Here is a 112966-nt window from a genome sequence, read left to right as displayed (position 1 = left end):
GTGGAGATCATCAGGCCCAGGATGATCTGGCGCGGGTGGGTTCCCACCCGGCGCAGGGTCAGCAGCGCGATCCTGCGGTGGAGGTTCCACTTTTGCATGGCAATCGCGATCAGGAAGCCGCCAAGGAACAGGAAGACGATCGGGTTGGCGTAAGGAGCGGTGGTCTCGGCAATGGTCCGTTCCGTCAACACGGGCATCAACGCGATGGGCAGCAGCGACGTGACGGACAACGGCACAGCCTCAGTCATCCACCAGACCGCCATGAGGGTGCCGACGCCGGCTACCACGCGGGCGTCGTTGGACAGTCCGGAGCCGCTGAGGAGGAAGTAGACGATGACGCCGAGGGCCACTCCGAGGCCGCGGACCAGCCATGTACGGCTTGCCCGTCGGGGAGGCCGGCCTTCGCCGGGCTCCTCGTCAAACTCACCTTGCTCGGGAATTACCCTCCTGGACGGTTCGCTCATTTTCCGGCCTCCGCACGCCATTGTGTGAGTGAGTGCCAACAAAGTAGCAGCCGGTCAACGGGCCCACAACCCCCTGCGTTGACTCATCAAAGATGCCCGCGTGGCGTTATTCGAAGAATCATTTGAGAATGCCCGCGTAACGGCGCCGTCCGCCAGGTGGCGCCGCCACGGTCCAGCGACAGCGCCTGGTCAGGCGTTCTGCTTAATGAGGTCTTCGGCTTCCTTGAACCATGCGTCGGCGGCGCCGTCGACAGTCAGCTTGCCAAAGTTCAAGTCGGAGGCAACACGCTTGAAGGACGCCTCGAGCGTGCCGAAACCGACGATCGGCGGCTCGGGTGCGTCCTTGAGGTACTGCTCGATGGACTTCTCGTAATCCACCACGAGCTTGTCCGTACCTTCGAAGGTGGTCCCGTCCCGCTGGGTCTTCGACGCCGGGACACCGCGGGAGGTCTTGAAGATCTGGCCCACCTCGGGGTCGTTGACCATGAAGTCGATGAACCGGCCGGCAGCGTCTTTGTACTTGGTCTTGGCGCTGGCAACCATCAGCATGGAGGGCTTCAGGAACAGGCCCAGGTTGTCCGGATCGTCCGACGGCGGCGGCACCAGCTTGAGCTCCTTCGCCCCGGTGTCCGAGAGGTAGCCGGCCATGAAGTTGTCCCAGGTAAATTCCGTAGCTGCAGAGTTCGAGCTGAAGGGTGATTTCGGTGCCAACTGGGTGACGCGCTCTTCGGAAATCATGGCCGGGGTGCCGCGCAGGGCAGCGGTCGTATTCCACCACTTCTTCAGGTCATCCCTGGTGAAGCCGAGCTTGCCGTCCTCGGTGAAGGCCTCGATATTGTTCTGCCGCAGCCAGATGTTGAACATCCACCAGACGGACGTGTAGTCGCCGCCGCCGTAAATAGCGCCGTTGCTCTTGGCGCCCACCTCCGTCATGAAGTCGTTGAACTCCTTGTACGTCCATGTGCCGGTGGGCTCTGCGATGCCCAGGGACGCCAGCTTGGCGGGGTCGTAGTAGACAGCGAACGCGTTGGTGCTGGTGGGGATGCCGTAGGTCTTGCCCTTGATCTGCCCGGAGGGCAGGAGGGACTTCTCGAACGCGTCCGTGTTGATGTTCACGGTGCCCAGGTCCAGGAGTTGGTTGCGCTGGCCGTAATCGCGCAGGTAGGACAGGTCCCACTGCATCACGTCGGGCAGCCCGCCGCCGGCAGCCTCGGTGGCGCGCTTCTGCCAGTAGCCGGCAAAGTCGGTGAAGTTGCCGTTGACCTTGATGTCCGGGTTCTTCTCCTCGAACAGCGCGATCGCCTTGCGGGTACGCTCGGCCCGGTCATCGTTGCCCCACCACGTGTAGTTGATGGTGACCGGGCTCTCCGCGGAGCCCGTCTCTCCGGCACTGGTGCCGGTGCCTGTTCCACATGCTGCTAAAGCTGCGGCAGATGCGGTGCCGACGGCCACGGTGGTGAGGAAATGCCTTCTGTTGATCATGGGAGCCTCCTTGCTCAGTGTGTTGCCTGATGGTCCGGACATTCCTCTGTGAGGTGACCTGGATTACACGTTGTGAAACGTATCAGTCCAATACGGAAAAATCCAGAAACATTTCCGTTGACAGGAAAATGACGGCAACATAGGCTTGCTTCGCGAGCACATCCCCCATCTCAGGAGAACCGTGAGCTTTCCCTCCCGCCGGGTCACCCTGGCCGACGTCGCCAATGCCTCCGGGGTATCAATTGGCACGGTCTCCAAGGCACTCAACAATCGGGGCCAGCTCCGGGAAGATACCCGGGACAGGGTCCTGGCTGCAGCACACAAGCTTGGCTTCGAAACCCTGCCTGCCGAAACCAGCAGCGGCGAGGTGATCACCATAGGCCTGGTCACCTCGGATGACATCGGGCGCTTCAGCATTCCGGTGATGTACGGCCTCGAGGATTCATTCGGCCCTGACCAGGCGTCGGTGCTCATCAGCAACTCCCGGGGTGACCTGGTCCGCGAGCGCCACTGCGTTGAAACGCTCGCCTCGCGGAATGTCGACGGAATCGTCGTCATGACCAACCACACCGGCCCCCGCGCCCCACTACCCAAGACATCAGTGCCGATCGTCTATGTCATGGGACAGTCTTCAGACCCCGAAGACATGTCAGTGGTGGTGGACCAGGTCCAGGGCATGCTCCTGGCCCTGGAACATGCAGCCAACCTGGGGCACCAGAACATCGCCTACGTGGCGGGCCCCCGCCAGGACTACTCTGCCCGGATCCGCGCCCAGGCCGTCCAGGAACACGCCCCGACCTTCGGGCTCACCCTCGTGGGCGAACGAGCACTCTACGGAAACTGGTCCGAGGCGTGGGGCCGGCAGGCTGCCCAGATGCTCCGCCAGCGGGTGGAACCCGTGGACATGGTGCTCTGCGGCAGCGACGAAATCGCCCGCGGCGTAGCTGATGGTCTGCGCGAGGCAAACATCGTTGTACCCCATGACGTCTCAATCATCGGCTTTGACAACTGGGCAGCGGCAGCCCTGAACAGCCGCCCCGCCCTGACCACCATCGACATGAACCTCGAAGAACTGGGCCGCGCGGCAGGAGCACGCGTCCTCGAAGCCATCACCGGAAATTCCAGGCCCGGGATAGATGCGCTGCCCTGCCAGCTGATCGTGCGCGATTCCACCTAGCCCCTTCCATTCACCCCTACAGAACACGAGGGAACAATGATGTACCCACCACCCTCCCTTCAGCGCGCCCAAAAACGCCGCGCGGATGGCATCAGCGGCCCCAGCCGGCGTTCCGTCCTTACCCTGGGAGCCGCAGCCGCGGCCCTTGGCCTGACGGGATGTTCCGCCGTGCTGCCGGAAGCCAGCGTCACCGCCGCCGGCTTCGGGAAGAACCCATCAGGCACCATCCGGTTCTGGTGCCGAAGCACGGCGTTCAAACCGGCGCAGCTCATTGTGGACAAATACCACCAGGCCCAGCAGGCGGTGCGGATCCAGCTCACCGTGCTGCCGGAGGGGCAGATGACAACGAAGCTCGCCACCTCCATCCGGAGCGGCGCCGTTCCGGACGTTGTGGCCCCCGATTCCGTCACAAGTCCGGTTTTCACCATCCGGGAAGCATTCACGGACCTCACCTCCCTGGTGACGGGACTCCCCTACGCCGCCCACCTCAACAAGCCGCTCCTGGACGTTGCCTCCTACGAGGGAAAGATCTACGGGCTACCGGCACTTTCCAACGTCTCACAGCTGTTCTGGAACAAAGAGCTCTACGCGAAGGCCGGACTGGACCCTGAGAAAGGACCCGGAAACTTCGCAGAGTACCTGGAGCACGCCACGGCCCTGCAGGGGATCGACGGCGTCTCCGGAGTGACCTTCACCGGCAACTCCGCCGGCATCCTGGGCTATGTCATCCAGCCGCACTTCTGGGCAGACCACAGCCCTTTCTACGACGGGCCACTGGGCCGGCAACAAGCAGCAGTGCTGGGCAATGATCCGCTCCGCCGGACCCTGGAACTTTACCGGGAATTCCACAGGAAGGGTCTCTCGCAACCAGGGGCAGCAGCAGACTCCGGAGCTGCCTGGGGCCAGGACTTCCTCGCCGGAACCGTGGGACTGTTTCCGGGTTCCTACGACCTGGTGGTGGGCAGCGCCAAGCCGGAGTTCCTGGACAAGCTCGGCGTGAGTGCGTTTCCAGGGCCGGACGGAAACTTTTCCCAGTTTTCCGGTGGTGCGGTGCTGTCCATCCCTCGGGGTGCCCCCAACCCTGGGGCGGCGTGGGACTTCATCCGCTTTGTGGGTGAACTTGAACAGCAGTCGGAACTGGCGGCGCTGGGCTGGTACCCGGTCCGCAGCGACATCCTGCAGACGGATTTCAGCGAGAAATTCCCGCTGATGGTCCCGGGCATGGAACGGATGAACGACGGGTTCGCCGCTCCCACAACGCTCTACACACAACTCACCAACACCGTACAGTCACCGTGGCTTGCGATGTTCCGCGAAGCAGTTTTCGGCCAGGAGGCGATGGAGGACATCCTCCAACGCGGGCATCAGGAAACCGCCCGAGTTTTGAAGGTGAACCAGGCATGACCACAGCAACCCCCTCCCTCAGCCGGGACAAGCGCACACGCGCCCCAAGGCCTGCCTCGCGCCGCGATTCCTATACCGGAATGCTCATGCTCGCGCCGGCCATGCTCCTCGTCGCCGCCTTTGTCATCTTTCCGCTGCTGTTCGCAGTGGTCATCTCACTCACCAACTGGCCGCTCGTCGGCGACGTTGAGTTCACCGGCGTCGAAAACTACCTCACTGCCTTCACCGACACCACCTTCTGGGGATCCATTCTCTACACGCTCCTTTTTGCGGTGGTCTCCACCGTGCTGGGGGTGGTGGTCGGCTACCTCCTGGCCGTGCTGGTTCGTTCGAACCGGCGGGGTGCCGGGCTCATCCGCACCGCCGTTTTCCTTCCGTACGTCATCGGCATCACCTCATTCAGCTTCGTTGCCCTGCTGGAGTTCCGGCCGGACAGCGGCGTCCTGGACCAGATCCTGCTGGCGCTCGGCATCACTTCTGCGCCTACTCCCTGGCTTCTGGACGCAACCAGCGCCACGGTCCTCATAGTCCTGCTGGGTGCCTACGTGGGGTCCGGTTTCGCCATGATCATCCTCATGTCCGGCATGCAGGGCATCCCGGACGAACTGTACGAATCGGCGCAGATCGACGGCGCCGGACGGTGGCAGCAGGAATTCCAGGTGACGGTCCCGCTGGTCAAGCGCTACCTGGGGCTCCTGACGGTCATGGGATTCATCGGGGCCATCCTGGCCTTCACCCAGTTCTTCATCATCACCGGCGGCGGCCCGGGAACCGGCACCCTGACCGTGATGCTCTACGTCTACAACAAAGCCTTCGGCGACCTGCAGGTGGGTTACGCAACCGCCCTGTCCTTCGTGGTGGTCATCATCGCGGCGATCCTCACGCTCATCCAGTTCCGCGTCATGCGCGAGGACTGACCCACCCACTTCTTTGGCCCAGCCCCGAACAGGAGATGCCATGACAACGTCCGTCGAAGCGCCGCCGCAGGTGACGCAGCACAAGCCCCGCCCCACCACACCTCCAACTGCCTCCCGGGCACGGACAGCTGCCCGGTTGAGGACCGCCATCTATGCTGTCATCGGCACCGCAGTGTCCATAGCCTTTGTTGTCCCGGTGGCGTGGTCCTTCCTCCGGTCCCTTCAGCCAGGATCCCAGATCGCGGCCCCTTCATCGGAACAGTCATTCGACAACCTGACCTTCGAAAACTACACGGGGCTCATTGCCAACATCGGGGCAGGGTCCTACATCTGGAACAGCCTGGCCATTGCCCTGGGCGCCGCCGTGTTCAGCGTCATCATCACCACCCTGGCCGCCTACGCCCTGGTGAACTTCCCGTTCAAGGGGTCCAACATTGCCTTCGCGCTCATCCTGCTGACCATGATGGTCCCGTTCCAGGCCATCCTGACGCCGCTCTTCCTGGAGATGAACGCCCTCGGCCTCACGGACTCACTTGCCGGCATCATCGTCTTCCACATCACCTTCAACCTGCCCTTTGGTGTCTTCCTGATGCGGAACTCCTTCGCCCAGATCCCCAGGGAAGTGGTGGAAGCAGCACGGATTGATGGTGCCGGTCCACTGAGGATCCTGCTTTCGGTGCTGAGGCCCATGATCGTTCCGGGCGCCGTCACGGTGTTCCTTTTCGCCTTCCTCGGCGGATGGGGGGACTTCCTCGGCGCGTTGACCTTCCTCACCAAACAGGAACTGTTCACTCTTCCCGTCGCCGTCCAGAACCTCGCCTCCGGCGCGTTCGGCGTGGTGAACCACGGCTATGTCATCGCGGGGGCCGTCCTGCTCATGCTTCCCTGCATCATCCTGTACGCGGCAGTCCAGCGGTACTACGTGCGCGGCCTCGTAGCCGGCGCCGTCAAGGGCTGAGCGCACACGTCCTCCTGTGCCGCCGAAGCAACCCAAGAAAGCAACCATGCACCTCACCAGTCCCCCGGCAATCACGCAACTGCCGCCGTCGTCCTTTCCCCTGGACCGGATCCGGCTGCTGCCCGGCCAATTCAAGACAGCGCAGGACGTTGACGTCCGCTACGTCCTCGAGCTCGACGCCGACCGTCTCTGCGCACCGTACCTGCAGGAAGCGGGACTCGAGGCGGCAGCGGAACCCTACGGCGGGTGGGAATCCGACGGCATGGGCGGGCACATCGGCGGGCATTACCTGTCTGCCTGTGCGCGGCTGTTTGCCGCCACAGGTGACGTCCGGCTGCTCGAACGGGTGCACTACGTTGTGGGAATCCTGGACCAGTGCCAGGCGGCGGCCGGAACCGGATACGTGGGCGGCGTTCCCGGCGGACGCCGGCTTGGCGAAGAACTGGCTGGAGGGGTGATCGACGCTGATCTCTTCACGCTGAACGGCCGCTGGGTCCCGCTCTACAACCTGCACAAGACCTTTGCCGGCCTTCTGGACGCCTACACCTATGCGGGCTCCAAAAACGCCTTCGCCGTACTCCTGCGCCTCGCAGACTGGTGGTGTGCCGTCTCACGCCGCATTGACGACGACTTCTTCGAGGAGGTACTCAGCACGGAGTTCGGCGGCATGAACGACACCTGGACATCCCTTGCCCGGCTGACCGGACGGAAAGACCACCTCCGCGAGGCCCGCCGTTTCTCGCACCGCGCACTCCTTGATCCGCTGGCTGCGGGCGACGACCGGCTGGATGGACTTCACGCCAACACACAGATACCCAAAGTTGTGGGTTACGAACGGTTTGCCCAGGCTACCGGGGACGCGCACTACTTCAAGGCATCCGATCACTTCTGGGACGTTGTCACCCGGCAGCGGACCGTGTCGATCGGCGGCAACAGCGTCCGCGAACATTTCCATCCGTCACGGGACTTCACGCCCATGGTCCTGGACGTCCAGGGGCCGGAAACCTGCAACACGTACAACATGCTGAAGCTCGCCAAGCTGCGCTTCGAACGAACCGGCGATCCGGCCGCGGTGGAGTTCTACGAGCGCGCCACCTTCAACCACATCCTCTCCTCCCAGCACCCCGAGCGGGGCGGCTTCGTGTACTTCACTCCGATGAGGCCGTCCCACTACCGCGTGTACTCCACAGTCCACGAATCAATGTGGTGCTGCGTGGGCTCCGGAATGGAGAACCATGCCAGCTACGGAGAACTCATCTACAGCCACAGCGGCGACAGCCTCTCCGTCAACCTCTACATTGCATCCACATTGGACTGGTCCGAACGCGGGATACACGTTCAACTGGACACGGATTTCCCGCACTCGGACGTCGCCACGCTGACCGTCACCGCGGACACCCCCGCAGAGTTCACCCTGCGGCTTCGGCGCCCCGCGTGGGCAACGGACATGGAAGTCCGCCTGCCGCAGAGCGGCGCGGGCGTCTCACAACAGGCTGGAACCGCCGACGACGGCCACCCCGTCCTCATCCAGCGCGTCTGGGAGGGCACCACCACAGTTTCCATCCGGCTCCGCGCCGAAGTCCGGGCCGAAACCCTTCCGGACGGCTCGCCGTGGGTGTCCTTCCTGTACGGACCTGTGGTCCTCGCCGCCAGGGAAGGGAACGCAGGCCTGGAAAGCTTCGAAGCACCCGACGAACGGATGGGCCATGTTGCCGGCGGCCGCCAGGTAGCGCTGGCACATACCCCGGTGGCCTCCGCGCAAGAGCCGGCAGACGCCGTCGTTATGGTCAGCCGCGAAGCGCTTTCCGCGGAACTCGCCGCCACCCAGGGTGGTTCTCCCGTCCGGGTCCGGCTCGAACCGTTCGCGGGGATCCACGACGAGCGCTATACGGTTTACTGGCCAACCGGCCCCGCGCCCGCCGTGCGGGCTGCCGAACTCGCCGCCATGGACGCAGACGCAGCGGACATGGAAGCCGTCGTCGACGCCGTCACGGCAGGCGAGCAGCAGCCCGAAGCTGACCATTCCTTCGCCGGCGAAGGCACAAAGGCCGGTGGACAAGACGGACTGCACTGGCGGACCGCAACGGGCTGGTTCTCCTACATCCTCAAGGACCCCGGTACCGACGCAGTGTGCCTCAGGGTCAAGATCCGGCGGAATCCGGGACGCCGCCAGCGGCTCACCCTGAACGGCGCACCGCTGGCGAAGGTACTGCACACCGATGTCGACCACGGACACGAAGTAACTGAGTACGCCATCCCGGCGGAAGCAAGGATCAAGGACCCGCACTCCCTCGTGTTCTCGGTGCACGCGGAGCCTGGCTACACCACCGAGGACTTGCTGTCGGTGGAACTGCGGCAAGGACCTCGGCGTGACTGACGGAGCTTAAGGGCTTGGCACCTGCCTGCCGGAGTGGATGGCTTCCCTGTAGGCATCGATTTTCCGTTCCAGGGCACTGAGGTGCCGGTGCACGCCGGCTAGACGTTCAAGAACGGCTGCGTGGTGCTGTTCAAGCAGCGTCAGCCGGTCTTCGGTGGATGCCCCGGCCTGGTATGCGGCGGCGTAGTCGCGCATCTGTTGAATATTCATGCCGGTACCGCGAAGCATGAGCACGCCCGCGAGCCAGCTCATGGTGGAAGGATCGTACCGGCGCCATCCGCTCGGGCCTCTCTCCGGCGCGGGGGCGATCCCTTCCTTCTCGTAATAGCGAATGGTGTCAACGGTGATGCCGAGGGCATCTGCAGCCTCACTGATCGTGAGGCCAGCATCGGGTCCGGCCGGTGTCAGGGAAGGCATGCTTCCAAGTTTCGCATTTGACATGGTGTGCACACCAGCATCGACGCTGGACGCATCCGGATGTTCCGGAGCTTGTGTTTGGAGGACAGCATATGAAACAGGTTGCACTGGGCGCGCAGGGCCTGACCAGCTCAGTCATGGGACTTGGATGTATGGGCATGAGCGCCTTCTACGGCGGCGCCAGCAGGGACGAATCGATCAAGACCATCCGCCGCGCGCTGGACCTCGGAGTGACCATGTTCGACACTGCAGAGGCGTACGGCCCCTTCGTCAATGAGCAACTGCTGGGGAAAGCGCTTGGCGGAGACCGCGATCGCGTGGGCATCGCCACGAAGTTCGCCATTGAGTTCGACGACGACGGGACGCCTCATGGGCCGAACGGTTCCCCTGAGTACGCACGCAGGGCACTCGACCGGTCCCTTCGCCATTTGGGAACCGACCATATCGATCTCTGGTATCTGCACCGCGTCGACCCGGCAACACCCATCGAAGAAACGATCGGAGCGATGGGGCAGGCGGTAGAGTCCGGAAAGGTCCGTTACATCGGCGTATCTGAAACTTCCGCCGAAACCCTGAGAAAGGCCCACGCGACGTTCCCGATCACTGCGATCCAGTCGGAATACAGCCTGTTCGAGCGGGACGCGGAGCACAACGGCGTCCTTGATACCGCACGTGAACTCGGCATCGGGTTTGTTCCCTTCTCACCGCTGGGCCGGGGCTTCCTCGGCGGGACAATCACCAGGAAGGACGACCTGCCGGAAGGCGATGCCCGCAGGAACTTGCCCCGATTCTCGGACTCAGCCATCGAGGCCAACCTCCGGATCGTCGATGTGCTGCGGACGCTCGCCGGGCGCAAGGGCATCACACCGGCGCAGCTCGCGCTTGCCTGGGTGATCCACAATGGCACCACCCCCATCCCAGGGACCACCAAGATCCATCGGGTGGAAGAGAACGCGGCCGCATCGGAGGTCGAGCTCACACCGGAGGACCTCGCCGAAATCGACGAAGCGTCACCCCACGGAGCAGCAACCGGAACCCGGAATACGGAAGCGGCCATGGCCCGGGACCGCGGCTAAACGCCGTGTGAAAAGCGAGGTGCTAACCAGCCCGGGTATCAAACTGCCGCCGGTACTCCGTGGGCGTCGTCGAAAAGGCGGCCGCGAAGTTCTGCCGGAGGGTGACGGCGTTGCCGAAGCCGCAGTCGGCTGCGACCTGTTCGATGGACAGGTCCGTGGTTTCGAGCAGCCGCCGGGCTGCGTCAAGGCGGCGGGCCCGGATCCAGGCGGCGGGCGTCGTTCCTGTTGCTGCCCGGAAGGAACGGACGAAAGTCCGCCGGCTCAGGTGCGCCTGCGCCGCCAGCAGGTCAATGGTCAGGGGTTCACCCAGGCGGCCCAGGGCCCATTCCAGCAGGCGCGAGATCGGATCGTCGGTGGAGCGGGAAGGAACAGGGCGCTCGATGTACTGCGCCTGCCCGCCCTCCCGGTGCGGTGCGATGACCAGGCTGCGTGCCACGTGGTTTGCCGCCTCCGCCCCGAGCCGGGCGCGCACCAGGTGCAGGCACGCGTCCAGCGCGGAGGCGGTTCCGGCCGAGGTCAGCACGTCGCCGTGGTCGATGTACAGCACCGACTGGTCAAGGGCGATATCAGGGTGCCGTCCGGCAAGGGAATCGAACGCCTGCCAGTGCGTGACGGCCCGACGCCCCGCGAGCAAGCCGGCGTCGGCCACGGGGATTGCCCCAAGGCACAAGCCCAAGATCGGCACCCCACGCCCGTGTGCGTCTTGGAGCACCCGCCGCAGCGAATCGCTGGGGAGGCGCCCGTCGTCGAACCATGAAGGCACCACCACCACGTCCGCTGCCTCCGCAGCCTCCGGGCCTTCCACCTTGCCCAGCCGGTAGCCCTCAGCAGTTGTGACCTCGCCTTCCTGGTCAGAGAAAAGAACCGTCTTCCACTCCGCAAGGCCCTGGCGGGCAACCTCGTCAAAAACCATCTGTGGAACGGCGAGGTGGAACATCGTTGCCCCATCGAACCCATAGACCGCGATCTTCATCCTGCCCCTCCCAACAGCTTGGCCCGAATCCATCGTATATATGCCTTCGTGCCACTGTTAGCCTGCGCCCGCGACGGGAAGACTGGAAAAGCTGCCAGCAGGCAGCCGAGAGAAACACCAGGGAGAACAAGATTATGAGCACCCCCCGCCGCGCCCTCATCCTCATTGACGTGCAGCAGCAGTACTTCAGCGGACCCCTCGAGATCCAGTACCCGCCGCATCAGGAGTCCTTGCCCACGATTGCCAGGGCAATTGACGCCGCCACTGCCGCAGGCATTCCGGTTGCCGTGATCCAGCACTCCGCGGGCGTTGGTGCACCCGTGTTTGCCCCGGGCACACCCGGGTTCGAGCTGCACCCCGAGGTTGAGGGCCGTAAAACCGGCGACTGGAAGCAGCTGGTCAAACAGTACGGTTCCGTCTATGCCGGCACGGATCTCGCCGAATGGCTGCGGAAGCACGACGTCGACACGGTCACCTTGGCCGGCTACATGACCAACAACTGCGTGCTCGCCTCCGCCGTGGAGGCAGAGTTCCTTGGCTTCACCACCGAAGTCCTCTCAGACGCCACCGGCGCCATCAACCTCGCCAACCACGCAGGCTCCGCCGACGCGAAGACCGTGCACACCACGCTGCTCGCGCTACTGAACTCGAACTGGGCAGCAGTAGCGGATACTGACACCTGGACCAGTGCCCTGGCTGCGAATCAGGCCCTTCCAGGGAGTGATCTCGGAAGCTCCGCAGTTGCCGGTTTGGAGCTGGTCCCGCAGGCGTAACCAGCCGTCCCGGGCCTCCCCAGCGTTCTCGGCGGTGGGAAGCCCGGGAACACCAGCAGCACTCCTGCGGTTGCACCCACGGGGACCAAGCCCCAACGACATTCAAGGACTCTGTTTATGAAGTGGATTCTTCTCGCCGGCGCGATCCTGAGTGAGGTGACAGCGTCCCTCTCCCTGAAAGCGGCCCTTGATAATCCTGCCTTCTTCATCGTGGTGGTCCTCGGCTACTCCGCGTCCTTCGCTTTCCTCGCCGGAGTCCTCCGTAAAGGCCTCGGCCTTGGCGTCGCCTACGGCATCTGGGCCGCGCTGGGAGTGACCCTCACCGTGCTGCTGGCTGCCCTTCTCTTTGGTGAAGCGCTGACGCCCGTGATGATGGTCGGCGTCGCCATGGTGATCGGCGGCGTGCTGTGTGTTGAACTCGGGTCACACAAGGAACCGGCAGAAGAACCCGCAAAAGAAATGGTCCGCTCATGATGTGGCTGTTGCTGACGGCTGCAATCTTCACCGAGGTGACCGCCACCCTTTTGCTGCGGGTCGCGTCCACCGGTAAGCGGCGCTGGTACGTTCCTGTCGCCGTCGGATACTTCCTGGCCTTCACCCTCCTGACGCTGACCCTCGAACAGGGCATGAACCTCGGAGTCGCCTACGGCATCTGGGCCGCGGCCGGCGTCGCACTGACCGCCCTGGCCAGCCGTGTCTTCTTCAAGGAGACAATCACCCCCGTCATGATGCTGGGACTCGGCCTCATCATCGGCGGGGTCCTGCTGATCGAGCTGGGCGCGGCGCACTAGCCAGAAAACCGGTCCCACGTGTCCGGGCCGTACGGCCGGTCCTGGCCATGGACTCAATTCCCGCGCCGGAAGTTTGCAAGACTTGCTGGGTGATTACTGAACACGCCCTGCTGCCTGTTGTCCCCGGCCGGGAAGAGGCATTCGAGACAGCGTTCGCCCAAGCCCAGCCCATCATTGCCTCCATGCCAGGGTTCCTCTCCTTGTCCCTCTCGCGGTCCGTCGAGTCCCCCGGCACGTACCTGCTGCTCGTGGAGTGGGACACGCTGGAGGACCACACCGTTGGCTTCCGGGGATCCCCTGAGTACCAGCAGTGGCGCGCCCTCCTGCACCGGTTCTATGAGCCGTTTCCCGTCGTCGAGCACTACAACCTGGTCAGTTCGGTCCCTCAGCAGGGCCACCCACCCGCCATGTGACTGCCCCCTCCCCCAGTCCAGCCGACTGTGTTCAAATGGGAAGGTTGAACCGGCCGCCCGAGTCCGCTCCACGGCCTCGGCCAGATGGAAGGAAGCACATGACCGATCGTCCGGAACACCCTCCGATACCCACTCCCGGAAGCGCCCAAGGCCTGGACAGCAAGGTCGAGAGCGGATGCCCGGTGGACCATGGCAGCGTGACCTCGCACGGCAGCGAGAGTGAAAACCCGGCCATCGACTCACCCCAGCCCAAGGGGCACCGGCCCCGCACCGTCGCAGACTGGTGGCCCAACCAGCTGGACCTCTCCGTGCTTCACGCCAACCACCCCAAGGGCAACCCCCTCGGCCCGGGCTTCAGCTACCGCGAGGAGTTCCAGAAGCTCGACGTCGAGGCACTGAAGCAGGACATCACCGAGGTCCTCACCACCTCCCAGGACTGGTGGCCCGCTGACTTCGGCCACTACGGCGGCCTGATGATCCGCTTGAGCTGGCACGCCGCCGGCACATACCGCGTCCACGATGGCCGCGGCGGCGCCGGGGACGGCAGCCAGCGGTTTGCGCCCCTCAACAGCTGGCCGGACAACGCCAACCTGGACAAGGCCCGGCGGCTGCTGTGGCCGGTCAAGCAGAAGTACGGCCAGAAGCTCTCCTGGGCCGACCTGCTGGTCCTCGCCGGCAACGTCGCCCTGGAGTCCATGGGCTTCAAGACCTTCGGTTTCGCCTTCGGCCGCGAGGACGTGTGGGAGCCCGAGGAGATCTTCTGGGGTCCGGAGGACACCTGGCTGGGCGACGAGCGCTACATCGGCGAAGGCCAGATGTCGGAGGAAGTCGGCTCCACGGAAATGGGCCTGATCTACGTCAACCCCGAGGGGCCCATGGGCAACCCGGATCCCAAGCTCGCGGCAGCGTTTATCCGCGAGACGTTCAAGCGGATGGCCATGAACGACGAAGAGACGTTCGCGCTGATTGCTGGCGGCCACACGTTCGGCAAGACCCACGGCGCAGGCGACGCCGATGCGCACGTAGGTCCAGAGCCCGAAGGCGCCGACCTTGAGGCCCAGGGCCTGGGCTGGCTCAGCACGTACGGCAGCGGCAAGGGTGGCGACACGATCACCTCGGGCCTGGAAGTTACCTGGACCGACAAGCCCACCCAGTGGAGCAACCGCTTCCTGGAGATCCTGTTCGAGTACGAGTGGGAGCTGGTCAAGAGCCCCGCCGGCGCCCATCAGTGGGTTGCCAAGGACGCCCCGGAGATCATCCCGGATGCGCACGACCCCAACAAAAAGCACCGGCCCACCATGCTGACCACCGACCTGTCGCTTCGCTTCGATCCTGTCTATGAGGAAATTGGGCAGCGCTTCCTGAAGAACCCGGACGAGTTCCAGCTCGCCTTCGCCAAGGCCTGGTACAAGCTGCTGCACCGCGACATGGGCCCCGTCGGCCCGCACATGCTGGGGCCGTGGGTTCCGGAAGCCCAGCTCTGGCAGGACCCCGTTCCCGCCGTCGACCATGAACTGATCGGCGAGCAGGACATCGCATCCCTGAAGGCCCGGCTCCTGGACTCGGGACTGTCCGTCTCCCAGCTGGCCACCACGGCATGGGCCGCCGCCTCCACCTTCCGCAAGACCGACCGGCGCGGCGGCGCCAACGGTGCCCGGATCCGGCTGGAGCCCCAGCGCGGCTGGGAGGTCAACGAACCTGAGCAGCTTGCGACGGCGTTGCAGGCCATTGAGCGCGTGCAGCAGGAGTTCAACTCGTCCGAGGCGGGAGGCAGGAAGGTCTCGCTGGCGGACCTGATCGTCCTCGGTGGCTGCGCCGCGGTGGAGAAGGCAGCGGGCGACGCCGGCTTCCCCGTCACCGTGCCGTTCCGTCCGGGACGCACCGATGCCGCCCAGGACCAGACCGACGTCGAGCAGTTCCAGTACCTGAAGCCGCGGGCTGACGGGTTCCGCAACTACGTGCGCCCCGGCGAGAAGCTCCAGCCGGAAACCCTCCTGCTGGACAAGGCGTACCTGCTGGACCTGTCCGCACCGGAGATGACGGCGCTCGTTGGCGGCATGCGTGCGCTCGGCACCAACATCGGCGGCTCCAAGCATGGAGTCCTCACGGACCGGCCGCAGGTCCTGACGAACGACTTCTTCGTCAACCTGCTCTCCCCCGGCACCAAGTGGAAGGCCTCGGAGAATGAGGAGAACGTCTATGAGATCACTGACGTCGCCACCGGTGAACTGAAGTGGACCGCCACCCCGGTGGACCTGGTATTCGGCTCCAACTCCCAGCTCCGGGCGATGTCCGAGGTGTACGCGAGCGACGACGCCGGGGAGAAGTTCGTCAACGACTTCGTGGCGGCCTGGGTGAAGGTCATGGAGCTGGACCGCTTCGACCTGAGGTGATCCTGCTCCTTTGACCACTGCGTCCGGGCCGGCTGCGTTTGCGGCCGGCCCGGACGTTTGCCACCGGTTAGCAGCAACTCAGGGAATCAGGTTCTCCGCCCGGTAGCGGTCGAAAAGCGTGGTAAAGGCATCCAGCGTCCGCCGGTATCCGGTGAACCCGGCGTCCCGGCTCTTCCCCATGTCAGTGACTACCTCAATGCCGCGCCCCAGGTCGCCGTCCGTGTGCCACCAGGACGCCAGGCGGTTCAGGTCCGGCTCGCTGAGTTTATGGCGCGCGGCGATGTCCCGCCACTGGTCCTCCCGGCCCGCCATCGACTGCTCCAAGGGGCGGGGTGATCCCTCGTATCCCTCCCACTCCACGCCGAAGTAGGCGGCAAGCTTCGGCCACATCCAGCGCCAGCGGAACACATCGCCGTTGACGATGTTGAAGGCCTCGTTCGCGGCCGCCGGCGTGGTGGATGCCCACAACATGTGCTCGGCGAGCAGGCCCGCATCCGTCATGTCCGTCAGGCCGTTCCACTGTGCTTCGGAACCCGGGAAGACAAACGGCTCACCGCTCTCCCGGCACAGGGTGGCCTGGGCGGCGAGCGTCAGGCCCATGTTCATGGCGTTGCCGACGGCGTGCCCGATCACCGTGTGTGCGCGGTGCACGGACCACGTGAAGCCCTGCTCCCCCGCAGCCGCCCAGAGCTCGTCCTCCTGGGCGTAGTAGAAGTTCGGGACCGGCAGGCGCGGCTCCTCCTCATGGAAAGGAGTGTCCGGCATTTCCCCCGCCGCGTACGCCTCGAAGGGACCGAGGTAGTGCTTGAGGCCGGTCATGAGTGCGACGTGGGCTAAATCCTTGCCGCGAAGTGCCGCCAGCAGGTCCCGCACCATGCCGGCGTTGACGGAGATGTTCTCCTCTTCGGTGTCCTGCCGCGACCATGCTGTGAAGAAGACATGGGAGGGGTTCTCCGGACCGAGCGCAGCGGCCAGCGACGCAGCCGAGGTCAGGTCCGCGGAGAGCCACCGAACTCCGGGACGCTCAGTACCGGGCTTCCGGGAGAGGGCGAGCACGCTCCACCCCTGGCGTGACAAGGTATCGACCAGGGCAGACCCCGCTATGCCGGTCGCTCCCACAACAAGAGCAGTCTTTTCGGTCCCTGCGGTTGTTCCTGCGCCAATAGTCATGGAGCTCCTTCTGGTATGTGCTGCTGAATTACGCGTGCGCGCAATGGCCTCTAGCTGCAAGCCGCTGGCACGGGGAGATATTCCTCGACCCCGCGTCACACCACTCCTAAACTCAAGGAGCTGGGACTGCTGCGCCGGGCAACCCTTGACCCGGGGGCTGCGCGCTTGTGGCCCGTCCCACAACTGCGGCTTCTCCCCCGGGGGCGTCATGCGAACGGCACTCAGGTCCATCCTCAGCGCGCTGGCCGCGACGGCGCTGGCACTTTGTGCGTGCCGCTATTCCGAGCCCAATCCCCACCGGTTCGACCGACGAAAGCGAGTAAATCCCGATCGAGGAAGCAGCCAAAGAGCTCGGTTCCCGAAGGACCCAATGACAAGTTTCGGGAACATAATTGGAAGTGGGCTGGGCGACACATTCTCGGAGAGGAGTGGTCATGATCCGGGCCCTAATGTGCAGGCTCAATGTCGGGCACCACTGGCTGGTGGAAAGGACGCCCGACGGGGGCTTCCGTCGGCGTTGCACTAAGTGTGGGAAGTACGGGCGCCGCGGCCAGAGATGGTCGGGGCACCTGGAGGCTGGAGACCGGCCACGAAATCCGATGGGGCCGGTTCCCTGATGAACAAGCACGCTGCGGTGCTGGCCGTGGCTCTTGTGCTTTCGAGCTGCTCGTCTAGCACCCCCGACGAAGCAGCAACCACCCCGGCTGAAAACCTCGCCGCGACGCTGGAAGCTTTTGCGGCCGACGCGTCCGCGCATGGAGCGCCTGCTGTGGTCTTCCATGTTCGGAACGGAGACCAAGAAGAGCTAATGGCCACCGGGGTGAGAGACCTGAAGTCCAACAGCATGGCGATCCCCACGGACAAAACGTGGATCATCGGGACGGGTACACCCATGGTCGCCGTGTCCGTGATGAAGCTGGTGGAGGCCGGCGCCGTGCACCTTGACGATCCCGTCTCCGCTCATCTGCCCGAGTTCACAGCAATCTTCCCGGCGTGGGACCGGGTCACGGTGCGGGACCTGCTGGGCAGTACCTCCGGCCTCCCTGACTACTTTCCACCCCTGATTGAATCCGCGAGCCTGGACGAGCTCCAAACGCGCGTATTGACCTTCGAGGAACGGCTCAGGATTGCAGCGGGGGTGGACCTTCCGCCAGGGCCCGTGTCCTACTTTGCGTGGTCTGCAACGGACTGGGAAGTGCTGGGCTGGCTGCTGGAAAGCAAACACCACCGCGGACTCGACGAGATTCTCGCCGAGGATGTGTTCGAGCCGGCAGGAATGGGCAGCACGCACGTGGCGGCCAGAGGGCAGCCGCCCGAGCCCATGCTCCATGGGTACGTGCTGGAGGACGGGGACAGTCGCGACTTCACGCGTATTGACGCGATCGCCGGATCAGCCGATTCAGGGGTCATTTCAACGGTTGAAGACCTCAGCAGGTTCGTGGCGGCGCTCACCACGGGCCGATTCATTCGCGAGGAAACGTGGAAGAGCATGATCGAGGCCGAGCCATCTCCTTTAGGAGGCATCCGTCTGAGCGACGACATCTGCCCGGGCACACGACACGTCTTCGTCTCCGGGGGCGGCGGCCCGTACAGTGTCCAATCTGTTTCCTCCTTAGAAGGGCACCAGCAGGTGACGGTGGCTACGGTGCTTCCGCCCCGGGAACTGAACGTCACAGATGCGCCTCCGCTCGTCCCCGAGATGGAGGACGCTATCCAACAGACAGCCAGGAGCATGTGCTAGCTGGAACACCTCAGAGCTGCCGGGGTATGGACGTGCGGACGGCCGGCCTCATCCTCCTGCCGTCGGCCCTATCCAGGCGCTGTAGTTGCCTCCTGTTCCTTCGCCGCGCTGATCGTCATCCTTGCCACATCGGCGGCAGCGTTTATACACACCGCCGTCTTCGGCATGTTCGAGATGCCAGTCGTGTCGAATGTTCAGCTTGCACAGCAGGGCCTGGAGCATGGCAGCCTCCGATTCTAATCGCAGGGCTCTGTACTCTAACTATGGCCTTCACACCGTTGTTCGGGAACTGGCAGTTTGTCAGGCTAGGACATGCCGCAGCCCAACGGGCTCCTCATTGGGTGACACCTACCGGCAATCTGGGCGGCTGGATCGATGACGTTGTCGGTGATGGTTTCGAGTTGGATTATTTAGACACGGGACTCCACCGATAGCCTGCTGTGATGGTCCCGGACGAGCAGGAACTTGCAGGCGGAAACGCGTCCGGCAGGGTTGTGCGCGTCGGCAACACCGTAAGGAAACCCTGGCTGGAACACTCAGCAGCCGTGCAGGACTATCTCGCCGTGCTTCGCTCGTCCGGGGTGGATGTTCCCCAACCTCTGGGAAAGGACGACGACGGCCGGAGCGTTGAGGAGTTCGTGGCAGGCGTCCTCGCGCTGGAGGAGCTGCCGCTCACCCAGGACGATCTTCTGCGGGTTGGCCGCATGATCCGCCGGATCCACGACGCAAGCGAAGCTGTGGTGATCCCTAATCCAGGAGCGTGGAACATGCTGCTGCCCGCCGAGAACCCGGACCTGATGTGCCACAACGACCTCGCTCCCTGGAACCTCGTCAGGGGCGACCGGTGGGTTTTCATCGACTGGGACGGCGCCGGCCCCAGCACGCGGCTGTGGGATTTGGCCTACGCCGCCCAGTCGTTCGGCATGCTGTTCGAAGGACAGCCCGTGAAGGACGCGGCAGCGAGACTGTCCGCCCTTGTTGACGGGTACCAGGCTGATGAATCGCTCCGCAGCGCGTTGCCGGCCGCTATGGCGCAGCGAACTGCGGCAATGTTCAAACTTCTGGAGTCCTCACACGAGACCGGGTTCCAGCCGTGGGCGGACATGTTCGTCAACGGCCACGGGGAGCACTGGCGTGGCGCGGCCCAATATGTCCGGCAGCATCAATCGGCGTGGGAGCAGGCCCTCGCCCGGCCGTGACCGGCGGAGCGTCCAGGGGCAGCGTTGGAGGAGAACCGCCGCTAGCCTTGGGGAGTGGAAATTCGAGCTGTCCTCTTCGACCTGGACAACACCCTGTTCGACCATGCAGCTTCTGCCCGGGCAGGCCTGGCTGCTTTCCTTCAACACCTCGGAACGACGTCCACGGACGATCTGGCACGTGCGTGGTTCCAGCTGGAGGGAACCACCTACGACCGCTTTCTTGCCCGCGAACTTTCCTTCCACGAACAGCGCCGGGAACGGCTCCGACAGTTTCTCCCGCTCACCGGGCTCGCCGTACCCACAACGGACAGGCTGCTGGACGGACTCTTCGACGTCTACCTTCAGAGTTACCAGGATGCGTGGGCCGCGTTCCCGGACGCGGGGCCCGCCCTGCAAAGCCTTCACGACGGCGGCATTCGGGTCGGCGTCATAACCAACGGGAACCACCGCCAGCAGGCACTCAAAGTCAGCGAGATAGGCCTCGGCCCGGTGATAGGCCGTATCTTCAGCTCGGAGTCCATGGGCCATGCCAAACCCTCTCCCGAGGCATTCATGCAACCCTGCGAAATCCTCGGAATCTCCCCGGCCCAAGCCCTCTACGTCGGTGACAACTTCCGCGTTGACGTCGAAGGGGCCAGGAACGCGGGGCTGCATGCGATCCTGCTCAACCGGGACGCTGGCGGACCGGAAGGCACGATCCAAAGCCTCTCAGAACTTATCCCGCTTCTTGGCGCAGGAACAGGTGCGGCGAATGATTCAAGTACGCTCGTGTGATGGCCCGCCTTATCGCTCCGGACGTTAGTTACCACTCCTCCTGGCTGGAAGGGGCGGCGGATTTCAACGGCACCCGTCGGGACGGCGCCGGCGCCGAGGACTGGCCCCTGGAAGATTTGAGAGACCCCCAGACGTTCAGCCGCTTTGTTGACTGGCTCCTCAAGGACGCACTGCCGGAGACCCCGCGGAAACCGGAGCACGTGCCCTGCACCTACCTGTGGATGGTGGAAGATGACACCTTCCTTGGGTCTTTGGCCATCAGGCATGAACTGACCGAGTTCCTCCTCAACGAGGGTGGCCACATCGGCTACAGCGTCAGGCCCTCCGCCCGGCGCCGCGGCCACGCCGCCAAAGCCCTGGCTGACGCCCTGCCCATTGCCAGGGAACTGGGAATCCGCAGGGTGCTCCTGACCTGCGATGAGGACAACTTTGGCTCCCGGGCGACCATCGAAAGGAACGGCGGCGTCTACGAGGACAGCCGCAACGGCAAGCGCCGCTACTGGATCCACACGGTGTAATCCGACCGCCGACAGGCCTGTCGGCAGATGCCGCACGTCGCCTCGATGCTCCAGCCGCTGGACTGCGCTAACCCGCGGGCAAGGGGCTGGCCCGGATGATGATGTTGGTCCCCCACAGATCCTCGGTAAAGCAGGTAATCAGGATTAGCCTGCCCGGGACCCTGTCCCAGATCGCACTGTCCCTCAGGGTGTCCTTGTACTCCGTGGTGATTTCATCGACGGTGAAGACCAGCGGCCCTTGCGCGGTAGATATGGTCAACCGATCGCCAGGCTGCGCACGTGAACTGATCTCATTGAAGGGGGAAGGACGCCCCTCCCAGCTGTGCCCGACGATGTACGTGGTGTTGGTGGAACCTTGACCAGGTGTGCCGTACGGGGTCAGCCAGTAAGCGTCCGGAGTAGGGGGAGGAATAAGGGAGCCAAGGCTCGCTTCCTGCTCCGTAGGAGAGAGCGGCAGGACGGCTTGGTCCATCCCCACCGCGGGATAAGCGATGTGCACAGGCTGTGAGGCGGCAGCTTCCTGAACTGATTCATGTTCCGGCACGGGGGACGGCGGTTTTGCGGCGACCGGCGGGGGCGTCGACGAACTGGCCGCCGCCGGCCGCGGAGGAATTGCTGGACCGGGAGTGTGCGGTCCAGCCGACAGAGACGATTGCGGCAGGGCCTCTGGACTCGGGCTCTGCGCGGACCCTCCGCCCAGGAGAGCCGCCGCTAAACCTGCCGCTCCGAGGAGGGAAAGGGCGGCTCCCCGCCGCAAGCCCTTGGTCCTAACTGCTCCGACGCTTTCCGAGCACCAGCCTGGCTGTAAAGACGATGGCCGCGGTCACGGCAAGGCCTGCCATGAGTATTCCGAGGGCCGCCGGACCTCCCACTGGGAGGCTCGCGGCCGTATCGATGTTCGTCCCTTGGTTCCTGCCCCCTCCACCAGTCCCGGCCAGCGGCACTGCCGTTGCAGGAGCAGCAGATTCACTGCCGTTGGAACCCGGCGCTTCGGTAACGGTGCCAGGCGCTGTTGTGGCCGTCGCCGTCGGGCTCCCGGTGGTTGTTGCAGTTGGCGTCGCTGTGGCGGACCCCGATGCGGTTTCCGTAGCAGTTGGTGTGCTGGTCGCAGTCGCCGACGCCGTGGCTGATGCTGTCTGCGTCGGGGAGGCGGTCTCCGTGGGCGTTGCAGTCGGGGTGCCCGAAATGGGCGGCGTGGTTGCTGCTGGCGTGCAGGCCGGGCTGGTGATCACGTTAGTGTCCAGGGAGACCTGACCATTACGGGCGAGCACCCTGCCCTCCACAACGGCGTTGGTCTCCGCCGTTATTGAGGTGAGGGCAAGAATGGAACCTTTGAAACTCGACGCGGTACCCAGAGTGGCTGAACTGCCAACCTGCCAGAACACATTGCAGGCCTGGGCGCCGTTGGTGAGGATGATGCTGCTGGCCGAAGCGGTGATCAGGGTCGACGCCACCTGGAACACGAATACGGAGTTGGGGTTGCCTTGCCCGTCCAGGGTGAGCTGTCCGCTGAGGGCCAGCGAACTAGTGGACCTGTAAACACCCTCCGTCAGAGTCATGCCAACAAGGTCTCCTGCAACGCTGGTGGTCAACGGCTGTCCTGCTGCGGCGTTGTAGGCAGTGGTCAGGTCCGACTGCGCCTGCAGCGCAACCGCATCTGCCGCGTGCGTGGCCCCTGCCGTAATGCCCGGCGGAAAGCCTGTGATCGCAGTCCCGGGGTTAACGCCCAGGTCCCCCTGAAGAGTAGAGGGGCCGGTGTTGGTCACGGCCGAGCCGGCGAGTACGGAGTAGGAGGTGGCAGTGCCCAAACCCACCGAAGTGGCAGCGAAGGCGGGTGACTGCTGCCAAACCAAGGCAACCCCCAAGATAACGGCTCCGGCTGCGACCGCTGCCATTGCTGTTTGCCGGCGTCAGGATACCCCCGAGGTTCGTCGTTGAGACCCACGTTGTTGCGCAGAGCAGTGTTGCATGGCAGTTCCTTCCCCCAGCGGGCAAACGCCCCAAAGCACTGCCTGACAAATTGTGAGGGAGCGATACCTGCGGACTCTACGCTTCAATCGGTGGTACGCCTACGGTCTCCGCAAACTCCGAGAGGATCCCGGCGGGGAACTGGGAACCACCGGCGCGGCCTCAAGTACCTGTCGTGGCTGGTCAGAGCAGTCTCAAGCGCCATTCATAGGGTCGTTTAGGGCGCGCTTCCAAACCGAAAGAATTATTCAAGTCTCTGGATAAGTCGCGGTTCCAGAGCATGTGCGACGGCGGTTCCGTCCCTACCCCGCCGGCCGCAGCGACGTGATCATCCGCTTGATGTCCGCATACTCCGGCGTCCCCGCATACAGCTTGGCCTTCTCCAGGTACGGCAGCGACGGGTCGCCCGGTGTCAGGTTCAGTTCAGGGTTGTAGAACGCGCCGAACGTGGCGGCGTTGGGCGGCCAGTTGAAGAAGTGGAACATGTAACAGGCCGAGTCACCTTCGGGAAGGGGCGCAGTGGTGATGCCGTAGGCCGCTGCCGGGGTGTCCGGCGGGCCGGCAGCGGCGTCGTTGCCGCGGGTCTCGAACGTGTACCGCGGCACGGTGCCGTACTGGGCCAGCTGCGGCATCTCCTCGGACTCCAGGACCGAGTACGGGTACTTCTCCGTGCATGTGGACCCGGTGGCCATGTTCGTGCGCAGCGTCGCCAGCAGCCGCCCGTCCTCGCTGGTCACCTCAGCGAACGCCCCGCCGCCCTCGGCCAGCTCCCCCGCCGGGTCCGTGACGCTCCAGGTGGAGGGCAGGTCGAACGCCAGGTCGCCGGCCGCCGTCGTGTACGTGGTCCAAGAGGCCGGCGCCGGGGCGCTTGTTGTCTCAGACGGCGGCGGTGACGCCGGGGCTGTTTCCGTAGTTGTTGCCGTCGCCGTCGCCGTCACAGGGGAGGTAACGCTCGACGGCGACGACTGCGGTGAGCCGGCCTGCCCACCACAGGCAGTGAACGAAAGTAAAAGCAGTACTGCCACGCCGGGCCGCCGTGACCGCCGCATGTCCGCCTCCCTGGAAGCCGTTGTGATCCTCCCATTGTGCAGCTGCGGCGGCTCGCGGGATCCATTAGTCAACCGATTGGAGCCGAACTGTTGCAGCGCGTAACGAAACCAAGCCCGGCCGGGCCGGCCGCCCGCCGTCGTTCATCTACATCCCCTTCAACGCACCTTGCGGTGCGGGCTGTTTGGGTGAGCGGATGGCAACCAGCGTGAACACGAAGGCGACCGTGGCCGTGACCACCAGCAGCATCAGCCCAATGAAGTAGCTGTTGTCCTCGGCGTTGTAGGTGGCGCCCATGACCAGCGGCGGGAAGTAGCCGCCCATCCCGCCGGCCGCGCTGACAATGCCGCTGATGCTGCCCACCTTCCCCTGCGGTGAGAGCCTCCCAACCCACGCGAACACGCCGCCGGTGCCCAGGCCAAGTGCGGCGGCCATGGCCACGAAGGTAAGTCCGGCCGGTATTTCGCCGTCGGGCCGCAGGTTCACCACAAACGCCAGCACCGCGATGCCCGCCAGGGACGAGAGCACCACCGGCTTGGACCCGATCCGGTCCGCCAGCACTCCCCCGATGGGCCGGAACAGCACCGCCGCCAAGGCAAACCCGGCGGTCCGGGTGCCGGCAGCGGTCGGATCGAACTGGTAGATGTCCCGGAGGTACGTGGGCAGGTAGGTGGCGAAGGAGACGAACCCGCCGAAGACGATCGCGTAGAGGAAACACAGCTTCCAGGTGACGGCGAGCCCGGCCGCGTCCTTGAGCTTGGGGATCACCGGCGCGGTGTTCCGGTGCCAGTCCGGCGACTCCTTCAGGTTGAACCAGATCACGGCCCCCATCACCACCAGCAGCCCGGCAATCAGCAGGTGCGTGGGCAGGTACCCGATCCAGGTCACCAGCCGCGGGGTCAGGAAGGCCGCCAGCGCGGTCCCGCCCATCCCGGCACCGAACACGCCGGTGGCGAAACCTCGCCGCGACGGCTCGTACCAGGCGGAAACGAAGGGAATTCCGACGGCGAACACGGTGCCTGCGATCCCCAGCAGCAGGCCGGCGCCCAGCACCACCGCATAGGAACCGAGCGTGCCGCCGAGCGCCACCAGCAGGACGGGAGGCACGCTGCCCAGCAGGACAAACGTGAACATCACCCGCCCGCCGAACCGGTCCGTCATGGCGCCCACCACGATCCGGCCCAGCGATCCGACGAAAATCGGCATGGCCACAAGGACCGCGGTGGCGGTGGAGTCCAGCCCCATCTCCTGCGTGTACCGGGCGCCCAGTGGCGCCACGATGTTCCACGCCCAGAAGGCCATGACGGACGCGCTGGTGGCGAGCGCCAGGTTCAGGCCCTTGCCGGGATGGGACGTCTCCGCGGACGGCACGGGATTCGCGGGGCGTGCGGCTTCAGTCATGGTGTGCTCCCCTCACCGGTTCCGGGTGTCCCGGTCCTCGGTCCCGACGGCGGACCAGCCGCGTTTGCCGGCGGGGGCGTTGGGGTTCTGCGCGGCATTGCCGCGGGACCTGCTCCCGGCCCTCCCTGCGGGCCGTGTACCCGCGCGCCCGCCTGTCCTGCCGCCGTCGCGGTCCCGCGAGCGGTACACGATGTACGGGCGGAACAGGTAGTGGAACGGCGCGGTGAAGGCGTGGACCAGCCGGGTGAAGGGCCAGATGATGAACAGCGCCATCCCCACCAGCGTGTGCAGGTGGAAGGAGAACGGCGCGGCAGCCATGGCAGCAATGTCCGGCTGGAAGATGAACAGGGACCGGAACCACGGCGCTACGGTTTCGCGGTAGTTGTGCCCGTGTTCGCCCTCGAACACGCTGGCCAGGGTGGTCCACAAACCGAACACGATGGCGGCCGTCAGCACCACGTACATGGCCTTGTCATTCTTGGTGGTGGCCATGAACACCGGCCCGGTGGTGCGGCGCCGGTAGATCAGCAGGATGATCCCGCCCAGCGTACCGATGCCGGCGATACCGCCCACGAACAGGGCGTTGAAGTGGTAGAAGTCCTGGCTCATCCCCACCGCTTCCGTCCAGGACATCGGGATCACCAGCCCAAAGAAGTGCCCGGCAACCACGGCGAGCAGGCCGAAGTGGAACAGCGGCGAGGCAATCCGCAGCAGCCTGGACTCGTAGAGCTGGGAGGACCTGGTGGTCCACCCGAACTGGTCGTACCTGTAGCGCCAGACCAGTCCGCCCACCAGGACCACCACCATCACGTAGGGCAGGACGCCCCACAGCACAATGTCCAGGGCGGTGAGTTCGACGGCGGCACCGGGCTGTGTTTCCAAGGGCAGCGTTTCAAGGGTCACCATGGTCAGGCCCCCTTCACGGGCAGCAGGCGCGGATCGTAGGGGTCAAGGCCAACCGCCTCAGTGGGCGGCCCGTAGCCTGCCATCCGCATCACGGCCTGTTCATCCGCCGGCGACTTTCCGGGCAGTGTGGCGCAGATGGCCTCCAGGATCCGGGCGTGCGGAAGCTTGTCCCGGAGCAGCCCGAACTTCAGCATCTCCAGGCTTGGCCGGTACCGGATCAGCAGCTCCCGCCCTGCGGCGAAATCCACCAGCGCGGTGTACTCGAGCACCATGGGCAGGTAGTCCGGAAGCTCCCCCTGGGTGTCCACCAGGATGTCGCTTTGCCGGTAGGCCTTCTTGAAGCTGCCCAGCACTTCGCCGCGGCGCCGGGTGTCACCGTCCGTCCAGTAGCTCAGATGCAGGGCGTGGCGCCGGCTGAGGTCGAACTCCCGCACGTAGTGAGCCTGGGCCTCCATCAGCGGCGTGGCTTCCAGCGCGTCCAGCACCTCCCCGAAGGGTTCGACGGCGCCCGCGAACTCCGCGAGCGCGGCGCGCATTAGCGGCATCTTGCCCAGGAGGTCCTGGTCCGGGTAGGACAGGCACCACGCGGCGGCCATGTACACCACCTGGTCCCGGCGGCTCACGGCTGGTCCTCCGCCGCGGCCAGGGTTCCCGGTTCGGGCCCCTTGTCCGGGAAGAGCCCCGGCGGCGCCCCGCGCCCGTCCCAGTTCAGCAGGTTCACCCTGCCCTTCAGGTTCGTTCCCGTTGATACCTCATCGCTGGTCTGCCGGTCGCGCAGGGCGTTGAAGGTGTCCACGGCAACCGGCACCGGCCTGCCGCTCGCCTCACCGAAAGGCGAGGAATCCTGCATGCCCGGGCCGCCGTCGAAATCCAGCGAACACCCCATCTCCTCCAGGTCATGCGCCTGCTCCACGTGCGCCTTGGGAATGACGTACCGCTCGTCGTACTTGGCGATGGCCATCAGCCGGTACATCTCGTACATGGTCTGCCCGTCCATGCCCACGGCCTCGGCGATGGACTCGTCCGGATCGTTGCCCAGGCTGATGCCGCGCATGAACGCACGCATGGCCGCCAGCTTCTTCAGCACCGCGGTGACCCGGTCTGCGTCCCCGGCGGTGAAGAGCTCGGCGAGGTACTCCACCGGGATCCGCAGGGCATCAATGGCGCCGAACAGGTTGCCGTGGTCCTCGCCGTCGTGCCCCTGGTCCCGCAGCAGGTCCACCACCGGGGAGAGCGGCGGCACGTACCAGACCATCGGCATGGTCCGGTACTCCGGGTGCAGCGGCAGGGCCACCTTGTACACCTTGGCCAGGGCGTACACCGGCGAGCGCTTGGCGGCGTCGATCCAGTCCTCCGGGATGTCCTGCGCCCGGGCCTCGGCCTGGACGGCGGGATCGTTCGGGTCCAGCAGGACGTCCATCTGGGCGTCGTAGAGATCCTTCGGGTCGGTGACGGACGCCGCCGCGGTGACCGCATCGGCGTCGTACAAAAACAGCCCCAGGTACCGCAGCCGGCCCACGCAGGTCTCCGAGCACACCGTGGGAATCCCCACCTCCACCCTGGGGTAGCAGAAGGTGCACTTCTCGGCCTTGCCGGTCTTGTGGTTGAAGTAGATCTTCTTGTACGGGCAGCCGGTGACGCACTGCCGCCAGCCGCGGCACTTGTCCTGGTCCACCAGCACAATCCCGTCCTCCACCCGCTTGTAGATGGCGCCGGAAGGGCAGGAGGCCATGCAGGACGGGTTCAGGCAGTGCTCGCAGATCCGCGGCAGGTAGAACATAAACGTCTGCTCGTACGCGAACTTGATCTTGTCCTCGGACTCCCGCCGGACCTTCTCCACCAGCGGGTCCAGGTGGCCGTGTTCCGCAGAGCCGCCCAGGTTGTCGTCCCAGTTCGCGGACCAGGTGACTTTGGTGTCCTCCCCGGTGATCAGGGATTTCGGCCGGGCCACCGGAAAGTCGTCGCCCAGGGGCGCGTCCACCAGGGTTTTGTAGTCGTACGTCCACGGCTCGTAGTAGTCCTTGAGCTCGGGCTGGACCGGGCTGGCGAACAGCCCGAACATCTTCTTCACCCGGCCGCCGGCCTTCAGCACCAGTTTCCCGCGCTTGTTGAGATCCCAGCCGCCGCGCCATTTGTCCTGGTCCTCATAGCGGCGCGGGTACCCCTGCCCGGGACGCGTTTCCACGTTATTGAACCAGACGTATTCGGTGCCCGCCCGGTTGGTCCACGCCTGCTTGCAGGTGACCGAACACGTGTGGCAGCCGATGCACTTGTCCAGGTTCATCACCATGCCCATTTGAGCCATGACTCGCATCAGTACTGCACCTCCTGTGAGCGGCGGCGGACCGTGGCCACCATGTCGCGCTGGTTTCCGGTGGGGCCGAGGTAGTTGAACGCGTATGCCAACTGGGCGTAGCCGCCGATCAGGTGCGAGGGTTTCACCAGCAGCCTGGTCACCGAGTTGTGAATACCGCCGCGCCGGCCGGTGGCCTCAGACTTCGGGACATCGATGGTGCGCTCCTGGGCATGGTGGACGTACACCACACCGGAGGGCATCCGGTGGCTGACGATGGCCCGTGCCACCAGGACGCCGTTGATGTTCAGGCATTCCACCCAGTCGTTGTCCCGGACCTGGATGGAGTCGGCGTCAGCCGGGCTCATCCAGACGGTGGGTCCGCCGCGGGAGAGTGAGAGCATCAGCAGGTTGTCCTGGTATTCGGAGTGGATGGACCACTTGGAGTGCGGCGTCAGGTACCGGACCACCACCTCCAGCTGACCGTTCGGGCCCAGTTTGGGTTCGCCGAACAGCCGGTGCATGTCCAGCGGCGGCCGGTAGATGGGCAGCGCCTCCCCGATGTCCGTGATCCAGTCGTGGTCCAGGAAGAAGTGCATGCGGCCGGTGAGGGTATGGAAGGGCTTGAGTCGTTCGATGTTGATGGTGAACGGGGCGTAGCGGCGGCCGCCCGTCTCCGAACCGGACCATTCCGGCGACGTGATCACCGGCACCGGGGCCGCCTGGGTCTGGGCGAACGTGATGAACTTTTCCTCGGACCCCTCGGACAGGTCTGCCAGCTTCCGCCCGGTCCGGACTTCCAGGTCCTTGAAGCCCTGTACGGACAGTGCGCCGTTGGTGGTGCCGGAGAAGGCCAGGATGGCCTCCGCCATCTTGGCGTCGGTGTCCATGGCCGGGCGGCCGTCCGCGGCGCCGCCGAGCATCACGCCGTTCGAGTGGCTGAGCCGATTCAGCGGCCCCTCGAGTTTGTAGGTGATGTTCTTGACGGTGAATCCCAGCTTGTCCGCAAGGGGCCCGACGGCGGCCAGTTTGTCCGCGATGGTTGTATAGTCCCGCTCCACCACGGAAAAGACGGGCATGTTCTGCCCGGGAACGGCGGGGATGTCCGTCTCCCGCCAGTCCCGGACCGTCCCGCCGGGCTGGGCCAGCTGGCCCGGGGTGTCATGCTGCAGCGGCACACTCACAAGGTCGCGCCTCACGCCCAGGTGGGTCTTGGCCATCTTCGAAAACTCGCGGGCCAGCAGGTGGAAGGTGTCAAAGTCGGTCTTGGTTTCCCAGGGCGGGTCGATGGCCGGGGTGAACGCGTGCACGAACGGGTGCATGTCCGTGGAGGACAGGTCGTGTTTCTCGTACCAGGTGGCGGCGGGGAACACGACGTCGGACAGCAGGGTGGTGGAGGTCATCCGGAAGTCGGCGGAGACCAGCAGGTCCAGCTTCCCTTCCGGCGCCTGCTCGTGCCATTTCACGTGCGTGGGCTTGAGCCCCTCCGCATGGTCCTCCCCCATAACGTTGTTGTGGGTGCCCAGCAGGTTCCGCAGGAAGTACTCGTTGCCCTTGGCCGAGGACCCAAAGAGGTTGGAGCGCCACAGGACCAGGGTGCGCGGCCAGTTCTCCGGGGCATCCACATCCTCGATGGCCGGGTTCAGGGTCCGGTTCTTGAGTGCGTCCGCGATGTAGGTGGGGGTGTCCTTGGCGGTTCCGGCGGCGACGGCGGCCTCCGCCTCATCTGCGAGGTCCAGCGGGTTGCGGTCGAACTGCGGGTAGAACGGCATCCATCCAAGCCGGGCAGACTGGGCGATTGCGTCCGCGGTGTGCAGGCCGTCAAGGGCGCCGGTGGACAGCGGGGACTTCAGCGCATCCGCGGAATATCCATCCTGGCGCCACTGGTCCGTGTGCATGTACCAGTACCCGGTGCCGATCATGGTGCGCGGCGGCCGGGACCAGTCCAGGGCGTTCGCCAGCGACACCCAGCCAGTGATGGGGCGCGTCTTCTCCTGCCCCACGTAGTGCGCCCAGCCGCCCCCGTTCCGGCCCATGCAGCCGGTCAGCATCACCAGCGCCAGGATGGCCCGGTACGTGGTGTCGCCGTGGAACCACTGGCAGATACCGGCGCCCATGATGATCATGGAGCGGCCCTTGGACTGCTCGGCGTTGAGGGCGAACTCGCGGGCCACGCGGATGCAGGCCTGGGCGGGAACGGACGTGATCTCCTCCTGCCAGGCCGGGGTGTAGGGGGTGGCGGCGTCATCGTACCCTGCGGCCCAGTCCCCGGGGAGGCCTTCCCGGGCCACGCCGTACTGCGCGAGCATGAGGTCGAACACGGTGGTGACCAGCTGGCCTTCCACTTCGATGACGGGCACGCCGCGCCGGAGCACGCTGCCGGTGCCGTCCGCCTGCTCGAAGCACGGGAGCAGGATTTCGGCGCTTTCCCCCGAGACCTCCCGCAGCGAAAGCGCCGGTTCCATCCCCTCGAGGTCCAGGTTCCACTTGCCCTCGCCGCTGCCGGAGTAGCGGAACCCCATGGAACCGTTCGGGACGGCGGGACGGCCCGCCTTTTTGTCGAACAGGACGGTGCGGAAGGCAGCGTCCTCAGCCCCGGACTCTCCCGGGAGGTCACCGGCGGTGAGGAATTTCGACGGCGTGAGGGTGCCGTCGTCGCGCTTTTCCAGCCTGACCAGGAATGGCAGGTCCGTGTACTGCTTCACGTAGTCCGTGAAGAACGGCACCTGCCGGTCCACGAAGAATTCCTTGAGCGTCACGTGGCCCATGGCCATGGCCAGCGCCGCGTCGGTTCCGGCCTGGGCGGGGAGCCACTCGTCCGCGAACTTGGTGTTGTCCGCGTAGTCGGGGCTGACGGTGACCACCTTGGTGCCGCGGTAGCGCACCTCGGCCATCCAGTGGGCATCCGGGGTACGGGTGACGGGAACGTTGGAGCCCCACATCATGAGGTAGCGCGCGTCCCACCAGTCGCCGGATTCGGGCACGTCCGTCTGGTCCCCGAACACCTGCGGGCTTGCGACGGGAAGGTCCGCGTACCAGTCGTAGAAGGAGGTCATCACGCCGCCGATGAGCTGGATGAAGCGGGTGCCCACCGCGTGCGAAACCATGGACATCGCCGGGATGGGCGAGAAGCCGGCGCAGCGGTCCGGGCCGTAGGTCTTGATGGTGTTCACGTGCGCGGCGGCGGCAATTTCAATGGCCTCCTGCCAGGACACCCGGACCAGGCCGCCCTTGCCGCGGGCCTGCTGGTAGCGGCGCCGCTTGTCCGGGTCCGCGGCGATCTCGGCGAAGGCGAGCACGGGGTCGCCGAGCCGGGCCTTCGCCTCTCGGTACATCTCCACGAGGACCCCGCGGGCGTAGGGAAAGCGGACCCGGGTGGGCGAGTAGGTGTACCAGGAAAAGGCCGCCCCGCGGGGGCAGCCTCGTGGTTCGTATTCGGGACTGTCCGGCCCCACAGAGGGGTAGTCGGTCTGCTGGGATTCCCAGGTGATGATGCCGTCCTTGACGTACACCTTCCAGGAGCAGGACCCGGTGCAGTTCACGCCGTGGGTGGAGCGGACCACTTTGTCGTGGCTCCACCTGTCGCGGTAGAAGATGTCCCCCTTGCGGCCGCCCTCCCGGAAGACTGCCCTGCCGTCGTCGGTCTGGTCCCACTTCGTGAAGAACCTGCCCACCTTCAGCATTGCATCCGATGCTGCTCCGTCTACCCCCGGGACAAAACGCTCCTCAGCCATGCTGCCACGGTAGGTGCGGCTCCGGCGGGCGAGTAGGGTCTTTCGACTGGTTGCGCTTTAGGTGGGGCGGGACTAGGTTTCGGGCTGCCGTAGGCTGAAAACCGCAGGCGACGAACAGGGAGACAAGCGGTGGCCGGGACAGCATTGACAGGAACAACGGTGGCGGAGCTGATGGCCGAACTGGCGGAGCTCGAGGACCCGAGGGCACGCGAGGTGAACGAGCGGCACGGCGATGACCATGGCGTGAACCTCAGCAAGCTCCGCGCCATCGCCAAGCGGCTGAAGACCCAGCAGGACCTTGCCCGCGAGCTGTGGGCCACCGGTGATACGGCGGCCAGGCTGCTGGCGCTCATTGTCTGCCGGCCCAAGGCCTTCGGGCGGGATGAGCTGGATGCCATGCTGCGCGAGGCGCGCGCGGCCAAGGTGCAGGACTGGCTGGTGAACTACGTGGTGAAGAAGGGCCCGCACGCCGAAGACCTGCGCGTGGCCTGGCTGGCCGACCCGGATCCCGTGGTAGCCGCTGCCGGCTGGGCCCTGACCAGCGAGCGCGTGGCCAAAGCGCCCGAGGGCCTGGACCTTCCGGGGCTGCTGGACGTCATCGAAGCGGAGATGAAGAACGCCCCGGACCGGCTGCAGTGGGCCTTGAACACCTGCCTCGCCCAGATCGGGATCCACCACGCGGGGCATCGGGCGCGGGCACTGGAGATCGGCGAGCGCCTGGAGGTGCTCAAGGACTATCCCACATCCCCGGGCTGCACGTCCCCCTTCGCCCCCGCGTGGATCAACGAGATGGTCCGCCGGAAAGATGGCTGACGTCCGGGTGGTCCGCTGAGCCCCTGATACCTCCTACTCTAGAAAATTACAGTCACTGCATGCTAAATTGCAGTTACTGCACTTTTTATTGACAGGAGAACGATATGTCAGGCTTTTCAAGGCGCCCGGAATGACCTCCCCGCTGGTCATTGACGCCAGGAACATCAGCAAGAGCTACGGCAAGGGATCCAGCACGTTCCACGCCCTCAAGGACGTCACGCTCCAGGTGGCGCCAGGGGAATGCGTAGCCGTCGTCGGGAAGAGCGGGTCCGGCAAGTCCACCCTGATGCACATCATCGCGCTGCTGGACACGCCGGATTCCGGCAGCCTCTCCTTCAACGGCCGCGACGCCCTGGCACTGCCGCCGAAGAAGGCCAGCGAGCTCCGCAACAAGGAGTTCGGGTTCGTTTTCCAGCAGTTCTTCCTGACGCCGGGGACCAGCGTCATGGACAACGTGACCCTTCCACTGAAGATCGCAGGGGTGTCCCCCAGGGCACGCAGGGAACGCGCCCTGGCCGTGCTGCGGCAGTTCGAACTCGAGGACAAGGCCGCAAGCAACGCCAATGACCTCTCGGGAGGACAGAAGCAAAGGGTGGTGATCAGCCGAGCCCTCATCAACGAGCCAACGGTCATCTTTGCCGACGAACCAACCGGCAACCTGGACAGCGCAACAGGAGCAATTGTTGAAGACGCCCTCTTCCAGTTGAACCGGGACCGCGGCATTACCCTGGTCATCGTCACCCATGACGAGGATCTCGCCGCCCGCTGCGACCGCCAGGTCTTCATCCGCGACGGCGTGGTTGTTCCCTCCGGGGCGGGAGTGGGTGCCGCATGAAAGCCGCCGATCTGGTCGGGTCCGCTGCCCGCAACACCCTGCGCAGCAAGCTCCGCACCACGCTGACAGTGCTGGCCCTGTTCATCGGGGCGTTCACCCTGACGCTGACGACGGCGGTGGGTGCGGGGGTCACGGACTACGTCACCAAACAGGTGGCGTCACTGGGAGCCGATGACGTTTTCATTGTCACCAGGACCGCCGAGGAGACAACGGAAGGCCCCCGCGCCTATGACCCGAGGACATCCAGCGCATCGTCCGCCACGGGTGGCCCCGCCCTCCCCGGGGCCGGGCAAAGCGACCCGTTGACGGAGGCTGACCTGGAAAAACTCGCAGGGATAAGCGGCATTTCCCGGGTTGAACCTGTCCAGGCGGTGGCTGTTGACTTTGTGCAGTACAACGGCGGCGGGCAATTCGAGCTCAGCGTCAATCCAACATCCTCGATCACCCGGGCAGACCTCCTCGCCGGCACTCAGCTCTCTGAGTCCTCCGGGACGCGCGAACTGGTCCTTCCCGCCGACTATGTAGACGCGCTGCGGCTCGCCGACGCCCAGGACGCCGTCGGCGCGGTGGTCCAACTGGGCATCACGGACGTGCTCGGTGCGCGGCACCAGGTGGACGGAACCGTCGTCGGAATCTCCCAGGAGAGCCTGCTGTCCTCCGGCGGCGGGGCCAACCCTGCCATGGTGTCAGCCCTGGCCGAAGCGCAAAGCGCCGGCATCGACACCGGCCCCGCCCGGTACCCCCTCGCCGTCGCCTACTTCGATCCGGCCCTTTCAAGCGCCCAGGTAAGCGACCTCCAGGAAAGTGTGGCGGATGCCGGTTTTGCGGCCCAGACCATCCAGGACCAGCTGGGCGTCATCAAAACGGTCATTGACGGGATCATCGGCGTACTCAACGCCTTCGCCATCGTCGCCCTGGTGGCCGCGGCCTTCGGCATTGTCAACACCCTGCTGATGAGCGTGCAGGAACGCACCCGTGAAATTGGGCTCATGAAAGCCATGGGTATGCGGGCCGGCAAAATCTTCGCACTCTTCAGCCTCGAAGCTGCCTTCATCGGCTTCCTCGGCAGCCTGATCGGGGTCGCGGCGGCGGTGCTGGCAGGCAGCGCGCTGAACGCGGCGCTGTCCGCGGGACCGCTGTCCTCCCTGCCCGGGCTGAACATCCTCCTCTTCGAGCCGGGCGCCATCATGGGCATTATGCTGCTCATCATGGCTATTGCCTTTATCTCCGGGACCCTGCCGGCGAGCAGGGCTGCCAGGAAGAACCCCATCGACTCCCTTCGCTACGAATAAGAGGCAGGAACCACGCATGACAGACCAGCGGGAACCCGGCCTGCGCCAGCGCAAGCAGGCCGCGACGGCGCTCACCATTGAGCGGAGCGCCGTGGCCCTGGTCCAGGAGCACGGCTTCCAGGCCGTCACAGTGGACATGATCTGCGCTGCCAGCGGTGTCTCACAGCGGACGTTCTTCAACTACTTCAAGACAAAGGACCAGGCGATCCTCGGGGCCGAACCCGGCAGGCTGGATGAACGGCGCGTACGGGAGTTCCTGGCCTCGGACTCACCTGATCTGCTGGCTGGAATCCTCGATCTCCTGGCGACCCTCGCTCCGGTGGGCACCGACGACAGGGCCCTGGCTGCAGACCGGATGGGCATTATCAGCCGCACTCCGGCCCTGATGCAGAAGGAGATTGAACGGCTTTCCGACGTGTACGAGGAGTTGAAGGACGTCCTCTATCTCCGGCTGCGCCGCTCCGCGCCCGCAGCTGAACCTCCGGAGGAAACCCGGACCCAGAGCGCCGTGATAGCCCACCTCGTTCCGGGGATACTCCGGTTCACCCTTGAACAGCAGAGCAGCAGCAATCCGGGGCACCCGGATGCCGGGACGGCGCAGCTCCTCGCCGGGGCGCTCCAGAAGCTGCTCCCCGCTGCTCCGGCAGGGGAACCTGCCACATGAGGCGGAGCCCCCGCGCGAGTCTGGCTCGAGCGCGGGGGCTCCCTGTGCTTCCGTGTTGGGGAATAACGTGGAAACAGATAGAACTTACAGCCGCCTGCTCTGCCCCGAACGTCCATTTCGCAGGGTTGCCGCAAATCTTGATTAAACATTGAGCAGGGCCCGTTCGAGCAGTGTGTCCACATGCAGTTGCTGCCACTCGCAGCACCTCCACACGCCGCGCCCTACACAAGCAGCAGTGCCCCAGCCGGAGGACGGCGGGGGCACTGCTGCTGGGTGGTCCTGGCCGTCCTAGCCGATGAGGAGCGTGATGAGGCGGATGGATGAGGCCACGATCGCGATCAGGCCGATGGCGCCGAAGACGTTCTGCCACCAGCGGTTGCGGAGCTCTCCCATCAGCGATGACCTGTTGGCCATGACGAGGATCAGCACGCCCAGCAGCGGGGCGATGAGCACGGTGAGGGACTGGGCGATGACGATCAGTCCCACCGGGGAGGACTGGAAGGAGAGGGTGATGATCAGCCCGAAAGCGAGGATCATCCCCGTGACGATGCGTGCTGCCGGTGATCCGGCATGGGTGCCGCGGCCCATGGCATCGGAGAGCATGGTGCCCCCGGCCGTGGCGTTGGCGATCATTGAGGAGAAGGCGGCACCGGAGAGGCCCAGGGCAAACAGCATGGATCCGACCGGACCGGCCAGGGGTGCGAAAACGGAGGCCAGGGCGTTGATGGTTCCCGCCTCGGCGCCGGTCTTGCCCAGCACGGACGCGGCCACCAGGATGACCAGCGTTGTCATGATGCCTGGGGCGATGATCCCCGGAATGGTGTCGGCGAGGGTGATGTCCCGGTAGTCGGCGCGGGTGCGGCGATGTTCCTTGATGCCGTACGAGGTGTAGAACGCAGCGTTGATGGAGAAGTTGGTTCCCACCAGTGCCACGATGAGGATTTCGCTTCCGGGCGGAAGGGACGGAACCATGCCTTCCATGGACCGGTACCAGTCCGGCTGGGCCACGACGGTACTGGCGATGAAGGCGATCCCCATAAGGACCACGATGACCAGCAGGGCCTTTTCCACCAGGCCGTAGACATTGCGGAACGCCAGGACAAATCCGACGGCGGCCGTGCAGACGACCGTCCAGACCACCGGGGAGCCGCCGAACACCAGGGACAGGCCGAGTCCGGAGCCAACAGCGTTGCCCACCGAGAACATCAGCGTGATGCCGAAGACACCGAAGCCTGCGAGGATGCCCACAGGCTTGCCGAGATGCTCCTTGATGGAGGTGATCAGCGAGGTCGGGGTGACGATTCCGAGCCGGACGCTCATGTCCGTGAAGAAGATCATGAGGATGGTGGAGACCGCGATGACCCAGACGAGGCTGTAGTCGAAACGGCTGCCGGCCTGGACGGCGGTGGTCAGGTTTCCGGGGCCGAACTGCCAGGCGCCCACCACAAACGCCGGGCCCATCAGGGCCAGGTAGCCGAGGAAGGTTCGGCGCTTTCCCGTTCCGGCGGGCGCGGGGTGTACGTGCGGGGCGGCCATCTGCTGCTCCATCTGTCCGGGATGGATGATGGTCCTATTGTGCTCGCGCATCTGCGAGTCCTCCTTCTACAGCTGCAGTGCTGTGGGTCGTCGTTGACCGGGTGGAGAGTAAAAGCGGGGACCGGGTGGCGGGCGGTGGGCCCGCCACCCCGTAAGGATCCGGAAGAAGGATCAGACAGTGGCCGTGACGCTGCCGAGGTTTGCGGACTTCAGGGCAAGGGCGATCTCTGCGCCGGCGCCTTCAGCGAGCGGAAGCAGCGGGGGCCGGACCGTGGCGTGCTCCAGGATGCCGCGGGCAACGAGGCCCTCCTTGAGCGCCACCGTGCCCTCCATGTGTGAACCGCGGTGGTACACGTTCTTGGTCACGGGCAGCAGGCGGTCATGGATGGCACGGGCGGCCGGGTAGTCCTTGGCCTTGCCTGCCGCGATCAGCTCTACCAGCGGTTCGGGTGCGAGTCCGCCATAGCCCACCAGGGCGCCGTCGACGTCGAACATGGTGTGCAGCAGGTACTCGTCATGGCAGGTAAGGATCTGCAGGTCCGGATAGGTGGCGCGGAGCACGGGAATCTCCGTGTCCCAGCGCTTCATGTTGCGGACGCCGTTCTTGGTGGCGAACACACCTTCCTGGCCGGCGATCTCCAGTTGGGTTTCCAGGTCGTAGGTGGCCTTGGTGGCGTCCGGGTACTGGAAAAGGATCAGCGGCAGGCCGGACGTCTCGTAGATTTCCTTGTACCGGGTCTGGGGCGCGCCCTTCTGGTACCCGAACCGGAGCCAGCCGTGCGAGGGGTAGACCAGGCCGGCGGACGCGCCCGCCTCCACTGCGCGCTTGGCCTCGAGGGCTGCGACGGTGTTTCCTTCGCCGGTGATGCCGGCGATGATCGGGATCTCGCCGTTCACGGCGTTCTTGAATTCGCGGATCACCAGGGCCTGTTCGTCCTGGGTGAGGAAGGTGCCCTCACCGGCATGGCCCAGGACCACCAGGCCCTTGACGCCTTCGACGCTTGCCAGCCAGCCTCCCAGCCGGTGGATGGCGTCGACGTCGACGCTGCCGTCGCGGTTGAACGGGGTGACGGGGGCGGGAACCAGCCCGCGGAGATCGATGGTCATTTCACTACCTCTGTCTTCATTGATGGTCGGCAGTCCCGCCAGTGTTTCTTCTCCTTGTGAGAACGTTTGCGGGAACGTTTTCATTGTGACGCGTGTCGCAGCTCACTGTCAAGAGAACGTTTGCAGAAAGTGGGAATAGAGTGTCTGTACACGCTTGCTGCAGAAGAGGAGAACCGTCATGGAACCCGTGGCATCCGGCTCGATCGTCACGCTCAGGGATGTTGCTGCAGCCAGCGGCGTCAGCATTTCCACGGCCAGCCGCGCACTGGACGAGCGGACAGCTTCGCGGTCTGCCGCGGCGGCGCATGTCAGGAAGGTCGCCGAGGAGCTCGGCTACCGCCGGAACTCCTTCGCCTCCGGCCTCCGCCGGGGCGAAACCAGGACGCTGGGCGTCCTTGTTCCCCGCCTGAGCGACACTGTCATGGCGCTCATGTTCGAAGAACTGGAGCGGGCAGCGTCCTCGCGCGGATATTTCGCCATGGTGGCCACCAGCGGGGATGACCCCAACGACGAGCGCCGCGCGGCAGAGACGCTGCTGGACCGGAACGTGGACGGGCTGATCCTGGCAACGGCAAGGCTCGACGACGAACTTCCACGCCGGCTGCGTGAGCGCAAGGTGGCGCACGCGCTGGTGCTCCGCACCGACGGAGTCAGCCCCTCGGCCCTCGGAGACGATGAGGTGGGAGGCTACCTCGCGGTCCGGCACCTCGTCGACCTGGGACACAGCGACATTGCCGTGGTCACCGGGCCGACATTCACGTCAACAGGAATCGCCCGCCTGGCCGGGGCACGCAGGGCCCTGGGCGAAGCGCGGCTCACGGCCCGCGAGGAGTGGATCATCACCGGGGGCTACGGCATCGAAAATGGATTCAGCGCCGGCGAGGCACTTCTGGGTCGGGATAACCGCCCCACAGCCGTCTTTGCGGCGAACGACAACATTGCCATGGGGATCATGGCCGCGGCCCACAGGCACGAACTGAAGATTGGGGAGGACCTGGCGCTGGTGGGGTACAACGACACGCCCCTGGCGGCCAGGCTCCCCACTCCACTGACGTCCGTCCACGTGCCTTTGGACCAGATCGCGAGGACGGCGATCGACCTCATCGTTGAGCCGGGTGCGGAACCGCAGGTCCGGAAGTCAATGCCTTCGCTCATCCCCCGCGAATCAAGCGGCGCACCGCGTGTCCATGGCAACGGTAAATGAACGCTGCGGGCGTCAAGCCCTAATCAGTCTCCGGCGCTTCCGTGGCGTCCGGATCCTCTTCGGGCTCAAAGGTGTTGGGTTCGGCATCCGCACCGATCCCCACGCCATCCTTCTGGCCGGGAACACCGCCGTCGCCCTTTCCCTGCGCAGTGGCCGTACCCTCCTGCGGATCATCCTCAGGCAGTGAATCTGGTGAGTTGACAGTCATCGCTCCTCCTTCATTGGCCGGTCCTTCACGCTAACAGCCCCCGCCAGGAAAGGCGCGGATACAGCAAAAGAATTTAAGGCCGACGGCGGACCGGCGCCGCCGCGCGGAGGATGATCTCCAGTCCCGCGGGGCTTCCGGGCCAGTGCCGCTCAAGCGCCCCGGGACCCGCCCGTTTGAGCACCGAACGCAGCACCAGCGCCACGATCACGGCGTCATCCGCGTAGCCGATCACCGGAACAAAGTCCGGCACCAGGTCGATGGGCAGGAGCAGGTAGGCGAGCAGCAGCACCAGCCGCACCCGCACACCGGCGGCCAGCGTCCGGTCAGCGGCCAGCCTCCGGACCATCCGGAGCAGGTCCGGGAGCAGGCGCAGCGCGTCCTTCATGGTGACGGTCTCGGGGTGGCGCCGCGCGTAGATCCACAGGAGCACAAGGAGCACGGCGTACGCCAGCAGCAGGCCGGCCGCAACCCCGGCGACGGTTTTCCAGGTCATTTCCGCCTCTTCCACAGGGCCGGTGGTGGACGCCGGCTACTGACTGAGGGTACGCCAAGGAAGTCTGCTGCTACGGCGTCATCCGGTAGCCCACACCGCGGACGGTCTCTACCCAGCGTGGATTCTGCGAGCTGTCACCCAGGCGCTTGCGCAGGTTGCCCAGATGGACCTCGACGGCGCGTTCTTCCCCGGCGGTGACAAAGGATCCGGTGTTGTACGGCTCGTTGCGGAGCCGCCGCACCAGGTCCGCCTTGGTCTGGACGGTCCGCCCGTTCTCCATCAGGACCAAGAGGATGTCGAACTGGGTGCGCGTCAGGTCCACGGGCTCCCCATTGATCGACGCCTGGCGGGACGCCTCATGGAGGGTCAGTCCCCGGTGGGCGAAATCGCAGCAGCCCGGCGCCGGAGGCGAACCCGCTTCACCCTCCGGCCCCTCGTGCGGCCCGTGAAGATCACCGTGCGGGGCCTGCGCCGGTGAGAGCCGTTCGCCTCTTCGCGGCGGAAGCGGCCGCTCCGCCGGCGCCTCCCGCAGGGTCCGCGGCCGCCGGAGCATGGCCGCAATCCGCGCACGCAGTTCGCGGGGGCGGAAGGGTTTGGTGAGATAGTCGTCCGCGCCGGCCTCGAACCCCATCAGGGTATCGGCTTCGTCCACCCTGCCACTGACGATGATGAGGTAGGCGTCGCTGAACGTCCGGATCCGCCGGGACGCCTCAATGCCGTCGAAGTCCGGAAGGCCAACATCCATGGTGACGATGTCCGGGTTGTGTTCACGGACGGCATCCACGCCTGCAACGCCCGAGGCTGTGGAATGGACGGCGAACCCCGACTGCTGCAGCACTTCCGTCAGCGTTGTCCTGATGTCGTCGTCGTCTTCCACCACCACGGCAACACCGCGCTCCACCATGCACTCCCCCAAGCTTCACTTCATTTTGCGCCCAGGTTTTCCTCAGGCACATTCAAGGAACATTCGGAGAAACGGGCAATATGGATTGCTTTTATTATTCCGCACCGTGGGACCGCTATGAGCCTAGCCCAAGGAATTGCAAGTGGGCTTATTTGCTTCGTCTAAATTGAGCAGTTCTTGAGCTTTGGCAAATATTGCGTATTTACTGAGATTTGCCTCACTAAAAATTAAGTCCGTTGAGCTATTGCCTTCTGCAGAGTTCCTGGCTGAAGATCAACCTGTGCTCCTCAGGGGCGCAATTGCTCGCTGGGAGCAACCGAAAAGGGGCGTTTCATGGCTGACTTTCGCTTTTTTGTCTCACATCCCAAGCGCCGGACCACACCGCTGGCAATGCTGGCAGCGGCCGCCGTCGCAATGCTTGCCTGCGTGCCGCCCGCCCAGGCAGCGGACACCACGCCGATGGATCCCAATCCGGGGCCCTCAGGCAACTTCGCCTGGAAGGGATTCAACTGGGAGAAACGGTTCTGGGGCGGCGCCCCGCAGTACAACAAGGCCTTCGCAGCCGCGAACGTCAGCAACCCGGACGCCAATGGCCACATCACGATGAACCTGACTAATCCCACCGGCGATGCCCCTGTGGGAGCCGAGTTCCAGTCCACGCGGAAAGGGTTCGGCTACGGGACCTACAGCACCACCGTGGAAAAGAACCTGGAAACTCTGCAGAAAGAGGTGGTGTGGGGCTGCCTGTTCACCTACGATCCCCTGGCCGAACCGGGATACAACGAAATCGATCTCTGTGAGGCCTCCGCGTGGGGCGGCGGCGCCGCGTACGGGCAATCCTGGCCTGTGACCCAGGGCCACGGCTACTGGTTTGATGCCACCAAGCCTCCCGGCGAGGGTAACAACACCACGGTCTTCGATGTCACGCCGGACCCGATCACCACCCACCGGATGGTGTGGGAGCCGGGGAAGATCACGTTCGAATCCTTCGCCGGCGAGGGATTCGCCGGGAGCCTGCTGAAGCGCACCGTCCTGGAAGGGGCCACTGTCCCGGTGCCGGCCCAGGAACAGGTCCACTTCAACCTCTGGGTCACCGGGGGCGGCGGCGGGGATCCTGCGCATGTAAAACCGGAAAGCGTGGTGATCAGGGATTTCTCCTTCGTCGCCGCTTCCGGTCCAGCGCCCGCGGAACCTGTCTCGGCCATCAAGCTGAGTGCCGCCACCACCAAGGCAAAGTCCATCAGCACTACCACCTTGGCGTGGACAGGGGCCACCGGCACCAGCGTCACCCTGTGGATCAACGGGACACAAAAGTCCGTGCCCAATTCAGGCTCCTACGTCAACAAAATCAAGGGTGGAAAAACCACGTCCTACAAAGTGTGCGATGCCGCGGGCTGCTCCAATATGGTCAGCGTGGTGACCTGACCCGCTTGGACTACCTGGCAAACCTGCCACCGTGCCCGGCATGGGAAACGCAGGGCGCCCGTGCGGACGCCCTGCGTTTTTCCCTGGGCTGAGCCCCGGGACCGCCTAATGCCTAGGCCTTGGTACCGCGGACGGGGACGATCCTCTTGATGGCCAGGCCCAGCGCAAGGAGCGCAAAGGCTGCAAGGGCGAACCAGAACACGTCCCCCGCGCCGGTCATTGCGAGGGTTCCGGAACCGGCTCCGGCTGCTGCGGGAACTGCTGGATTGTTATACATGGTTCTTACCAGGCTTTCTTTCTGTTAAAGGCTGCGTCTGTGTACGCCTTCGCGTGAACCAACTGCAGGAAAAGGTCGATCACCAGCTCGTACATGGTGGCGGCCGCGAGCATGTACTTCCATCCCCGGAGCCGCACCGTCACCACCCGTTCGATCACGAAGACACCGGTCACGGCAAGCCAGAACGGCTGGATGTGCAGCCCTGCCCCCGTGCCCAGTGCAACCGCCACCGTGCTGAGATAGCCAAGCGTCACCAGGACACCCGCCACCGAAAGAACCTGCCTCCCCCAATAGGGCCTGGTGACCCGCGTCCAGCCGTACTGGACGCAGTTCTCCACCGCCCCGCGCTTCCACCGCAGGCGCTGCGCCCAGAGTTCCCGCCAGGTGGGCATGACCTCTGTGACCAGGGTGCAATCGGCGGGGGATTTGATCCGGTACTTCAGCGTCAGCAGGGCGAAGGACAGCTCGTTGTCCTCCGTCAGGACCGACGTGTCGTAGACGCCGCCCCTGCCGTTGCCGGGAGGGAGCGTGCCGTCCAGCCTGGCCGTTGAAACGTCGCGGAGCGTCCGGACCCGGAACAGGGCGGCCGTGCCGGTGACTACAAGGCATTTGCCGTGCAGCCGCCGCACGTCCCTGGCGTACCGGGCGTATTCATTCCTCTGCAGGTGGCCAACGAATCCACCGCCGTCCCCTCCCCGGAAGACACCACCCACGGCACCCAGCCGCGAATCAGCCGTGAGATGCCTCACCGAGCGCTCAATGAAGTCCCGTGAGAGCTGCGAATCGGCGTCCTGCACCAGAACCATGTCCTCGGGCGCAGCCTCCGGCAGCAGATCAGCGAGCACGAAGTTGAGGGCACCGGCCTTCTTGTCCGTGTTCCCAACGGTCGACACCACCTCGGCGCCGGCCGCCAGGGAAATAGCTTCCGTTTCATCGGTGCAATTGTCTGCAACCACAATTACCCGGTCCGGGGTAATTGTCTGGTTTTGCAGGGACAAAAGGGTCCCGCCGATTCCGGCGGCCTCGTTGTGGGCCGGGATGATGACCGTGATCACAGGGTTTCCCCTGCCAAAAGCTCAAGCATGAATGATGCCTGCAATTGCGACGCCGCGCACATTTTTCCCCGCTGAAGCCATTTGAAGTTCTATTGGCTCTGAGTGTTTCAACGCCAACTCAAATCGCTTGCACAGAAGCGGCAACAAAACTGCAAGCTTCAATCAAGATGGCCGCACGCACCTCAAGCTCAGGATGCGTTAGCACTGAGGTTGAGGGCGGGCACCAGTGTCCCCGATGTCAGCAAGCGCCCCGCCCAGGGGTTCACAAGAAGAAGCAGAAGCGCACAAGAAACGCACAAAAACTCTTGACTGCTCACAGCGAGCGCTGTTACAACTTGTGTAACACGCGTGCTGAAACGATACAAACCCTAGTCCTCATCAAAGGAGATGACAGTGACCGCTGCTGCCCGAACATCGAACAACCCAGGTTCTTCACCCACCCATGGCGGGTCGGCCAGGAAATCCTTGGCCGCCGGCCTCGCCGCAGCAGCCCTGCTGGGTGGGGCCGGCGTGGCCGTTACCGCGCCGGCCGCCTACGCCGAACCCAGCAGTTACCGCTTCGACTTCGGGAACGGGCCTGTGGAGCACGGGTACACAGGAGTTGGCGCCACCGATGCCTACAGCCCCGAAACCCGCTATGGCTTCAACACCCCGGAGCACATGGCCAACGTTTCCGCCAAGGGCGCCGGAGCCGGAAGCGATGCCGTACGTTTCCTCCAGTTCGGGACCAAGAGCGCCAACACGTTCAACGTGGACCTGAAGGAAGGCCTTTACAAGGTCACCGTCACCCTAGGCGACACCTCCCGGGCCAGCATCGCGGCCGAAGGCGTGTTCCAGGAGATGAACCTGACCGGAAACGGCGCCACGGCCTCCTTTGAAATTCCTGTTACTGACGGCCAGCTGAACCTCCTGGTTACGGAGGGCAAGGTTGGCACGTCCTTTACCCTGAGCTCGCTGGAGGTCGACAAGGTCTCACGCCACCCGGAGATGGACCCCACCATCTGGGTGGGCGGGGACTCAACCGTGGCCAGCTACTATCCCCTGGAAAACAGCATCCAGGGAGGCTGGGGCCAGATGCTGCCCCAGTACGTTGACCCGGCGGCGTTCGACATCCGGAACATGGCCACCGGCGGACAGATTGCCCGCGGATTCCGCAATGACGGCCAGCTCGAAGCCATCCTCCAGTACATCAAGCCGGGCGACCTGTTCCTGCTGGAAATGGGCATCAACGACACGGCAGCCAAGAACGCCACCACCGAGGCGGAGTTCAAGGAGATCATGCGTGACATGGTCCGCCAGGTGGCTGCCACCGGTGCGACGCCGGTGCTGGTCACCCCGCAGGGCCGCGCCACGGACTTCGTGGACGGTGTGCACACCTCGGTCAACCGCTGGTACCGCAACTCAACGGTTGCCCTGGCGGAGGAGGAAGGCGTCCACCTGGTTGACCTGAACGTCCTGGCGTCCGCCTACTTCACCGAGATTGGCCCGGACGCCACCCTGGCACTGTTCATGACGGGAGACACGCTGCACCCCAACCGGGCCGGGGCCTCAGAACTGGCGCGGCTGGTGGCCGAGGACCTGTCCCGCCAGGGTCTCTAGAGCAAGGTTTCTATAGCAAGGTCCCTAGAGCAAAGTCCCTGAAGCAGGGCCTCCCGATCTGGGTTCCTGGACAAGGGCCTCCCGATCTGGGCCCCTGGATCCAGGGTTCCTAGATCCAGTCAGCGGAGAAATCCTGCGGCGGCCACCACCGGGTCCGCGCCCGGACGTGGAACCTGCGGCCGGTGACTTCCGTGGGATTGATCCGGATGAGGTGCTCCTTGAGGCCGGACTCCCACGGTTCACGATCCGGATCGGACAGTTCCAGGGGCACATTGCCGTCTGCCACGGGCTCGGGTATCCCTTTGACCACCACGCTCCACACTTCCGTGCTGTACGCGTTCAACCCGTCTGCCTCCAGGGCCACAAGGGTTCCTGCAAGCAGGGAGTACAGCTTGGTGCCGGGGGCGGTCCTGAAGAACAGGGCCCCTTCAGCGGGCACAAAGTTCACGGGGAAGATTTCCGGGGTGGTTCCGTTAATGACTGCCAGCCTGCCGATGTAGGAGGAACGCAGGTATTTCCAGCATTCCTCCTCGGGCAGGATTTCAGTTTTGGGTCCCGAGGGTGAGTTCTCCATGGCCCGAAGTCTAGGCCTCCGGGAACCGGCAGGAGTAGGGTCTTCCTTCCCGTGCGCTGAGGGCCACTCAGCCTGCCTGCCCGGGTGGACGGATGATCCGGCGCCGGGTGGCGGCCGCGATGGCAGCCGTCCTGTTGTCCACGCCAAGCTTCCCGTAGATGTGGACCAGGTGCGTCTTGACCGTGGCCTCCGAGATGAACACCTGTTTGGCGATGGCGCGGTTGGACAGCCCTGTGGCCAGGAGTTCCAGCAACTGGACCTCCCGCGGGGTGAGTGAGGTGCCCGGGTTGGTGATGCGGTTCATGAGCAGGGCGGCGGCCCGCGGTGCCAGGACAGTCTCCCCCGCCGCCGCAGCGAACACGGCCTGCCGGATCTGCTCCGGAGGGGCGTCCTTGAGCATGTAGCCGCTGGCGCCGGCCTCCACGGCAGAGAGGATATCGGCGTCGGTGTCGTAGGTGGTCAGGATGAGGACGGGCGGGGGCGCAGCGAGCTTCCGGATCGCGGCGGTGGCCGCCACCCCGTCCATGCCCGCACCCATCTGCAGGTCCATCAGCACCACATCCACGGCTTCGCCCAGGACCGCCAGGCGCGAGAGTTCCTTCAGGGCGGCTTTCCCGTCCGCAGCCTCCGCGGCGATGGTGATGCCGTCAAACTCGGTCAGCATGGCCCTCAGCCCGGCGCGGACCACCGGATGGTCGTCCACCAGCAGGACACGCACGTCAGTCACGGACGTCTCCCCCGGCATGATCGAGCGGCAGGCGGATGGCCACCACGGTTCCTTCGCCCTGGGCGGTCTCCAACTCCAGGGAACCGCTGAGGGCTTCTACCCTTTCCCGCAGCGAACGGAGGCCGAATCCGCCGCCGTCAGCGCCGCCGTCGTGCCCCTTACTGGCTGTTCCTGTCCCGGCGGTTCCTGCCCCAGCAGCCCCTGCCCCGGCGGTGAGGTCAGGGTCAAAGCCCACGCCGTCGTCGTAAATGTCCATGGTGACTTCCGTGCCAAGGAAGGTGAGCGTGACCACGGCGTTGCCGGCGTTGGCATGGTCGCGGACGTTGGCGAGGCTCGCCTGGGCCGCGCGGAGCAGCGCCACCTGGTGCGGTTGAGGCAGTTCGGCCGGCTCCCCGTCCACCTCCAGCCGGCAGCGGAGCGCGGCTCCCCCGGCCGCTGCGCTCCGTTCGGTCTCCTCACAGAGCCGGCGCAGGGCCTCCACCAGCGTTGTGTCGTGCAGCTGCGGGGAGGAGAGGCCGCGGACAAAGCTCCGGGCTTCGGCCAGGTTGCCTGCAGCCGTCTGCTGCATCAGCGCCACCCGCGACGCTGCGGTTACCGGATCCCCGTGGGCCAGCGACTGCTCCGCAGCCCGTGCAAGCAGCACGATGCTGGAGAGGCCCTGCGCCAGGGTGTCGTGGATTTCCCGGGCCAGCCGCTCCCGTTCCGCCAGCACCCCGGCCTCGTGCTGGGACGCCGCCAGTTCCTGGCGGGTGCGGCGCAGTTCATCCGCGGCCTGCCGCTGGTTCTCCGCCTCCCGGTACAGCGCAACGTACGCAAGGCCGGTGATGACGGCGAAGGCGGCGCCAAACAGCGGGCCGACGACGGCGGCCGCGTGCGGAACGGGGTCACCGCTGGCGGACCATTGGGAGGCGATGACCGCGGCGGTCATCAGTGCGATGGTCAGCAGCGCGGCCCGCCGCGGCAGCAGGTGCAGGTGGAGGAAGAACAGGGGGAACGCCAGCCAGGCAAAGTCGGCGCTCCCCACCAGCAGGAGGACCCAAAGCGCTGTCACGGCCACCAGCCACTGGAGGCCGTAGCGGCGGGGATTGAACCGGATCCGGCCCGCGGCATGGCGGTGTTCCAGGACGGTCCCGGTGAGGTACACCGCCGCCAGGACAAGCGCCAGGCCCGCCCACAGGAAAGGGAAGGAGTCCCGGGAGCCGGGTGCCAGCAGCCGGACCACGCCCACTACCAGCAGGGCTGCGAACCCGGTGTGGAGCGTCACCCTCAGCACCCGCAGGATCGCTTCCGAGGACGCCGATTCCACTGCGCTCAGGGGGTCCTTGGGTGCGTGGGCGCCGGGTCCGCCGGAAGAGTGCAGGGCAGGGGTGGCGGACATGCCACCAGCTTATGCGCGCCCGGCCGGCGGGGGGTCAATCAAAAGGTTGACCCCGGGTTCCACCTTTCATCCCTGGCAGATCAACTGCCCGCCCGATGGACCGCGGGCGGGCTGCCGGGACAGTGGATGGAGACCTTATCCACCGGAACCAACCGAGAGAAGAACAACGTGTTTCTGGCAATCCGCGACATCCGTTTCGCCAAGGGGAGGTTCGCCATGATGGGCGGCGTGGTGGCCCTGATCACCCTGCTCCTCGTGATGCTGTCCGGCCTGACCGCCGGGCTGGCTGAACAGTCAACCTCCGCGATCGGAAAGCTGGGGGCTGCCGCCGGCGCGCCCGTGGACACCGTGGTGTTCGGCGCACCCGGCTCCAACACCCCTAAAGCCTCCTTCACCGAAAGCTCCGTGACGGCCGCCCAGGCGGAGAGCTGGCGGAACCGGCCGGGTGTCCGCGCTGCCGAGCCGGTGGGGATCACCCAGACCCGGGCCCAGGGTGCGGGCGCCGGCTCGGGCACCACCAATGTGGCCGTGTTCGGGGTGGCGCCCGGCAGCGGGCTGGCGCCCGTGGACGTAGCCGCCGGCACCGCTGTGGTGGGCGCCTCCGTGGCCGAAGCCCTGTCCCTGGAGCAGGGCGACGCACTGAGCATCAGCGGGGTGGAACTTGCTGTGGCCGCGGTTGTTGAGGACCAGTGGTACGCCCATACAAGCGTCGTGTGGACGGCGCTTCCGTCCTGGTCCGGGCTGGCCCACGTGTCCGACGGCGGCCAGGTTGCCACTGTTATTGCCGTCACCTACCAGGACGGAACGGCATTGGACGAGGCTGCCGCGAATGCCGCGGCGAATACGGTCAGTGCCTCCCGGACGGAGTCCTTCCAGGCGCTGGGCTCGTTCAAGAGCGAGAACGGCTCGCTGACCCTGATGCAGGTCTTCCTCTACGGCATCTCATCCCTGGTGATCGTGGCGTTCCTGACCGTGTGGACCATCCAGCGGACCCGCGACATCGCCGTCCTGAAAGCCATGGGAGCGCCGGGGGCGTACATCCTGCGCGATGCCATCACGCAGGCGGCAATCGTCCTAGTGGCCGGCGCCGGCCTGGGCGGGGTTATCGGCGTCGCGGCCGGCCTGCTTGCCGCCCAGGCGGCCCCCTTCCTCCTCAGCCCTGCCACCACGCTGCTTCCCGTCGTCGGGATTGTTGCCCTGGGCCTGGCCGGGGCAGCGCTGGCTGTCCGCCGCGTCACCAAAGTCGACGCCCTGCTGGCCCTCGGCGGGAACTGACACCCCAACCTCCCCAAACTCCAATCCTGTGAAAGGGAACCCGATGCGTGCCTACTCCACCCCTGCTCCGCTGGAACTGCTCAACGTCACCCTCCAATACCCCGACGGCGGCGGCACCACCACCGCGCTGGACCGCGTCAGCCTGGCAGTCCCCGCCGGGCACGTGGTGTCACTCGTCGGACCGTCCGGCTCTGGGAAATCGAGCCTTCTTGCCGCAGCCGCCACCCTGGTCCGCCCCATCAGCGGGCAGGTGATCATCGACGGCACTCACACAACAGGCCTTCCGGACAGGGCCCTCACGGCCTTGCGGCGCAGCAAGGTGGGCATCATCTTCCAGCAGCCCAACCTGCTCCCGTCGCTCACGGCTGCCGAACAGCTCATCATCGGCGACCACCTCCGCGGAAAGCCCGTAAAAGCCGCCCGGAAGAAGGCCGCCGGACTCCTTGACGTCGTCGGCCTGTCCGCGAGCGCCGGGAAGCGCCCCCACCAGCTCTCCGGCGGGCAGAGGCAGCGGGTCAACATCGCCAGGGCACTGATGGGGAACCCGAAAGTCTTACTCGTGGACGAGCCGACGGCGGCACTGGACCATGAGCGCAGCGCTTCGATCATCCGGCTGCTGTGCCAGGTGACCTCCGAGTTCAACGTGGGCACGGTGCTGGTCACGCATGACACAGAGTTTGTTCCGCTGACCGATGCGGTGGCCACCATGCGGGACGGGGCGCTCACCGCCCCGGTGCTGACCGGCGTCTGAGGCACGGACGGCCCCGGCGGGATATCCGCCGGAGCCGTGTCCCGCCGCGGCCCTATCCCCCAAGGTGATGGATGGTGAAGGCCGCCAGAAAACCGACGGAGGCCGTAAGGCCCGTGAGGTTGTGGTGTTCCTCGAAGGCCTCAGGAATCATGGTGTCCGCCAGCATGGCCAGGATTCCTCCCGCTGCTATGGCGGTGATAAAGGCCACCACACTGCCTGGAGCGTTCTCCAGCGCCACATACCCGATCAGCGAGGCCACCCCGCAGAGCGGCGCGATGCCGCCCCACAAACCAAAAACATAGCGGGCACTCCTGCCGGCTTTCTTCATGCCGGCGGTTCCGGAGAGGCCCTCGGGGACGTTGGAGATGAAGACGGCGGCCATCATGGCCGGGCTGACGGCGCCACCTGCCAGCATTCCCACACCAAGGACCACGGACTCCGGCACGCCGTCCAGCAGCGCGCCCACGGCAATGGCACTGCCGCTGCCCGGGCTGTCGGCTTCGGAAGGCTGCTGGGTGCCGGAACGTTTGCGGTGCTTGGCGCCCGCCCGGGACAACATCATGTTTGTCCCCACATACACCACGGCACCTGCCAGGAACCCGGCCACGGTAGGCCACAGGCCGCCGCCCTCCACGGCCTCGCCCACCAGCTCGAAAGCCAGGGCGGAGATCAGCACACCCGCGCCGAAGGACATGATCGAGGAGACAAGCTTGCTCGGCAGGTTCCAGCGCCATGACAATGCCGCGCCGAGGACCAGGGCAGCTCCTGCCGCGGTGCCCCACCCTAAAGCCTGCAACCACAACGGCATGTGCACCGCTTCCCGGCTCCCCTGCGGAAGCCAACTGACCTGTTGCCGACCCCTGATTGCCCGGAGCCGGTGAGCGCTAAACAGCCAGAGTAGTGGAACTCCGCGCGGCGCCAGGAATTGATCTGATCTTGCGGCAAACCTTGCCGTCCGCTGAAGTTGCGGGTCCACGCTGGAGCCATGGACCAACCAGCTTGTGGGGAGCAGGAGACAATGGGAAATAGAACAGCTTTGGACGGGGAAGTCACCGCCGTGGACGGCGTGCTCACGGATCAGCATCCGCTCGACTTCTACACCCTGGGACTGGCCGGCTGCATCGACCGGCTCACGGGCCCCCTCCGCCACCGGGGAACCAGCGTCCGCTGGGACACTCCGCACTGGGGCATCGAGATCCCGAAGGACTGCGCGTCCCTTCTTTACCAGTCGGCACGCGAGGCCCTCAGCAACGTCTACAAGCATTCCGGGGCGTCGCACCTGACCGTCCAGCTCGCCGCTGTGGACCACGGCATCCGCCTGGCAGTGTCCGACGACGGCGCGGGCTTTGACAGCAAGCTCGCCACCGGCGGGCGCCACCACGGCTACGGCCTCCGGCTCATGTCGGTGGCCGTCCATGAGGCCGGCGGCACCGTGGATATCCGTTCCGCCCCCGGACAGGGCACCAGCGTGACGGTAACCCTGCCGCTGGACTAAGGCTCGGATGCCCGCCGTTGCTGGGACGGCGGGCATCCGTAAAACTAGCGGGTCAGCTTGGCCGTATCAGGCTCAAGGTCACCGATGTGGCCCGGCGCGTTGGCAGCCAGGACACGCTGGACGAAGGCGCAGTACTCGTCCATGTAGTGGCGCAGGAACTTGGCGGTGCCCTCATTCTTGACCTCGCCGTCGTCGCCGAACACTGCGGCGTCGTAATGGATATAGGCCTCCGGGGCATTCAACTGCGGCGCATCCAGGAAGCTCAGGACGCTCCGCATGGACGACTGCATGACCGCGGTCCCGATACTACCCACGGAAGCGCCGATGATTCCGGTGGGCTTGCGGGCGAAGGAGTTGCTTCCCCACGGCCGGGAGCCCCAGTCGATGGCGTTCTTGAGGGCCCCGGGAATCGAGCGGTTGTACTCCGGGGACACGAACAGGATGCCGTCCGACGCCTCGATGGCCTCCTTGAGGGCGCGTGCTGCGGGCGGGAAGTCAGAGTCGTAGTCGTAGCTGTACAGCGGAAGGTCCCTGATGGGGATCTCGGTGAACTCGAGGTCTTCCGGAGCAAGTTTGATCAATGCTTTGGAGAGGACCCTGTTGATGGAGCCGGTGGCCAGGCTGCCTACGAAGTATCCGATCTTAAACGGTGCCATGAGTGTTCCTTCCAACGGACGGTCAACACTGGCCGTCCATGTTCATCTGGAGCTGGTGCCGCCCGTCATGTTGAGGCTGCGGCCGGTGGTCACTGCACCCACCAGTCCAGCACAGTAGCCCCTGCAGTGCCAGAGGGTTTCGGGGTGGCGCAGGGCAGCTGGAAACCTTCCGAATCCCGGCCGGCCCTTGCGGTCATGCGCTGACTCGCCTATTTTGAAACGAATCAGAAACCGCTTTCCGGTGAGCCGCCTTGGCTTGCTGGCGGGGCCAGCTGCGCCCGGCGGACGTGAAGACAACAGGATTGGATCACATGACGGACAGCACCCCCATCAAGTGGATCGACGGCGGAGCACCGGCGGAAATCAGCGGCGGGACAACGTGGGGCATGCCCTTTGCGCGCGGTTCCGTGCCGGCGGCGGAGGCCCTCTCCGTCACGGATGCCGGCGGCAGCACCGTCGCCTCCCAGTCCTGGCCCCTGGCCACCTGGCCGGACGGCTCCCTCAAATGGGCGGGCATCGCACTCCCCGCCACCAGCTCGCCGTCGGAGGTTTACCACGTGGTGTCCGACGGCGGCGCGTCACCCCGCGACGCCAGCCATGCAACGTCGGGCGGTACCAGCGTCACCGTCACCGAAACCGACGCAGCCCTCACGGTGGACACCGGCGCCCTGCAGATGATGATCGAACGCGGCGGCTCCACCCTCTTCAGCAGCCTCACGCGCGGTGGCGTCGAGGTGGCCCGGGACGCGCGCCTGGTGAGCCTCCTGCAGGACGGCCTTGCTGATGACCAGGGCGGCGACGGCGCGGGAACCTTCACCCGGGACGCCTTCACCGGCGAGGTCACCGCCGTCGTGCTTGAACACCACGGACCTGTCCGCGCGGTGGTGCGGCTGGAAGGTCAGCACCGGCCGGATGCACAGGACAGTGGAATCAGCAGGGACAGCGGCAAGGAACGCTGGCTACCTTTCGTCGTGAGGTTCTATTTCCACGCCAATGCCCGCAGCGTCCGCATGGTGCACTCCTTCATCTGGGACGGCGACGCGGACCGGGACTTCCTCGCCGGGCTCGGCGTGCGCTTCACGGTTCCGCTGCAGGCAGAGCTGCACAACAGGCATATCCGGATGGCAGGGGCCGACGGCGGCTTCCTCACCGAGGCGGTCCGCGGCCTCACCGGCCTGCGCCGGGACCCCGGGGAGGACGTCCGCCGTGCCCAGGTGGAAGGCCGCGCCACGCCACCCCTGGCCGGCTGGAACCCGGAGGTGTCAGAACGGCTGCACCTGGTTCCGGCCTGGAGCGACTACACCCTCAGCCAGCTCAGCGCCGACGGCTTTGAACTGCGCAAGCGCACCTCCCCCGGCCGGGCCTGGGTGGGGATCTCCGGCGGAACCCGGTCTGCCGGCTTCTGCTCCCTGACCGATACCCGCGGCGGTTTCGGCGTGGGCGTCAAGGACTTCTGGCAGTCCCACCCCGGCCAGCTGGACATCCGCAATGCCGCTGCGGACAACGCCACCCTGACCGCGTGGCTGTATTCCCCCGAAGCCCAGCCCATGGACCTGCGGTTCTACCACGACGGCCTGGGCCAGGACACGTTCGAGGAACAGCTCGAAGGCCTCGAAATCACCTATGAGGACTACGAGCCGGGCTTCGGAAACGCGCACGGCATTGCCCGCACCCATGAGCTGACGCTGTTTGCCTACGACGGAACGCCGGCAACCGAGAGCCTCGCGGCCGACGCCGCTGCTGCCTCCGCCCCTGCCCTGCTGCAGGCCGCCCCGGAGTACCTGCACTCCGTGGGCGTATTCGGCGACTGGGATCCCGTGGACCGCAGCACCCCCGCCCGCGCTGAACTTGAGGACCATCTGGACTTCCTCTTCGATTTCTATGCCGGCCAGGTGGAGCAGCGGCGCTGGTACGGGTTCTGGAACTACGGCGACGTGATGCACACCTATGACCACGACCGGCACGTGTGGCGTTACGACGTGGGCGGTTATGCGTGGGACAACTCCGAGCTCTCCCCCGACCTCTGGCTCTGGTACTCCTACCTGCGCTCCGGCCGGGCGGACATCTTCCGGTTCGCGGAGGCCATGACCCGGCACACCGGCGAGGTGGACGTTTACCATGTGGGCCCGTGGCGCGGGCTCGGTTCGCGGCACAACGTCCAGCACTGGGGCTGCAGCGCCAAGCAGCTCCGCATCAGCACGCCCGCCTACCGCCGGTTCTACTACTACCTCACGGCGGATGAACGGACCGGGGACCTCCTGACCGAGCTGGTGGACAGCGACCAGAACTTCCTGGGCCTGGACCCCGTGCGCAAGGTCCGTCCCGACGCCGCCACCTACCGGCCCAACCGGGGCGCCCTGGGCGTGGGCCTGGGAACGGACTGGGGCTCGCTCGCCGCCACCTGGCTCACCGACTGGGAACGCACCGGAAATCCCCGCTCACGCGACCGGCTCCTGGGCACCATGGCGGACATCGGCGCCCTCAAGTACGGCTTCCTCACCGGCGAAGCGCTCTACGACCTGGACAAGGGGCGGTTCGACACCGGCCGGGAACTGATCCAGGTTTCGCACCTGAGCGCTGTGTTCGGGCTGGTGGAGATCTGCAGCGAACTGGTGGACCTGGTCCCGGACCCGGACTTCGAGCGCGCCTGGCTGCAGTACTGCCGGCTCTTCCTGGCCACCAAGGAGGAGCAGGTGGCGGCCGTGGGACAGCCGCTGGAGGGCATCTACCTCACCCAGGCGCACAGCCGGCTCACCGCCTACGCCGCCGCCCGGCTGGATGATCCGGACCTGGCCGCCCGCGCCTGGACGAGCTTCTCCGAGGGAGGCGAGCACCTCAACCACGAGTCGGCCTTCACGCTGCGGACGATCGAGCCGCCGCACGTGCTGCTGCCGGTGGATGAGGCCCCCACCGTGTCCACCAACGACGCCTCCCAGTTCGGGCTCGCCGCGATCCAGAACCTTGCGCTGATCGGCAACCACCTGCCGTAGTCCTGCGCGCTGGTGGCGGTGGTGCCTGCACCAGCCAGGTGCCGCCGTCGTCCGCTCCCCCTCCCATCCCAACTAAGTAGCAGCAGATGCTGTTATCAGCCCTCAAACCGACATCTGCTGCTACCTAGTTGGGGTGGTGGCGCGGGTCCGGGCGGAGCAAACTGAAACTACCGATGACCTCATTTTTCTCATCAGGTTCGGTCCAGTCGAAGGAGACATCATGAGCACCAAAGTGGAGAAGCGGATCGTGGTGGAGGTACCGGTCAGCGCGGCATACAGCCAGTGGACCCGCTTTGAGGAGTTCCCCCGTTTCATGAGCGGCGTGGAGAGTGTGACCCGGCTCGCTGGCGATCGCCTGAAGTGGGTGGCGCACATCGCCGGAGTCCACCGGCAGTGGGAGGCAAGGATCCTTGAGCAGGTCCGGGACCGCAAGGTTGCCTGGGCCTCCACCGAAGGCGCCACGAACTCCGGCAGCATCGAGTTCAGGGACCTCGGCGGCAGCAGGACCGAACTGGCGCTGACGCTGGAGTACCAGCCCGCCGGAGTGGTGGAGAAGGTGGGGAGCCTGCTCCACGTGGTGGGCCGGCAGGCTGAGCACGACCTGAAGAAATTCAAGGAGTACATCGAGCGCCAGCCGCGCACCACCACGGCTGGCGGTGTTTCCGGCGGTGAGGCTGCAGCATGGACTGTGAACAACGCTCCGGAAAGACGGCCCTACAACAGGTTCGAGCATCCATTCGACCAGACCGGCGGCCTGGTGGACCTGGAGGGCGAATCGGACGAAACTGCCGACGGCGAGAACTACAGTTCCGGTGAACGCAGGCGGCGCCGCCATGACGAGGGCAATGTCCCACCCTTCGGCGGCAGCCTGGGCCAGCACTGATTCCCCACTGCCCGACGGGACGCGAGAACCCGCGCTCTGGAATCCGGGGTGCCCAGCAGGTACATTGGTAAGCATGCTGATGATTTTTACTGAACATCGGCTTCCGGTAACAAAGCGAAGGAGACGTTATGAGCACGAAGGTGGAAAAACGCATTCTGGTGAACGTACCGGTAAGCACGGCTTACAACCAGTGGACGCAGTTCGAGGAGTTCCCGCACTTCATGGGCGGCGTCAAGAGCGTGACCCAGGTCAGCGACGACAGGCTGGAGTGGGTGGCTGAGATCGGCGGCATCCGCCGGCAGTGGGAAGCGAAGATCCTTGAGCAGGTCCCGGACCGGAAGGTCGCCTGGGCCGCCACGGACGGCGCCACGAACGCCGGTGCGGTTGAGTTCGAGGACGTGGGTGGCGGGCAGACTTCCCTTCGGCTGACGCTGGAGTACGAGCCCGAAGGAATTATCGAAAAGGTGGGCGACAAGCTCAACGTGGTTGACCGCCAGGCCGAGGCCGACCTGCAGCGGTTCAAGGAATTCATCGAGGATGAGGGTTACGCCAGCGGTGCCTGGCGCGGCCGCGTGAGCACGGGTGCACCGGCTGGCACGCCGGGCGTGGAGGATGCTGCCGGATCCCGGGGCGATTCCGGCAAGGCAGGCGTCTCCGGCAAGGTTGCCGCGGGCCTGGGCGTTGCCGCAGTTGCCGGCGCGGCAGCTGCTATGGCAGCAGGCGGCAACAAGGAGACAACTGCTGTTGCCGACGAAACGGTAACTCCAGCGACTCCCGGAGAGCCGGTCACCGTCACCCCGATTCCGACGGACACAACCACCACCACCACGGGCACGTCAGCGGGTACGACGGCGGCAGCCGGCTCCACCGGTTCGGTCGCCGATCTGGGCGATGACAGGATTGGGCACCAGTTCGACCAGACCAACGGCCTGGTGGACACGAGCGGCGAGTCGGACGAGACGGCCGAAGGCGAGAACCTGAGCGCCGCCGAGCGCGAAGGCGACGACCGCCGTCGGGATGGCGGCCTGCCGCCCATCGGCGGAAACCTCGGAACGCACTAACCGGGTCTAGCCGCAGCACAACAAAAGCGCCGCCCGCCTCATTGCAGAGGCGGGCGGCGCTTTTGTGCAGGTCCTAAAGACGGCCCGGGACCGCACGAACGGTCCTGCCGGGCAGCGTTCGTGCGGGGCAGGACCGTCCGTGCAGGCCGTGTTACTTAACGGCGCCCGTGTAAACCACCGACGGCGCGGCCGGGGTTTCCATGCCCTCGCCGATGAAGAAGCTCGGGTGCGGCGGCTGGTTGTAGGCCACGTTCTCGCGGGCCACCGCGGTGCGGTAGACGGTGTCGTGCATCAGGGTGCGGAGCCGGACCTCGGTGGGTGAGGTGCTGGTGTAGATCCGCAGCTCAGTGCTGTCCGACGACGGGAAGGCAAGTTCCTCGCGCCAGTCACCGAGCAGATCCGCCTGCAGGGACGGGTTGCCCTTGGTGTGGTTGTTGGTGCGTGCGCCGGTGACAGTCAGGAGCCTGTCGCTGGACTCCGTTTCCCAGTTCCACTTCGAGATCGTGGGCACGCCCACGCCGGCGGCAGCGTCGAAGTCGTGGTCGACGATCTCGCGGAGCAGGTCGCCGTCCCACCAGGCCAGGAAGTTGGCGGCGGGGATGCTCTCGGCAATCAGCTCGCCCTTGGCGGACATCAGCTGGCCCCGCGGGGAGTTCCAGGAGGCGTCGCCGCCTACTGCCCAGCCCTCAGCGCCGGCGTAGCGGGGATCGATGTCGCCGGCGGCACCGCGGCCGGTGTCCCGGATGGCGGGGATGCTCCAGAGCACCTCACCGGTGGCGGCGTCGCGGAAGGTGGCGCCACGGTTGCCGCTCTGGCTCATGCTCTCATGGACGGCGAAGACCTCCAGCCCTGGGCGGGAAGGATCAAAATCGCTGGTGTGCATCGCATCGCCGTGGCCCAGCTTGGTGTTGTAGAGGACAGAGCCGTCGTCGTCGATGGTCATGGAGCCGAAGACAAACTCGTCCTTGCCGTCCTGGTCCACGTCAGCGACCGAGAGGTTGTGGTTGCCCTGGCCCTTGTATTCGGCGCCGGCGATGTCCGAGTCGAAGGTCCAGCGCTTCACCAGCTTGCCGTCCACCAGGTCATAGGTAACCAGGACGGTGCGGGTGTAGTAGCCGCGGCTGAACATCATGGACGGCTTTTCGCCGTCGAGGTAGGCGACGCCGGCCAGGAAACGGTCCACACGGTTGCCGTAGCCGTCTCCCCAGGCTGAGACGTTGCCGCGCGGCGGATCGTAGGCCACCGTGTCCATGATCGTGCCGGTTGCTCCGTTGAACACTGTGAGGAACTCCGGACCGGACAGGACATAACCGGCGCTGTTCCGGTAGTCCGCTGCGGGGTCGCCGATCACGGTTCCGGCCCCGTCCCTGGTGCCGTCCGCCGTCTTCATGGACACCTCGGCCTTGCCGTCGCCGTCGAAATCATACGCCAGGAGCTGGGTGTAGTGGGCGCCGGCGCGGATGTTGTGGCCCAGGTCGATGCGCCACAGCTTGGTGCCATCCATCTTGTAGGCGTCCACGTAGACGTTCCCGGTAAATCCGGACTTGGAGTTGTCCTGCGCGTTGGAAGGGTTCCAGAGCTGGATGATCTCGTAGCTGCCGTCCCCGTCCAGGTCCGCGACGCTGGAGTCGTTGGCCGCGTAGGTGTAAGGCTTTCCGTCCTTGCTGACGCCGTCGGCGGGCTTGTCCAGCTTGATGGACAGGTAGTTCTGGGCCAGCGGCGTGAATTCCGCGCTGAGCTTGTCCTGACCGTTGCCGTTGCCCACGGTCTTGATGACGTACGTGGAGGCCGCGGTTCCGGCCGGATCAACGAACGTGGTGGTGTTGCGGATGGGCTCTTCGGTGAGCTGGACGCCGTCGCGGATCACGTGGAAGCCCACGCTGTCCTGGTCCAGGCCCAGCATGCGCCAGCCCAGCGTGACGCCCTGGTCCGTAAGCACGGCGACAGGTGCCCGGTCCAGGTTCTCCACCTGGCGCTTCAGCTCTGCCTTGCCGGACTGCCCGGGTGCGGTGCTGGGGTTGGCCTGCGCGAGCGGTACGCCGGTGAACGCCAGCGCAGCGGCGGTAAGGGAAGCAGCCGCCGCCAAGGGGGCGGCTTTCCAGGCGCGGCCGGACCGCAAACCTGGACGGAGCGTGGGGGAACATTTCGAGGAACAAGCCAAAAGAACATCTCCTTTGATGCGGCGGCAGCTGAGTCTGCCGCACGCCAGTTTGGAACGTTTCACTACACCTGACAGGCCGCCCACCACGAAGCAGGGGTGAGGTTTAGGATGCGGCGGAAAGCGTTTTCTGCCCTTAACTTCTATCAGCGCTTTACAAGTCTGGTCAAGGGCTTGACGGGACTATATGGGAGATATTGTTCCGTTGCGTTCAGTTCGCGCCAGCGTGGCCGCGGGGGCGGCCGGTTGCCGCCTGCAGGAGCGGGAGCGTCCTGGCGGGCATAACCTCCACCAGGGACACACAACAACCGGCGCCCAGTCCTAGTCCCAGGCCGGGACCAGGACTGCTTCATACTGGGTTGGCGGTGGCTGCTGTCCGAACTTGGCGTTGACCGCGGCGAGCGTGTCCCCGAACCTGGCCACCGTCGTCGGGATATTGAAGTGCTTGCTGGTGATGACGTCCTTAACCCTGAAGGAAGAGAAGTTCTCGGACAGTTTGAGGCGGCTGACCTGGTTAGCCATGTTCTGGACCGCCCATACAGTGCGGTCCTTGACCAGGATGCCATCGACGAACTGCAGGTCCGGCCCCTTGATCCTGCTGCTCTTTCCCGTGTCCGGATCCACGGCATAAAGGGCCTGGTTCTGTGTGTGGGCCACAATCAGGACGTCGTCATCGTCGGCTGCTGCGATGCCGTTGAATCCGAACTGGCCGGGTTGCAGCGGTTTGCCCGCCTCACCGCCCACTTTCAGTGTCTCTACATCTGCTGCTCCTCCCAGCTCGCCCTGCCTGCTCACGGGGACGAAATAGAGCTCGGGAGCGGCCGAATTGGTGAACCAGGCGCCGTCGCTGCTGAGGGTGACGTCGTTGATGAAGCCGGGGGCCAGGTCGTATTCCTTGACCTGCTTGCGGGTGTCAGTGTTGTACACGTACGCCTTGCCCGTGGTACCACCTGCCACAAACAGCAGGTCGTTGCGGGTATCCGCCTTCATGCCCACGGCCATCCGGCCTTCCGGCACGTCGATGAACCGCTTGGCCTTTCCATCACGGATGTCGCCGCGGAAGATGTCGCCGGTAAGCAGTTCTCCGGCGTAGAAGGTTGTTCCCCCGCCCGCCGCGATGCCTTCGGCGGAAGTGGCTCCGCGGAGGACGATGACATCGTCCTTGGAAGGAGTGGATGCGCCTGCCGGCACTGCCGTGGGCAGCAGTAAGGCCAGAAGTGCGATAAATCCACCAACGGCACGGCGTCGTACTGTTTTGCGCATAATAGTTCCTGGAATTGGGCTGATGCGCGGGGCCCAATCTGCGGCAGCTCCGCACGATGGTGGTCCCATTTTAAGCTGCCCCATGAAGGCCCCGCCAGAGCGTGGTGCCCCCTTCACAGTGGAGGGGGCAGCGCCGGAAACCGGCGTACAGTTCAGGATTCTGCTTACAATCGAAACCTCAATCAACTACTGAGGGATCCATGAAGAAATTCGCCACAGCCCTGATCGCCGCCGGCCTCGTTGCCTCCGCAACAGCCTGCACCGCCTCGAACCAGCTCACCACCGCGGAAACCTGCGAGCGGATCCAGTCCGTTGTGTCGAACCCGGCCAACAACGCCGGCAAGACCGGCATGAACCGCCTGGCCAACCAGATCCGGCCCATCCATGCCGTTGCCTCGGACGACCTCAAGGGTGCGCTTGAGTCGATCATCGAATACACGGATGAACAGGCGAAAGAGACTCCGGACGAGGACAAGCTCGCCGAACTGACGGCAGACTACGAGGAAGCCGGCAGCACATACAGCCAGTTCTGCAGCTGATTCCTGCTGCAGACGGGTGATGTGCCAGCGGACCCGGCTACTTGAGGGTGGCCGGGTCCGTGTTCGCCCCGCACAGTATGACCGCCACCCGTTCGCCCACGCCCTGCGTGTAGGCGCCGGAAGTAAGCGCGGCATAGGCCGCGGCCGCGCCGTGTTCCACGACCATCCGGTAGCCGTCCCACAGCTTCGTACGCGCTTCGATGATGTCGGCGTCGGAGACCAGGACGCTTTCGACGCCGGCGCGGACCGCCACGGCGAAGCCGATGTCGCCGGCGCGGCGGGCCCCAAGGGAGTCCGCCGCAATTCCCGCCACCGGGACGTCCACCGGTTGTCCGGTTACCAGCGCGGTGTTCAGCGTGGGAGCCGATTCCGGCTCCACGGCCACCACCTTGGCCCTGCCCTCCACGGCCGCGGCGATTCCTGCCATCAGGCCGCCTCCTCCCACTGCAACCAGCACGGTGTCCACCCCGCCCACCTGGTCGAGAAGTTCCAGTCCCACGGTTCCGGCGCCGGCGGCAATTTCGGGCTGGTCATAGGCGTGGCAATAGACGGCACCGGTTTCCCGGGCATGCCCGACGGCCGCCTGGTAGGCATCCGCGTACTCGGCGCCGCCCTGCACAACGGTTGCTCCGATGGCTTTCAGCTTGCGGACTTTCACGTCAGGGGCGGCGGCAGGGACAAACACTGTTGCGGGTATGCCAAGCTGTGCGGCCGCATAGGCATTGGCCAGGCCGGCGTTGCCTCCGGAGGCAACCACGACTCCGATCTCCGGTTTCAGCTCACCGCGTTCCTTGGCGGCGAGGACGCGGTTCAGTGCGCCCCGGACCTTGAAGGTTCCCGTGTGCTGCATGAATTCGCATTTGAACCACACCGGGCCGGGAAAGTCTCCGGGGTCGCCTTCCAGGACAGGCGTCAGCCGGGTGAGGCCGGCGGTCCTTCGTGCTGCCTGTTCCACGTCGGCGCGGGTAATCATCGGTGTATCAGACCTCGTCGTCCCAGGTTCCCGGTTCCTGCAGGGCATCCTCCGGTTTGTCTTTCTGGGACGGGTCGCCGCTGCCGGAGTAGGACGCGGGGACGGTCCCGGCGGCGTGGCCCTGCTGCTCCTCGCGGATATTGCTGGCACCCGGCAGTTCCGGATGCTGGCCGCTCTGGGGGGCCTGCTTGGGCTCCTTGGCTTCGTCCGGATCACCGGGCCCCCGAAGGTCTGCGGCGTTCTGCGGCTCGTCATTGCTAGCAGTCATGGTTCTGCCTTTCGCTCGGGAACTGCGGCGTTCGGCCGGGGTTGTCCCCGCACCGCACTCCAGCCTACGGGCTGGCGCTGCCGGCAGCAGGAAGCGCCAGCCCTGGTTTTTCCGCAGCCCGGGCCATGAGTCGCCGGCCTGGACCTGTGAATTGGGACTCAGCCGGGACTTCCACGGCACACCCTGCGTTAAACCCCATGGCGGAAGGAGGCCACTTGCTTATTGTCCTGACCGGAATCGACGGTTCCGGGAAGTCCACGGCCGCCCAGGCCCTGGTGTCCGCCATCCGTGCCGACGGCGGCACAGCCACGCTGCTGAACAACCACGCGGGCCGGCGCAGCATGTCGGTCCTGGGCACCAGGCTGGGCATCCGTCTGCCGCCCCGCGTTGCCGATGCCCTGGAGACCACGTTCCGGGTGTGGAACCTGCTGGTGAACCACCTGCGGGCCAACCGGGCTGACGGCCTGGTGGTGATGGACCGGCACCTGTACTGCCAGCTGGCCCTGCGCGCCACGAAGGGGCTGCCGCGCGGCCACCTGCTTCCCTGGCTGCTCGGTGCACTCCCTGCCCCTGACGCCGTGGTGCACCTGGACGTGGACCCGGCCGTTGCGCATCGGCGCATCGCCGCCCGCGGCACGGATGCCGAGACGCTGGAGGACCTGATTGCTTTCGCCCGCGCCTACCGCGAACTGCCCGAGTACGGGAGCTTCGAAAAAGTGGATGCCTCGGTCTCCAGTCCGGAGTTGGCGCGCCGCCTGGCCGAAGTGGTGCGCGGTCTGGGACGGACCCCTGTAGAGGGACGCCACCCGGCCTCCACGTAAGCGGGCGCAGGCTGTAATACACGGAAGGCGGGTGGACCCAAGGTCCACCCGCCTTCCCCAAGACGTGCAGTTACTAGCTCGAGGCAGTCGGCGAAGGCGAGGACATTTCGCTTTCCTCTGGCTCGCTCTCCGTCTCGGACGGCGAGGCCGACCCGCTCGGTGACGACGTGCTCGTGGAACCGGACGTGCTGGTGGACGTCGGGCTGGACGTGGCGCTGCCGCCGTCGGCCTTCTCCAGCACCTCATTGATGAGGTCCTCAAGTTCCTTCTGGTCCGGATCGCCCAGGTTGGCGCCACTCTTGGTGGCAACAACCAGCAGCGTGCCCTCGGCAGCGGAGACCTGCATCAGCTTCTGCTGGTTCTCGCCGCTGCGCGAGCTGAGGGTGGCGAAGGTCTTTTCAGCGTCGGTGTCCGCCTGGACCTCCTCGCTGGTCACCTCGTAGGTCTGCCCCAGTGCCTGGACCGAGAAGTTGGCGCACTGGTCCATCTTGCCGCTGATCTCATCCAGGACCTCGACGGCGTCCGGCCCCTCGCTGCCGGATTGTGCGGACAGCGTCCGCGGCTGGTCGCCTTCGGAGAGCGCGACGGCGATCTCGCCGCTTTCCACGGTGTCCAGCAGTCCCGCTGTGGCGATGTCCTTGCAGTCTTCAGGGTCAATGGTCGCGGTGCTCAGGAGCAGGTTGGCGATGTTGCCTCCCTGGTCCACTTGCTCCTTGGAGTACAGCATGAGCTCGTTGCCGTCGTCGTCCGTCATACCGGAGATCAACTCGCGGAGCTCGTCCTCGCTGTACACCTTTGCCTCCGCCGTTGGTGAGGGTGTTTCCGAGGCCGAGGGGCTCGCAGCTTCTCCGCCACCGCCCGTGCAGCCCGCAAGGGCCAACATTGCTGCCGTCATCAATCCAAGCGCTGGTACTTTTCGCATGGGTACAACCCCTTTAGAGATAGGAAGCATACTTAGTGTTTATCAGCTTAAGGGGTTTGGCCGCCGCCGGACATAACGGGGCTGTAACTTTCAAGGGCTCCCCGTCACACCGCAACGCTTGGATCAGGCACCCGGCTGGTCCGCCTCCGCTGGACCCGGATGCCGGCAGGCCCCGCTTGCCTCCGATGCCGAGCCGGTTGCCTAAGGGCGGCAGCGGGCCGGGAATGGAAAGACCTTCCGGGACCCTTGCTGTGGAATAATCCGAGGAGTGGTCCTTACCGGACCGCTCCAGGACTAGGAGGGGCCACATTGTCCGTCACACCAAGGAGCACCGCCGAGGCGGCGGGCACGGCCATCAACAACTCCCAGATCCCCAAGCACGAACAGCTGCGGACAATCATCCTCAAGCTCGCCAGGGAAGAGCTGGAGCCGGGCGCCAGGCTTCCCAGCGAGCGGACCCTCATGGATTCCTACGGTGTCAGCCGAATCACGGTGCGTGCCGCGATCGGACGCCTGGTCAACGAGGGGCACCTGGTCCGGGTTCCGGCCAAAGGCACGTTCGTGGCGGATTCCCCCGTGCAGTCCACACTGCACCTCGCCTCTTTCACCCAGGAAATGGAGGCGATGGGCCACGTCCCCAGCACCGTGGTGCTGGTGGCGGAAGCCGCTGCCGTTCCGGAGGACACCGCGGAAGCGCTAGGCCTGGCACCGGGGTCCGAGGCCATCCACCTGAGGCGCCTCCGGCTGGCGGACGGGCGCCCGGTCAGCGTCGATGACGCCTGGTACAACCCGGAGCACGCCCCCGGCCTCCTGGACATCGACCTGACGGGTTCGGTCTACAAAGCGCTGGCGGCGCAGTTTGGCCACCAGATTGACCGGGCCCGGCAAAGCGTCCGGTCCGAGGGCGCCCCCGCCGATGTGGGGGCGCTCCTCGGAACCGGAACGGGTGCACCGGTGCTGGCCTTCGACCGGGTGTCCTATTCAGGCCCGCTTGCCATCGAGCACTCACGCTCCTGGTACCGCTCGGACCGCTACTCCCTCACCATGGAAGTGCGGCTTTAGCAGGCTTGCCCGGTCAGCGCTTTAATCCAGTGAAACTTCAGACCAGTGAAAACAGTGCGGCGCCGGCGGTCACTGCACCGGTTTCCATGAGCGTTGCCGTATCCGGCTTGGTGTCGAGCACGACGACGGGACTCACCATCGAGTAACCGGCAGCCAGGGCGGCGGTGGGGTCCACGTGCATCACGGGCTCGCCGGCGCCAACGGTGTCGCCCTGGGCAACCAGCAGCTTGAAGCCTTCGCCTTTGAGCTTGACCGTATCGATGCCAACGTGGGTGAGCACTCCCCGCCCGGCTGACTCCACCACAACAAAGGCGTGCGGCAGGAGCTTGACCACTTTCCCGGCGACGGGGGACACGACGTCGAACGCCTCGCCTGGCGGCGGCTCAACCGCCGCGCCCGAACCCACCATTTGGCCTGCGAAGACCGGGTCCGGGACGTCGGATAGAGGAACCACGGTGCCGCTGATGGGCGCATGGACAACCAGCGTCTCCGGCATCAGAGCAGGTCCTCGATGTCTTCGGCCAGGTTGTCCGCCTCCGGCCCCACAATGACCTGGACTGCCGTGCCGGCTGCAAGGACGCCGTGGGCTCCGGCGGCTTTCAGGGCTGCTTCGTTGACCAGCGACCCATCCTTGACCTCGGTGCGGAGGCGCGTAATGCAGGCCTCGACCTCCACGATGTTGGCGGCTCCGCCCAGGCCCTCAATGATCTTTTCTGCTTTGGACATGGCTGCCCTTTCTGACGGTGCCCCGGGGAGCACTGCTTCAGCACCAGGACCGGCGGCCCGGGTGCGACCAATTATGTGCCCGTTCATCCGAACTGTCAGCGCCCCGCCTGGTAGATCTTTTCCCTTGACAGGCGCTCGTGGGATGAATCACACTGAACTGGTCATAACCAGACAGTACCGGCTGGAACCCTTTCTTCACAAGCCCCCACCCGATCCCGCAGAGGTGTAACCATGTCAACGTCCGAGACCGCCGCCCTGGCTCCCGAGAAGAAGCCGAACAGGGCCTTCGCCACCCTCCAGCGGCTGGGCCGGTGCCTGATGCTGCCCATAGCCGTCCTCCCTGCAGCCGGCATCCTGCTGCGCATCGGGCAGGGCGACCTGCTGGGCGCCATCCCCGGCTTCGAAGGCGGCGCCGCCGTCATCTCCGCCGCAGGCAATGCTGTGTTCACCTGGCTGCCGCTCATCTTCGCCGTCGGCATCGCCATCGGCTGGGCCAAGAAGTCCGACGGTTCCACCGCGCTGGCGGCCGTGGTGGGGTACATGGTGATCGATGGCGTCTTCAAGGCCATGTCCCCGCTGGTCCTGGCCGGGCAGGTTGACCCTGCCGGCAAGCCCGCCATGATCAACTACGGAGTCCTGGCCGGCATTGTGGTGGGCCTGCTGTCGGCCATGCTGTGGCAGCGGTTCTACCGCACCAAGCTGCCGGACTTCCTGGGCTTCTTCAGCGGCCGCCGCCTGGTGCCCATCCTGACGTCCGTCACCAGCCTGGCAGCCGGCGTCGTCCTTGCCCTGTTCTACCCGCTCTTCAACGCCGGCCTCTCGGCAGTAGGTGAAGCCGTAGCCGGCAACGCCGTGGTTGGTGGCGGCGTCTATGGTTTCGCCAACCGCATGCTCATCCCGGCCGGCCTGCACCACATCCTTAACTCCGCCGTCTGGTTCCTCATCGGCGACTACACCGACGCGTCCGGCCAGCTGGTCCGCGGCGACCTCAACCGCTTCTTCGCCGGCGACCCCAGCGCAGGCATCTTTATGACCGGATTCTTCCCCATCATGATGTTCGGCCTGCCGGCAGCAGCCCTTGCCATCTGGCGCCACGCCAAGCCTTCGCAGAAGAAGATCGTGGGCGGCATCATGCTCTCCACCGCCCTCACCGCGTTCTTCACCGGCATCACCGAACCGCTTGAGTACTCCTTCATGTTCGTCGCCTTCCCGCTCTACATCGTCCACGCAGTCCTCACCGGAACCTCCATGGCCCTGGTCAACGCGCTGGACATCCACCATGGATTCACGTTCTCCGCCGGGCTGATCGACTTCGTCCTCAACTTCGGTAAATCGGAGAACGGCTGGCTGCTCATCCCCATCGGACTGGGCTACGCCGTGATCTACTACTTCCTCTTCTCCATCGTCATCAAACGCTGGAACCTGCGGACGCCGGGCCGTGAGGACGACGAGGTCACCGTGGAGACAGACGCCGCCAAGTAGCGGCGTTCTCCTCCCGCTCACCCCGCCGCCGCGGCCGCACCAGCACCAGCACCAGCAACCGAAAGCAGTTTCACCGCATGGAAATCATCATCCTTCCCACCCCTGCCGACGTGGCCCGCACGGCCGCGGACGCCATCGAGGAGCATGTCCGCCGTGGCCCGTCCGTCCTGGGCCTCGCTACCGGGTCAACCCCGCTGGGCACCTACCAGGAGCTCATCGAACGGCACCGGACCGGCGGCCTGAGCTTCGCCCAGGCGCAGGCTTTTCTCCTCGACGAGTATGTGGGCCTGCCGAGTGCTCACCCGCAGTCCTACCACTCGGTGATCCGGGACGAGTTCACGGCCAGCGTGGATTTCGGTAGTGACGCGGTGCATGGCCTGGACGGCATGGCTGAGGACCCGCAGGCCGAGGCAGAGCAGTACGAGGCGCGGATTGCAGCTGCGGGAGGGGTGGATGTCCAGATCCTGGGCATCGGCACGGACGGGCATGTGGGTTTCAACGAACCCATGTCCTCGCTCGGCTCGCGCACCCGGATCAAGACCCTCACCCGCCAGACGCGGCAGGACAACGCCCGCTTTTTCGACCACGCGGACGACGTCCCGGACCACGTACTGACTCAGGGTCTTGGCACCATCCGGGAGGCCCGGCACCTGCTGCTGCTCGCCATGGGCGAGGCGAAGGCGGAAGCCATTGCGGCCGCCGTCGAGGGCCCGGTCGCCGCTATCTGCCCGGCGTCCGCGCTCCAGCTGCATCCGCACGTCTCTGTCCTGGTGGACGAGGCCGCGGCCTCACGGCTGGCCCACCGGGACTACTACACGGACACGTTCGGGCGGAAGCCGGCGTGGCAGGGACTCTGAGCACGGGCCAGGGCGCGCCGGCTGCTGCTGCTGCCAGCAGGGTGCAGCTGGAGCTTGCCGTGGAAAACGCCGACGGCGTGCGGCTGGCTGCCGCCGTTGGCGCGGTCCGGGTGGAGCTCTGCGCAGCCCTCGCCGAAACGGAGGGCATCACGCCAAGCATCGGCATGACGGAACAGGCCTGCCGCGTTGGGCTGCCCGTCCACGTCCTGGTGCGGCCGCGGCCGGGCAACTTCGCCTACTCGAGTGATGAGCTCGACGTCATCGAGCGCGACGTGGCTGCCGCGCTGGCCGCCGGTGCCGCGGGCGTCGTGGTGGGAGTTCTCGCGCCCGACGGCGGGCCGGACGTTCCTGCCCTCCGCCGGATTGTTGCAGCGGCAGGCCGGTCCAACCCGGCTGCGGAAATCACGTTCCACCGGGCGTTCGATGCTGCCCTCGCGGCTGGCATCGACCCTGCTGACGCGCTGGCCCGGCTCCAGCAGGCAGGCGTGGACCGCGTCCTGACCAGCGGGGGCAGCCCGGACTGCGCCGCCGGCCTGGTTATGCTGGGCCGTCTGGTGGAGCTGGGACGCACATACGCTCCGACGGTCCAGATCATGGCCGGCGGAGGAGTGACGCTTGGACTGGTACCGTCGCTGCTCGGCATCGGCGTCCACGCCGTGCACACCTCGGCCCGGCAACGTCTGGGTGGCGGTTCCGGTACGGACCGGGTAGAAAACGCCGATCCTGCCCTGGCAGCCCAACTGGGGGCAGCACTGACAACCGGAGGCCTGGAACCATGAGCGCTACTTTGATACTTCGCGGCCGCATCGTCACCGGAAGCATGGACGTCCCCGATGGTGCAGTAGCGATCGACGGCGGCGTGATCACCTACGCTGGTCCGGCGTCGGACTTTCCCGGCGACCCCGGGCCCACGGACCATGCGCGCATCATCCTGCCCGGACTGGTGGACCTGCATTGCCATGGCGCGCTGGGTTCGGATTTCTCTGAAGGTTCCGCCGAGGGCGCCCGGTCAGCGGCACAGTATCTGCACAGCCGCGGCACCACCACGCTGCTCGCAAGCCTCGTCACGGGGTTACCGAAACACTTGGTCCGGAACCTCAAGGCGCTGAAGACGCTGGCGGATGACGGGCTGATCGCTGGTTCCCATCTTGAAGGTCCGTTCCTCGCATCGGGACAGTGCGGCGCCCACGATCCCACGCTGCTGCTCGAACCCGACGCCGGGCTTGTGGCCGACCTGTTTGAGGCGGCCGGTTCCTCGCTGGTTTCCATGACGCTCGCAGCCGAGCTTCCGGGCGCCACGGCCCTGGTGGACATGCTCACTGCGCGCGGGGTCATTCCATCCTTGGGCCACACTGCTGCGGACCACGGCACCGCGGCTTCCCTCCTGGAGCAGGCTGCCGCTGGGCTGGCCGGGCCGGGGAACTGCACTGGAAGGATCCGCCCAACCGTCACGCACCTGTTCAACGCGATGCCCAGCTTGCACCACCGCTCCCCCGGCCCGGTAGCAGCCAGCATCAGCGCCGCCCACTCCGGCGATGCCGTGGTGGAGCTGATTGCCGACGGCGTCCACCTGGCCCCGGAGACGGTCAAGATGGTGTTCGAGCTGGTGGGGGCGGAGAACATCGCACTGGTCACTGACTCGATGGCCGCAACCGGCCTGCAGGATGGCGAGTACCGGCTGGGTACGCTGGCCGTCACCGTTGACCGTGGCGTCGCGCGTGTGGACAGTACTGGGGCAATCGCCGGCGGCACCGCAACCTTGCTGGACGTGGTGCGGTCCACGGTGGCGGCGGGTGTGCCCCTGCAGGATGCGGTCCACGCGGCAACGGCCGTTCCTGCCTCCGTGCTGGGACTGCCCGCGAAGGTAGGTGACCTCCGCGTCGGCATGCGCGCCGACGTCGTAGTTGTTGACAGGGACCTGTTGCTTGCCGGAGTCGTGCGCCGGGGCGAGTGGGTCAGGCCGCTGGGTTAGCGCTGTTCGGCTGCCTGACCGTTGAATGTCAGACCCCACTGCCAAGATGGGTTTATGGAAAGCACGACGGCGGTGGTGGAGGCGGAGGCAGCGGTCGACGCTTCTGTGGCTGCTTTTACGGCGGTGCTCGCGGGCGGCGGTGCGGCTGTTTCCGGTACTGGTACCGCTGAGCCTGTCACTGGCGCGTGTGCTGGCGCTGGTGATGATCCGTTGCAGCGGATTGCTGACGGGGCGTTGGAAGTTCTTGCAGGGCTGGCACGGTCCGAGGCGAAGCTGGCGGCATTGAAGGCGCAGGCGGTTCAGGTGTTCGCTGCCGCCACGAGTGTGCTGAACGGTCCGGCGTCCTCGCCGCATGAGGCTACGGCGCAGGACCGGAGCCTGGTGGCCGAGGTCGGGTGTGCACTGGTGATCGGTGATCGTGCCGCCGGTGCCCTGTTGGCCGAGTCCCACGCACTGACCACCACTCTGCCCCGGACGCTCGCAGCTTTGCAGGGCGGTTCGATCTCCTGGGCGCATGCCCGGGGGATGGTGGACGAGGCAGTCACCCTCGATCCGGCAGGCGCCGCCGCCATGGAGGCCCACTTCCTCGATCCCGACACCCCCAGGCCTGCCACCGCGGCCGCGATCGGGGAGATGCCCGCCTATCGGTTCCGGCACAAGGCCCGCATCTGGCGGGAACGCCACCACCCTGAATCGATCGAGAAGCGCCATGCCAAGGGCCTGGCGGACCGGAGGGTGGAGTACAGGCCGGACCAGGACGGCATGGCCTGGCTTTCGGCCTACCTCCCCGCCCACCGGGCAATGGCGGGCTGGAACCGGCTCAACGCCGTCGCCCGGGGCATACAGGGACCCGACGAACTCCGCACCCTCACCCAAATCCGGGCCGACCAATTCGCCGCAGCCATCCTCACCAACGGCACCAATACCAGCAGCAGTCGCGGTAATGGAGACAGTTCCAGCCTCCGTGCAGGCAACACCGCCCGCAACGGCGGCGCCAATAACGGCGACGGCGACCGGGCCAGTAACTGCAACGGCGACGGTGACGGGTTGGGTACCAACGACGGGGCAGGTGCAGGGACGGATCTTGCCGGGCTGTCGTCGGCGGTCCGGGCGCAGGTGCTCGTCATGGTCCCGGTAGTCGCGCTGATGGGAGTAACGGACGAGCCCGCCATGCTGGACGGGTACGGGCCGATCCCGGCGTCCATGGCGAGGGACCTGGTCGCGAACGGGGCGGATTCGTTCCACCGGGTCCTTGTCGATCCGCGGGACGGGGCGCCGCTGGAGATCGGGCGGACCAGCTACCGGGTCACCAAAGCCATGCGGAACTGGCTGCGGCTGCGGGACGGCAAATGCCCCTTCCCCGGCTGCAACAACCCGTCGTTGGATAACGAGGCAGACCACCTCCTGGCCTGGCAGCACGGCGGAACCACCGGCATCAGCAACCTCGGACACCCCTGCCCGAAGCACCACAAACTCAGACACACCACCGGCTGGACACCAACACCAGCCACCACAAACGAACCACCCGGCTGGACCTCACCCACCGGCCGGCACTACAAAAGCGAACATCAGGACTGGGAACCACCCCACTGGCCCGAATCTGTCCTGTCCGCCATGCCGGCGCCGTTGAATCCGGAGGAGCATCACAACGGGCAAGTTCCCGGCGTGCTGCCTTATCCGCCAATGGCCGTCGCCCAGGCCTGCCCTGCCGCAGACCTCCTGCACCTGGAACCTCCACCGGAGGAACCTGAAGATGACAACCTCATAGACCTGGACGACATACCAGCGGACGACCCCTTATGGGACGACTTCTACGCCCTGCCGCCCGTCCTGCCAAAGGACCCCATAAGTGACTGGGACGCAATAACGGACTGGGACCCGGCACTGACCTAGCCGGCACCAAACGCCCACAGACACGGGCAGCCCGGCGCACGTGGGTCGCCAGCCCCGAGCCGGAAAGACAGCCCAAGTACGCCGGACGAACGAATCAGCGAGCGCCTACTCAGCCCCGGGCAGGCAGACTTCCACGAGGCCGCCGCTTACCCGCGTCTCGAAGAGCGGCTGCTTCGCGGTCGCGGGGCCAGACTGCACTTCCCCCGTGCGCAGCGAGAAGGTGCTTCCATGCCAGGGGCACACCACGCACGGGTCGCCCCCGTCACCAGGGCCGCCGTTCTGGTCGACCGTGTTCAGGAGCCCGCCGCCCTTGACCTTGCCTTCGTGCAGCGGCCCGGAAAGGTGGCTGCAGACGTCGGACAGCACGCTGACGGACTCCCCCTCCCGGTAGGCAAGCAGCGGAATCTCGGCCACAACAACCTTGTGGAGCTTCCCGTCGGGCAGCTCGGACAGCGGCGCCAGCGGCTGCCATCCGCTCGGGAAGCGGTGCGGGATCTCCTCACTGTGATTCACGCCCGCCGCCTGCCGGTACGTGAGATGGCCGCCCAGGAACCCGCCCGCACCCACAACGGCCAGGCCGAGGTAGGCAAGCACCTTGCCTCCGCCCCGGCTGCCCCGGGCCCGGGCAACCAGCGAGGCAGCGTAGAGGCCCGTGGCCGTGATGTTGGCAGCGGCATGGACCAGCCCCACCCGCTGCTGCTGGGGGTGCAGTTGCGTCCAGTCGGTAAAGCCAGCCACCGCGGAGGGCACGGCGGCTCCGGTGCCCACACCGATCAGGAGCGCTGAGGCCTTGTCGTTACCAGGCAGGGCGTCCAGCACGGCCGCGGAGATCCACGCACCCATGGGCACCTGGACCGCCAGCGGATGCACGGGGTGTCCAATGGGAACGCCATGCAGGACGTCGCGTGCCCACTTGGGGCGGATGGCCCGCTTCACCACTTTTCGGACCTTCTTGGAAACGGGGTCCAGCCACTCCGCATCTTCCAGGCGGGTAACAAGTTCCAGTGCAGGCAGCGGTTTCATGTGTCTCCCTTACCCCTTTGCTCCATGTCCAGTCGATGCCGGGAAGCTTACTTGCCGGAGCAGGCGCAGCACAGGGCCCCATGGGTTAGAACCCTGCAAGCGCAGACAGCTACCGGCGCGAAAACCTAACGAAGCGGGGAACCCAGCACCGTGAACTGGTTGCCGCCCATTTCACCGGTGAGCAGTGGCATGGCTTCCTCAATCGCCGCCTGCACACTCTCCAGCCCCAGGGAAGCCCGGTGCGCCTCCGGCGATTCCCACAGTTCACAGACGAACACGGTGTCCGGCACGGCGTCGTTCACGCCCACCTCGTACAGCAGGCAGCCGGCCTCCTTCAGCCCGGCCATGGGCCGGACCAGGATTGAGAGGACGGCATCGCGCTGGCCGGGCTTGGTTTCGAGGCTTCCCACATTCGCAAAGGTCATAGAAACAGTGTGCAATACAAGGGCGACAAAGGGCGGAGGCTACCGCACCGCCGGCGCCGACGTCCCCAGCGGCGACGTTTCGACGGCGGTCCCCGCCGCCACGCTGCCAGGCACCCTGGTTCCGGCCGGCTCCAAGGCCGCATCCGTCGTCGTGGTTTCCCCTGCAAAGGCGCGGAGCATGGCGGCGCGGTCGAACTGGCCTTCCCACTTGGCCACCACGAAGGTGGCAACGCAGTTGCCCAGCAGGTTCACCACCACGCGCATGGAGTCCATCAGCCGGTCCGCGCCCAGGAGGAGGGCAACGCCCGCCACCGGGAAGATTCCCAAAGCACCCGCCGTGGCGGACAGGGCCAGGAACGCTGATCCGGGCACACCGGCCATGCCCTTGGACGTCAGCATGAGGATGCCCAGCGCGGCCAGTTGCTGGCCGAGGTCCAGGTTGTAGCCGAAGGCCTGCGCCAGGAACAGGAGGGAAATGGAGAGGTACAGCGCGGCGCCGTCGAGGTTGAAGGAATACCCGGTGGGGACCACCAGGCCGGTGGTGGCGCGGGAGCAACCGGCGTTGGTCAGCTTGGTCATGATGCGCGGCAGCACGGATTCGGTGGAGGCTGTGCCCAAAGCGAGTAGGAATTCCTCGCGGGTGTACTTCATGAACTGCCACAGCGGCACCCGCGGATAAACCCACGCCACCACAAACAGCAGTCCGATGAACACAATCGCCGCGCCGTAGCAGGCCGCGATCAACAGGGCATACGTGCTCAGGGAGCTGAGGCCGTACTGGCCGATGATGAATGCCATGGCACCGAAAGCACCCACCGGCGCCACCCGCATGACCCAGCCCATGATCTTAAAGAACAGCTCCAGCACGGTCTCCATCAGCGTGACGACTGGCATGCAGCGTTCACGGCCGACGACGACGATCGCCGCGCCGAAGAAGACGGCGAAGCACAACACCTGAAGCAGGCTGTTGCTGGCAAAAGCTCCCACCACGCTGGTGGGAATGATGCCCAGGATGAAGGCGCCAGCGTCCTTCGGCGGCGCGGTGGCGGTTTTGGCGTTGAGGGCGTCCTGGGAGAGCGACGCCGGATCGATGTTCAGTCCCGCGCCAGGCTGGACCACGTTCCCCACCACCAGGCCAAAGACCAGGGCAAACAGCGTGGCCGCCGTGAAGTAGATCAACGCCTTGACGCCGGTGCGGCCCACGGCCTTGACGTCACTGACCGCGGCGATGCCCGTGACGATCACCAGGAAGATCAACGGAGCGATGATCATCTTGATCAGCTGGATGAAGCCGTCACCCAGGGGGCGAAGCCCTGCGCCGATGTCCGGCCAGAGGTGTCCGATGAGGATGCCGGCCACAACGGCCACCAGGATCTGGAAGAAAAGGGACTTGTAGAGCGGCTTCCTGGAAGCGGGAGGTGCTGCCGTGGGCGCGGTGACATTCATGCCGTTGCCTGTTCGCTGGAGGACAGCGGCACATAGGATGCCGCAGGGTCACGAGCAACGTTAGGGACCGCATGTTTCCGGAAAGATAAATCCATAATGCGGAACTATTAAGCCTGCGGGCGCCTGCCGGGAGGAATTTGGGGTGCCCCGGTCCCCGCGGCTCAGTCCGCAGCCGGCAGTGCCGCGGACTGGACCACCACCGCGCCGCTGGACGTGGTGTCCTCGTTCAGCATCCAGCCCACCCGTTTAACCGTCCGCAGCATCACCACGCTTTCCACCAGGTGTATGCCGGGGACCTTTTGCTGGAGGGAAAGTTCGGCGGTCATAACGTCCGCAAGGGACTGCAGCCACATGATGATCACGAAGTTGGTGGGCCCGGTGGTGGAGGCGCTCAGTCGAACATTCTTAATGGTCCGGATGGCGGCAGCCGCTTCCTCATGCTGTCCCGCGGGAACATTGGCGAACCACTGGCATGTCACGGGGTAGGAGGAAAAGGCTTGCGCAATTTCACAGCGGAACAGCAGGACGCCGCTGGCCAGCACCCGGTTCAGCTGCCGCTGCACCGTTGCCGGACGACGCCCCAATTCCCGAGCTATCTGGGCCGCGGTTGCCCTTCCGTCGCGGGCCAGGAACGGCAACAGGTCCAGGTGGCTTTGCGGCAACTGCCCGGCTTCCGCATGGCGGGCGTCCGGGCCGCTTTGGCGCCCGAGCGTCCGAAGCAATGCCAGCTGATGCTTGTCCAGGATATTCAGCCGCCACTCGTCGGCGCTGGTGTGAAGCCGCGTGCACAGGGCCGCCTGGTACTTGATCAGCCCCTCGATGCTCTTCAACTGGGCCACCACCGAGGCACTGAACTCCTCCAGCGACCTGGTGACCACGGTCAGCATAAGGTCCCGGTTGCTTGCCGCTTCTTCCACGGTAATGATCCCGGGGATGCCGGCCAATTGCGCTGTCACGCTGTCCCGCAGGTTCATGTCGCAGTCCACCGCCACGAAGGCCAGGAGCATCTGCTGTGGATCCCCCGCGAGGTGAGCCGTCACCCACGCTGCCCCGCTTGAGGTCAGCCGTTCCCAGCGGGCAGCAAGGGTGGTGGCGTGCACGCCCAGCACCTTGGAGGCGTCCGCCCAGCCGAGCCGGGGATACGTCTGCAGCACCTGGATGAGGGCCAGGTCTTCCTCACTGAGTTCCATCAGGTCCACCTCCTCATGCACGAATCCTGCAGATGTCCGGTACAGGAAGGATATTTCCAGCGCTTTCTCTGGATGTGAGTTGCGCCACTCCAGAATAGTCCACAGACCACGAAAGCTAAGCCCAGGAGCCGCACAGTGCCCGTAATTGAAGACGCCAAGGAACTGCATGGGGACCTCATCCGTCTCCGCCATGACCTCCACCGGCACCCGGAAATCGGGCTGCACCTCCCGCGGACCCAGGAGAAAGTCCTCGAGGCCCTCGACGGGCTTCCTTTCGAGATCACCCTGGGCAAGGAAACCTCCTCCGTCACCGCAGTGCTTCGCGGGGGCAAGGCCGCGGCAGGCAGCACGGGCGCCCAGCGGCCCGCGGTTCTCCTCCGCGCCGACATGGACGGCCTTCCCGTCCAGGAGAAGACGGGCGTGGAGTTCTCTTCCCAGGCCGACGGCGCCATGCACGCCTGCGGCCACGACCTGCACACCTCGATGCTCACCGGAGCCGCCACCCTCCTTGCCGAGAAGCAGCACCTGCTGCAGGGCGACGTCGTCCTGATGTTCCAGCCCGGCGAAGAGGGATGCGACGGTGCCAGCTACATGATCCGCGAAGGCGTCCTGGATTCCGCCGGAACCCGCGTGCAGGCGGCTTACGGGATGCATGTGTTTTCCTCGCTCGAGCCCCACGGCACGTTCTGCACGAAGCCCGGCGTGATGCTTAGCGCCTCGGACGGGCTGGAGGTCACGGTGCTGGGTGCGGGCGGCCACGGCTCAGCCCCGCACGCTGCGAAGGATCCCGTCACAGTGGCTGCCGAGATGGTCACCGCCCTGCAGGTCATGGTGACCCGGCAGTTCAACATGTTCGATCCGGTGGTGCTCTCGGTGGGTGTGCTGCACGCCGGCACCAAACGGAACATCATCCCCGAGACTGCCCGCATCGAGGCGACGGTCCGAACCTTCTCGGAAAGCTCCCGGCTCAGGATGATGGAGGCCGTGCCGCGCCTGCTCCAGGGAATAGCGGCCGCGCACGGGGTGGAGGTCCACGTGGACTACCAGGAGGAATACCCCCTCACCATCACCAACGAGGACGAAACGCACACGGCGGAGAAGGTCATTGCGGGACTTTTCGGCGAGCGCCGCCTTTCCCGCTGGGCCACTCCCCTGAGCGGTTCGGAAGACTTTTCCCGGGTACTCGCCGAGGTGCCCGGCACGTTCGTCGGCCTCAGCGCCGTCGCCCCGGGCGGCGATCCGGCCGCCTCACCGTTCAACCACTCCCCTTATGCAACGTTCGACGACGGCGTGCTGGCTGATGGAGCTGCGCTCTACACCGAACTGGCCACCTCGCGCCTTGCCGCCCTGGCGGCGGCGGCCTGACCCGCCGTCGCCCTTCCCATCCCCATCCTCTTCACCACGAACCTGAGGAAGTAACCATGTCCATTGCAGTAACCAAGCAGCAGACTGGACGCGTGTCCACCACCAAGACCATCGTCGGAACCGGCATCGGCAATGCCGTCGAATGGTACGACTGGGCCATTTACGCCACGTTCACGCCTTTCATTGCCAGCCAGCTCTTCAGCAAGGCCGACCCGGCGTCGGCGGTACTGTCCACGCTGGCGATCTTCGCCGTCGGCTTTGTGGCACGGCCCTTCGGCGGCTTCCTCTTCGGCTGGATCGGCGACAGGGTGGGCCGCAAGACCTCGATGACCCTCGCCGTCGGACTCGCTTCGCTGGGCAGCCTGATGATCGGCATCGCTCCGACCTTCGCGAGCATTGGCGCCTGGGCGTCCCTGATGCTGCTGGTGGCACGGCTCATCCAGGGCCTGGCGCACGGCGGCGAGCTGCCGTCGTCGCAGACCTACCTGTCCGAGATGGCACCCAAGGAGCACCGCGGCTTCTGGGCCACCCTGATCTACACCTCCGGAACCGTGGGCATCCTGTTCGGCACACTGCTGGGCGCCGTCCTTAACATGACCCTGACGGCGGAGGCCATGAACGCCTGGGGCTGGCGCATCCCGTTCCTGCTGGGCGCAGCCATGGGGCTGTACGCGCTGATCATGCGGTCACGGCTGCACGAGACCGAAGCGTTCGAGGGCGAATCGCTGGCCGAAAAGCGCGCACCGCTCTGGCCGCAGATTGTCCGCCACCGCAAGCAGGCGCTGCAGGTCATCGGCCTGACGGTTGGACTGACAGTCATTTACTACGTCTGGGGAGTCGTGGCGCCCAGCTACGCCACCACCGCACTGAAGATCGACCGCGGCGAAGCACTCTGGGCAGCCGTCATCGCCAACATCGTCTTCATCGCCGCCCTTCCCTTCCGGGGGAAACTGTCCGACCGCATCGGACGCAAGAAGGTGCTGTGGTCCGGCGCCATCGGGTCTGCAGTGATGCACTTCCCCATGACCTGGCTGCTCAAGGATTCAGCCTGGCAGCTGGCCGTGGGTATGTCCGTCATGCTGGTCTTCATTGCTGCGAGCGCCGCCATTGTGCCGGCCGTCTACGCAGAGCTGTTCCCCACGTCCATCCGCACCGTCGGCGTGGGTGTGCCGTACTCCATCTGCGTGGCAGTGTTCGGCGGCACCGCACCGTACCTGCAGCAGTGGCTCGGAACCACCATGGGCGTGCCGCAGCTGTTCAACATCTACGCAGTGGCGCTCCTGGCCGTGAGCGCGGCGTTCGTGTTCACCATTCCCGAGACCAAGGGCAAGGACCTGACGCACTAGGGGCAGGCTTGAAACGCAACCAAAAAGGGTAGACGCGGCCCTAGCGCGTGCCGAAGCGCAGGTGCACGATTTAAGTACCGGATCACAAACATTCAATGAGGCCGGATATGCGCCCCCACTAGCAGGGCGTGCAGTTTGAAAAGGGGACGGGCAGGCTGCGGCCGCCGCTGACCAACCGCGATGCTCAGTCAGGCGCTGGCTTACCTGCCCCACATGGGGAATCGCGCCCTAACACAATTGGTGAATCGCATCCTTTTCAGGAGCACAAATGTCCATCACTCCATCAACAGGAATCCGCTCAACCCGAGCAAGGATCGCCCTGGTTCCGCTCCTCTCCCTGGGCCTGCTCGGCGGTTCCGTGGCATTCGCCGGCCCGGTCCAGGCACATGACGACCGGCGTGACGACCGGCACGGGTGTACCGTCAAACCGCTGGACCCCAAGGACCTCCGCGGCAACAAGGTCGACTTCAGGATCAAGGCCGATTGCGACGGCAAGAAGACCGTCCATATCCGCCAACTCCGCTACGAGGACGAGAAGGGCCCGCGGCGCACGGACGACTTCCTCGGCAGCTCCCACTTCTACGAGGAATTCGACAAGAAGGACGACGCCAGGATCATCCACAGCGTTGACAAAGTCCGCAACCTGGACAAGAGGGGCGCCGAAGAGGTGTACCACATGGTGTCTTACCGGGTGAAGAAGGACAACGGACACTGGTCCGACTGGTCCGACTGGAAGAAGAGCGACGTGGTTGAAGTTACGAGAGGCCGCTGACAGGGCGGGACTTTCCGTAGACAGAAACATAAGAGAGCCAGGGGCCACCGCCCCTGGCTCTCTGTCGTGTGCGGCCTGGACCACGTTGCGTGGGCCAATGCGCCCCTTGACTCCCCCACCCCTCATTCCCTACACTTTTCATAAAGCAGAATCTAAATTCCACAAAGCGGAAAGTTTGAGAACTCGAAGCAAGGGAAGATGGATCAAAGCCCTCCTTGGAAGGACCTACGATGACGTACACAGTGAACTGCTCCATCCTCCTCACGGAGCTGCCCCTGCTCGAGCGCCCCGCCGCAGCCAAGGCAGCCGGCTTTGACGCTGTGGAGTTCTGGTGGCCGTTTGAAAGCTCCGTTCCGTCCGACGCCCAGGTCACCGAATTCGAGAACGCCATCAAGGACGCAGGGGTGCAGCTCACCGGCCTGAACTTCAACGCCGGCAACATGCCCGGCGGCGACCGCGGCCTGGTCTCCTGGAAGGGACGCTGCTCCGAGTTCAAGGACAACATCGACGTTGTGGCCGGCATCGGCGAGCGCCTGGGCTGCAAGGCCTTCAACGCCCTCTACGGCAACCGGCAGGAGGAGTTCACTCCCGAGGAGCAGGACGAACTGGCGGTCAAGAACCTCGCCGCAGCAGCAGAAGGCGTCGCCCGGATCGGCGGGACCGTCCTCCTCGAACCGGTCAGCGGAGCACCCAAATACCCGCTCCTCACCGCCGACGACGCACTCAAGGTCATCGCCCGGGTGAAGGCGGAGGCCGGCGTCGGCAACATCAAGCTCCTCGCCGACTTCTACCACCTGTCAGTCAACGGCGACGACGTCGAGTCCGTCATCGAAAACCACGCCAAGGACTTCGGCCACATCCAGATCGCGGATAACCCCGGCCGCGGCGCCCCCGGCACCGGCACCCTTCCCCTCGGCGAGTGGATCGCCCGCAGCCGTGAACTCGGTTACGAGGGCTACATCGGCCTCGAGTACAAGGAACCGCAGGAAACGGCCTTCAGCTGGGCCATCCGCGAACACGCCGCCAAGTAATCCCCGCCCGCCCAACTAGGTAGCAGCAGATGTCGTTTACGGCCCCCAAAACAACATCTACTGCGACCTAGTTGGAATCCTGCCGCACCATCACAGACTTCCAGAAAAGAGAACCATCATGAGCAACGTTGCAGTTATCGGACTCGGAATCATGGGCCTGCCCATGGCCATCAACCTGGTCAAGGCCGGCCACACCGTCACCGGCTTCAACCGCAGCCAGGACAAGATCGACAAGCTCGTCTCCGAAGGCGGCAAGGGTGCCACCAGCATCGCTGACGCCGTCAAGGATGCCGACGTCGTCATCACCATGGTGCCGGACTCCCCCGATGTCGAGGGTGTTGTCAGCGGCAAGGACGGCGTCTTCGCCAACGCCAAACAGGGCACCCTGTGGATCGACGCCTCCAGCATCCGCCCCGACGTCGCCAAGCGCCTCTCCGACGACGCCCGCGAAGCCGGCATCCGCCCGCTCGACGCTCCCGTCTCCGGCGGCGAACAGGGCGCCATCGACGCCGTCCTCTCCATCATGGTGGGCGGCGACAAGGCAGACTTCGACGCAGCATCGGACGTCCTGAACGCCGTCGGCAAGACCATCGTCCACGTGGGCCCCTCCGGCTCCGGCCAGACGGTCAAGGCAGCCAACCAGCTCATCGTCGCCGTCAACATCGAGGTCCTCGGCGAGGCCATCGCCTTCCTCGAGGCTTACGGAGTGGACACCGACGCCGCCCTCAAGGTCCTCGGCGGCGGCCTCGCCGGCTCCAAAGTCCTGGACCAGAAGGGCCAGAAAATGCTCGACCGCAATTTCGACCCCGGCTTCCGCCTGGCCCTGCACCATAAGGACCTGGGCATCGTCACCTCCGCCGCCCGCGAAGCCAACGTCGCCGTCCCCCTCGGCGCCGTCGTCGCCCAGCTCGTCGCCGCCACCGTCAACCAGGGCGACGGCGCACTGGACCACTCAGGACTCTTCAAGCAGGTCCTCCAGCTCAGCGGCCGGAAGTAATCCCGGGCAGCAGCTAAGCCAGCCCCACCAAAACGGGGCACTTCGACACAGGCTCGCCGGTCGCCGTCGTCAATTACGACGGCGGCCACCCCCAAAGTGCCCCGCGACGGTTCGTGGGGGTACTTCAGCACACCCAAAAACAGGCTTTTCCCACCAGACTTTTAGTAGGAGCACACCATGAGCAAGATGCGTACCGTTGATGCAGCGGTTGCCATCCTGGAAAAGGAAGGCGCCATCGAGGCGTTCGGCCTGCCAGGCGCCGCGATCAACCCCTTCTATTCCGCAATGCGCGCCCACGGCGGCATCCGCCACACCCTGGCCCGCCACGTTGAAGGTGCCAGCCACATGGCGGACGGCTTCAGCCGGGCCAAGGACGGCAACATCGGCATCTGCATCGGCACCTCCGGTCCGGCCGGCACGGACATGATCACCGGCCTGTACGCCGCGTGGGCCGATTCCATCCCGATGCTCTGCATCACCGGCCAGGCCCCCGTGGCCAAGCTGCATAAGGAAGATTTCCAGGCCGTGGACATCGAGTCCATTGCCAAGCCCGTCACCAAGATGGCCATGACCATCCTGGAGCCCGGCCAGGTTCCCGGCGCCTTCCAGAAGGCGTTCCAGCTGATGCGCTCCGGCCGCCCCGGCCCCGTGCTGCTGGACCTGCCCATCGACGTGCAGATGGCCGAGATCGAGTTCGACATCGACACCTACGAGCCCCTGCCCGTGGAAAAGCCGAAGGCCTCCCGCAAGCAGCTGGAAAAGGCCCTGGACATGCTGACCGCAGCCCAGCACCCGCTGATCGTGGCCGGCGGCGGCATCATCAACGCAGGCGCCTCCGCGCAGCTCGTTGAGCTGGCCGAGACCCTGAACATTCCCGTCATCCCCACCCTGATGGGCTGGGGCACCATCCCGGACGACCACCAGCTCATGGCCGGCATGGTGGGCCTGCAGACGTCCCACCGCTACGGCAACGAGAACTACCTGCAGAGCGACTTCGTGATCGGCATCGGCAACCGCTGGGCCAACCGCCACACCGGCGGCCTGGAGACCTACACGGCCGGCCGGAAGTTCGTGCACATCGACATTGAGCCCACCCAGATTGGCCGCGTGTTCTCGCCGGACCTGGGCATCGCCTCCGACGCCGGTGCGGCGCTGGCCGGGCTGGTTGAGCTCGCCAAGGAGCGCAAGGCGGCAGGGTCCCTGCCGGACTACAGCGCCTGGGTTGCCGAGTGCCAGGACCGCAAGGCCTCCCTGCACCGCAAGACGCACTTCGGGAACATCCCCATCAAGCCGCAGCGCGTGTACGAGGAGATGAACAAGTCCTTCGGCCGCGACACCATCTACGTGTCCACCATCGGGCTGTCGCAGATCGCCGGCGCGCAGATGCTGCACGTGTTCGGCCCGCGCAAGTGGATCAATGCCGGCCAGGCGGGCCCCCTGGGCTGGACGGCCCCGGCCGCCCTCGGCGTGGTCCGCGGCAAGCCCGACGAGACCGTGGTGGCCCTCTCCGGCGACTACGACTTCCAGTTCATGATCGAGGAACTGGCCGTGGGCGCGCAGTTCAACCTGCCGTACATCCACGTGGTGGTGAACAACTCCTACCTGGGGCTGATCCGCCAGTCCCAGCGCGGGTTCAACATGGAACAGAACGTGTCCCTGGCGTTCGACAACATCAACTCGCCTGAGACCAACGGCTACGGCGTGGACCACCTCAAGGTTGCTGAAGGCCTGGGCTGCAAGGCCGTGCGCGTGGAGGACCCCAACGACCTCGCCGCCGCCTTCGACAAGGCCAAGGCACTCATGGGCGAGTTCCAGGTTCCCGTGGTGGTGGAAGTGATCCTGGAGAAGGTCACCAACATCTCCATGGGCGTGGAAATCAACGCCGTGAACGAGTTCGAGGAACTGGCCGAGACCGCCGCCGACGCCCCCACCGCCATCCTGGCGCTGCAGGCCTAAACCCTGCAGCCCTCAAAAGAAAGACAGCCATGCGCATTGTCATTGCCCCGGACAAGTTCAAGGGGTCGTTGTCCGCCCCCGAAGTCTGTGCGCACCTGGAAAAGGGCCTGCAGCGGGGCGCGGGCGGGAACCTTGAGGTGATCCGGATTCCCGTGGCCGACGGCGGTGAGGGAACCCTCGACGCCGCCGTCGGCTCGGGCTTCACCCGCCGCAGCGCCGTGGTGGCCGGACCAACGGGGGAACCGGTCACGGCCGAGTTCGCCGTCCGGGGCAATGAAGCCGTCATCGAGATGGCCGCGGCCTCGGGCCTGGCGCTTCTTCCCGCAAGTGTCCTGGTGGACGGGCGTCCGGGCCCGGCGGCGGCCGCCACGGCCACGAGCCTGGGCACTGGCCAGCTCATCCGTGCCGCCCTGGATGCCGGCTGCAACCGCATCATCCTGGGCGTGGGCGGCAGTGCCAATACCGACGGCGGCGCCGGAGTCCTGCAGGGCCTCGGCGCCAGGCTCCTCGATGCCGCCGGCAACGACCTTCCGGCCGGCGGTGCCGCCTTGGCCCGCCTGGACCGGATCGACTTCAGCGGGTTCGAACCCCGGCTGAAGGACACACGCTTTGTGCTGGCGTCCGACGTCGACAATCCCTTGCTGGGCCCCCAGGGCGCCGCGGCGATTTTCGGCCCGCAGAAAGGCGCCACACAACAGGACGTCGGCATGCTCGACGCCGCCCTGGCCAGGTTTGTCGAAGTCCTGGCCAGGGAAATCGGTTCGGAAGGCCCGTACAACAGGGCCTTCAAAGCGGCGGAAGCCCCAGGCGCCGGAGCGGCAGGAGGCGTTGGCTACGCAGCCATCGCCGTCCTGGCCGCAACCCGGCGCCCGGGCATCGACGTCGTGCTTGAATTCACCGGCCTCGCCGAACGGCTGGCCGGCGCCGACCTGGTGATCACCGGCGAAGGCAGCCTGGACGAACAAAGCCTCCTGGGCAAGACCCCCATGGGCGTGGCCCGGGCAGCCGCGGCGCAGGGCGTCCCGGTGGTTGCCGTCTGCGGGCGAAGCACCCTGGCAGAGGGGCAGGCGGCCGCCGCCGGATTCGAGGACGTTTACGCTTTGACCGAGCTTGAAAGCAATGTAGACAGGTGCATAGCAGAGGCAGCGCCGCTTCTGGAGCAGCTAGGCACACAGATCAGCGGAAGGCTGGCAGCCACCACGCTGTCCCGCTCCGCAACCACCAAGGAGGACCTCCATGTCTGAAGAACGTTTTGACCTGGTCATCCGCGGCCAGCGCATCCTCACCACCGCCGGCCTGGCTCCCCGTGAAGTGGGCGTCCGCGGCGGCAAGATCGTGGCCCTCGAGCCGCTGGGCAACGGCCTGGCGGGCGCGGAAGTCATCGAACTGGCTGACGACGAAACCCTCATCCCCGGCCTGGTGGACACCCACGTCCACGTCAACGAGCCCGGCCGCACCGAGTGGGAAGGCTTCGCCTCCGCCACCCGTGCAGCGGCGGCCGGCGGCGTCACCACCATCATCGACATGCCGCTGAACTCCGTCCCTCCCACCACCACCGTGGCAAACCTCAAGCTCAAGCGTGAGGTGGCCGAGGACCAGGCGTTCGTCGACGTCGGATTCTGGGGCGGCGCGATCCCTGGCAACAAGGGCGACCTGCGTGCCCTGCACGACGAAGGCGTGTTCGGCTTCAAGTGCTTCCTCCTGCACTCCGGCGTGGACGAGTTCCCGCACCTGGACGCGGACGAGATGGAGGAGGACATGGCCGAGCTCAAGTCATTCGATTCGCTCATGATCGTCCACGCCGAGGACTCGCACGCCATCGACCGCGCCCCGCACCCCGGCGGCGACCACTACCAGACCTTCCTGGCCTCCCGCCCGCGCGGAGCCGAGAACAAGGCCATCGCCGAGGTCATTGAACGGGCCCGCTGGACCGGCGCGCGCGCGCACATCCTGCACCTCTCGTCGTCGGACGCGTTGCCCATGATTGCCAGCGCAAAGCGCGACGGCGTGAAGCTCACCGTGGAAACGTGCCCGCACTACCTCACGCTGATGGCCGAGGAAATCCCGGACGGCGCCACCGCCTACAAGTGCTGCCCGCCGATCCGTGAGGCCTCCAACCGGGAGCTGCTGTGGCAGGGCCTGCTGGACGGCACCATCGACTGCATCGTCTCGGACCACTCCCCCTCCACCCTGGACCTGAAGGACCTGGAGAACGGTGACTTCGCCGTCGCCTGGGGCGGCGTCTCGTCGCTCCAGCTGGGGCTCTCGCTCATCTGGACCGAGGCCCGGCACCGCGGCATCCCGCTGGAGCAGGTGGTGTCCTGGATGGGCGAGAAGCCCGCCGCCCTGGCCCGGCTCTCCACCAAGGGACAGCTGGCACTGGGCTACGACGCCGACTTCGCCGTCTTCGCCCCGGATGAGGCCTTCGTGGTGGACGTCTCCAAGCTCAAGCACAAGAACCCCATCACCCCGTACGACGGCAAGGCCCTCTCCGGCGTGGTCCGGAAGACCTTCCTGCGCGGGGCCGTCGTGGACGGGCAGACCCCCACGGGCAAGCTGATCCGCCGCGGCGGAGTCTAAGGACGCGCCATGGCAGTGGAAGCCCACCATCCGAGGACGGGGGCGCGTCCCGGAACCATCGCCAGGCCTGCCTTCACCGGGGCAGCCGCCCGCGGCCTCGCCGTGTGGGTGGTCCCGGAGGAACGCACCAGCCCGGAACTCCTGGCCCGCGCCGCCCAACTGGTCCTGGCCAGGGCCCTTCAAACTGCTCCGGAGGCGGAAGTCCACTGGCCCGCCGCCGGAGCTCCCACGCCGGGGTCCTCCGCTGACTCGGGGGGAGCCGCAGACGACTCCTCTCATTCTCCCTCCGCGGCAGAGGACCCTGCCGGCGCCCCATCCGGGGCACCAGGGGAGGACGACGGCGGCACCCGGCTGCCGCCGTCGGCCGGCCCCGTGAGCCGCATGGCGGTGGACCTCGCCGCTGACCAGGTCCTTTTGGATGGACGGCGGGTGCCGCTGACCGGCGTCGAATTCAAGGTCCTCCGGTACCTGGTCACGCACCTGTCCCGCACAGTGGGCAGGGAGGAACTGCAGGAGTTCCTGGACTCGTTCGAAACCCCCGGCGCCTCGGCCCGGTCCATCGACGTGTACGTGGGCAGGATCCGCCGCAAGCTCGGGAATGCCCGCCATGCCGTGGCCACCGTCAGGGGCGGCGGCTACCAGTTTGTGCCCGGTTCCTGCGCCACCGTCCGCGGGCCGGCGGAATACTGCATATGACGCCGGAGTTGTACCACTGAGCGGGAAGCCGCTTCACTTGATGTTTTGCCAGTAATGACAAAGTCTTCCAAAGGAACACCATGAGCCCCACCCTGACCACCAAGCTCCAGCCCGGAACCCCGGCCCCTGACTTCACCCTTCAGGATGCCCAGGGCCGCGAGACTGCCTTGGCCGATTACCGTGGCAAGAACGTCATCGTGTACTTCTACCCGAAGGCCGCCACCCCTGGCTGCACCACCGAGGCCTGCGACTTCCGCGACAGCCTGGCTTCCCTCCAGGGCAAGGGCTACGAGGTCATCGGCGTCTCCCCCGACGAGCCCGAGGCGCTGGCCGGCTTCACCGGCGACTTCTCCCTGACCTTCCCGCTGCTCTCCGACCCGGACCACTCAGTTGCCCTGGCCTACGGCGCCTGGGGCGAGAAGCTGGTCAACGGCGAAATCACTGAGGGGATCGTCCGCTCCACAGTCGTGCTGGATACCGAAGGCAACGTCGTCCTGGCGCAGTACCAGGTCGAGGCCGATGGCCACGTGGCCGCCCTGAAGGAAGCCCTGGGAATCTAGCGCTCGCTCTCTTACCGCAGCTTTTTCCCGGACGCTCTCGCACTTACCGCAGCTTTCCCCGGACGCTCTCTCACTTACCGCAGCTTTTTCCCGGACGCTCTCGCACTGGTCACCATCTCACTGGTCAGCAGTGCGGGGGCGTTCGGTGTTTACGCAGCGGTGTCCGGTGCCCGCGACTCTTCTGCCGCCGCCTGTGCGTACGACGCCGAGACCCGGCGGTAGACGGGCGTGAGGAAAGCCAGCAGCGCGGCGATGATCATGATGGCCCCGGCCACGAGGAATACGAGGGCGATGCCGCGGGAGGTGCCCTCGCCCAGCAGCGGGGCCAGCTGGGCGGCGCCGTCGGCGGACCGGGCGTAGGGAATGATCCAGAACTGGGCGATCGGGGCGATAAGGAACGCCGTGACAGGCGATGCTGCGGACTCGAAGGCCATGGCGAACCCGAACACCCGGCCCTGCCGCTGCAACGGCACCACCTGCTGGATGACAGTCTGCTCCGCAGCTTCCACAAAGGGCACCAGGACCAGGTAGGCCCAGATTCCCGCGATGTACAGCCACGCCCACTCCCTGATTGTGAAAATTGCACCCAGGAAACCCATGAGGGCCACCGCAAGGAGCAGCGTCCGCAAAGGGTTGGATCCCAGCCCGAACTTGCCAATCAGCGCACCGCCCACAAGGATCCCCGTGAACCCCACGGCGGAGAAGATTCCCCACAGCTCCACGGGGAACATCTCCAGGCCGTAGGGATCCATCAAGGCCATGTAGACGCCGCCAATGAAGTTGTTGAACGTGGAGAACAGGATCAGGGCGAACAGCCCGGAGATGGCCAGCACGGCGGCGAGGGAGCCGCGCAGGTCGAAGCTGCCGTGGGCATCCGTGGCTGCCGCCCGGACTTCCTCGGGCATGCGCAGGGTGAGCAGGTGCAGGAACGCCAGTGCCGTGAGCGCCAGCGCGACGGCGATGGTCCAGCCCATGCCGAGCAGCCCCACCGAGAGACCGGAGAGCACGGACGTGACAATGAACATCAGTCCCTGCACCATGCCCACCAGCCCATTGGCGTTGGCGCGGCGGTCCGGCTCGACCAGGATGGTCACCGTGGTGGAGAGGGCAATGTTGCGCATGTTCTCAACCACCGCGCCGATCAGGATGACCAGCGTGAACACCCAGAACCACGGCCGGGTCAGGTCCAGCAGCCAGGCGGTGGGCGTCAACAGGAACATGGCCCCGGACAACGCAAACATCACCAGGGTGAAGGCCGCGGCGAATCGCATCACGGCCAGCTTGCGGTAGCGGTCAACGAAGGTGCCGAAGCTGATGCTGGACGCGGCGATCAGCAGCATGTACGCGCCGCCCACTACCCCGGTGGCAATCACGTTGCGCGTCTCCAGGTACACCCAAAACGTCAGTGCGAACCAGAGATAGCTGGTGGTGACGTTGGCGGCCGCGGTGTTCACCAGGATCCCGGCGAAGGTGCGGGACCGCTGGGCCGGGGTGCGCACAGACGTGTCGACGGCGTTCGGATCAGTGAGGCGCGGAGGCTCACCCTCCTCGGGTGCGGCGGACGCTAAGGCAACGTCCTCGCTAAGTCTTCTCCCGCCGTCGGAAGCCGCAGCGGCGCGCGGCGGGACCGGCTCCTGCTCGGTCATGCGTCCCAGTGTAATAACAACCTTGGAGCATGGACACGGTCAGGGGCCGGGGGTTTTTGTCAGCGCTTGTCTCGGTCGCTGAATTCCTCGTCCAGCTCGTAGTGGCGGAACTCGGTTTCGCGGTCCGATTCACCATCCACCACCATTTCGTGGTCGAGCTGGCGCTGGACCTGGCTGTCCAGGACCTGCAGTTCCTGGTCCGAGACGTTTTCCAGATCCTCCGGGAACTGGTCTTCCGGAGTGAGGTGCAGCTTGTCGTTCATTGTGCCCGCCATGTCTATCCGCAGTTGCCGTGTCGGTACAGTGTAGCGGTGCTGTCCCCCGCAGGGGCAGGCGCCGTTGCAGAGCGCCGTTGCAGAGCGTTGCAGCCCGGTGACAGGATGGCCGCATGGGCATCGAGGTCCGTCCCGCAACCAGCTTCGAGGACGTCAAAACCATGGTCGGACCCAAACGGCCCGACGCCAACGTCTGCTGGTGCCTGAGCTACCGCATCCCGTCGAAGCAAAACCAGGCCCTGCGCGGGACCGAGCGCGGCGCCCTGGTGAAGCAGCTGGTGGCGCAGGATCCCCCACCGGGGGTCTTGGCGTACGACGGCGGCGAGGTAGTTGGGTGGGCAGCGGTCCACCCCCGTGCGGACACCAGTTTTGCCGGCAACCGCAAGATCCCGCATGTGGACGACACAAAGGTGTGGTCCGTCTGGTGCATCCGGGTGCGGCCCGGCTACCGGGGCAAAGGCATCTCGCACCACCTGCTCGCCGGCGCGGTGGACATGGCCCGGGCCTACGGGGCACCGGCCATCGAGGGGTACCCGGTGGACAACGGCAGCCGGAAAGTGGACCTCACCATGGCCTATGTGGGCACGCGCAAACTGTTTGAGGATGCGGGCTTCACCAAGGCCGCGGACACCGGATCAAAGCTTAATGGGTTCCCGCGGGTGCTGATGCGGCTGGAGCTGCCGCCACGCTGAAGGCGTCAGGGTTTCTTCCACCAGCTCCGTGGCCAGTCTTCGTCAATAGCCCACAGCGCCAAAAGGAGTGCGTCCACTGTCATGAGTCCCGCAATGAGGTACGCCCAACCTGTCCACCAACCCATAACAATCTCCTGACCCGGTAACCCCCAGCCACTCGATTGCTCATAAGTGTGGCACCTAAAGCGCCAGGACGGAACGCCCTCCGCCCGCAGTCTTGAAAAGCGCCTCCAGCCTCACGTGTGCTTCCGTCTCGAGTTTGAGCCGGCGGGTCAGCCGTTCCACCTGCTGCGACATCTCGTCCCCCACCGGAAGCCGGTCTCCCGGCCAGCTCCACACCTCCCGGGACTCGGCCAAAGCCGCCGCCAGCGCCGTGGCCGCAGCGCGCACTTTCCGCCTGTGGAAGTAGACCCGCAGCAGCGCCCGGCCCTTGTCCAAAGCCGCCAAAGCTGCAGCCTGGACCGCCGCCTGATCTATGATCCTGATTTGCCCCATGACCGCACCTTTTCCGAGCCGTCCAGCCTCCCGGCAGACCGTCCTTGGCACTGGTCCGGTGAAAGCTGCTCCGTGCCTTCGAGTGTCCCGGGCATACCTCAATGTCCGGGCAAGCAGGTCCAAGGATTTCCACAAGATCCGTACTCGCCGGTAGCAGCTCTGCCACCCGTGTGAAGCGCTGCGACATGCCTCGTAGGGGTTAATACGGTAGAAGTAGACCTATGGTCTCTCCCACCGAATCCCGACGTGCCGTTGTCATCGAGGATGACCCGGACATCCGCGGGCTGCTGGTCCGCGTCCTTGTTAAGCAGGGATTCGACGTCACCCAGGCCGGAGCTGGCCTGGCGGGGGTGGAGGAAGTGCGCCGCGTGCAGCCGGACCTGGTCACGCTGGACCTGAACCTGCCGGACCTTGACGGCCTGGAAGTCTGCAAGTTGCTCCGTGAATTCTCGGATGCCTTCATTGTGATGCTGACCGCCCGGGCCGATGAGCTGGATAAGCTGACCGGCCTGGACAACGGCGCGGACGAATACCTCAGCAAGCCGTTCAGCCCGCGCGAGCTCCAGTCCAGGATCAATGCCCTCTTCCGCCGCCGGCCCTCCGCAGCCGCGGATTCGGCCGCGCGCAGCGAACTGCAGCGTGCCACGGAGGTGCAGAAAAGCCTCCTGCCCCAGGAAGACATCCAGGTTGAGGGCTACGACGTCGCCGGAGTGTTCCGGCCCTCGCGGAACGTTGGCGGGGACTTCTATGACTGGTACCAGACTCCGGACGGGCTCCACCTGACCTTCGCCGACGCCATGGGCAAGGGCATGGGTGCTGCGCTCATCGCCGCAACGGTCCGCGCGGTGATGCGTTCGACGGGCCTGCGGCATGACCTGGACACCGCTTTCGGCTCGGCGAGCAAGGCGATCGCCGCTGACCTGGACTCCTCCAATTCCTTTGTCACCCTCTTCCACGCCCGCCTGGACGCCGCTTCCGGAACGGTCAGCTATGTCGACGCCGGCCACGGGCTTGCGCTGCATGTCCGGTCCGGCGGGACGGTCCACCGCCTTCCCTCCGGCGGTCCCCCGGTGGGCGCCTGGGCAGGAACGGAATGGCCGCAGTCGGCCCTGGACCTGCTGCCCGGGGATTCCCTGGTGGTGGTGAGCGACGGCGTCCTGGACGTTTTCGACTCCGTGGAGGACTTCACGGACGCCGTGCTCCGGGCAACGCACCACCAGGAGTCGGCGCAGGCTGCGAGCACCGCCATCCTCGCCCTGGCCCCGGCCGCCACGGCTGAGGATGACGTCACGGTGGTTGTGGTCCGCCGGCTTCCGCAGGAGGCCGCGGCATGACCCGCTTCTGGACCCGGCTTGTTGTTGTCCTGACCGTCATCACGGGCGTCAACTACATCGCCTGGCGCTGGGCCGCCTCACTGAACTGGGACGCCTGGTGGATCGCGCTGCCGCTGGTGATCGCCGAGACCTACAGCCTCATCGACGTCATGCTCTTCGGCATGACCGTGTGGAAGCTGAAGATCCGCAAGGCCGCCCCGCCGCCCCCGCCGGATGCCACCGTGGACGTTTTCATCACCACGTACAACGAAGACCTGGACATGGTGATGACCACCGCGCTGGCGGCGCAGAAGATCAGGCACCCGCACAGCACCTGGATCCTGGACGACGGCGCCCGCCCCGAGCTGAAGGCTCTCGCCGAACAGCACGGCCTGGGATACGTCACCCGAAGCGAGGACTGGACCTCCAACCTGCCCCGGCACGCCAAGGCCGGCAACCTCAACAACGCGCTGATGCAGACGCACGGCGAGTTCCTCCTGATCCTGGACGCGGACCAGATCCCGGAGCCGGACATCCTGGAAAAGACCCTCGGCTACTTCAACAACCGCCGGGTGGCGCTGGTCCAGACACCGCAGTACTTCAGCAACGTCCCCGCCGACGATCCGCTGGGCAGCCAGGCTCCCCTGTTCTACGGCCCCATCCAGCAGGGCAAGGACGGCTGGAACGCCGCTTTCTTCTGCGGCTCCAACGCCATCCTGCGCCGCGAGGCCCTGATGCAGCTGGGCCTGGTGGGCTACGTCAAGGAGACCGAGAAGAGCATCCGCCGGGCGCTGGCTGCCTCGCGCTCCGCCATCAAGCAGGCCCGAAAGTCAGCGGACATGGAAACGCCGCTGGTGGCCCAGGTGCTCGATGAGGTTGAAGCCGCCACCCGCGAGGCCCAGCAGGAACTCGACGCCGGGCAGCCGCTGGGCGAGATCACCTACCGGGTCCGCCGCCGCGTGGACGCTGCCGTGCAGACCCTGGTGATGGCCGACGTCGAAGCCCTCCAGGCGGACCTCGAAGAGATCGCCGCCATGGAACTGGCCCACGTGGGCGAGTCCGGCGTCCCGGTGGTGGCGGACGACGCCGTGCAGCGGATGTCCGCCCGCGACTGGTCGCCGCTGGGCGCCCTTGAATCGGTGCAGGCCGTCCTGGACGCGCTGTCCGTGGAACGCAACGACGAAGCCCAGCCGGTCATGCCGCTGGCCACCATCTCCGTGACCGAGGACATGGCCACCGCCATGCGCATGCACGCCATGGGCTGGGAGAGCGTCTACCACCACGAGGTCCTGGCGTACGGCCTGGCGCCGGAGGACCTGAAGACCATGCTCACCCAGCGCCTCCGCTGGGCGCAGGGCACCATCCAGGTGCTGCTGCGGGAAAACCCGCTGGTCCAGAAGGGCCTTAAGCTGGGCCAGCGGCTCATGTACTTCGCCACCATGTGGACCTACCTGAGCGGCTACGCGGCAGTCATCTACTTCGCCGCGCCCATCATCTACCTGCTGCTGGGCATCCTTCCCGTCACCAGCCTCAGCTGGGACTTCTTCATCCGGTTCATCCCCTTCATGGTGGTCAACCAGCTGCTGTTCGCCGTTGCCGGCCGCGGCATTCCCACCTGGCGGGGGCAGCAGTACAGCCTGGCGCTGTTCCCCACCTGGATCAAGGCGTGCTCGACGGCGGCCCGCAACGTCTGGTTCGGCCGTCCCCTCGGGTTTGCCGTCACCCCCAAGGCCCGCCAGAGCGGCGGACCCAGCTGGAGCCTGATCCAGCCCCAGATCGTGGTGTCCGTCCTGCTGGCCGTGGCCGCCGTCGTCGGAATCATCCGCCTGGCCACCGGCCTGGCGGAACCCCTGGGCACCCTGGTGAACGTGGCCTGGGTCATTTTCGACCTGGTGGTCATGAGCATCCTGGTCCGCGCCGTGCTCTACAAGGGGTACGACCCGGCCGCAGAACACGCAGAACCAACTGATACGGAGAGGAATTCCGATGGAATTTAGTTATGAGGTCAAGGACTCGTACGCCGAGGTGAAGGCGGACGGCCGGCTCAACATGGTCTCCGCGCCGAAGCTGCGGGAGTTCGTCACCGACGTGATCGCGGGCGGGTCCAACCGGATCGTGGTCAACCTGGAAAACACGGCGTTCATGGACTCCTCTGGCCTCGGGGCGCTCATTGGCTGCCTCAAGGCAGCGCGCCAGGCCGGCGGGGACCTCCGGATCGCGGCCGTCCAGCCGCAGGTGAAGATGGTCCTGCAGCTGACCAGCATGGACAAGGTGCTGACGTCCTACGGTTCAGCCGACGAGGCGTTCAGCAATGACTAAGGTCCTGGCATCCCGCAGCTTCCGGGGACCGGCTGCGGACGAGGCCATCGAAGCCGTCCACAACCACCTGGACAGCCTCTGGCTCGACGTCCCCTTTGTGGGGGACATGGACCAGATGACGTTTACGACGGCGGTGATCGAGTCGGCGTCGAACATCGTCCAGCACGCGGAACCCGTGGGGCAGGATCCCGTAGAGCTCGGGGTGGACATTGAGGTCCAGCCCGCACTGCTGCGGGCCCGCGTCAGCGCTTACAACGCCGCGCCGCCGTTCGGACCGATGATCCCGGGGTCACCGGATGAGGACGCCGAATCGGGCCGCGGGCTGGCGCTGATCGAAGCACTGGTCACCACGGTCACGTTCGAGCGCCAGGACGGTACGAACACCTGGGTCCTCACCCGGACCTCCCAGCACGCCTAACCACCCTCAAGTCTGACCACCCCCTAAGGTGGGGGGCGGCTTAAGGCTCGGCGGGGAACAGCACGGAGACAGTGGCCCCGCCGCCCGGGGTGTCCGTGATGGAGAGTTCTCCCCCGTGTGCCTGGGCGATCCGCTGGCAGGTGGACAGGCCCAGCCCTGTTCCGGGGCCGTCCCCGGGCCGGTGCAGCCTGACCAGCGGTTCCACGGCCCGGTGCCGCTCCGACGGCAGTATGCCCTTGCCGTTGTCTGCCACCTCGACAGTGACGCCCAGCGGCCCGGTGTCGGCGCTGACCGCCACCCGCAGCGGGCGGGTGCCGCTCCGGTAGTTCAGGGAGTTGGCCAGGAGGTTCTGGACCAAGGTCCGCAGCTGGGACCGATCGGCAAACAGTTCCGCGTCCTCGCAGGAAATGCCGCTGCCGGCTCCCAGGTCCACGCCAAGGTCCCGCGCTGCCTCCGCCGCGACCGCCAGCAGGGACACCCGCTCCCGGTTCAGTGCTCCGTCCGCCTTGGAGTAGTCCAGCACGTCCTCCAGCATTCCCAGCATGCGGCGCCCGCTGCTGCCGACGTATCCCAGGTACTCCACGGAGGGATGGTCCGCCGGGACGTCCGGATCGTCCTCCGCCAGCTCCACATACCCCAGGATGGCGGTGAGCGGGGCGCGGAGGTCGTGGCTGACCCGGCCGGCGAACTCGGACAGCAGGGCGTTGCTGCGCCGCAGCTCGGCCAGGGCGTCGCTGAGCTGCAGGGTGCGGTGCTGCAGCTCCAGGAGCTCCACCACCTGCTGGGCCAGCATTTCCAGCATCCCTATCTGTCCGGTGCTGGGGCGTCCGGACTCATTGGAGAAGACGCACAGTGAACCGAGCACCAGCCCAGCCGGGGTCTCCAGCGGAACGGACGCGTAGAAGCGGACGTCGGCAATTTCTCCGGTGACGAACGGATTGGCGGCGAAACGCGAATCCTGCGAGGCATCGGCCACCACCGTCGTCCTGTGGCTCAGGAAGACCGTGGCGCACATCGAGTCTTCCCGGGAGCAGATCCCGGGGTCGATGCCGAAGGCCGCGATCTGCAGCTGCTGCTCCGCGGTGATGATGTTGACCACGCTGTAGGGCACCCCGCACAGGGAGGCGGCGAGCTGGACCAGGTTGTCCAGCGCACTACGGGTCGAGGCGTCCGCAAGGACCGGCAGCTCGTCCGCAGCGGCAGGGACCAGCCCATACTTCCGCAGCCCCGCGTCGCGTGCCGCGTCCTGATCGGTCAGCGTGTGCAGAGCCGTACCGTCCATCTTCTTTTGCGCCCCCCAGCCTCATCCACTCGAGCTCCCCGGCTCTCCCGTGATGATACCGGCTGGTCCTGTGCGCCGTTGTAGTCTTCTTGACACCACAGGAAGCCTGCTTTTGAATATTACGTATGCTGAAATAACAGTTCCATGATGCGGAAGCCTGGGATGACGGGAAATTACGTCGCCGGGTGCCGGGAAGTCCGGCCTCCGCATAGCCGTCACCATGGATGCCAGCAGATTCTCACCAAGGGACCAGCCAGCATGAAGCTTGCCGAATTCAACTCCGCGGAACCCGCCCGGGCCGCCGAAACCCTCCGACCCTGCATCGACGTCGCCCGCTGGGTGGAGACCGTCGCCGCAGCCCGGCCGTTCGCCACCAAGGACTCGCTGCTGGCCTTTGCGTCCCAGGCTGCGAGCCCCTTCACGTCCGCCGAGGTTGAGTCCGCCATGGCCCACCATCCGCGCATCGGGGAACGTCCGACGGCGGCCACCACAGAGGCGTCCATGTCACGTTCGGAGCAGGCCGGGGTGGACCCTGCGGACAGCGCGGTCACCGAGGCCCTCGCCCGGGGGAACAGGGACTACGAGGAAAAGTTCGGCCGGGTCTTCCTGATCCGCGCCGCCGGCCGCACCGCCCCGGAAATCCTGCGGGTTTTGAAGGAACGGCTGGCCAACACGCCAGCCGAAGAGGACACCATCGTGGCCCAGCAGCTGCGCGAAATCGCCGTTCTGCGGCTGGAAGGACTGATCACAGAATGAGCGTCTCCCACGTCACCACCCATATCCTCGACACAGGTGCCGGACGCCCGGCGGCGGGGGTCGCCGTCGTGCTTTACCGGAACGACGGCGGCACCTGGCGGCATGTTGCCGACTCCACCACGGATGCCGACGGCCGCGCCAAGGACCTTGGCCCGGAGCAGCTGGAAGCCGGGCACTACAAGCTCAACTTCGCCACCGGGGACTACTACGCCGGCCTGCAGACGGCCACGTTCTTCCCCGAAGTGGACCTGGTGTTCGAGGTGACCGGTCCGGAGCACTACCACGTGCCCCTCCTCCTCAGCCCGTTCGCGTACTCCACCTACCGAGGCAGCTGATCCCGCCCGTTGCCCTGCCACGTACGGACCCCGTCCGGGCGTCTGGCAGCAGTACGGGGAGGGCAACGGCGGAAATGTAGGCTTGATGCATGCCTTCTGAACAACCTCCCGCCGAGCGCCGCGAAGTTACCGTCCGCCGCGCTCCCAAGTACGTGCCGTTCCTTATCCTGGGCGCACTGGTGGGTGTCGCGGCCGCAGCTGTGGCCGCCTACGCGGTGCCGGCAAACCCCAGCTTCGACGCCGGCGCGGTCTTCGGCTTCTTCCTGGTGTGGTTCGCCGGCGGCGGCGCCATCCTCGGTGCCGTACTGGCGCTGGTCCTGGACCGCCGGAGCATCAAGCGGCAGCAGCGGGCCGTCGTGGAAGCCGTGCCGGATTCCGAGCCGGACACGGACGGGCAGCTCTAGCCCGGTCATAAACGGGCGGCCGGAAAAGTCATACCCCATGTCGTGAGATAATCGACCAGTGGCACGCGGCGATGGAAAACTTTCCCATGATCTTCTCCCCGGCGAAAAAGGCCCGCAGGACGCCTGTGGCGTCTTCGGCGTTTGGGCACCAGGTGAAGAAGTAGCAAAACTTACCTATTACGGGCTGTATGCACTACAGCACCGCGGTCAGGAGTCTGCTGGTATTGCCACCAGCGACGGCAAGCGGATCAACGTCTACAAGGACATGGGACTCGTCTCCCAGGTCTTCGACGAGACCACGCTGAACACCCTGACCGGGCACCTGGCGGTGGGACACTGCCGGTACTCCACCACCGGAGCCAGCCACTGGGCCAACGCCCAGCCCACCCTCGGTGCCACCAGCACCGGTACCGTGGCCCTGGCGCACAACGGCAACCTGACCAACACCGCCGAGCTCAACGCCATGATCCAGGAACGGAACGGCGGCCAGCTCACCGGCGAAATGAAGCAGGGCAACACCTCTGACACTGCCCTGGTCACCGCTCTGCTGGAAGGTGAGCCGGGCAAGAGCCTCGAGGAAACCGCCACCGAGCTGCTGCCCAAGATCAAGGGTGGCTTCTGCTTCGTATTCATGGACGAAGGCACCCTCTACGCGGCGCGCGACACCTACGGCATCCGCCCGCTGGTACTGGGCCGCCTGGAGCGCGGCTGGGTGGTGGCCTCGGAGCAGTCCGCCCTCGCCACTGTGGGCGCCAGCTTCATCCGCGAGATCGAGCCCGGCGAATTCATTGCCATCGACGAGCAGGGCGTGCGGTCCCAGCGCTTTGCGGAGCCGACGCCGGCCGGTTGCGTTTTCGAGTACGTCTACCTTGCCCGTCCGGACGCCGCCATCGCCGGCCGTTCCGTGTACGAGTCCCGCGTTGAGATGGGCCGCCAGCTCGCCCGCGAAAACACCCAGGTGGCGGACATCGTCATCCCTGTGCCGGAATCGGGAACACCCGCAGCCGTGGGCTACGCCGAGGAATCCGGCATTCCGTTCGCGCACGGCTTCGTTAAGAACTCCTACGTGGGCCGTACCTTCATCCAGCCCTCGCAGACGCTGCGCCAGCTCGGCATCCGGCTCAAGCTCAACGCCCTCGAATCGGTGATCCGCGGCAAGCGCGTGGTGGTGGTGGATGACTCGATCGTCCGCGGCAACACCCAGCGCGCCATTGTCCGGATGCTCCGTGAGGCCGGTGCCGCCGCCGTCCACGTCAAGATCTCCTCCCCGCCCGTGAAGTGGCCCTGCTTCTACGGCATCGACTTCGCTTCCCGCGCCGAACTGATCGCCAACGGCGCCACCATCGAGGAAATTTCCCAGGCCATCGGCGCCGACTCGCTGGCCTACATCTCTGAAGACGGCATGATCGGCGCAACCCGCCAGCCGCGTGAGCGGCTGTGCACCGCATGCTTCACGGGCAAGTACCCCATTGAACTTCCGGGCTCGGACAAGCTGGGCAAGAACCTGCTGGAGCGTACCGACCTGGGCGGACTGAAGCCGTCGCCGTCGGCCCTTCCGGGTGCAACCGCAGCCCTGGCTGTGGATCCCGAAGAGGACCCCGCCGAGAAGTCAGGTGCCACGGGCTGCGATCCCGGGCCGGACTCCGAGTTTGAAAACCTGCTCACCGAAGCCGACCTCGTGCCAGAGATTCATCACGTAGCCACCACCCCCGGCGCCGACAAGAAAGAGTCCGTATGACTTCCGCTGCCCCCGCCTCCGGCAACACCTCCGGGAACACTGCCGGCATCACCTACGCCTCCGCGGGCGTCGATGTTGAAGCCGGCGACCGCGCCGTCGAGCTCATGAAGGGTGCCATCAAGGCCACCCACAACTCCTCGGTGATCGGCGGGGTGGGCGGCTTCGCCGGCCTCTACGACGTCTCCAGGCTGCTCACCTACAAGAAGCCGCTGCTGGCCACGTCCACGGACGGCGTTGGAACCAAGGTGGCCATCGCCCAGGCCATGGACATCCACGACACCATCGGGTTCGACCTGGTGGGCATGGTGGTGGACGACATCGTTGTGGTGGGCGCCGAGCCGCTGTTCATGACGGACTACATCGCCTGCGGCAAGGTGGTGCCCGAGCGCATCGCCGATATCGTCCGCGGTATTGCCGCCGCCTGCTCCGTGGCCGGCACCGCCCTGGTGGGTGGCGAAACCGCTGAGCACCCCGGCCTGCTGGGCGAGCACGAGTATGACGTGGCGGGAGCCGCCACCGGCGTCATCGAGGCCGACCACCTGCTGGGACCGGACCGCGTCCGTGCCGGCGATGTGGTGATCGGCATGGCCTCCTCCGGCCTCCACTCCAACGGCTACTCCCTGGTCCGCCGGGTCATCAACCACGCAGGCTGGGCACTGGACCGCCAGGTGTCCGAACTGGGCCGCACGCTCGGCGAGGAACTCCTCGAACCCACCCGCGTGTATGCAGCGGACTGCCTGGACCTTGCCCGCACCTTCCCCGTCACCGGCGGTGCGGCCGTGCATGGATTCAGCCATGTCACCGGCGGCGGCCTGGCCGCCAACCTGGCCCGAGTCCTCCCCCACGGCCTCGTGGCCACCGTGGACCGCTCCACCTGGGAACTGCCCGCGATCTTCAAGCTGGTGTCCGAGCTGGGCAACGTCCCGCTGGCCGACCTCGAGCGCACGCTGAACCTGGGCGTGGGCATGGTGGCCATCGTGTCCCCCGAAGCCGCAGATGCAGCAGTTGCCCGCCTCAACGACCGTGGCCTGCCGTCCTGGGTAATGGGCACCGTCACCGAGGATTCGGACGCGATCCTCAAGTCCGGCCCTGACTACGTGCAGGGTGCCAAGGGCGTGGACGGCGGCGCTGTACGGCTGGTCAACGCCTACGCCTAGATCCCTATCGAGTGCTCCGTTTCGGCCGTTTTGACCCTTCAGAACGGCCGAAACGGAGCACTCGATGCGCTTAAAAGGGAACTAGTTAGTCATCCCCTTGACTGCTAAGCATACTTAGCTTTAGTGTTTAAGTCGGAAGTGCATAACAGAATAGTCAACCGGGTTTCTCCAAGGCTTGATGCCCCGCCGGAATCCACCGGCGCCTGGGCGCCCACCCGGTTGAACCGCCTTCCCCCGCCGAACCGGCGGACGCCAGAGGAAGCAACCACAGAGCCGCCCCGCCCCCATCCGCCATGCATCAGCACGGCCGTCAGGCAGCCCGGAGTTATCCGCGGACTGCAGGACAGGGGCACCAGGGCAGATATCAAGGGAGCGAAAACTATGTCAGTTCTTAAGAAAGCCACCGCCGCAGCCGCTGGAAGCCTGTTCCTCATGGGCGCCGTTGCCGGACCTTCGCAGGCGGCAAATAACACCACGTTGAATGACGGCCTCGTCAGTGTCACGGTGGGCGACATCACCGTCAAGGATGCTGTGGACGTCAATGTGGCCGTCAGCGTCGCAGCAACCCTGTGCGACGTTGCGGACATCGGCTCAATCGCGGTTCTCGGTGAAGCAGTGGATGCCACCGGTTCCGAGGAAACCGTCTGCGATACCGCGACCGGTCCAGTTCGCATCGTAAATAACAAGTAAACGGAGCCGGTGAGGGACAGGCGAGAGCACGCCTCACCCAACACCCTCTTTTAGAGCTTCATGCGAAGAGCCCCGGCCACTGGCCGGGGCTCTTTTGCGCGCACGCGCCAAGCGCACGAACCACGATTCCCGCAGCTTTGCACCTTAATGCGAATGATTATTGATAGCATGTGAATCGACCCCTGCTCAGTCCTCACATGAAATGACGTTGCCATGCCTGCACCCGCCCTGTCCGTGACAGACCTCGCGCTCTCAAGCGGCGGCCGGCAGCTGGTGCACCCCCTGACATTCTCAATGGTGGCTGGGGAGCGCGTTGCGCTGCTGGGCGCCTCAGGATCGGGCAAGTCGCTGACGGCCGCAGCCCTGGCCGGCCAGCTTCCCGAGGGGATATCAGCCGGGGGAACCATCACCTTCGGGGCAGGATTCGGGGCAGGATCAGGCAAGGGCCAGGCCGCACTGATCCGCCAGGATCCGGCAACGGCACTCAACCCCCTGGTTCCGATCGGCAGGCAGCTCGCCATCCCCCTGCGCTCCGCTGGATACAGCCGCGCAGACGCACAGGCCGAAGCCGCCCGGCTGCTGGCGCGGGCGGGCATTGGGGAACCCGCCACGTTCCTGCCGCGATACACGGGCCAATTGTCCGGCGGGCAGCTGCAGCGCGCCTGCATCGCCCTTGCCCTGGCCTGCGGCGCCCCCGTACTGGTAGCGGATGAGCCCACCACCGCCCTGGACGCCGTCACGCAAAATACCGTCCTGGAAACCCTCCGCATGTGGAGCACCGGGGGCCGCAGCCTCCTGTTCATCACCCATGACCTGGCCGCGGCCGCCTCGCTGTGCACACGCGCGCTGGTGATGGAGGCCGGGCGCATCGTAGAGCAGGGTCCCATGGCGGACCTGCTGCGCAACCCCCGCCACCCCTACACCGTGCGCCTGGTGCAGGCTGCCTCGCGGTCAGCGGAGCCGCTGGCAGCGGACAGTTCAGCGGAAGGTGCGGCGCCACGTTCAGCACCGGCGACGGCGGTTGCAGCGTGAGCGACGGCGGCGCGTTCAGCAACAGCGGCGGCGGCAAGACGACCGGAGCACTCGCCGCAGACGGCGTCTCCTTCGCCTATCCAGCACCCCGCTTCAGGGGCGGAATCCACGGCCCCCGCCACGACGGCACCCTCCACAACGTCAGCCTTCACCTGGCACCCGGCAGCAGCACCGCCCTGGTGGGAAGCTCGGGTTCCGGCAAATCCACCCTGGTGCGCATCCTGCTGGCGCTGGCAAAACCCTCGGCAGGAACGGTGGCCCTGGGCGCCCACGAGGTAAAACCCGGCCTGGCCCGGTCCCTCCGCTGGTACCGGCAGGCCGTACAGTACATCCCGCAAAACCCGGCAGGAAGCCTGGACCCGCGCATGACCGTTTCCCAGCTGCTGAGGGAGCCCCTGCGCCAACTCCGCGTGGCGGGCAACCACAGGGCGATGGTGGGTGAGGCGCTGGAACGCGTCGAGGTGCCTGCCGGGCTGCTGGAGCGCCGGCCGGGCGAACTGTCCGGCGGCCAGAACCAGCGGGTGGCCATCGCCAGGGCACTGGCAGTGCAGCCGGCCCACCTGCTGGCCGACGAGCCCGTCAGCGGCCTGGACCTTCCCCTGCGGGACACCGTCCTGTCACTGCTCGGCAGCCTGGTGCACCAGCAAGGACTGGGGCTGCTCCTGGTCACCCACGACCTGGGCACCGCTGCCCGGTTGTGCGGCGCCACCGCCGTCATGGCGCACGGCCGCATTGTGGAGCACGGGCCCACACACCGGGTGCTGGACAGTCCGGGCAGCCCCGAAGCGGCCGCGCTGGTGCAGGCATCAGCAGCCCTGCACTTTCCGCCAGCCATCCCAGCCGGTGCCGCGTGACGACGCTTGAGACCACGGGGCGGACCGCCACAGCGCTGCGTCCCGCTTCCGGGCTGCTCCTGGCCAGCCAACTGGTCTTCAACATCGGCTTCTACGCCGTGGTGCCTTTCCTGGCCCTGGTCATGACCCGCGACTTCGGCCTGGCGGCAACGGCTGTGGGCATCGTCCTGGGCGCGCGCGTCTTCAGCCAGCAGGGGCTCTTCCTGCTGGGCGGCATGATCACGGACCGGTGGGGAGCACGGCGGGCAATGCTGGCGGGCTGCCTGGTCCGGGTTTCGGGCTACCTCACGCTGGCCATGGCCGGCAGCTTTCCCCTGTTCCTCCTGGGCGCGGTGCTCACGGGCATGGGCGGCGCCCTCTTCTCACCGGCGCTGGAATCACTGGTGGGGAAGGCGGAAGAACGACGGCGGAGCACCGGCGGGAAGGCACCGGCACTATTTGCGCTGCTTGCCATCTGCGGGGAAATCGGAGCCGTGGCAGGTCCCCTGCTGGGCGCCCTGCTGCTGGGCGTTTCCTTCATCTGGGCCGCGCTGGCCGGGGCAGTGGTCTTCACCGTGATGGCCGGGGTGCTGTGGCACAGCCTGCCTGCGGAAGAGCCACGTCATTCACCGGCCATGCAGAAGCCCGCCACCCCGCTGCGGCCAGCCGCCCGGCAGGCCGAAAGAACGGAGGGGACCGAGGGTTCCGGTGGTTCCGGTGGTTCCGAGCGTTCCGGAAGAACCGGAAGAACCGGAAGAACCGAGGGGACTGCCGCAATGCTGCGGGACAGGCGCTTTGTGGCATTTGCCGCCCTGTACAGCGTGAACCTCCTCGCCTACAACCAGCTCTATTTCGGCCTTCCCGTCGAGCTGGCCAGGACAGGAGCAGGCCCAGAGGTGCTGGCCGGCCTGTTCGCCGTCGCGTCCCTGCTGACCGTTGCGCTGCAGTGGCCCATCTCCCGGCTGACAGCCAGGATAGGCGCAGGACGGGCCCTCACTGCGGGGTTCATCCTCAAGGGCCTGGCCTTCGGCAGCATGGCCGTACTTGCCCAGGTTCCGGCCGCCGGCACCATGCAGCTCCTGCCGCCGCTGCTGCTCGTGGTGGGACTGTGCCTCGGCCACATGTGCATCGGCCCGGTGGCCATGCCGCTGGTCCTGGACTTCGCCCGCGGCCGCCGGACCGGGATCTACTACGGCCTCCTGGCGAGCATGGGCGGCTGCGCCGTGCTGCTGGGCAACATTGTCCTTGGACCGCTCTACGCAGGAGCCTCCCAGCCGGGGCCTGACGCCGCCTGGCCCTGGGTGCTGCTGGCGGCACTCACGGTGCTTCCCGCCGTCGGACTTCCCCGGCTCCTGCCCACCAAAACGTAACCTGCCGGGACCTGGCGCAGGCGCCCACACCCGGCAACACAGCATTCAAACAACCCAACTGAAGGAAAAGGTACTCCCCCATGTCCAGACCCCGCCTCCGCCCGGCACTTACCGGCCTGTCAGTGCTCCTCCTGGCCACGGGACTGACCGGTTGCTTCGCGGCCGGAACCGACCAGGCAGCCGGACCCGGCGCCGATTCAGGCCGGATCAAGCTGGCCATGCTCCAGCCGCCGCGGTCCGGCTTGTCCCCTCTGAGCGATGACGCGTTCAAGCTGTCCCGCTGGAAAACCGCCGAAACGCTGGTGGAGCTGGACGCGCTCGGTGAGGCACAGCCTGCGCTGGCCACCGAGTGGCAGCAGAGCGGTCCGGCATCCTGGAGCTTTACCCTGCGGGAGGGTGTCGGGTTCCATGACGGAACAGCGATGACCGCAGCAGAAGTAGCGGCTTCGCTGACAGCCGCGGCACAGGCCAGCCCCAAGCCCCGGATCCTGGACGGCGTAGAGCTGACTGCCCAGGCCGGGGACGCCAACTCCGTCACCATCACCACGGCGACGCCCGACCCCCTCCTGCCCCAGCGGCTGTCCAGCCCCCAGCTGGCCATCCTCGCAGCCTCGGCGTACGGGGAAGGCGGCGTGGTCAGCCCGGTCAATGCCGGAACGGGGCCCTACCGCCTGGTTTCGGTCGACGGCACGTCCTCGGCCCGGCTGGACCGTTTCGACGGGTACTGGGGACCGCAGGCGGAAGCGGAGGGCGTTGACGTCCAGTTCGTCCCGGACGGAACCGCCCGGGCCGCCGCTATCCGGACCGGCGACGCGGACATCGTTGAAGCCATCCCCGTGGGCCAGGTGGCCCAGATCGATCCGGCGCTGGTGCACGAGGTGCCCATGCCGCGGACCAACACGCTGTACCTCAACACGGCCTCGGGACCGTTTGCCGATCCCGCTGTCCGCGCCGCTGCCCGGGCCGCAACCGACGCCGGCACCATCGTGGACAGGGTCTACGAAGGCCGGGCGGACCAAGCCGCCGGGCTGCTGGGCCCGGCCCTTCCCTGGGCCGCGGAGCAGCGGAACAGCGCGGAGTACGCGGCTGCCCTGGCCACCCGGGCGGCGGCAACCGCGGTCCCGGGAACGCCCATCCGGCTCGGAACCTTCACCGACCGCGCCGAACTGCCGGAGGTGGCTGTCCAGCTGGAGCAGCAGCTGGAGGCTGCAGGCTTCGTGGTGGAACAGGACGTGAGGGAGTACCAGCACATCGAGGCGGACGCCCTGGCCGGTAAGTTCGATGCCTTCATCCTCTCCCGCGCCACGGTGCTTGATTCCGGTGACCCGGTGGCCTACCTCTACAGCGACTTCTCCTGTGCAGGCTCCTTCAACATCTCCCAGTTCTGCGACCCCGCGGTGGACGCCGCCCTGGCCAAGGCCGCGGGCATTCCTGCCGGCCCCGAACGAAGGGCCGCCATCTCCGCGGCCGAAAGCCTCATCCTCGCCCGCGACGCCGCCATCCCCCTCCTCCACGAACGCGTCATCCAGGGCGAATCCACCCGCGTGGGCGGAGTGGAGCGTGACCCGCGCGAGCGCGCGCTGGTGACCAGCAGGACCCGGATCGCCGGCAGCACAGGCTCCGCAGGCTGATGCCCGGCGGAAGAGCTTTTGTGAAAGTCACCGTTTCACGGGTCCTCGCCCTGGTAGCCCTGGTGGTGTTGATCGGCATGATGCCGTGGCTCTCGGGCCGCGGCGCCGAGTACACGATCCTCCGGGCACGGTACTCGGACCGGGAGCCAACACCGGAGGCCCTGGCCGCCGTCCGGGCGGAACTCGGCCTGGAGCAGGGGCCACTCCCCCTGTTCCTGTCCTGGATCCGTGGCGTGTTCGCCGGAGACCTGGGCACGTCCTGGATCAGCAACACGCCCGTGGCGCCCGGCATCGTATCCGCCCTCAGTGTCTCCGTGACCCTGATGGCCTTTGCCCTTGCCGCGGCCGCCATCATCGCCCTGCTCCTCTGCACACCCGCGGTCATGGACGGGCTGCGGCAAAGGAGGAGGCCGGCGTCGGGAGCCCTGTCCGCAGCCCTCACCTCCCTGCCGGAGTTCCTGCTGGCCGCCATGCTGCTGGTGGCCGGTGCCATCTGGCTCCGGTGGTTCCCGCCCTTCGGGTGGAAAGGTCCGGAGTACGCGGTGCTTCCGGCCCTGTCCCTGGGCATTCCTGCAGGCGGGCTGATCGGGCTCCTGGCCTCAGACGCCATCCGTGCAGGGTTCGCTGAACAGTGGGTGGCCACTTGGCGGATGTCCGGGGCCGGGTCTGTCCGGCTGACCGCCGCGGTGCTCCGCCGCGCACTGCCGGCAGTGCTTCCGCAGATCGGGCTGGTCCTGATTGGACTGACCGGCGGCGCAGTAGCTGTGGAAAAGGTCTACGCCATGCCGGGGCTCGGCCGGGCGCTGCTCGGAGCCGCCAGCGCGCAGGACATCCCCACGCTCCAGGCGGGCATGCTGGCGCTCATGGGCCTCGCCCTGCTGGTGGGAACGCTGACGACGGCGGCCCGGTACCTGCTGATCGGCCCTGCGGTCCGCTTCGGCACCCTTCCGCTTGCGGAACCTCCGCGGCCGGGGAACCGCCGCCAGCTGGCCCTGCCTGCGGCGGCCGGCGTCACCCTGCTCCTGATTGTGGGTGCCGGGCTGCTGCGCGATCCCTTCACCTCGGCCCATGCCAGGCTTGCGGCTCCCGGCTGGTCGCTTCCGTTCGGTGCCGATGCCAGCGGTCGCGACCTGCTGGCCCGTGTGGGGCACGGAGCCGTGGGGACGCTGGGGACCGCGCTGGTTGTGGTGCTGGCCTGCCTGGCCGTGGGAATCGCCGTCGGGCTCTTTCCACTGGCAGCCACGGGACCCCTTGAGGTGGCGAACGCGGCACCGCCCATCCTCGCCGGCCTGGTGGTGGCGGCGCTCAGCGGCCCCTCGGCACACGGCGCTGCCGTGGCGGTGGCCGCGGTCAGCTGGGCTCCCCTGGCTGCGCACACGGCGGCCCTGGCCCAGGAGGCGCGCGCCCAGCCCTATGTGCAGATCCTTCCGGTGCTGGGGGTGGGGAGGGCTCGGATCATGTTCCGGTATGTCCTCCCGGCGGTGGCATGGCCGCTGCTGCGCCACGCGATGCTCCGGCTGCCGGGGGTTGCCCTTGCGCTGGCGGCGCTCGGTTTCTTGGGACTGGGCCCGCAGCAGCCGACGCCGGAGTGGGGACTCATCCTGGCCGAGGGCATTGGCTACGTTGAACGTGCCCCCTGGGCGGTGCTTGCACCCGCGTCCGCGCTGGTGCTGGCGTCGGTGGTGGCGGTGGGGCTGGCAGGAGCCGGACACGGGGCCAGGGTCACCGCCGGTAACGGTGCGGGAGCCGTCCCGCTGTCCGGGACAGATCCGGTGCCGGCGCAGGAGCGCGTGCAGGCGCCGGCAGGGGCGCGGTAGGTCTCCTGGGCAGCAGAAAGCCCGCTGCCTGCGCCGTTTCCGGTGCGGGCAGCGGGCCCAATAACTGAAGTCAGCCCCTGCGGTCCAGTGGGACCGGGGGGCCGAAAAGAAGCGCTGCACTGGTCCAAAGACCAGGATCCATGCATTGGGTCCACTGGTGCTGCGGCGTCACCAGGACTGCCCCGTTATGGCAGCAGCACCTTGAGACAACTAGCCGATCCGACGGGTGTCTACCTCGTCGTCGTCTTCTTCCAAATCATCCGCGTACTTATCCACATAAGCCGAATAGTCAGGTTCGACTGGCTCATTCGCATAATGGCTCGTGGCACGACTGCCCGGACCCGTCAGCTCACGCTGAAGTGCCGAATAGTCAGTGTTCGGGGAGTAGTACTTGATATCCCGAGCCTGCTTGGTAGCTTTTGCCTTTTGACGGCCGCGCCCCATGGCGTGACCCCCTTTTGTACTTGGACCGGAGGTGGTCACCTTGGCGTAGGTGAGGCCCCGGAATGTTTGGTCAATTTGTCGTACACCTAGATTACATGCTTTCGACTGCCCCCGCTTGCCACGCGCGGCGCCCTGGGGTGGCCTGGGTTACCATCAGGGCGCCAAACCGCGGGTTTCCCGCTTTTTTCTTCGGTAGAGTCGCTAAAACATCTGTTGATATGGACAGCGGGCCGGCCCGCCGCTGCGCAGAGAACCAGGAGGATGCACCACGTGAACCACCAGGACGTCCCGCCCAGGCCGGCCTCGCCACCCGCCGCCGGCCTGCCGCGCGTGCCTGCACCCGCGGCCGAACCGGTCCTGCACCCCCGCATGGAACCGGAGGACGCAGCGCATTCCGGAAGGGTCAACGGGCGGACGCTGTGGATTGCAGTGTTCGTTGTTGTGCTGCTGGCCGTCGTCGGTTCCCTGGTGTGGCTTGCCCTGTGGCTGGACTCAAACCAGGAACCGGGCGCTTCCGGAAGTGGTGCTGCGGGGGTGCTGGAAACCACGGTAGCGCCGCCCGCCACGGCGCTGCCACTGCCCCGCGAGGGGGTGGCGCCCGCCGACTTCGCGCTGGGCGACTGCTTCAAGGATTTCGACCCCGAGGCACTGGCATCCACCGTGGTGGCCTGCGATACCGGGCACTCGGCCCAGCTCGTGGCATTGTTCCGGTACCCGGAGGGTGATTCCTACCCCGGCGCCGAGGCACTGAAGGCCAAGGCGCTGGAAGCGTGCCAGGCCGCCAGGCTGGGCCCGGCAGCCAACGACTACGACCTCAACTACGAGCGCAGCTTCCCGAGCACCACCAGCTGGGAATCCGGTGACCGCAGGGTGGACTGCTACGTGACGGCCCCCGGCGGGAACGTGATCAACGCAAGCGTGCTGCCCTAGCGGCCACGCCGCCAGGGCAGCACCCTGCCTGTTGTTTTCCGGCCGCCCCTAGTCCTTCCGGCGGACAGAGAGTCCGCTGCTGCGACCCTCCGCCGCCGGGAGGTCGGTTCCGGCCGCGGTGAGTTCTCCGACGTCCGCGGCCGTGTCCACCAGCACCGTGTCGCCGTCGCTGATATCGCCGGCCAGGATGGCTTTCGCCAGGCGGTCGCCGATCTCGCGCTGCACCAGCCGGCGCAGGGGCCGGGCACCGTAGGCGGGATCGAACCCGGAGAGGGCCAGCCAGGCCCGCGCACCTTCCGTGACCTCGAGCGTCAGGCGGCGGTCGCGGAGCCTGCGCCCCAGTTCGTCCACGTGCAGTTCCACAATGTGCGCCAGCTCTTCAACGGTGAGGGCGTCGAACAGCACCACCTCATCCAGCCGGTTCAGGAACTCGGGCTTGAAGGACGCATTGACGGAGGCCATGACGGCGTTCCGCTTGGCGTCCGGATCCAGGGTCTGGTCCACCAGGAACTGGCTGCCCAGGTTGGAGGTCAACACCAGGATGACATTGCGGAAGTCCACGGTGCGGCCCTGCCCGTCGGTGAGCCGGCCGTCGTCGAGCACCTGCAGGAGGATGTCGAAGACCTCGGGGTGGGCTTTCTCCACCTCGTCCAGGAGCACAACGGAGTACGGGCGGCGGCGGACGGCTTCGGTGAGCTGGCCGCCTTCCTCGTAGCCCACGTACCCCGGAGGCGCACCCACCAGCCGGGCCACGGAGTGCTTCTCCCCGTACTCGGACATGTCGATGCGCACCATGGCGCGTTCGTCGTCGAAGAGGAAGTCCGCCAGCGCCTTGGCCAGCTCCGTCTTTCCGACGCCGGTGGGCCCCAGGAAGAGGAACGATCCGGTAGGACGGTTGGGGTCGCTGATGCCGGCCCGCGCGCGCCGGACGGCGTCGGAGACCGCCGTGACCGCCTTCGTCTGGCCGATCAGCCGCTTGCCCAGTTCCTCCTCCATATGGAGCAGCTTCTGGCTCTCGCCCTGCAGCATGCGCCCGGCCGGGATGCCGGTCCAGGCGGAGATGACCTCGGCGATGTCGTCAGCGGTTACCTGCTCGGCAACCATCTGCGTGGATTTGTCCACGACGGCGGCCTCGGCTTCCGCGGCAGCGTTCAGCTCGCGTTCCAGGGCGGGGATCTCGCCGTAGAGGATGCGCGAGGCTGTTTCCAGGTCACCTTCGCGGGCGGCCTTGTCATAGGCGCTGCGCCGTTCATCCAGCTTTGCCTTGAGATCGCCCACCCGGTTGAGGCCTGCCTTTTCGGCTTCCCAGCGCGCCTTAAGCGCGTTCAGTTCCTCTTCCTTGTCCGCCTTGTCCGCCCGGAGTGCGGCCAGCCGCTCAATGGACGCGGCGTCCTTTTCGTCCTGGAGGGCCAGCTCCTCCATGGTGAGCCGGTCCACCAGCCGCTGCAGCTGGTCGATTTCCTCGGGCGCCGAGTCGATCTCCATGCGGAGCCGGGACGCGGCCTCGTCCACCAGGTCGATCGCCTTGTCCGGCAGCTGCCGGCCGGAAATGTAGCGGTTGGACAGCGTGGCGGCAGCCACCAGCGCGGCGTCCGCGATGGTCACCTTGTGGTGCGCCTCGTAGCGCTCCTTCAGGCCGCGGAGGATGCCGATGGTGTCCTCCACGCTCGGCTCGCCCACATACACCTGCTGGAACCTGCGCTCCAGCGCCGGGTCCTTTTCGATATTCTCCCGGTACTCGTCCAGGGTGGTGGCACCGATCAGCCGCAGCTCACCGCGGGCCAGCATGGGCTTGAGCATGTTGCCGGCGTCCATGGATGAGTCGCCGGTGGCGCCGGCACCCACCACGGTGTGGATCTCGTCGATGAACGTGACGATCTGGCCCTCGGAGTTCTTGATCTCCTCCAGGACAGCCTTGAGCCGCTCCTCGAACTCGCCGCGGTACTTGGCGCCCGCCACCATGGATGCGAGGTCCAGGGCGATGAGGGTCTTGCCGCGGAGGCTTTCCGGCACGTCCCCGGCCACGATGCGCTGGGCCAGGCCCTCCACCACGGCGGTCTTGCCGACGCCGGGCTCACCGATGATCACGGGGTTGTTCTTGGTGCGGCGGCTCAGGACCTGGACAATCCGGCGGATTTCGGCGTCCCGTCCGATCACGGGATCAAGCTTGCCGGAGCGGGCCATGGCGGTCAGGTCCGTGCCGAACTTTTCCAGGGACTGGAACGTGTTCTCCGGATCCGGGCTGGTGACCTTCCCGTCGCCGCGGACACCCGGCAGGGCGGCGAGCAGCGCTTCATGGGAGGCACCGGCGTCGCGCAGCAGGCGCGCCGCGGCATCGTTGCCGGCCGAGAGGCCCAGGAGGAGGACCTCGGTGGAGACGAAGGTATCGCCCAGCCGGTCCGCTTCCTCCTTGGCGTTCTGGATGGCCTGCAGTGCGGGGCGGGAGAGCTGCGCCTGCTGGCTGGATCCGCCGGAGGTGGCCGGGAGTGCCTTGATGGCGCTGCTCGCCTGGACGCTGACGGAGTCCGGGTCCGCACCCGTGGCGCGGAGCAGCGCCACGGCGACGCCTTCGCGCTGGTCCATCAGCGCCTTGAGCAGGTGGGCCGGCTCAACCTGGGGATTTCCGGCCGTGGAGGCGTTCATGGCCGCAGCCGAGAGAGCCTCCTGGCTCTTGGTGGTGAATTTGACGTCCAAAGAGAGCTCCTTCCGGGGGCGGTTTTTATTAACTTGAGTCTACTACGCTCAACTTTGGTTTTGCGCCGTTCCTGATGACTGTTTGCCTACAGCGAAACAGCTCTACGCGGCCGGCGACAGGGGCGACAGACCCTATTTCAGCGGGGCGGGTGCTTCGCCCCCGTTGTAGGACAGCCCCTAGGACAGTCCCGCTGCAGGACAACCCCGCTGCGGATAGTCCTACAGCGGGTAGACGGACACTGCTGCGGCCTTGACCACAAGGTGCACCGTCATCCCCGGGACCAGCCCGAGGTCCGCCAAGGCGGCCGGCGTGATGTCAGCCGCCAGCCCGCCGCCCCGCACGCGGATCTGGTCCCCATGGGGTTCCAGGTCCGTAATGGCCACTGCGAAGGAGTTCCGGGGGCTGCCGTGCGCGTCGGTGAGGAATACAGAAACGGCCGACGGCGGGAACACGGCCACCGCGGGACGGCCGGCGGGGACGGGGTCCTCGCTGTGGCCGGCAATATGCCCGCGGGTGGCCAGGATGCCGTCACCGGCGGAGGTTCCCACCACAAAGTTGAGTCCCGCCAGCCCGGCGGCGAACGCGCTGCGCGGCTTGTGCAGGACCTGCCGGGTGGGGCCTTCCTCAGCAATCCGGCCGTTCTCCAGGATGACCACCCTGTCGGCAAGCATCAGGGCATCCAGGACGTCATGGGTGATGATGATGGCCGGCCGGTCCGCCAGGACCCGCTTGAGCAGGCGCCGGAGCAGAGGGGCGGAATGGATGTCCAGCGCCGCCATCGGCTCGTCCAGGAGGAGGAGCCC

At 66.2% G+C, this 112966-nt stretch carries 106 protein-coding genes (2 of these 106 cut by a window edge); 63 read left to right on the top strand and 43 right to left on the bottom strand.

Annotated elements, in window-relative coordinates; translation table 11 throughout:
- A protein-coding gene (locus tag AC6CHP_RS08805) for an SLC13 family permease (RefSeq protein ID WP_427115903.1) crosses the window boundary here: on the bottom strand, positions 1-464 show its 5' end (the start). Its footprint begins 1165 nt before the window's first position; 464 of the gene's 1629 nt are visible here — the first part of the coding sequence; its start codon is at positions 462-464; its stop codon lies off the left edge, out of view.
- Between the two features lie 189 nt (positions 465-653).
- Positions 654-1946 carry an ABC transporter substrate-binding protein gene (locus AC6CHP_RS08800; RefSeq protein WP_498229233.1) on the bottom strand — a complete coding sequence of 431 codons (1293 nt, stop codon included), beginning with the start codon at positions 1944-1946 and terminating at the stop codon, positions 654-656.
- A 181-nt stretch (positions 1947-2127) separates the two neighbouring features.
- On the opposite strand from AC6CHP_RS08800, the gene AC6CHP_RS08795 reads away from it, so the two are divergent.
- From AC6CHP_RS08795 to AC6CHP_RS08775, 5 genes are read left to right on the top strand one after another with little or no spacing between them, the layout of a single operon-like run.
- Positions 2128-3123, top strand: a complete 996-nt coding sequence (locus tag AC6CHP_RS08795; protein ID WP_188731469.1) for a LacI family DNA-binding transcriptional regulator — start codon at positions 2128-2130, stop codon at positions 3121-3123.
- A 36-nt stretch (positions 3124-3159) separates the two neighbouring features.
- Positions 3160-4527: an ABC transporter substrate-binding protein gene (locus AC6CHP_RS08790; protein WP_498229231.1), complete on the top strand. Its 1368-nt coding sequence runs from the start codon at positions 3160-3162 to the stop codon at positions 4525-4527.
- The gene (locus tag AC6CHP_RS08785) at positions 4524-5444 is read left to right on the top strand and encodes a carbohydrate ABC transporter permease (protein WP_498229229.1); all 921 of its coding nucleotides are present in this window, start codon (positions 4524-4526) and stop codon (positions 5442-5444) included. The genes AC6CHP_RS08790 and AC6CHP_RS08785 overlap by 4 nt, the downstream gene beginning before the upstream one ends.
- A gap of 40 nt (positions 5445-5484) precedes the next feature.
- On the top strand, positions 5485-6402 hold the full coding sequence (locus AC6CHP_RS08780) for a carbohydrate ABC transporter permease (protein WP_188731464.1): 918 nt from the start codon (positions 5485-5487) through the stop codon (positions 6400-6402).
- Between the two features lie 46 nt (positions 6403-6448).
- Complete coding sequence (locus AC6CHP_RS08775; protein ID WP_498229227.1) at positions 6449-8779, top strand: beta-L-arabinofuranosidase domain-containing protein; 2331 nt, start codon at positions 6449-6451, stop codon at positions 8777-8779.
- 6 nt (positions 8780-8785) lie between these two features.
- On the opposite strand, the gene AC6CHP_RS08770 is transcribed toward AC6CHP_RS08775, so the two are convergent.
- Positions 8786-9196: a MerR family transcriptional regulator gene (locus tag AC6CHP_RS08770; protein WP_498229225.1), complete on the bottom strand. Its 411-nt coding sequence runs from the start codon at positions 9194-9196 to the stop codon at positions 8786-8788.
- A gap of 92 nt (positions 9197-9288) precedes the next feature.
- Between AC6CHP_RS08770 and AC6CHP_RS08765 the strand changes: the two genes are divergently transcribed.
- On the top strand, positions 9289-10272 hold the full coding sequence (locus AC6CHP_RS08765) for an aldo/keto reductase (RefSeq protein ID WP_498229223.1): 984 nt from the start codon (positions 9289-9291) through the stop codon (positions 10270-10272).
- Positions 10273-10294: 22 nt separating this feature from the next.
- Here the strand turns inward: AC6CHP_RS08765 and AC6CHP_RS08760 are convergent, their stop codons facing one another.
- A complete protein-coding gene (locus AC6CHP_RS08760; RefSeq protein ID WP_427115912.1) occupies positions 10295-11245 on the bottom strand; it encodes a GlxA family transcriptional regulator in 951 nt (316 codons plus the stop codon).
- Positions 11246-11379: 134 nt separating this feature from the next.
- Between AC6CHP_RS08760 and AC6CHP_RS08755 the strand changes: the two genes are divergently transcribed.
- The 5 genes from AC6CHP_RS08755 (at position 11380) to katG (ending at position 15615) form a co-directional block, all read left to right on the top strand.
- The gene (locus AC6CHP_RS08755; RefSeq protein ID WP_400640613.1) at positions 11380-12018 is read left to right on the top strand and encodes an isochorismatase family protein; all 639 of its coding nucleotides are present in this window, start codon (positions 11380-11382) and stop codon (positions 12016-12018) included.
- 117 nt (positions 12019-12135) lie between these two features.
- Complete coding sequence (locus AC6CHP_RS08750; RefSeq protein ID WP_498229220.1) at positions 12136-12492, top strand: DMT family transporter; 357 nt, start codon at positions 12136-12138, stop codon at positions 12490-12492.
- On the top strand, positions 12489-12809 hold the full coding sequence (locus AC6CHP_RS08745; protein WP_104186384.1) for an SMR family transporter: 321 nt from the start codon (positions 12489-12491) through the stop codon (positions 12807-12809). The genes AC6CHP_RS08750 and AC6CHP_RS08745 overlap by 4 nt, the downstream gene beginning before the upstream one ends.
- Positions 12810-12898: 89 nt before the next feature.
- Positions 12899-13222 (top strand): antibiotic biosynthesis monooxygenase family protein, encoded by a 324-nt coding sequence (locus AC6CHP_RS08740; RefSeq protein ID WP_188731448.1) that lies wholly within the window; start codon positions 12899-12901, stop codon positions 13220-13222.
- A gap of 98 nt (positions 13223-13320) precedes the next feature.
- Positions 13321-15615: a catalase/peroxidase HPI gene (katG, locus tag AC6CHP_RS08735; protein ID WP_498229217.1), complete on the top strand. Its 2295-nt coding sequence runs from the start codon at positions 13321-13323 to the stop codon at positions 15613-15615.
- 78 nt (positions 15616-15693) lie between these two features.
- Here the strand turns inward: katG and AC6CHP_RS08730 are convergent, their stop codons facing one another.
- Positions 15694-16785, bottom strand: a complete 1092-nt coding sequence (locus tag AC6CHP_RS08730; protein ID WP_498229216.1) for an SDR family oxidoreductase — start codon at positions 16783-16785, stop codon at positions 15694-15696.
- Between the two features lie 616 nt (positions 16786-17401).
- On the opposite strand from AC6CHP_RS08730, the gene AC6CHP_RS08725 reads away from it, so the two are divergent.
- The 4 genes from AC6CHP_RS08725 to AC6CHP_RS08710 all read left to right on the top strand — a co-directional run bounded on the left by AC6CHP_RS08725 (position 17402) and on the right by AC6CHP_RS08710 (position 21017).
- On the top strand, positions 17402-18526 hold the full coding sequence (locus tag AC6CHP_RS08725; protein WP_498229214.1) for a serine hydrolase domain-containing protein: 1125 nt from the start codon (positions 17402-17404) through the stop codon (positions 18524-18526).
- A gap of 443 nt (positions 18527-18969) precedes the next feature.
- A complete protein-coding gene (locus AC6CHP_RS08720; RefSeq protein ID WP_498229212.1) occupies positions 18970-19725 on the top strand; it encodes a phosphotransferase in 756 nt (251 codons plus the stop codon).
- A 54-nt stretch (positions 19726-19779) separates the two neighbouring features.
- Positions 19780-20499, top strand: coding sequence for an HAD family hydrolase (locus AC6CHP_RS08715; RefSeq protein ID WP_498229210.1), 720 nt, complete (start codon positions 19780-19782; stop codon positions 20497-20499).
- Positions 20499-21017, top strand: coding sequence for a GNAT family N-acetyltransferase (locus AC6CHP_RS08710; RefSeq protein WP_498229208.1), 519 nt, complete (start codon positions 20499-20501; stop codon positions 21015-21017). The genes AC6CHP_RS08715 and AC6CHP_RS08710 overlap by 1 nt, the downstream gene beginning before the upstream one ends.
- 67 nt (positions 21018-21084) lie before the next feature.
- Here AC6CHP_RS08710 and AC6CHP_RS08705 read toward each other — a convergent pair whose 3' ends face one another.
- The 8 genes from AC6CHP_RS08705 to AC6CHP_RS08670 form a co-directional block, all read right to left on the bottom strand.
- The gene (locus AC6CHP_RS08705; RefSeq protein ID WP_498229206.1) at positions 21085-21489 is read right to left on the bottom strand and encodes a class F sortase; all 405 of its coding nucleotides are present in this window, start codon (positions 21487-21489) and stop codon (positions 21085-21087) included.
- A 295-nt stretch (positions 21490-21784) separates the two neighbouring features.
- Positions 21785-22870, bottom strand: coding sequence for an ice-binding family protein (locus AC6CHP_RS08700; RefSeq protein ID WP_498229204.1), 1086 nt, complete (start codon positions 22868-22870; stop codon positions 21785-21787).
- A 417-nt stretch (positions 22871-23287) separates the two neighbouring features.
- Entirely contained in the window at positions 23288-24034 is a 747-nt protein-coding gene (locus AC6CHP_RS08695; RefSeq protein ID WP_498229202.1) for a hypothetical protein, read from the bottom strand.
- Between the two features lie 145 nt (positions 24035-24179).
- Complete coding sequence (locus AC6CHP_RS08690; RefSeq protein ID WP_498229200.1) at positions 24180-25433, bottom strand: MFS transporter; 1254 nt, start codon at positions 25431-25433, stop codon at positions 24180-24182.
- A gap of 12 nt (positions 25434-25445) precedes the next feature.
- On the bottom strand, positions 25446-26339 hold the full coding sequence (gene narI, locus AC6CHP_RS08685; RefSeq protein ID WP_498229198.1) for a respiratory nitrate reductase subunit gamma: 894 nt from the start codon (positions 26337-26339) through the stop codon (positions 25446-25448).
- 2 nt (positions 26340-26341) lie between these two features.
- Complete coding sequence (narJ, locus tag AC6CHP_RS08680) at positions 26342-26962, bottom strand: nitrate reductase molybdenum cofactor assembly chaperone (protein WP_498229196.1); 621 nt, start codon at positions 26960-26962, stop codon at positions 26342-26344.
- Positions 26959-28653 carry a nitrate reductase subunit beta gene (gene narH / locus AC6CHP_RS08675; RefSeq protein ID WP_498229194.1) on the bottom strand — a complete coding sequence of 565 codons (1695 nt, stop codon included), beginning with the start codon at positions 28651-28653 and terminating at the stop codon, positions 26959-26961. Before narH ends, narJ begins: the two co-directional genes overlap by 4 nt.
- A complete protein-coding gene (locus tag AC6CHP_RS08670; RefSeq protein ID WP_498229192.1) occupies positions 28653-32366 on the bottom strand; it encodes a nitrate reductase subunit alpha in 3714 nt (1237 codons plus the stop codon). Before AC6CHP_RS08670 ends, narH begins: the two co-directional genes overlap by 1 nt.
- A 171-nt stretch (positions 32367-32537) precedes the next feature.
- Here AC6CHP_RS08670 and AC6CHP_RS08665 point away from each other — a divergent pair, with 171 nt between their 5' ends.
- The 4 genes from AC6CHP_RS08665 to AC6CHP_RS08650 all read left to right on the top strand — a co-directional run bounded on the left by AC6CHP_RS08665 (position 32538) and on the right by AC6CHP_RS08650 (position 35970).
- Positions 32538-33179 carry a DNA alkylation repair protein gene (locus tag AC6CHP_RS08665; RefSeq protein WP_498229303.1) on the top strand — a complete coding sequence of 214 codons (642 nt, stop codon included), beginning with the start codon at positions 32538-32540 and terminating at the stop codon, positions 33177-33179.
- 130 nt (positions 33180-33309) lie between these two features.
- Positions 33310-34014, top strand: coding sequence for an ABC transporter ATP-binding protein (locus tag AC6CHP_RS08660; protein WP_498229190.1), 705 nt, complete (start codon positions 33310-33312; stop codon positions 34012-34014).
- Positions 34011-35306, top strand: a complete 1296-nt coding sequence (locus AC6CHP_RS08655) for an ABC transporter permease (RefSeq protein WP_498229188.1) — start codon at positions 34011-34013, stop codon at positions 35304-35306. The genes AC6CHP_RS08660 and AC6CHP_RS08655 overlap by 4 nt, the downstream gene beginning before the upstream one ends.
- A gap of 16 nt (positions 35307-35322) precedes the next feature.
- The gene (locus AC6CHP_RS08650; protein WP_498229186.1) at positions 35323-35970 is read left to right on the top strand and encodes a TetR/AcrR family transcriptional regulator; all 648 of its coding nucleotides are present in this window, start codon (positions 35323-35325) and stop codon (positions 35968-35970) included.
- A gap of 288 nt (positions 35971-36258) precedes the next feature.
- On the opposite strand, the gene AC6CHP_RS08645 is transcribed toward AC6CHP_RS08650, so the two are convergent.
- Positions 36259-37557, bottom strand: a complete 1299-nt coding sequence (locus tag AC6CHP_RS08645) for an Nramp family divalent metal transporter (protein WP_188731412.1) — start codon at positions 37555-37557, stop codon at positions 36259-36261.
- Positions 37558-37677: 120 nt separating this feature from the next.
- Positions 37678-38613 carry a dihydrodipicolinate synthase family protein gene (locus tag AC6CHP_RS08640; RefSeq protein ID WP_066279417.1) on the bottom strand — a complete coding sequence of 312 codons (936 nt, stop codon included), beginning with the start codon at positions 38611-38613 and terminating at the stop codon, positions 37678-37680.
- Positions 38614-38791: 178 nt separating this feature from the next.
- On the opposite strand from AC6CHP_RS08640, the gene AC6CHP_RS08635 reads away from it, so the two are divergent.
- Positions 38792-39817, top strand: coding sequence for a LacI family DNA-binding transcriptional regulator (locus AC6CHP_RS08635; RefSeq protein WP_498229183.1), 1026 nt, complete (start codon positions 38792-38794; stop codon positions 39815-39817).
- A gap of 19 nt (positions 39818-39836) precedes the next feature.
- Here AC6CHP_RS08635 and AC6CHP_RS08630 read toward each other — a convergent pair whose 3' ends face one another.
- The 3 genes from AC6CHP_RS08630 to AC6CHP_RS08620 all read right to left on the bottom strand — a co-directional run bounded on the left by AC6CHP_RS08630 (position 39837) and on the right by AC6CHP_RS08620 (position 41422).
- The gene (locus AC6CHP_RS08630) at positions 39837-40025 is read right to left on the bottom strand and encodes a hypothetical protein (RefSeq protein ID WP_377195807.1); all 189 of its coding nucleotides are present in this window, start codon (positions 40023-40025) and stop codon (positions 39837-39839) included.
- A gap of 73 nt (positions 40026-40098) precedes the next feature.
- Positions 40099-40518 carry a YkvA family protein gene (locus AC6CHP_RS08625; protein ID WP_498229181.1) on the bottom strand — a complete coding sequence of 140 codons (420 nt, stop codon included), beginning with the start codon at positions 40516-40518 and terminating at the stop codon, positions 40099-40101.
- Positions 40519-40588: 70 nt separating this feature from the next.
- Positions 40589-41422 (bottom strand): response regulator transcription factor, encoded by an 834-nt coding sequence (locus AC6CHP_RS08620; RefSeq protein ID WP_377195808.1) that lies wholly within the window; start codon positions 41420-41422, stop codon positions 40589-40591.
- A 333-nt stretch (positions 41423-41755) separates the two neighbouring features.
- On the opposite strand from AC6CHP_RS08620, the gene AC6CHP_RS08615 reads away from it, so the two are divergent.
- Complete coding sequence (locus AC6CHP_RS08615) at positions 41756-42847, top strand: LamG domain-containing protein (protein WP_427115946.1); 1092 nt, start codon at positions 41756-41758, stop codon at positions 42845-42847.
- Between the two features lie 112 nt (positions 42848-42959).
- On the opposite strand, the gene AC6CHP_RS08610 is transcribed toward AC6CHP_RS08615, so the two are convergent.
- Positions 42960-43124, bottom strand: coding sequence for a hypothetical protein (locus AC6CHP_RS08610; protein ID WP_174175030.1), 165 nt, complete (start codon positions 43122-43124; stop codon positions 42960-42962).
- A 5-nt stretch (positions 43125-43129) separates the two neighbouring features.
- Positions 43130-44179, bottom strand: coding sequence for a glycosyltransferase family 2 protein (locus tag AC6CHP_RS08605; RefSeq protein WP_188731402.1), 1050 nt, complete (start codon positions 44177-44179; stop codon positions 43130-43132).
- Between the two features lie 387 nt (positions 44180-44566).
- On the opposite strand from AC6CHP_RS08605, the gene AC6CHP_RS08600 reads away from it, so the two are divergent.
- The gene (locus AC6CHP_RS08600) at positions 44567-45778 is read left to right on the top strand and encodes a rhamnogalacturonan acetylesterase (RefSeq protein ID WP_498229178.1); all 1212 of its coding nucleotides are present in this window, start codon (positions 44567-44569) and stop codon (positions 45776-45778) included.
- 109 nt (positions 45779-45887) lie between these two features.
- Here AC6CHP_RS08600 and AC6CHP_RS08595 read toward each other — a convergent pair whose 3' ends face one another.
- The 3 genes from AC6CHP_RS08595 to AC6CHP_RS08585 all read right to left on the bottom strand — a co-directional run bounded on the left by AC6CHP_RS08595 (position 45888) and on the right by AC6CHP_RS08585 (position 48457).
- Positions 45888-46352 (bottom strand): pyridoxamine 5'-phosphate oxidase family protein, encoded by a 465-nt coding sequence (locus AC6CHP_RS08595; RefSeq protein WP_498229176.1) that lies wholly within the window; start codon positions 46350-46352, stop codon positions 45888-45890.
- A 67-nt stretch (positions 46353-46419) separates the two neighbouring features.
- Complete coding sequence (locus AC6CHP_RS08590; RefSeq protein WP_498229174.1) at positions 46420-47079, bottom strand: response regulator; 660 nt, start codon at positions 47077-47079, stop codon at positions 46420-46422.
- A complete protein-coding gene (locus AC6CHP_RS08585) occupies positions 47072-48457 on the bottom strand; it encodes a sensor histidine kinase (RefSeq protein WP_498229172.1) in 1386 nt (461 codons plus the stop codon). Before AC6CHP_RS08585 ends, AC6CHP_RS08590 begins: the two co-directional genes overlap by 8 nt.
- A 168-nt stretch (positions 48458-48625) precedes the next feature.
- Here AC6CHP_RS08585 and AC6CHP_RS08580 point away from each other — a divergent pair, with 168 nt between their 5' ends.
- Both AC6CHP_RS08580 and AC6CHP_RS08575 read left to right on the top strand, forming a co-directional pair.
- On the top strand, positions 48626-49732 hold the full coding sequence (locus AC6CHP_RS08580) for an ABC transporter permease (protein WP_498229170.1): 1107 nt from the start codon (positions 48626-48628) through the stop codon (positions 49730-49732).
- Positions 49733-49775: 43 nt separating this feature from the next.
- A complete protein-coding gene (locus AC6CHP_RS08575; RefSeq protein ID WP_498229168.1) occupies positions 49776-50483 on the top strand; it encodes an ABC transporter ATP-binding protein in 708 nt (235 codons plus the stop codon).
- Positions 50484-50535: 52 nt separating this feature from the next.
- On the opposite strand, the gene AC6CHP_RS08570 is transcribed toward AC6CHP_RS08575, so the two are convergent.
- Positions 50536-51291: a ZIP family metal transporter gene (locus AC6CHP_RS08570; RefSeq protein WP_498229166.1), complete on the bottom strand. Its 756-nt coding sequence runs from the start codon at positions 51289-51291 to the stop codon at positions 50536-50538.
- A 210-nt stretch (positions 51292-51501) separates the two neighbouring features.
- Between AC6CHP_RS08570 and AC6CHP_RS08565 the strand changes: the two genes are divergently transcribed.
- A complete protein-coding gene (locus tag AC6CHP_RS08565; protein WP_377195814.1) occupies positions 51502-51978 on the top strand; it encodes a sensor histidine kinase in 477 nt (158 codons plus the stop codon).
- 44 nt (positions 51979-52022) lie between these two features.
- On the opposite strand, the gene AC6CHP_RS08560 is transcribed toward AC6CHP_RS08565, so the two are convergent.
- A complete protein-coding gene (locus tag AC6CHP_RS08560) occupies positions 52023-52634 on the bottom strand; it encodes an NADPH-dependent FMN reductase (protein ID WP_104186405.1) in 612 nt (203 codons plus the stop codon).
- A 311-nt stretch (positions 52635-52945) separates the two neighbouring features.
- Between AC6CHP_RS08560 and AC6CHP_RS08555 the strand changes: the two genes are divergently transcribed.
- The 3 genes from AC6CHP_RS08555 to AC6CHP_RS08545 all read left to right on the top strand — a co-directional run bounded on the left by AC6CHP_RS08555 (position 52946) and on the right by AC6CHP_RS08545 (position 57568).
- Positions 52946-55624: an exo-rhamnogalacturonan lyase family protein gene (locus AC6CHP_RS08555; RefSeq protein ID WP_498229163.1), complete on the top strand. Its 2679-nt coding sequence runs from the start codon at positions 52946-52948 to the stop codon at positions 55622-55624.
- Positions 55625-55844: 220 nt separating this feature from the next.
- Positions 55845-56507: an SRPBCC family protein gene (locus tag AC6CHP_RS08550; protein WP_498229161.1), complete on the top strand. Its 663-nt coding sequence runs from the start codon at positions 55845-55847 to the stop codon at positions 56505-56507.
- Positions 56508-56635: 128 nt separating this feature from the next.
- Complete coding sequence (locus tag AC6CHP_RS08545; protein WP_427115971.1) at positions 56636-57568, top strand: SRPBCC family protein; 933 nt, start codon at positions 56636-56638, stop codon at positions 57566-57568.
- A 151-nt stretch (positions 57569-57719) separates the two neighbouring features.
- On the opposite strand, the gene AC6CHP_RS08540 is transcribed toward AC6CHP_RS08545, so the two are convergent.
- A complete protein-coding gene (locus AC6CHP_RS08540) occupies positions 57720-59729 on the bottom strand; it encodes a rhamnogalacturonan lyase (protein WP_498229159.1) in 2010 nt (669 codons plus the stop codon).
- Positions 59730-60047: 318 nt separating this feature from the next.
- Positions 60048-60989, bottom strand: coding sequence for an NHL repeat-containing protein (locus tag AC6CHP_RS08535; RefSeq protein ID WP_498229157.1), 942 nt, complete (start codon positions 60987-60989; stop codon positions 60048-60050).
- A gap of 200 nt (positions 60990-61189) precedes the next feature.
- On the opposite strand from AC6CHP_RS08535, the gene AC6CHP_RS08530 reads away from it, so the two are divergent.
- Entirely contained in the window at positions 61190-61528 is a 339-nt protein-coding gene (locus tag AC6CHP_RS08530) for a hypothetical protein (protein ID WP_188731375.1), read from the top strand.
- 37 nt (positions 61529-61565) lie between these two features.
- On the opposite strand, the gene AC6CHP_RS08525 is transcribed toward AC6CHP_RS08530, so the two are convergent.
- Positions 61566-62501: a threonine/serine dehydratase gene (locus tag AC6CHP_RS08525; protein WP_498229155.1), complete on the bottom strand. Its 936-nt coding sequence runs from the start codon at positions 62499-62501 to the stop codon at positions 61566-61568.
- A gap of 7 nt (positions 62502-62508) precedes the next feature.
- Positions 62509-62769 (bottom strand): hypothetical protein, encoded by a 261-nt coding sequence (locus AC6CHP_RS08520; protein ID WP_104186413.1) that lies wholly within the window; start codon positions 62767-62769, stop codon positions 62509-62511.
- Positions 62770-62984: 215 nt separating this feature from the next.
- On the opposite strand from AC6CHP_RS08520, the gene AC6CHP_RS08515 reads away from it, so the two are divergent.
- On the top strand, positions 62985-63590 hold the full coding sequence (locus AC6CHP_RS08515; RefSeq protein WP_498229153.1) for an AAA family ATPase: 606 nt from the start codon (positions 62985-62987) through the stop codon (positions 63588-63590).
- Positions 63591-63663: 73 nt separating this feature from the next.
- On the opposite strand, the gene AC6CHP_RS08510 is transcribed toward AC6CHP_RS08515, so the two are convergent.
- Entirely contained in the window at positions 63664-64485 is an 822-nt protein-coding gene (locus tag AC6CHP_RS08510) for a hypothetical protein (protein ID WP_229675398.1), read from the bottom strand.
- Positions 64486-64821: 336 nt separating this feature from the next.
- Here AC6CHP_RS08510 and AC6CHP_RS08505 point away from each other — a divergent pair, with 336 nt between their 5' ends.
- Entirely contained in the window at positions 64822-65574 is a 753-nt protein-coding gene (locus AC6CHP_RS08505; RefSeq protein WP_498229151.1) for a GntR family transcriptional regulator, read from the top strand.
- A gap of 37 nt (positions 65575-65611) precedes the next feature.
- Here AC6CHP_RS08505 and AC6CHP_RS08500 read toward each other — a convergent pair whose 3' ends face one another.
- Complete coding sequence (locus AC6CHP_RS08500) at positions 65612-66070, bottom strand: PTS sugar transporter subunit IIA (RefSeq protein ID WP_498229149.1); 459 nt, start codon at positions 66068-66070, stop codon at positions 65612-65614.
- Positions 66070-66300 (bottom strand): PTS sugar transporter subunit IIB, encoded by a 231-nt coding sequence (locus tag AC6CHP_RS08495; protein WP_013602544.1) that lies wholly within the window; start codon positions 66298-66300, stop codon positions 66070-66072. Before AC6CHP_RS08495 ends, AC6CHP_RS08500 begins: the two co-directional genes overlap by 1 nt.
- A 231-nt stretch (positions 66301-66531) precedes the next feature.
- On the opposite strand from AC6CHP_RS08495, the gene AC6CHP_RS08490 reads away from it, so the two are divergent.
- The 5 genes from AC6CHP_RS08490 (at position 66532) to AC6CHP_RS08470 (ending at position 72504) form a co-directional block, all read left to right on the top strand.
- Positions 66532-67782, top strand: coding sequence for a PTS transporter subunit EIIC (locus tag AC6CHP_RS08490; RefSeq protein ID WP_188731366.1), 1251 nt, complete (start codon positions 66532-66534; stop codon positions 67780-67782).
- A 77-nt stretch (positions 67783-67859) separates the two neighbouring features.
- Positions 67860-68639, top strand: a complete 780-nt coding sequence (nagB, locus tag AC6CHP_RS08485; RefSeq protein ID WP_498229146.1) for a glucosamine-6-phosphate deaminase — start codon at positions 67860-67862, stop codon at positions 68637-68639.
- On the top strand, positions 68624-69418 hold the full coding sequence (locus AC6CHP_RS08480; protein ID WP_498229144.1) for a copper homeostasis protein CutC: 795 nt from the start codon (positions 68624-68626) through the stop codon (positions 69416-69418). The genes nagB and AC6CHP_RS08480 overlap by 16 nt, the downstream gene beginning before the upstream one ends.
- Entirely contained in the window at positions 69415-70611 is a 1197-nt protein-coding gene (locus AC6CHP_RS08475; RefSeq protein ID WP_498229142.1) for an N-acetylglucosamine-6-phosphate deacetylase, read from the top strand. The genes AC6CHP_RS08480 and AC6CHP_RS08475 overlap by 4 nt, the downstream gene beginning before the upstream one ends.
- Positions 70612-70665: 54 nt before the next feature.
- Entirely contained in the window at positions 70666-72504 is a 1839-nt protein-coding gene (locus AC6CHP_RS08470; protein WP_498229140.1) for an HNH endonuclease signature motif containing protein, read from the top strand.
- 105 nt (positions 72505-72609) lie between these two features.
- Here the strand turns inward: AC6CHP_RS08470 and AC6CHP_RS08465 are convergent, their stop codons facing one another.
- The 4 genes from AC6CHP_RS08465 to AC6CHP_RS08450 form a co-directional block, all read right to left on the bottom strand.
- Entirely contained in the window at positions 72610-73527 is a 918-nt protein-coding gene (locus AC6CHP_RS08465; RefSeq protein WP_498229138.1) for a Rieske (2Fe-2S) protein, read from the bottom strand.
- Between the two features lie 125 nt (positions 73528-73652).
- Positions 73653-73952 (bottom strand): putative quinol monooxygenase, encoded by a 300-nt coding sequence (locus AC6CHP_RS08460; RefSeq protein WP_066279483.1) that lies wholly within the window; start codon positions 73950-73952, stop codon positions 73653-73655.
- Positions 73953-73991: 39 nt separating this feature from the next.
- On the bottom strand, positions 73992-75398 hold the full coding sequence (locus AC6CHP_RS08455; RefSeq protein ID WP_498229136.1) for a cation:dicarboxylate symporter family transporter: 1407 nt from the start codon (positions 75396-75398) through the stop codon (positions 73992-73994).
- A 161-nt stretch (positions 75399-75559) separates the two neighbouring features.
- Entirely contained in the window at positions 75560-76588 is a 1029-nt protein-coding gene (locus tag AC6CHP_RS08450; RefSeq protein ID WP_377192721.1) for an Lrp/AsnC family transcriptional regulator, read from the bottom strand.
- 135 nt (positions 76589-76723) lie between these two features.
- Between AC6CHP_RS08450 and AC6CHP_RS08445 the strand changes: the two genes are divergently transcribed.
- From AC6CHP_RS08445 to bcp, 10 genes are all read left to right on the top strand, one after another.
- On the top strand, positions 76724-77953 hold the full coding sequence (locus AC6CHP_RS08445) for a M20 metallopeptidase family protein (protein WP_498229134.1): 1230 nt from the start codon (positions 76724-76726) through the stop codon (positions 77951-77953).
- Positions 77954-78009: 56 nt separating this feature from the next.
- Complete coding sequence (locus tag AC6CHP_RS08440) at positions 78010-79299, top strand: MFS transporter (protein ID WP_498229132.1); 1290 nt, start codon at positions 78010-78012, stop codon at positions 79297-79299.
- Between the two features lie 268 nt (positions 79300-79567).
- A complete protein-coding gene (locus AC6CHP_RS08435; RefSeq protein WP_188731342.1) occupies positions 79568-80071 on the top strand; it encodes a hypothetical protein in 504 nt (167 codons plus the stop codon).
- A gap of 230 nt (positions 80072-80301) precedes the next feature.
- Positions 80302-81102 (top strand): hydroxypyruvate isomerase family protein, encoded by an 801-nt coding sequence (locus AC6CHP_RS08430; RefSeq protein WP_427115991.1) that lies wholly within the window; start codon positions 80302-80304, stop codon positions 81100-81102.
- Between the two features lie 118 nt (positions 81103-81220).
- Positions 81221-82099, top strand: a complete 879-nt coding sequence (locus AC6CHP_RS08425; RefSeq protein ID WP_498229130.1) for a 2-hydroxy-3-oxopropionate reductase — start codon at positions 81221-81223, stop codon at positions 82097-82099.
- A gap of 177 nt (positions 82100-82276) precedes the next feature.
- Positions 82277-84055 (top strand): glyoxylate carboligase, encoded by a 1779-nt coding sequence (gene gcl, locus AC6CHP_RS08420; RefSeq protein WP_427115992.1) that lies wholly within the window; start codon positions 82277-82279, stop codon positions 84053-84055.
- A gap of 29 nt (positions 84056-84084) precedes the next feature.
- Positions 84085-85299 (top strand): glycerate kinase, encoded by a 1215-nt coding sequence (locus AC6CHP_RS08415; protein WP_498229127.1) that lies wholly within the window; start codon positions 84085-84087, stop codon positions 85297-85299.
- Complete coding sequence (gene allB / locus AC6CHP_RS08410; protein ID WP_174175124.1) at positions 85292-86635, top strand: allantoinase AllB; 1344 nt, start codon at positions 85292-85294, stop codon at positions 86633-86635. Before AC6CHP_RS08415 ends, allB begins: the two co-directional genes overlap by 8 nt.
- A 9-nt stretch (positions 86636-86644) precedes the next feature.
- The gene (locus AC6CHP_RS08405; protein ID WP_498229125.1) at positions 86645-87331 is read left to right on the top strand and encodes a winged helix-turn-helix domain-containing protein; all 687 of its coding nucleotides are present in this window, start codon (positions 86645-86647) and stop codon (positions 87329-87331) included.
- An 80-nt stretch (positions 87332-87411) separates the two neighbouring features.
- Positions 87412-87891, top strand: a complete 480-nt coding sequence (bcp, locus tag AC6CHP_RS08400; RefSeq protein WP_498229123.1) for a thioredoxin-dependent thiol peroxidase — start codon at positions 87412-87414, stop codon at positions 87889-87891.
- Between the two features lie 149 nt (positions 87892-88040).
- Here bcp and AC6CHP_RS08395 read toward each other — a convergent pair whose 3' ends face one another.
- Both AC6CHP_RS08395 and AC6CHP_RS08390 read right to left on the bottom strand, forming a co-directional pair.
- Complete coding sequence (locus AC6CHP_RS08395; protein ID WP_188731329.1) at positions 88041-89537, bottom strand: MFS transporter; 1497 nt, start codon at positions 89535-89537, stop codon at positions 88041-88043.
- Between the two features lie 59 nt (positions 89538-89596).
- Positions 89597-89800: a hypothetical protein gene (locus AC6CHP_RS08390; protein WP_188731327.1), complete on the bottom strand. Its 204-nt coding sequence runs from the start codon at positions 89798-89800 to the stop codon at positions 89597-89599.
- Between the two features lie 125 nt (positions 89801-89925).
- Here AC6CHP_RS08390 and AC6CHP_RS08385 point away from each other — a divergent pair, with 125 nt between their 5' ends.
- A complete protein-coding gene (locus AC6CHP_RS08385; RefSeq protein WP_498229120.1) occupies positions 89926-90504 on the top strand; it encodes a GNAT family N-acetyltransferase in 579 nt (192 codons plus the stop codon).
- A gap of 180 nt (positions 90505-90684) precedes the next feature.
- On the opposite strand, the gene AC6CHP_RS08380 is transcribed toward AC6CHP_RS08385, so the two are convergent.
- Positions 90685-90999, bottom strand: coding sequence for a hypothetical protein (locus AC6CHP_RS08380; RefSeq protein ID WP_104186438.1), 315 nt, complete (start codon positions 90997-90999; stop codon positions 90685-90687).
- Positions 91000-91220: 221 nt separating this feature from the next.
- On the opposite strand from AC6CHP_RS08380, the gene AC6CHP_RS08375 reads away from it, so the two are divergent.
- The 4 genes from AC6CHP_RS08375 to AC6CHP_RS08360 are packed head-to-tail and all read left to right on the top strand — an operon-like array spanning position 91221 to position 95049.
- Positions 91221-92333, top strand: a complete 1113-nt coding sequence (locus tag AC6CHP_RS08375; RefSeq protein ID WP_498229118.1) for a PP2C family protein-serine/threonine phosphatase — start codon at positions 91221-91223, stop codon at positions 92331-92333.
- Positions 92330-94309 (top strand): glycosyltransferase family 2 protein, encoded by a 1980-nt coding sequence (locus AC6CHP_RS08370; RefSeq protein ID WP_427116001.1) that lies wholly within the window; start codon positions 92330-92332, stop codon positions 94307-94309. Before AC6CHP_RS08375 ends, AC6CHP_RS08370 begins: the two co-directional genes overlap by 4 nt.
- Positions 94299-94631 (top strand): STAS domain-containing protein, encoded by a 333-nt coding sequence (locus tag AC6CHP_RS08365; RefSeq protein ID WP_174175141.1) that lies wholly within the window; start codon positions 94299-94301, stop codon positions 94629-94631. Before AC6CHP_RS08370 ends, AC6CHP_RS08365 begins: the two co-directional genes overlap by 11 nt.
- Positions 94624-95049 carry an ATP-binding protein gene (locus AC6CHP_RS08360; RefSeq protein ID WP_498229115.1) on the top strand — a complete coding sequence of 142 codons (426 nt, stop codon included), beginning with the start codon at positions 94624-94626 and terminating at the stop codon, positions 95047-95049. Before AC6CHP_RS08365 ends, AC6CHP_RS08360 begins: the two co-directional genes overlap by 8 nt.
- 40 nt (positions 95050-95089) lie before the next feature.
- Here the strand turns inward: AC6CHP_RS08360 and AC6CHP_RS08355 are convergent, their stop codons facing one another.
- The gene (locus tag AC6CHP_RS08355) at positions 95090-96331 is read right to left on the bottom strand and encodes a GAF domain-containing sensor histidine kinase (protein WP_498229113.1); all 1242 of its coding nucleotides are present in this window, start codon (positions 96329-96331) and stop codon (positions 95090-95092) included.
- 258 nt (positions 96332-96589) lie between these two features.
- On the opposite strand from AC6CHP_RS08355, the gene uraD reads away from it, so the two are divergent.
- The 11 genes from uraD to AC6CHP_RS08300 all read left to right on the top strand — a co-directional run bounded on the left by uraD (position 96590) and on the right by AC6CHP_RS08300 (position 108094).
- The gene (gene uraD, locus AC6CHP_RS08350) at positions 96590-97087 is read left to right on the top strand and encodes a 2-oxo-4-hydroxy-4-carboxy-5-ureidoimidazoline decarboxylase (RefSeq protein WP_188731314.1); all 498 of its coding nucleotides are present in this window, start codon (positions 96590-96592) and stop codon (positions 97085-97087) included.
- A complete protein-coding gene (uraH, locus tag AC6CHP_RS08345) occupies positions 97084-97422 on the top strand; it encodes a hydroxyisourate hydrolase (RefSeq protein WP_066279543.1) in 339 nt (112 codons plus the stop codon). The genes uraD and uraH overlap by 4 nt, the downstream gene beginning before the upstream one ends.
- 89 nt (positions 97423-97511) lie before the next feature.
- Positions 97512-97826 (top strand): hypothetical protein, encoded by a 315-nt coding sequence (locus AC6CHP_RS08340; protein WP_498229111.1) that lies wholly within the window; start codon positions 97512-97514, stop codon positions 97824-97826.
- Between the two features lie 58 nt (positions 97827-97884).
- A complete protein-coding gene (gene purF / locus AC6CHP_RS08335) occupies positions 97885-99564 on the top strand; it encodes an amidophosphoribosyltransferase (RefSeq protein ID WP_188731313.1) in 1680 nt (559 codons plus the stop codon).
- Positions 99561-100721 (top strand): phosphoribosylformylglycinamidine cyclo-ligase, encoded by a 1161-nt coding sequence (gene purM, locus AC6CHP_RS08330; RefSeq protein WP_174175153.1) that lies wholly within the window; start codon positions 99561-99563, stop codon positions 100719-100721. The genes purF and purM overlap by 4 nt, the downstream gene beginning before the upstream one ends.
- A gap of 381 nt (positions 100722-101102) precedes the next feature.
- Positions 101103-101411: a hypothetical protein gene (locus AC6CHP_RS08325; RefSeq protein ID WP_498229108.1), complete on the top strand. Its 309-nt coding sequence runs from the start codon at positions 101103-101105 to the stop codon at positions 101409-101411.
- Between the two features lie 213 nt (positions 101412-101624).
- On the top strand, positions 101625-102443 hold the full coding sequence (locus AC6CHP_RS08320) for an ATP-binding cassette domain-containing protein (protein ID WP_498229106.1): 819 nt from the start codon (positions 101625-101627) through the stop codon (positions 102441-102443).
- The gene (locus AC6CHP_RS08315; RefSeq protein ID WP_498229104.1) at positions 102440-103297 is read left to right on the top strand and encodes an ABC transporter ATP-binding protein; all 858 of its coding nucleotides are present in this window, start codon (positions 102440-102442) and stop codon (positions 103295-103297) included. The genes AC6CHP_RS08320 and AC6CHP_RS08315 overlap by 4 nt, the downstream gene beginning before the upstream one ends.
- Entirely contained in the window at positions 103294-104646 is a 1353-nt protein-coding gene (locus AC6CHP_RS08310) for an MFS transporter (protein ID WP_498229102.1), read from the top strand. The genes AC6CHP_RS08315 and AC6CHP_RS08310 overlap by 4 nt, the downstream gene beginning before the upstream one ends.
- An 80-nt stretch (positions 104647-104726) precedes the next feature.
- Complete coding sequence (locus tag AC6CHP_RS08305) at positions 104727-106277, top strand: ABC transporter substrate-binding protein (protein ID WP_498229100.1); 1551 nt, start codon at positions 104727-104729, stop codon at positions 106275-106277.
- The gene (locus AC6CHP_RS08300) at positions 106277-108094 is read left to right on the top strand and encodes an ABC transporter permease subunit (RefSeq protein ID WP_498229098.1); all 1818 of its coding nucleotides are present in this window, start codon (positions 106277-106279) and stop codon (positions 108092-108094) included. The genes AC6CHP_RS08305 and AC6CHP_RS08300 overlap by 1 nt, the downstream gene beginning before the upstream one ends.
- Before the next feature lie 210 nt (positions 108095-108304).
- Here the strand turns inward: AC6CHP_RS08300 and AC6CHP_RS08295 are convergent, their stop codons facing one another.
- Complete coding sequence (locus AC6CHP_RS08295) at positions 108305-108538, bottom strand: DUF3073 domain-containing protein (RefSeq protein ID WP_050053419.1); 234 nt, start codon at positions 108536-108538, stop codon at positions 108305-108307.
- A 270-nt stretch (positions 108539-108808) separates the two neighbouring features.
- Here AC6CHP_RS08295 and AC6CHP_RS08290 point away from each other — a divergent pair, with 270 nt between their 5' ends.
- Positions 108809-109468, top strand: coding sequence for a septum formation family protein (locus tag AC6CHP_RS08290; protein WP_188731300.1), 660 nt, complete (start codon positions 108809-108811; stop codon positions 109466-109468).
- Positions 109469-109516: 48 nt separating this feature from the next.
- Here AC6CHP_RS08290 and clpB read toward each other — a convergent pair whose 3' ends face one another.
- Together clpB and AC6CHP_RS08280 are read right to left on the bottom strand one after the other, a co-directional pair.
- Positions 109517-112162 (bottom strand): ATP-dependent chaperone ClpB, encoded by a 2646-nt coding sequence (clpB, locus tag AC6CHP_RS08285; RefSeq protein ID WP_498229096.1) that lies wholly within the window; start codon positions 112160-112162, stop codon positions 109517-109519.
- A gap of 219 nt (positions 112163-112381) precedes the next feature.
- Positions 112382-112966: the 3' portion of a sulfate/molybdate ABC transporter ATP-binding protein gene (locus AC6CHP_RS08280; RefSeq protein ID WP_498229094.1), read on the bottom strand. Its footprint extends 462 nt past the window's final position; 585 of the gene's 1047 nt are visible here — the last part of the coding sequence; the start codon falls outside the window, past its right edge; the stop codon is at positions 112382-112384.

The sequence above is a fragment of the Pseudarthrobacter sp. GQ63 genome, from assembly GCF_059758765.1.
Note: the sequence above shows the minus strand (reverse complement) of the source record. Positions and strands in the feature narration are given on the sequence as shown.

Bases quoted from the DNA above. Each gene is read 5' to 3' on its own strand.
- AC6CHP_RS08435 (WP_188731342.1), top strand. From the start codon at position 79,568: ATGTCCATCACTCCATCAACAGGAATCCGCTCAACCCGAGCAAGGATC.
- AC6CHP_RS08645 (WP_188731412.1), bottom strand. From the start codon at position 37,557: ATGCGCGAGCACAATAGGACCATCATCCATCCCGGACAGATGGAGCAG.
- AC6CHP_RS08550 (WP_498229161.1), top strand. From the start codon at position 55,845: ATGAGCACCAAAGTGGAGAAGCGGATCGTGGTGGAGGTACCGGTCAGC.
- AC6CHP_RS08450 (WP_377192721.1), bottom strand. From the start codon at position 76,588: ATGGAACTCAGTGAGGAAGACCTGGCCCTCATCCAGGTGCTGCAGACG.
- AC6CHP_RS08650 (WP_498229186.1), top strand. From the start codon at position 35,323: ATGACAGACCAGCGGGAACCCGGCCTGCGCCAGCGCAAGCAGGCCGCG.
- AC6CHP_RS08765 (WP_498229223.1), top strand. From the start codon at position 9,289: ATGAAACAGGTTGCACTGGGCGCGCAGGGCCTGACCAGCTCAGTCATG.
- narI (WP_498229198.1), bottom strand. From the start codon at position 26,339: ATGGTGACCCTTGAAACGCTGCCCTTGGAAACACAGCCCGGTGCCGCC.
- AC6CHP_RS08790 (WP_498229231.1), top strand. From the start codon at position 3,160: ATGATGTACCCACCACCCTCCCTTCAGCGCGCCCAAAAACGCCGCGCG.
- AC6CHP_RS08780 (WP_188731464.1), top strand. From the start codon at position 5,485: ATGACAACGTCCGTCGAAGCGCCGCCGCAGGTGACGCAGCACAAGCCC.
- AC6CHP_RS08670 (WP_498229192.1), bottom strand. From the start codon at position 32,366: ATGGCTGAGGAGCGTTTTGTCCCGGGGGTAGACGGAGCAGCATCGGAT.
- AC6CHP_RS08555 (WP_498229163.1), top strand. From the start codon at position 52,946: ATGACGGACAGCACCCCCATCAAGTGGATCGACGGCGGAGCACCGGCG.
- AC6CHP_RS08455 (WP_498229136.1), bottom strand. From the start codon at position 75,398: ATGAATGTCACCGCGCCCACGGCAGCACCTCCCGCTTCCAGGAAGCCG.
- AC6CHP_RS08615 (WP_427115946.1), top strand. From the start codon at position 41,756: ATGGCTGACTTTCGCTTTTTTGTCTCACATCCCAAGCGCCGGACCACA.
- AC6CHP_RS08725 (WP_498229214.1), top strand. From the start codon at position 17,402: ATGAACAAGCACGCTGCGGTGCTGGCCGTGGCTCTTGTGCTTTCGAGC.
- AC6CHP_RS08785 (WP_498229229.1), top strand. From the start codon at position 4,524: ATGACCACAGCAACCCCCTCCCTCAGCCGGGACAAGCGCACACGCGCC.
- bcp (WP_498229123.1), top strand. From the start codon at position 87,412: ATGAGCCCCACCCTGACCACCAAGCTCCAGCCCGGAACCCCGGCCCCT.
- AC6CHP_RS08525 (WP_498229155.1), bottom strand. From the start codon at position 62,501: ATGATTACCCGCGCCGACGTGGAACAGGCAGCACGAAGGACCGCCGGC.
- AC6CHP_RS08355 (WP_498229113.1), bottom strand. From the start codon at position 96,331: ATGGACGGTACGGCTCTGCACACGCTGACCGATCAGGACGCGGCACGC.
- AC6CHP_RS08560 (WP_104186405.1), bottom strand. From the start codon at position 52,634: ATGGCACCGTTTAAGATCGGATACTTCGTAGGCAGCCTGGCCACCGGC.
- AC6CHP_RS08625 (WP_498229181.1), bottom strand. From the start codon at position 40,518: ATGACCTGGAAAACCGTCGCCGGGGTTGCGGCCGGCCTGCTGCTGGCG.
- AC6CHP_RS08375 (WP_498229118.1), top strand. From the start codon at position 91,221: ATGGTCTCTCCCACCGAATCCCGACGTGCCGTTGTCATCGAGGATGAC.
- AC6CHP_RS08720 (WP_498229212.1), top strand. From the start codon at position 18,970: ATGGTCCCGGACGAGCAGGAACTTGCAGGCGGAAACGCGTCCGGCAGG.
- AC6CHP_RS08730 (WP_498229216.1), bottom strand. From the start codon at position 16,785: ATGACTATTGGCGCAGGAACAACCGCAGGGACCGAAAAGACTGCTCTT.
- katG (WP_498229217.1), top strand. From the start codon at position 13,321: ATGACCGATCGTCCGGAACACCCTCCGATACCCACTCCCGGAAGCGCC.
- AC6CHP_RS08425 (WP_498229130.1), top strand. From the start codon at position 81,221: ATGAGCAACGTTGCAGTTATCGGACTCGGAATCATGGGCCTGCCCATG.
- allB (WP_174175124.1), top strand. From the start codon at position 85,292: ATGTCTGAAGAACGTTTTGACCTGGTCATCCGCGGCCAGCGCATCCTC.
- AC6CHP_RS08520 (WP_104186413.1), bottom strand. From the start codon at position 62,769: ATGACTGCTAGCAATGACGAGCCGCAGAACGCCGCAGACCTTCGGGGG.
- AC6CHP_RS08750 (WP_498229220.1), top strand. From the start codon at position 12,136: ATGAAGTGGATTCTTCTCGCCGGCGCGATCCTGAGTGAGGTGACAGCG.
- AC6CHP_RS08595 (WP_498229176.1), bottom strand. From the start codon at position 46,352: ATGGAGAACTCACCCTCGGGACCCAAAACTGAAATCCTGCCCGAGGAG.
- AC6CHP_RS08465 (WP_498229138.1), bottom strand. From the start codon at position 73,527: ATGAAACCGCTGCCTGCACTGGAACTTGTTACCCGCCTGGAAGATGCG.
- purM (WP_174175153.1), top strand. From the start codon at position 99,561: ATGACTTCCGCTGCCCCCGCCTCCGGCAACACCTCCGGGAACACTGCC.
- AC6CHP_RS08340 (WP_498229111.1), top strand. From the start codon at position 97,512: ATGCCTTCTGAACAACCTCCCGCCGAGCGCCGCGAAGTTACCGTCCGC.
- AC6CHP_RS08705 (WP_498229206.1), bottom strand. From the start codon at position 21,489: ATGGACCAAGCCGTCCTGCCGCTCTCTCCTACGGAGCAGGAAGCGAGC.
- AC6CHP_RS08500 (WP_498229149.1), bottom strand. From the start codon at position 66,070: ATGCCGGAGACGCTGGTTGTCCATGCGCCCATCAGCGGCACCGTGGTT.
- AC6CHP_RS08415 (WP_498229127.1), top strand. From the start codon at position 84,085: ATGCGCATTGTCATTGCCCCGGACAAGTTCAAGGGGTCGTTGTCCGCC.
- AC6CHP_RS08385 (WP_498229120.1), top strand. From the start codon at position 89,926: ATGGGCATCGAGGTCCGTCCCGCAACCAGCTTCGAGGACGTCAAAACC.
- AC6CHP_RS08630 (WP_377195807.1), bottom strand. From the start codon at position 40,025: ATGACTGTCAACTCACCAGATTCACTGCCTGAGGATGATCCGCAGGAG.
- AC6CHP_RS08610 (WP_174175030.1), bottom strand. From the start codon at position 43,124: ATGTATAACAATCCAGCAGTTCCCGCAGCAGCCGGAGCCGGTTCCGGA.
- AC6CHP_RS08755 (WP_400640613.1), top strand. From the start codon at position 11,380: ATGAGCACCCCCCGCCGCGCCCTCATCCTCATTGACGTGCAGCAGCAG.
- AC6CHP_RS08745 (WP_104186384.1), top strand. From the start codon at position 12,489: ATGATGTGGCTGTTGCTGACGGCTGCAATCTTCACCGAGGTGACCGCC.
- AC6CHP_RS08535 (WP_498229157.1), bottom strand. From the start codon at position 60,989: ATGCGCAAAACAGTACGACGCCGTGCCGTTGGTGGATTTATCGCACTT.
- AC6CHP_RS08370 (WP_427116001.1), top strand. From the start codon at position 92,330: ATGACCCGCTTCTGGACCCGGCTTGTTGTTGTCCTGACCGTCATCACG.
- AC6CHP_RS08710 (WP_498229208.1), top strand. From the start codon at position 20,499: ATGGCCCGCCTTATCGCTCCGGACGTTAGTTACCACTCCTCCTGGCTG.
- AC6CHP_RS08490 (WP_188731366.1), top strand. From the start codon at position 66,532: ATGTCAACGTCCGAGACCGCCGCCCTGGCTCCCGAGAAGAAGCCGAAC.
- AC6CHP_RS08365 (WP_174175141.1), top strand. From the start codon at position 94,299: ATGGAATTTAGTTATGAGGTCAAGGACTCGTACGCCGAGGTGAAGGCG.
- AC6CHP_RS08320 (WP_498229106.1), top strand. From the start codon at position 101,625: ATGCCTGCACCCGCCCTGTCCGTGACAGACCTCGCGCTCTCAAGCGGC.
- gcl (WP_427115992.1), top strand. From the start codon at position 82,277: ATGAGCAAGATGCGTACCGTTGATGCAGCGGTTGCCATCCTGGAAAAG.
- AC6CHP_RS08390 (WP_188731327.1), bottom strand. From the start codon at position 89,800: ATGAACGACAAGCTGCACCTCACTCCGGAAGACCAGTTCCCGGAGGAT.
- AC6CHP_RS08770 (WP_498229225.1), bottom strand. From the start codon at position 9,196: ATGCCTTCCCTGACACCGGCCGGACCCGATGCTGGCCTCACGATCAGT.
- AC6CHP_RS08570 (WP_498229166.1), bottom strand. From the start codon at position 51,291: ATGCCGTTGTGGTTGCAGGCTTTAGGGTGGGGCACCGCGGCAGGAGCT.
- AC6CHP_RS08300 (WP_498229098.1), top strand. From the start codon at position 106,277: ATGCCCGGCGGAAGAGCTTTTGTGAAAGTCACCGTTTCACGGGTCCTC.
- AC6CHP_RS08640 (WP_066279417.1), bottom strand. From the start codon at position 38,613: ATGACCATCGATCTCCGCGGGCTGGTTCCCGCCCCCGTCACCCCGTTC.
- AC6CHP_RS08430 (WP_427115991.1), top strand. From the start codon at position 80,302: ATGACGTACACAGTGAACTGCTCCATCCTCCTCACGGAGCTGCCCCTG.
- AC6CHP_RS08495 (WP_013602544.1), bottom strand. From the start codon at position 66,300: ATGTCCAAAGCAGAAAAGATCATTGAGGGCCTGGGCGGAGCCGCCAAC.
- AC6CHP_RS08295 (WP_050053419.1), bottom strand. From the start codon at position 108,538: ATGGGGCGCGGCCGTCAAAAGGCAAAAGCTACCAAGCAGGCTCGGGAT.
- AC6CHP_RS08360 (WP_498229115.1), top strand. From the start codon at position 94,624: ATGACTAAGGTCCTGGCATCCCGCAGCTTCCGGGGACCGGCTGCGGAC.
- uraH (WP_066279543.1), top strand. From the start codon at position 97,084: ATGAGCGTCTCCCACGTCACCACCCATATCCTCGACACAGGTGCCGGA.
- AC6CHP_RS08690 (WP_498229200.1), bottom strand. From the start codon at position 25,433: ATGACTGAAGCCGCACGCCCCGCGAATCCCGTGCCGTCCGCGGAGACG.
- AC6CHP_RS08470 (WP_498229140.1), top strand. From the start codon at position 70,666: ATGGAAAGCACGACGGCGGTGGTGGAGGCGGAGGCAGCGGTCGACGCT.
- uraD (WP_188731314.1), top strand. From the start codon at position 96,590: ATGAAGCTTGCCGAATTCAACTCCGCGGAACCCGCCCGGGCCGCCGAA.
- AC6CHP_RS08510 (WP_229675398.1), bottom strand. From the start codon at position 64,485: ATGACGGCAGCAATGTTGGCCCTTGCGGGCTGCACGGGCGGTGGCGGA.
- AC6CHP_RS08475 (WP_498229142.1), top strand. From the start codon at position 69,415: ATGAGCGCTACTTTGATACTTCGCGGCCGCATCGTCACCGGAAGCATG.
- AC6CHP_RS08575 (WP_498229168.1), top strand. From the start codon at position 49,776: ATGCGTGCCTACTCCACCCCTGCTCCGCTGGAACTGCTCAACGTCACC.
- AC6CHP_RS08405 (WP_498229125.1), top strand. From the start codon at position 86,645: ATGGCAGTGGAAGCCCACCATCCGAGGACGGGGGCGCGTCCCGGAACC.
- AC6CHP_RS08665 (WP_498229303.1), top strand. From the start codon at position 32,538: ATGGCCGAACTGGCGGAGCTCGAGGACCCGAGGGCACGCGAGGTGAAC.
- AC6CHP_RS08460 (WP_066279483.1), bottom strand. From the start codon at position 73,952: ATGACCTTTGCGAATGTGGGAAGCCTCGAAACCAAGCCCGGCCAGCGC.
- narH (WP_498229194.1), bottom strand. From the start codon at position 28,653: ATGCGAGTCATGGCTCAAATGGGCATGGTGATGAACCTGGACAAGTGC.
- AC6CHP_RS08565 (WP_377195814.1), top strand. From the start codon at position 51,502: ATGGGAAATAGAACAGCTTTGGACGGGGAAGTCACCGCCGTGGACGGC.
- AC6CHP_RS08620 (WP_377195808.1), bottom strand. From the start codon at position 41,422: ATGGTGGAGCGCGGTGTTGCCGTGGTGGTGGAAGACGACGACGACATC.
- AC6CHP_RS08305 (WP_498229100.1), top strand. From the start codon at position 104,727: ATGTCCAGACCCCGCCTCCGCCCGGCACTTACCGGCCTGTCAGTGCTC.
- AC6CHP_RS08325 (WP_498229108.1), top strand. From the start codon at position 101,103: ATGTCAGTTCTTAAGAAAGCCACCGCCGCAGCCGCTGGAAGCCTGTTC.
- AC6CHP_RS08655 (WP_498229188.1), top strand. From the start codon at position 34,011: ATGAAAGCCGCCGATCTGGTCGGGTCCGCTGCCCGCAACACCCTGCGC.
- AC6CHP_RS08695 (WP_498229202.1), bottom strand. From the start codon at position 24,034: ATGCGGCGGTCACGGCGGCCCGGCGTGGCAGTACTGCTTTTACTTTCG.
- AC6CHP_RS08660 (WP_498229190.1), top strand. From the start codon at position 33,310: ATGACCTCCCCGCTGGTCATTGACGCCAGGAACATCAGCAAGAGCTAC.
- nagB (WP_498229146.1), top strand. From the start codon at position 67,860: ATGGAAATCATCATCCTTCCCACCCCTGCCGACGTGGCCCGCACGGCC.
- AC6CHP_RS08530 (WP_188731375.1), top strand. From the start codon at position 61,190: ATGAAGAAATTCGCCACAGCCCTGATCGCCGCCGGCCTCGTTGCCTCC.
- AC6CHP_RS08600 (WP_498229178.1), top strand. From the start codon at position 44,567: ATGACAGTGACCGCTGCTGCCCGAACATCGAACAACCCAGGTTCTTCA.
- AC6CHP_RS08635 (WP_498229183.1), top strand. From the start codon at position 38,792: ATGGAACCCGTGGCATCCGGCTCGATCGTCACGCTCAGGGATGTTGCT.
- AC6CHP_RS08775 (WP_498229227.1), top strand. From the start codon at position 6,449: ATGCACCTCACCAGTCCCCCGGCAATCACGCAACTGCCGCCGTCGTCC.
- AC6CHP_RS08380 (WP_104186438.1), bottom strand. From the start codon at position 90,999: ATGGGGCAAATCAGGATCATAGATCAGGCGGCGGTCCAGGCTGCAGCT.
- AC6CHP_RS08760 (WP_427115912.1), bottom strand. From the start codon at position 11,245: ATGAAGATCGCGGTCTATGGGTTCGATGGGGCAACGATGTTCCACCTC.
- AC6CHP_RS08545 (WP_427115971.1), top strand. From the start codon at position 56,636: ATGAGCACGAAGGTGGAAAAACGCATTCTGGTGAACGTACCGGTAAGC.
- AC6CHP_RS08395 (WP_188731329.1), bottom strand. From the start codon at position 89,537: ATGACCGAGCAGGAGCCGGTCCCGCCGCGCGCCGCTGCGGCTTCCGAC.
- AC6CHP_RS08585 (WP_498229172.1), bottom strand. From the start codon at position 48,457: ATGTCCGCCACCCCTGCCCTGCACTCTTCCGGCGGACCCGGCGCCCAC.
- AC6CHP_RS08800 (WP_498229233.1), bottom strand. From the start codon at position 1,946: ATGATCAACAGAAGGCATTTCCTCACCACCGTGGCCGTCGGCACCGCA.
- AC6CHP_RS08440 (WP_498229132.1), top strand. From the start codon at position 78,010: ATGTCCATTGCAGTAACCAAGCAGCAGACTGGACGCGTGTCCACCACC.